The organism is Streptomyces sp. NPDC004435, from assembly GCF_042873895.1.
In the GTDB taxonomy this organism is placed as follows: Bacteria; Actinomycetota; Actinomycetes; order Streptomycetales; family Streptomycetaceae; genus Streptomyces.
Window position 1 is genome coordinate 276712 of sequence record NZ_JBIAMB010000003.1, and the last position, 109046, is coordinate 385757.

The following is a 109046-nucleotide window of genomic DNA, read 5'->3' on the forward strand; positions in this document are numbered from 1 at the left end:
CGGCCCGGAAGTGCCGGCCGGAGCCACGCGCCAGGCTGTGCAGCCCGGAGGAGACGGCGGCGAGGTGCTCCGCGTCCTCCCGCGCGAGTTCGCTGCTCGCGCCGGTCACCAGACCGTCGTTCGACAGCACCAGGGCGTGGCGTATCGGCCCCACCCTGCGGGTCAGATCGTCCAGGAGCCAGTCGAGCCCCTTGTCCAGCGCCATGCGGTGGTCCTCCCCCTCGTCGGTGCGGTCGCGCCGGCCGGGCCCCGTGCCCGTGTACGCCGGTACGGACCGCGTGTCGCGGCAAGCCTTACGCACTGTCGTGGACAGGGCAAGCACCCCGGTCGGCCCGGGTGTGCCGCCGTCCGGCCGCCCGTACCGCACGATGGGGTCATGACGAGAATGACCGAGGACCAGTGGCGGGACTTCGTGTCCCGGGGAACCCGTACCGGCAAGCTCGCGACCGTCCGGGCGGACGGCAGCCCGCACGTCGTGCCGGTGTGGTTCGTGCTCGACGGCGACTCCTTCGTGTTCAACACCGGGAAGGAGACGGTGAAGGGCCGCAACCTCGCCCGGGACGGCCGGGTCTCGCTCTGCGTGGACGACGACGCCCCGCCGTTCTCGTACGTCACCCTGAGCGGCCGGGCCGAGCTGAGCGAGGACCCGCTGGAGCTGATCCACTGGGCGACCGTCATCGGCGGTCGCTACATGGGCGAGGACCGCGCGGCGGAGTTCGGCGCCCGCAACGGGGTGCCGGGAGAGCTCGTCGTCCGGGTGACGATCGAGAAGGTGGCCTCGGCGGGCGGGGTCTCCGACTGACGCCTCCGGCGGGCCGCTTCGGGCCGGCTGACCGCCCGCCAGCGGGTTCGGCCGATCGGCAGACCGCCCCGGCCGGTTCGGCCGACCGAGAGGACGCCCCGGCATGTCCGACCGAGAGGCCGCCCCGACAGGTGGGGCCGACCGGCATGGCTCGCCCCAGCCCGTCAGGCCGACCGGCGTGCCCGCCCCAGCGCGTATGGCCGACCGGCAGGCCGACGCCCGCGGGTTCAGCCGACCGTGTCGAGGAGCCGGGCGGTGTGCATGCGCCCGGCGTACTCGACGACCCGGATGAGGACCTCCTTGCCCGAGTCCCGGTCGCGCGCGTCGCAGAGGACCACGGGCGTGCCCTGGTCCAGGTCGAGGGCGCGGGACACGTCCTGCGCCCCGTAGGAGCGGGCGCCCTCGAAGCAGTTGACCGCGACCACGAACGGGATCTTCCGGTGCTCGAAGTAGTCGACCGCCGGGAAACAGTCCTCCAGGCGGCGCGTGTCGGCGAGGACGACGGCTCCCAGGGCGCCCTGGGAGAGCTCGTCCCACAGGAACCAGAAGCGGTCCTGTCCGGGGGTGCCGAAGAGGTAGAGGGACAGGCCCGCGCGGATCGTGATCCGGCCGAAGTCCATGGCCACGGTGGTGGTGGTCTTCCGGTCCACTCCCCCGGTGTCGTCGACGAGTTCACCGGCCCTGCTGAGCCGCTCCTCGGTGCGCAGCGGGCGGATCTCGCTGACGGCGCCGACCAGGGTGGTCTTGCCGACGCCGAAGCCGCCCGCGACGAGGATCTTCAGGGCGAGAGCGGTGTCGTCGCCGCCGTCCGCGCCGGTGCGGTCAGAGCGCTCGTAGGCCATCGATCACTTCTCTCAGGATGCGTTCGTCGGGGAGCTGGGCGGGCGGTACGGGCCGGCTGACGCGTACGAAGCCCGATTCGAGGAGGTCGCCGAGAAGGACCCTGACCACGCCCACGGGCAGGTCGGCGTCGGCGGCGAGTTCGGCCACGGACTGGGTCTCGGCCCGGCAGAGGGCGAGCAGGGCGCGGTGTTCGGGGCCGAGGACGGCCTCCTCGGCCGGGCCCGGCGGGTCGTCGTCGACGACGACGAGGGCGATGAGGTCGAACCGCACGTTGCTGGGGCCGGGTTTGGTGCGGCCGCCGGTCATCGCGTACGGCCGGACGAGCGGTCCGGCGTCGGCGTCGTACCACTGGCTGCCCGGCGCCGGCGGGCCGCCGCCGGTGGTGTCGGCCGCGGTGTCGCCGGTGCTGTCCATGGTCATGGGAGTCTCCGGTCAGCCGGCGGCCGGCGGGGTCACCGAGAGCCGGGGCGGGGTGTGCAGGTGCTCGCCGACGCGTTTCACGAGCCGTGCCATCTCGTAGGCGATGAGGCCGATGTCGGCGCTGACGGAGCTGAGGACGGCCAGGCAGGAACCGTCGCCCGCGGCGGCGACGAAGAGGAAGCCGTCGTCCATCTCGACCATGGTCTGGCGGACGCCGCCGGTGTGGAACTGGCGTCCGGCGCCCTTGGCGAGGCTGTGGAAGCCGGAGGCGATGGCGGCGAGGTGCTCGGCGTCCTCGCGGCTGAGTCCGCTGGAGGCGCCGACCGGGAGGCCGTCGCCGGAGAGCACCACGGTGTGCCGGACCTCGCGGACCCGGGTCACCAGTTCGTCGAGGAGCCAGTCGAGTTCGCCGGAGCGGTGGTGGGAGATCCTCTCGTGGTCGATCATGCGTCGTCTCCTTCGGATCGGGGGTCCTGGGGCGGGTTGGCGCGGGCGCCGAAGTAGGGGCCGAGGTCGGTACGCGCGCGTGCGTCGCTCCGCGGGTCGTACGGGGCCTCTCCCGGGGTGCCGGGGGCGGTGTCGCGTGGCGTGGGCGGGGGGCCGGCGTCGACGTACGGACGGGAGAGGCGGCCCGGTGCGGTTCCGGCCGTCGTCACGGACGCCTCGGGGGCGCCGCCGCCGAGGGGGCGTCGGGTGCCCGGCGCGGGGCCGCCGCCGCGCTGCCAGCCGTCGCGGTAGGCGGCCATCCGGTCGCGTACCTCCTCGGGGGTCCGCTCCGGCGCGCCGGGGGACGCGGGGGCGGGCGCGGGGACCGGCGCGGGCACCTCCCGCAACTGCGGCACGAGGCTCGCCTGCCGGATGCGGCGGGGCAGTCCCGCGTCGCCGTCGGCTTCTCCGGCCCCCTGGTCGCGACGGGCCGACGACGGCTCGTGCTGTTGCGGCGGTACGGCGTGGGCGCGCGGGCGGAGGGTCGTCACGCCCGCCGGTACGGGGTCGGGTCGGGCGGGTTCGGGGCGCGGGGCGAGCGCCGGGACAGCCGTCGGGCGCGGCCGGGCCGGCGGCCGGTCGGGCTGCGGGGGTGGGGGCGTGGGCGTGGGCGTGGCGGAGGTGCTCGGCGCCCCCGGGGTGCCCGCGGGGGGCTTGGGAGCGCCGCCGGAGGTCGGGGGGGTGCGGGGGCCGGCCGGAGGGGTGGTGAAGCGGCGGGCCTCGGCGCGGTGGGCCTCCGCTCGTTCACGGGCGGCCCGGTCCTCGCCCCGCTCGGCGGTGTCCGTGGGCGCGGCGGTCTCCTCGGCCGCGTGGTCGACGGGGGCGGGGCCGGTCGGGTGGGTGCCCTGGAGGAGCTCGGTGGGCAGCAGGACGACGGCGGTGGTGCCGCCGTACGGGGAGGGCCGCAGGTGCACCTTGATCGCGTGCCGCGAGGAGAGCCGGCTGACGACGAAGAGACCGAGCCGGTCGCTGTCGAAGAGGTCGAGGGCCTCCGACTGGGCGATGCGGGCGTTGGCCTCCGTGAGGCTGTCCTTGCCCATGCCGAGCCCGCGGTCCTCGATCTCCAGCGCGTAGCCGTTGCCGACGGGTTCGCCGCTGACCCGGACCTTCGTGTGGGGCGGGGAGAACTGTGCCGCGTTCTCGATGAGCTCGGCGAGGAGGTGCGTGAGGTCGGCGACGGCTCCGCCCGCCACGGCGGTCTCGGGGAGCCCGCGCACCTCCACGCGCGCGTAGTCCTCGATCTCGGAGACGGCGGCGCGGACGACGTTGGTGAGGAGGACCGGCATGCGCCAGGCGCGGCCGGGGGCGGCGCCGGAGAGGATGATCAGGCTCTCGGCGTGGCGGCGCATCCGGGTGGTCAGGTGGTCGAGGCGGAAGAGGTCGCCGAGTTCGGCCGGGTCGTCGGCGCGCCGCTCCATGCTGTCCAGGAGGTTGAGCTGGCGGTGGACGAGGACCTGGCTGCGGCGGGCGAGGTTGACGAAGACCCCGGAGATGCCGCTGGCCAGCTCGGCGCGCTCGACGGCCGCGGAGAGGGCGGCCCGGTGGACGGTGGTGAGGGCCTCTCCGACCTGTCCGATCTCGTCCTGGGGCGGGGGCCCCGGCGGGGCCTCGGCCTGGACGTCGATCTCCTCCCCGGCACGCAGCCGGTCCATGGCGGCGGGGAGTTTGCGGCGGGCGATGCCGAGGGCGGTGTTGCGGAGGCTGACGAGTTCGATGACGAGCCCGCGGCCGATCCGTACCGAGATGACGAGGGAGGCGGCGACGGCGGCGAGGCCGAGGACGACGGCGGCGCCGGCGGGGGTGAGGATCCCGCCCGCGAAGGCGCCGGTGTCGTCGGCAGCGGCGGCGCGCGCCTCGGTGTCGACGGCGGCCAGTCCGGTGCGTACGGCGGCGAGGGCGGGGTCCCAGTCGGCGGAGGGCGCGGCCTGGGCGGCGGGGCGGCCGTCGGCGGCGTCGGCGACGCGGTCCTCGGCGGTGGTGAGCCGCGCGTGGTCGGGGTCGCCGGTGAGCCGGGTCCAGGCGGCGCGGCCGGCCGCGGGCAGGTCGGCGGCGGCCGAGGCGAGCAGCGTGCGGCGGGTCTCGGCGGCGCCGGTGAAGGCGCGTTGGTGGGCGGCGGTCAGCCGGCCGGTGAGGTGGGCGGAGCCGAGGAGGACGTCCTCGCGGGCGAGCATCTCATCGGCGCGGGCGAGTTCGAGGAGCACGCGCGCGTGGGAGCCCTGTCCGGTGTCCTGGATGCCGCTGAGGGCTCCGCCGACGGCGAAGCCCGCCGAGACGGCGGTGGTGTACGCGGCGTACACGCGGTCCCAGTCGCCCTCGCCCTCGGCGGCGCCCGCGCGAAGCCGGGTGATGCCCTGGGACTCGCGGACGAAGGCGCCGACGCGCCGGGCGACGTCGGCGGGCAGGTCGCCGGAGTCGGCGACGGTGTGGCCGTCGCCAAGGCGGAGCCGGGCGACGGCCTCGTCGGTGCGGCGGATCCGGTCCTTGAGCTCGGCGGCGCGCCCGGCGCCCGGGGCCGCGATCTGCCGGAGGGCGGCCCGGCGTTCCTCCTGGAGGGCGGCGACGGCGGCGGAGACGGGCTGCCGGATGTCGGCGTCGACGCGCTGGAGCTGGCGGATCCGTGCCATGTCCTGGGCGGTGGTGACGGTGGCGAAGCCCCAGAGCGCGAGGAGGGAGACGACCGGGACCATGAGGAGCGAGACGATCTTGGCGCGCACGGTGCGGGGCCGCAGCCCTCGCCCCGGGGCCCGTTCGGCGGGGGCGTGCGCCGGACGGTCCACGGCACCGCCCTCCGCGACGCCACTCCCTGTTCTGTCCGCTCCGCCGTCCGCTCGGCCATCAGCCATGCCGTCCGCCACGCGGGCTGCCCTGCCGTCCGCCACACGGTCCGCCCTGCCGACCGCATGGTCGTCCGCCGGGGCGTCGGCGCCGGGCAGGGTGCCCGGCCCCGGGTCGGCGGTCCGTGGTTCCGGTTCGTCGGCGGGCGGCCCGGCGTGCGCGCGCCGCCCGCGTGCGGTCGCCGGCGGCGCGGGCGCCGCGGCGTCCTGGTTCTTGCGGGGAGTTCGCATGGGCTCCTCGTTCCGGCTGAGGGGGCAGATCGGGGCTGGAAGGGGACGGGAGGAGGGGGACGGGAGGAGGGGGACGGGGGGACGGGCAGGAGCACGAGGGAAGGGGGCGGGGCGGGGAAAGGCGCGGGACGGCGGGAGGGGGCGGGGGCGGCGGTCAGGGGGTCGGCGTGCGGACGGCGTTCCTGGCGGCGCGGAAGCCGGGCGGGGCCACGTCGACGGCGCGCTCGTCCGGTTCGGTGAGGCTTTCGGCCGAGGCGTACGCGGCGCGCTCCCTGGCCGTCGGGGAGAGGGCCACGAAGGCGGAGGTGATGAAGAGGTAGGAGCCGAGGCCGACGGCGAGCGGGAAGATGAACTGCATGACCGTGGCGCCGGGGAGGTCCGCGGCGGAGGGGACGACCTCCACCCCGACGGCGAGCATGCCCGTGTAGTGCATGCTGCTGACGGCCGCTCCCATGACGAGGGAGGCGAGCGCGACCGCGAGCGGCGCGTGGATGTTGAGGGCCGCCCACAGGGCCGCGGTGGCGGCGACCACCGCGATGAGGACCGAGAGGGCGACGAGCAGCGGGTCGTAGTGGACGGTGCCGTGGAGCCGGAGGGCGGCCATGCCCATGTAGTGCATGCTCGCCACGCCGATCCCGGTCGTCAGCCCTCCGATCAGGAGTGATCGAATACGGTCGCGCCCGTAGCCGACGGCGAAGACCCCGACGCCCACGACGCCCATCGCGATGACGAGGCTGAGGATGGTGAGCGGTACGTCGTAGCGGATGTCGGTGCCGGTGACGCCGAAGCCGAGCATGGCCACGAAGTGCATGGTCCAGATGCCCGTGCCGATCGCGGAGGCGGCGGTGAGCAGCCAGTTCCGTCGTGAGCGGCCGGTCGCGTCGAGCGCGCGGACGGTGCAGCGCAGCCCGAGGGCGGCGCCTATGCAGGCCATCGCGTACGACAGCACAGGTGTCAGCCAGCCGAAGGTGGCGTGGTCCAGGTGTCCCATGACTCGGGGACGCTAGTGCGCACAGGGGGGCGCACCGGGGGCGCATTTCGAAAGCTGTTGGAATATGACGGAGAGAAGTACCGGTTCGACCGGACGGCGTTCGAACGTGCACACAGAACGTTCACACGCGGGGGTGGGCGATCATGGGCTCATGAGCGATGACCCCACAGATGTCCGAGCGTTCTTCGCCACCCGCGCGGCCGGCTGGGACAGCCGTTTCCCCGACGACGGCCCCGCCTACGCCGCCGCCGTCGCCGAACTGGGCCTCCGCCCCGGCGACGCGGTGCTCGACGCGGGCTGCGGCACGGGCAGGGCGCTGCCCCCGCTGCGTACCGCCGTCGGGCCTTCGGGGACCGTGATCGGCGCGGACCTCACCCCGGAGATGCTCGCGGAGGCGGTACGGGCCGGACGCGGAGGCGGTACGGGCGCCGGGGCCCTGCTCCTCACCGACGTCGGCAGGCTGCCGCTCCGGAACGGCGGCCTCGACGCGGTCTTCGGTGGCGGCCTCGTCTCCCACCTGGCCGATCCGGTCACCGACCTGCGCGAACTCGCCCGAGTGGTGCGGCCCGGGGGCCGTCTCGCGCTCTTCCACCCGATCGGGCGCGCCGCGCTCGCCGCCCGGCACGGACGGCGGATCACCCCGGACGACCTCCGCGCCGAGCCCCGGCTGCGCGCCGTCCTCGCCGAGGCCGGCTGGCGGCTCGTGTCGTACGTGGACGAGGACGCCCGCTTCCTCGCCCTGGCGGTACGGGAGGACTGAGGCAGGCGTCGGCGGAGCGCGCGACGGGAGGACTGAGGCAGGCGCCGGCGGAGCGCGCGACGGGAAAGGCCCCGCCTCGCGGGACGCGCCGGACTCCCTCGTCGGGTGCGCGTTCCCGCCGGCCGACGGGCGCAACCCCCAACGCCCCCTTCTGTCCCGGCACTTCACTGTCTACCGTGGAAACACCGGGCAACCGGGCCCGGGGAAAGGCGGTCGGCCGTGGCACGGATAGCGCAACGCTTGCGCAAGCTCCTCCCCTCCGCCCGACGCGCGTCCGGGGACGGAGCCGCCCCGCCGGCCCGCGCCGGACGACAGGGTCACAACCTGTTCGAGGCGGCCGCGGTCTATGTCGCCGCCTGCGCCGAGGACGACCAGGACCGCATCGACGAGGCCGCCACCTGGGTCTCCCCCGGCCAGCTCACCTTCGGCGTCAACGAGCTCGCCTGCCGTGCCGTCCTCACCCTCGCCCGGGAACGCAACCAGACCCCCGAGACCGTGGCCCGCTCCCTGCTCGGGGTGAAGGACCGCCAAGGCGTTCCCGGGGACGGCTGAGGCACGTCGAAGGCAGCGGAGGCACGTCGAAGGAATGCGGAGGCACGCCCCGGGGCCGGCTCACGCGTCAGAGGGCGGCGTCCGCACGCGGCTCCCCGTCGCGGGGGCTCGGGTCCGCCCCGGGCCGGCCGTGCTCGAAGCCGCCCGCGGGGACGCGTACCGTCGCGACCACGAGCAGCGAGGCGACCGCGCCCAGCGCCGCCGATACGAGGAGCACGGCGTTCAGGCCGGACGCGAACGCCTCGCGGACCAGCTCCGTCATGGCGGCGCGGTCGCCCTCCGGCAGCCCGGCGACGATCGGCCCGGCCTGTCCTCCGCTCAGCGCGGCGGCCGTCCCGTGCGGGTCCGGGATCCCTCCGTCGGTCGCGAGCACGCCCTCGACCCGCGACTGGAAGATCAGGCCGAACACCGCGACCCCCAGGGCGAAGCCCAGCTGGCGGAAGGTGTTGACCGCACCGCCCACCATGCCGCCGCGCTCCGGGGGCACCGTGGCCAGCGCCGCCGCCGCGAGGCTCGGCGTGACGAGCCCGACCCCCACCCCGGCGACGACGAGTCCGGCCACGAGACTCGTCCCGGAGGACCCCGCGTCGAGGCCGGCCTGCATGCCGGAGCCCAGCGCGATGAGCGCGAGCCCGCCCCCGATGGACACCCGGGGCGGCCAGGGACCGAAGCGGCCCGCGAGCGCCGAGGCGGCGAACGCGGAAGCGCACATCGGCAGGATGAAGAGACCCGCCTCGACCGGCTCGTACCCCAGGACCGACTGCATCCAGAGCGACTCGTAGAGCAGATGGGCGAAGGCCGCGCCCTGCAGGAACAGGGCGCTGACCATGATGCCGGTGAACGAGGGGCTGCGGAACAGCGACAGGTCGAGGACGGGCTCCTCGTGCCCCCTCTCCACCAGGACGAAGAGGGCGAGGGCGACGCCCGCCGCCGCGAACAGACCGAGGGTGAGCGGAGCCGACCAGCCGTCGGAGTGGGCTCGGATCAACCCGAAGGTGAGGGAACCGCTCGCCACCGTGAACGTCACCACGCCGAGGACGTCCGCCCGCTGCCCGCCCCGCGGCCGGCCCTTGGCCTCGCCCACGAAGCGCCAGGTCGTCACGGTGGCGATCAGACAGAGCGGCAGGTTGACGAAGAAGATCCACCGCCAGTCCAGGTACTGGGTGAGCAGCCCGCCGACCATCGGCCCGGCCGCCGCCGCGACGGAGTTCGTCGCTCCCCACACCGCGAAGGCGATGCCCCGCTCCCGGCCGCGGTAGTGCGAGCCGAGCAGGGCGATCGTCGTACCGAACATGCCGGCGGCGCCCATTCCCTGCACCGCCCTGGCACCGATCAGCACACCCGCGTCCGGGGCGAGGCCGCAGACCGCCGACGCCGCGGTGAAGACGGCCAGTCCGGTGAGGTACACCTTTCTGCGGCCGATCCGGTCGGCGCGGGACCCGACACCGAGCAGCAGGGACGCCAGGGCCAGCGCGTAGACGTCGACGACCCACTCCACGTCGGAGAGGTCGGTGCGGAGGTCCGCCGCCATGGCGGGCAGCGCCACGATCACGATCGTGACGTCGAGCAGCAGCATGAAGGTGCCGAGGCAGATCGCCGTCAGAGGCCACCAGCGACGCATCCGAACCCCTCTCACCTTCCGCGCCGGGGTGACGCCCCCCGGCGGGGCCATGATCCACGCCGGAGGCACGTTCTCCCCCGGTGGCCGCGCGCCACGCCGGGCGCGTGGATCGCAGGGAGGTATGCCTAGGTCCGCCTGGACGATCAGCGGTGGCGGGGCCGATGACCCGCTCATAGCTTCGCCGTATGACGAAACGGCAGATCGCCTACCTGGCATGCACCGTGACCCTCGTGGTCTCGGGAATGGGAGCCGCCGCCCCGGTGGCCGACCATCGGACGGTGCACCGGGTCAAGCCCGGCGAATCGATCCAGAAAGCGGTGGACGCGGCGAAGCCCGGGGACACGGTCGTGCTCTCCCCGGGCACCTACCGCGAGAGCGTCCGCATCACCACCTCGAACCTGACCCTGCGCGGCTCGAACGTCCTCCCCACCGTCCTCACGCCCAACAAGGCCGCCGCGGACGAGACCTGCGCAGGTGCCGGCCACGGCATCTGCGTGACCGGCACCGCCGACCGCCCCGTGGAGGGCGTCACCGTGCGCTCGCTTCAGCTGCGGGGCTTCGCCAGGAACGGCCTGTGGGCCTCGCGGACCGACCGGCTGAGGATCCAGCGCGTCACCGCCGAGGAGAACGGCAACTGGGGCATCGCCCTGGAGCGCTCCGTGCGCAGCGTCCTCAAGCACAACGTCGCCCGGGACAACGCCGACGCCGGACTGTTCGTCTCGAACACCACCGACACCGAGTCGGGTGCCGTCGACGCCGAGGGGACGGTCATCAGCCACAACCGCGTGTCCGGGAACCGCATCGGCCTCACGGTGCGGCGCCTGCGCAACCTGACCGTCGAGCGCAACGAGGCGACCGGCAACTGCGCCGCCGTGTTCGTGGTGGGCGACGAGTCCACCCCGCGCGCCGGGGCGATGACCCTGCGCCGGAACCACGTCCACGCCAACAACAAGCACTGCCCGAAGACGCCCCGGCTGCCCTTCCTCCAGGGCTCGGGCATCGTCCTGACCGGCGCCGAGGAGACGCTGGTCACGGAGAACAGGATCGTGGACAACGTCGGCACCTCGCCGCTGTCGGGCGGCATCGTGCTCTTCAAGAGCTTCGTGGGCGCCCTCAACGAACGCAACGAGATCCGCGACAACGTCGTCCTGCGCAACGGCTCGGCCGACCTCGCCAACCGGGACACCGGTCAGGGCAACACGTTCCGCGGCAACACCTGCGAGGTCTCGGAGCCCGCGGGCATGTGCTGACGGTCCCTCCCCCACCCTCCGCATCCCCACCCCTCCCTCCCCATCCCCCCTCACCCCCATCCCCCCTCACCCCCATCCCCTCGCACCTCACCGACGAGAAGGTGACAGATGACGACTGTCGATCCCGTGCCCCCCACCGTCGATCCCGCCCCTCCGCCGCCCATGCGGCTGCGGGAGCTCGTGTTCGGGGCGGCCTGTGCCGCCGCCGTCCGCGCCGCCGTCCGCCTCGGCGTGGCGGACGCCCTGGGCGACACGCCCACGACTGTGGAGGACCTGGCCGCCGCGGCCCGGACCGAGCCGCGGACGCTGCGCCGCCTGCTCCGCGCGCTGTCCTGCCAGGGCGTCTTCGCGGAGAACGCCGACGGCACGTTCTCGCACACGGAGATGTCCCGGCTGCTGCGCGAGGACGACCCGCACAGCCTGCGGTACATCGCCCTGTGGTGCACGGAGCCGTGGACCTGGAACGTGTGGCCGAAGCTCGACGAGGCGGTGCGCTCCGGCCGTGACGTCTTCGAGGACGTGTACGAGGAGCAGTTCTTCACGTACCTCAACGAGCAGGCGCCCGAGTCGGCGTACGTGTTCAACCGCGCCATGACCACGTCGAGCCGACAGTCCGCCCAGGACGTCGCCGACCTCCTCGACCTGAGCGGTGCCACCTCCGTCGCGGACATCGGAGGCGGTCAGGGGCACGTCCTGGCGAGCCTCCTGGAGCGCCACCCCGCTCTGGAGGGCACGCTCCTCGACCTGCCCGGGGTCGTCGAGAACGCCGACCCGCGCCTGCGGGACGGCGGCGCGCTCGCCTCCCGGGTCCGGGTCGTCGCGGGCGACTGCCGCGAGGACATCCCGGTCCGGGCCGACGTGTACGTCATCAAGAACATCCTGGAGTGGGACGACGAGAGCACCCGCAGGACGCTCGCCAACGTCCGCGCGGCGGCGCGCCCCGGTGCCCGGGTCGTCGTGATCGAGAACCTCGTGGACGACACGCCCTCGATGAAGTTCACGACGGCGATGGACCTCCTGCTGCTCCTCAACGTCGGCGGCGCCAAGCACACCCGGCAGAGCATGGTCGACCGGCTGACGGACGCCGGCCTCGTCATCGGCGAGATCCGCCCCGTCAACGCGTACCTGCACGCCTTCGAGTGCACCGTCCCCCTCTGAGCGGACGGACCGCCCAAACCCGAGGCCGCCCGCCCCGCTTCATGCGGGGCGGGCGGCCTCGGGTTTTCTCCCGCCGTGCGGCGGCTCGGAGGTCAGGACCCTCCGTCGCGCTCCCAGCGGTAGAAGCACTGCGCCATGGCGTCCTTCGGGCTCCGCCACGTCTCCGGGTCGTACGCGCTGACGTACGCCGACAGCTTCTCGCTGGCGTCCCGGAACTCCGGGTGGCCGGTCAGTCTCGCGATGGCGGGCCCGGGGTCCTGCTCCGACTCGATGAGGTGCAGGTACACGTCGCCGAACTGGAACAGGCGGCGGCGGGTGACGCCGACCAGGTGCGGGAGCTCACCGCGGTCGGAGGCGGCGAACACGTCAGCGATGGCGGGAGCGGAGTCCGGTGCCATACGGGCGACGATCAGGGCGTGGTGCATCGAGCGTCCTTCCTGGAGATGCGGGGTGCGGAGACCGGGTCCGGTCAGCCGGGCAGGACCGGGGCGCTCCGGCGTTCACGGGCGACCTGCTCGATGCGGTCCCGGATGAGGGCCATCTGGGTGCGGGAGTTGCGGTTGATGTTGTCGGTCATCCAGGCGTCGTCGACCGGGGCGTCGGGCTTCATGGCGAAGTCCTGCACCCACCGCATCCGGACGCCGGCCGCCGTGTCCTCGTACTCCCAGCGGATGTTCATGTGGTCGAACGGGCCGGTCTCGACGCGGTGGGCGCGGACGGTCCGTGCGACGCGGTCCACGGTGCGCTCCGACACCCAGCTCCAGACCTTCCCGTTCTCGTCCGGGTGCATGGTCAGGCGGAAGGTGGTGGAGTCGCCCTCGCGGGAGAGCACCTCCAGCGCGGCGTACTCGCTGAAGAGGGTGGGCCAGTTCTCGATGTCGTTGGTGATGTCCCAGACGAGGTCGAGCGGTGCCTCGATGGTGATGCTGTTGTCGGTGCGACCGGACACGTCAGGCCCCCTTCTGGAGCGAGCCGTTGACCAGGTCGAGGAAGTCGGCCGGCGACTTGCTGCGCTCGGCGTCGGTGGGCAGGGCCACCCCGTACCGGTTCTCCAGCTCGCCGACGATGCCCAGCAGGCCGAGCGAGTCGACGCCGAGGGTGCTGAAGGGCGCGTCCGGTGCCTTCTCCAGGTCGCGCGGGTCGACGGTGACCCCGGCCGCCTGCTTCATCAGCGCGGCGAGTTCGTCGAAGGTCAGTGCCGTGGTGATCATCTGTGCTCTCCTTCCCGCCCGGTCCTACCGGGCGGAGTCGTCACCGCGGCGCACGACCAGCGCCGCGTTGGATCCCATGAGTCCCCGGCTGAGGACCAGGGCCGTGCGCAGCTCGGCGGGGCGAGCGCGGGACATCACCAGATCGAGGTCGTGGCAGATGTCGAACACGTAGGGGGTGGGGGGCACCACGCCGTGCTCCATCGCGAGCACCGCGGAGGCGGTGTCCAGGACGGGCGCCCCGCAGTAGGCGCGGCCGATGCCCGTCTTGGGCGCCGTGACGGGCACGCGGGCGGCGTGCGCCCCGAGGGCGTCGGCGATCGCCAGCGCCTCGGCGCGGTCCGCCTCGGGCACGCCCATGGCGTCGGCGAAGACGACGTCGATCTCCTCGGGGGCGCACCCCGCCTCGTCCAGGGCGACGCGGATGGCGCGGGCGAGTCCCTCCCGGGACTCCCGCCACCGCGACGCGCCGGTGAACGTGGCGCCGTGGCCGGCGACGAAGGCGCGGACGGCCGCCCCCCGGTCGCGGGCGCGCGCCTCGTCCTCCACGACGAGCATCGCGCCGCCCTCGGCGGGGACGAAGCCGCAGGCCGCCTCGGTGAAGGGGCGGTAGGCGCGGTCGGGGTCCTCGACGGTGCTGAGCTCCGCGTATCCGAGCTGGCACACCACCGAGTACGGGGCGAGGGGGGCCTCCGCCGCCCCGACGAGCACCGCGCCGGTACCGCGCCGTACGGCCCGGGCCGCGTGGGCGATGCCGTCGAGGCCGCCCGCCTCGTCGCTGGCGACGACTCCGCACGGGCCCTTGAAGCCGCTGCGGATGGAGATCTGGCCGGTGCTCGCGGCGTAGAACCAGGCGATGGACTGGTAGGGGCCGACGAACCTGGATCCCTGGCCCCACAGCTTCTGGAGCTCGCGCTGGCCGAACTCGCCGCCGCCGGAGCCGGCCGCCGTGACGACGCCGATGGAGAACGGGTCCTCCGGGGCGTCGCGGGGGATGCCGGCGTCGTCGAGGGCGAGCTGGGCGGCGGCCATCGCGTAGTGGCTGAAGCGGTCGGTCTGGACGAGGAAGCGCTCCTCGATCAGGTCGGACGCCTCGAAGCCGCGCACCTCTCCCGCGACCTTGAGCGGCAGGTCCTCGCACCCGTCCCGGGTGACGCGGTCCAGCACGCCGAGCCCTTCCCGTACGGACTTCCAGTACTCGTCGACGCACAGTCCGTCGGGGGCGATCACCCCTATGCCGGTGACTGCCACCCGCGCCGGTCGCTCGGTGCTCATCGTGTCCTCCCGGTCGACCCCGTGAGGAGGACCGCGGACTGGAAGCCGCCGAATCCGCTGCCCACTGAGAGCACGTTCCTGAGCTTCCGGGAGCGGGCGGTGCGCGGTACGTAGTCCAGGTCGCACTCGGGGTCGGGGGTCTCGTAGTTCGCCGTCGGAGGCACGACCTGGTGCTTGAGCGCCAGGACGCAGGCGGCCACCTCGATGGCGCCGATGGCGCCCAGCGAGTGCCCCACCATGGATTTGATGGAGCTCATGGGCGTGTCGTAGGCGTGCGCGCCCAGCGACCGCTTGACCGCCGCGGTCTCGTGCCGGTCGTTCTGCCGGGTGCCGGATCCGTGCGCGTTGACGTAGTCGACGAGCACGGGGTCGATCCGGGCCTGGTCGAGCGTGGAGTCGATCGCCCGGGACATCTCCACGCCCTCACCGGTCAGACCGGTCATGTGGTAGGCGTTGCCGAAGGTGGCGTAGCCGCCGATCTCGCAGTAGACGTGCGCGCCCCGGGCCCGGGCGTGCTCGTACTCCTCCAGGACGAGGACGGCCGCGCCCTCGCCCATGACGAAGCCCTTGCGGTTGTTGTCGAAGGGCCTGGAGGCGTGCTCCGGGTCGTCGTTGTCGGGCGACGTGGCCTTGATGGCGTCGAAGCAGGCCATGGTGATCGGGGAGATCGGCGAGTCCGACGCGCCGGCGATGCAGACGTCCGCGCGGCCCTCCTGGATGGTGTGGAAGGCGTAGCCGACGGCGTCGAGACCGGAGGTGCAGCCGGTGGAGACCGTCTGCACCGGGCCGCGGGCGCCGAACCGTTCCGCCACGAGGGAGGCGAGCGTGCTCGGCGAGAACGCCAGGTGCAGGCGGGGGTCGGCGGCCCGGTGGTCCACGTCCCACCGCTGTCCGCCCTCGCTGACCAGGACGTAGTCGTGTTCGAGCCGGGTGGTGCCACCGACGGCGCTGCCCAGGGAGACGGCGACGCGCCAGGGGTCCTCCGCGGCGGTGTCGAGCCCGGCGTCCTGGACGGCCTCGTCGGCGGCGACGGCGGCGAACTGGATGTACCGGTCGGCGTGGCGGCTCAGCTCCGGGCCCAGCCCGTGGGCCTCGGGGTCGAAGTCGCACTCGGCGGCGATGCGGGAGCGCAGACCGGCCGGATCGAAGAGGGTGATGCCCCTCGTCGCGGTACGGCCGGCGGTGAGGAGGTCCCAGAAGGCCTTCGCCCCGGTCCCGCCCGGAGCGACCACACCGATACCGGTGACGGCCACTCGCCGCGTCACTCGATGGCCCCGCTTCGCTCGGCCGTCCGCCCGGGGTCGTGGACGATCAGGTGGGGTCCCACCGGGGCCGGCGCGCCGTCCTCGGTGATCTCGGTGTCCACGTGGCCGAGACTCGGCCGGGGCGCGAGCGGGCCCAGGTGGAAGACCATCCGGGCCTCCTCGGTGCCCACGTTGCGGAAGCGGTGCCGCACGTCGATCGGGATGAGGAGCCCCTGCTCCGGCCGCAGTTCGTGGGTCTCGCCGTCCAGGTCCACCTCCAGCGCTCCGGAGACCACGTACACGAACTCCTCGGAGTACGGGTGGTAGTGCTCGCCGATGCGCTCGCCCGGCTGCACGATGGCCAGGCCCATGAAGCCGCTGGTGGACCCGACCGTGGCCGGCGTGAGCATGGCCCGCAGGTCGCCTCCCCGCCTGCGGTTGGGTTCGGTCTCGCTCAGGTTCACGATGCGCGGATGCTGCTTGAGCATGGTTGATACCTCCAGATGTGGCTGTGCCGTGCGAGGGAGCGGCCGACGGCCGTGGCGGAAGCCGCGACCGTCCGTCAGACGGTCGCCGAACGGTCGGTGACCGGCAGCATGTCGATGTGCGACAGGAGGCGGTTGACGTTGCGCTCCGTGTCCAGGGAGCCCTCGACGCCGATCGCGGGGCCGTCGAGCAGGCGCTCCAGTTCGGTGGCCTTCCCGGTGCCCTTCAGGCCGAGGGAGGCGAGGGCGTCGAGGTCGGGCTCGCCGACGACGTCGATCAGGCGCACCACGATGTCGTCGCGCTGGAAGACGGTGCTGCCGTACACGGGGTTGCCGGGGTCCCCGGCCGCTTCCCTGTCCTGGTGCGCGAGCAGCCGGGCCAGGTCCGTGCCGCGGCCTTCCTTGGCCGGGTAGTACAGCGCGTGCCGCCGCAGGCCGGCCGGGGCCGGCCGGTCCGCCACCACGTGCTGGACGGCGGGGAGGGCGGCCCGGGTGAAGAAGACGCGCGCGGAGTCCGGGTCGGACAGGTCCCGGTCCTGCTCCAGGTAGGGGTTGATGGCCTCCTCGACCGCGCGCACCTCGGGCTGGCGGGCGACGTGCCGCAGCGCCGCGAGCAGGTCGCCCTCGACCTCCACGGCCCGCACGACGCGGTTGCCGTGCATGAAGAGCGAGGTGCGGCGGAGCCGGGTGGTCTCGTCGACCTGCGCCGAGGGCGACTGGTACCCGGAGAGGATCTCGGCGACCTTCGACTCCGACCCCGGCTTGACGGTGAAGGTCAGGGCGTGGCGCGCCACTCCGTCGCCGACCCGCGCCTCCACCTGCGTGTCCGCGGCCACCGCCGGCTGCGGCCGGTCGGGGTTCGTCTCGCGCAGGACGCTGTAGCGCATCGACCGGGTGTCCCGGACGCAGCTGTGCATGGGCTTGACGGTCTCGACGTGCTCCTCGCTGTTCACCCACGCGAGGAACGGCGGCGCGCTCTCCCACTCGCTGGTGATGAGCCACTGCGAGGGGTTCTCGATGGACTGGCACAGCTGGTCGCTGATGTGGCCGGGCACGGAGGCGACCTGCCGGCGCATGAGTTCGTACGCGTCGAGGAACTGCTGCTGCGCTCCCTCGTACAGGTCGAGCAGGAGGATCACCCGCAGCCTGGAGCCGTCGAACACCGACTGTGAGATGCGTCCCGAGGGGGCCATCCGGCACACCTCTTTCTCTTCAGTGGGAGGGGGAGTGGGAACGATCCGCGTGTCCGACACGCCGGGATCGCCACGTGTCGATGGTTGACAGGAGCGCCGAGAGCGCGCGAGTCCCATGGAGCAGGCGAGTGAACCGCGTGCCATCCGGGTGCCCCGGCACGCGGGTACGCCTCGGAAGGACTTGAATCTGGATTCCATCCCCGACTCTCGTCGCGGGCGACGCAGGAGGCACACCATGAACCCACTCGAAGCGGCCGGTGAGGCGATCGGTCACCGGACACCCGTACTCATCGTCGGCGGCTCGCTCGTGGGCCTCTCCACCTCGCTGTTCCTGGGCCGTCTCGGAGTGCCGCACACCCTGGTGGAGCGCCACTCGGGGACGTCGATCCACCCGCGCGGCCGGGGCAACAACGTCCGCACCATGGAGGTCTTCCGGGGTGCCGGGGTCTCGGAGCCCATCCAGCGGGCCGCTTCGGTCCTCGCGCACAACAACGGCATCCTCCAGACGCCGAGCCTGGTGGGCGAGGAGGGCGAGTGGCTGTTCAAGGAGATCGACCCCGGCGGCGGGCTGGCCCGCTTCAGCCCCACCGGATGGTGCCTGTGCAGCCAGAACGACCTCGAACCGGTGCTGCTCGCACGTGCCGGGGAGCTCGGCGGCGACCTGCGGTACTCGACCGAGCTGATGTCCTTCGAGCAGGACGCCGACGGGGTGACCGCCCGGGTCAAGAGCCGTGAGACCGGCGAGCACACCACGATCCGCGCGGACTACCTCGTCGCGGCGGACGGTCCGCGCAGCCCGGTCCGCGAGCTGCTCGGCATCGGCCAGACCGGTCAGGGCGACCTGTTCCACAACGTGAGCATCACCTTCACCTCGCGCGCGCTCGCGGGCGTCGTCGGGGACCGGCGCTTCATCGTCGGCTACCTCACGAACCCGGACGCCGAGGGCGCCCTCCTGCCGATCGACAACCGGGAGCGCTGGGTCTTCCACGCCCCCTGGCACCCCGAACAGGGCGAGACGCTGGAGGAGTTCACGGACGAGCGGTGCAGGGACCACATCCGGCGGGCCGTGGGCGTCCCCGACCTCGACGTGGAGATCACCGGCCGGGCGCCGTGGCACGCGGCCGAGCGGATCGCCGAACGGTACGCGGACGGCCGGGTGTTCCTCGCCGGCGACTCCGCCCACGAGATGCCGCCCACCGGGGCGTTCGGCTCCAACACCGGGATCCAGGACGCGCACAACCTCGCCTGGAAGCTCGCCGCCGTCCTGAACGGCTGGGCGGGACCGGGGCTGCTCGCCTCCTACGACGCGGAGCGGCGGCCGGTGGCCGTGGTGACGAGCGCGCGGGCCGCGGCGCGGTCGGTGGAGCACAGCCACCCGGGGTACGCCCCCGCGACCGGATTCGGCGGCCCCAGGGGCGGCAAGGGCGGGATCCTCAACGAGGTGCTCGGCTACCGCTATCCGCAGGGCGCCGTCCTGGGCGCCGACCCCGCGGTGCCGGTGGTCTCCGACGGGCTGCGGCTGACGGGCGAGCCCGGCAGCCGGGCGCCGCACCTGTGGCTGGACCGTGCCGGTGACCGGGTCTCCACCCTCGACCTGTACGAGCGGTCGCTGGTCCTGCTGAGCTCCGAGGACGGCGCCGGCGGCTGGCACGCGGCGGCGGCGCGCGTCGGCGGGAAGCTCTCGGTGCCGATCGACGCGTACCGGATCGGCGGCGGACCCGACGCCGAGCTCTCGCCCGCGAGCGACACGGACTGGGCGGAGGCCCACGGCGTCACCGTGGACGGCGCGGTGCTGGTCCGTCCGGACGGCTTCGTCGCCTGGCGCTCCGCGGGTGCCTCGGCGGATCCCGAGGCCACCTTGCGGGAGGCCGTCACGGCGGTCCTGAGCCTGGGCTGACCCCTCCGCCGCGACGCGCACCCCTCCAGGGGCGGGAACCACGCCGGTTCCCGCCCCTCGCCCGTTCGCGCGCAGACTCCCCCGCGTTCTCACGATCCACCGGGACATCCGTGACCTGCGGTGATGACCGAAGCGGCGGACGATCAAGCGCCCGAACGCGCGACATCGCGGGCGAACCTCCCGTTGCGGTGGTCACGGGGCGGGGTTCTTCTCGTGCTCGGAGCACAGCACAGGTGCCGCGCTGCCCAGCCGGCCGGGAAGGCTCCGCCGAACGAGAGAAGGAAGCATGCGTCTCGCACGTACGGGTGCCCAGCTCGCCCTGGTCCTGTCCGCCCTCGCCCTGTCCGCCCCCCACGCCTCCGCGGCACCCTCGGGTGACGTGCGGGTCAACCCGGGGCTCGCGGCCCCCGGCACCACCGTCACCGTCACCACCACCGCCTGCGGCGCCGAGACCTACGGAAAGGGCGAATCGGTGGTGGCCGGCCCGTTCCACCTCTTCGCCGGAGAGCGGCCCGGTGTCCTCGTGGGCACGTTCACGCTGCCGAGGGACGCCGCGGCCGGCACGGACACCCTGACCCTCAAGTGCCCGCCCCGCATCAAGCAGACCGTCACCTACCGGATCTCCGCCACGCCGAACGGCGCCGTGGAGGCGGGCTTCGGATGGGCGGCCGGCCCCGACGCGGGCACCGACGAGGCCACCGGCGTCACGTACGGCCTCGCCGCGCTCGGCGTCGCCGCCGCGGGTCTCCTGGTCGTCCGCCGCCGCCGGGTCGTCGCCGCCCGGAGCACCGTCTGATCCCACCCCCCGCGCTTCCCGCGCCCGGCCCCGGCACCCCTCGCCCGAGGAGGTCCGGGGCCGGCCTGTCGGCCCGGTCGGCTGACGGGCGCCGGACCCTCGCCCCCGCCCCGCCTCTGACGGCTGGGAGGGGGGAGTCCGGGCCGGCGCCCGGAGCCGGTCCAGGCGCCCGGAGCCGGTCAGGCGCCCGGAGCCGGTCAGGCGCCTGGAGCCGGTCAGCTGCCCGGAGTCGGTCAGGCGTCGGCTATGGGCGAGGCACTCAGCCTGATGTTGTCGACCGCCCAGAACCAGTTGTTGCCCGCGTGGTGGATCCGGAAGCCCACCTTCACCGAGCGCGCGTCGGCCGGTACGGGGAAGGACGAGGTGACGAGGCGGTTCTGCTGGTCGCGGCCCCCGTTGGTGTTCCCCGACGCCGCGCTGGAGTAGTGCAGCACCCGAGAGGTGGCGCCGGTGTCGAAGAGCACGGTCACCTCCGCCTCCTGCGGACTCTCCTGCCGGTAGTGGGAGTCGAAGCCCAGGTACAGCGTCGGGGTCCCCGACGGGATCGCGACGGCGGGCGTCGTCAGCGTCGAGTCGAAGGTGCCACGGCTGGACGGGCTGCCCTTGTCGTCCCAGTCGTCCGGGTCGGCGACGGCGACGATGCCCAGGGACCGGCCGAACGCCTGGCGCTCCTGGCCGGCGGGGAACCAGAACTGCCGGGACAGGAACGACCAGCCGTCGAGCTCCTCCGTGCCCTTCGGCATCCCGGCGGCGTTGGTGACCGTCCACCCCTCGGGCGCGGTCCGCGTCCAGCCCCGCAGCCCGGGACGGCTCAGATCGGTGGCGGGGGCCAGCCGGTCGGCGAGGGACTCGAAGTCCTCGGCGAGCAGGTAGCCGGTCATCACCGGGCCCACCCGGGTGGCCAGCGATCCGGTCTGCTCCACCGTCGTGCCGGCCGCGGTGCGCCCGCCGACGGTCGCCGTCAGCGTGGCGGGGGTGCGCGCCGCCGACGCGGGCGCGGTGACCTGCCAGACCACCTTCGCCGTGGCACGGGCGGGGATCGAGGCGGGAGTCCCGGCGGTCGGCTCGGCACGCCACCCGTCCGGTACCGCGAGCCGGGCCGACACCGCCGTGAGCGGAGCGCTCCCGGCGTTGGTGACGGTCGCCGTCACGGACAGCGGCTTCTCCGGGGACAGCGCGCAGCCGTCGGTGCCGGGAGAGCTCGCGGGCGCGGTCAGGGTGAAACTCACCGCGCGGGCGACCTCCGCCCGGACCCGGGCGTCCGCGACCCGGAGCAGCCCGTCGCCCTCCGCACGGGCGGCGACGACGAGCGAGGCGGTCGTGGCGTCCGCTGCGGGGACGACGGTGAATCGCAGGTCCGCCGTGCCTCCGCCGGGCAGGCTGCGCGGGACCGGCCCGGAGGACTTCACCGTCCAGCCGGCCGGTGCGAGCAGTGACACGGCCAGGTCCCGCAGCCGTCCCTTCTCTTCGTTGCGCACGCGCACCACCACCTCGGCAGGGCTGCCCTGCACGAAGGGGGCGGTCAGCGGAGGCAGCGGCTCGGGCAGGTCGATCGACGCGCTCAGCGCCGGCGCGGTCCCGATCGCCGGGTCCGTGGTGCCCCGTCCGCCGCCCGCGGGTCTGCCGGACATCCGGCGCAAGAAGCGCGGGTCGTCCTCGTCGAGCACCACGATGTCGTACCAGCCGTGCCGGGCGAGCGGCACGGACACGGTCCGCTTCCCGCCGGGCGCCAGCCGCACGCTCTGCACGCCGTCCTCGCCGCGTCGCTCATGGGTCGACTCGCCGACCAGGAGCGTCCGGGTGCGCTTCGAGGGGTTGGTGCACACCACGTCCACGTGGCCGGTGTGGGCGCGCTCCGCCACGTGCGCCTCGGCGCCGATGCCGGCGCCGCGCAGTTCCCACAGCGCCCAGCCGGGGCCGTGGACCTGGACGTCGTAGCCTCCGGGGCCGTACTGCAGGCTGCCGGCGGCGCTGTCCCGGCCGGCGACGGTCCAGGCGCGCGGGGCGGTCCCGTCCCCCGGGTACGCGGTGATCACGGCGGTCCGGCGCCCCTCGTTGCCGAGCGCCAGCCGCACCTCGGTGTCGGTGACGGCGGCGCGCAGCGCGAGCCGGTACGGGGAGGGCCGGGTGGGGCGGACGCCGGGCTCCTGGACGGGCAGCTCCTGCGCCGCGGGCGGCACCGGGTTCCAGCGGCCGACCGGTGCCGGGACCGCGCCGGGGCGCTCCACCTTTGGCTGCCGGTGGGCGCGGTCGAAATCGAAGACGGAGGTCAGGTCGCCGAAGACGCTGCGCCGCCAGGCGCTGATGTTCGGCTCCTGGACCCCGGTCCACTTCTCCAGGAACCTGATCACCGAGGTGTGGTCGAAGAGCTCGGAGTTCACGAAGCCGCCGACCGTCCAGGGGGACACGACGGTCATCGGGACACGCGGTCCGGGGCCGACGGGGCGGCCGCCCACCCAGTCGTCCCCGTCGCCGCTGTCCGGCCGGGGCGCGGTGGGGGCGGGGACGTGGTCGAAGTAGCCGTCGTTCTCGTCGAAGTTGATGAACAGCACGGTCTTCGACCACGTCTTCGGGTCCGAGGCGATGGCGTCCAGCAGGTCGTAGACGAGGCCGGCGCTGCCGACGGGCGTGGAGGAGCCGGGGTGCTCGGACAGCGCGGCCGTGGGCACCACCCAGCTGACCTTCGGGAGGGTCCCGGCCTTGATGTCGGCCTTGATCCGGGTGAGCAGGGTGCCCGGTTCGGAGCGGTGGGCACCGCGCAGGAACAGCCGGCGCTCGTCCTCGGGGAGGGCGTCGACCGCGGTGCGGAACCGGGCCAGGTCGGCCCGCCGCTCGCTGTCGCCCTTCGCCCACAGCTTGTCGTAGAACTCCTCGGTGGTGGCGTGGGGGAACCCGGCGGAGGTGAGGATCTTCCGGCCGATCCGCTTCCACGGCTTGAAGTACTCCACCGCGTTGTCGGTGAAGTTGTCCCACTCCTGGTAGATCTGCCAGGACACCCCGGCGGCCTCCAGCCGCTCCGGATAGGTGGTCCAGTCGTAGCCGGCGTGGCCGTAGGAGTAGGCGGCGTTGGTGACGGCCCGGCTCCCGCCGCCGGGCTCGAACCCGGTGGTGCCGGTCCACAGGTAGTTGCGGTTGGGGTTCGTGGAGCCGAAGACGGAGCAGTGGTAGGCGTCGCAGATGGTGAAGCGGTCGGCGAGTTCGTACTGGAGCGGGATGTCACGCCGGTCGTAGTGGGCCATGGTGCTCTGGCCCTTGGCCGCGACCCAGTCGTTCCACCAGCCGTTCGCGCGCGCCTGCACCCCGTCGGCGAAACCGTGCGGCAGCGAGCCGAGGTACTGGATGTCGCTCTCGGGCCGTCCGGCGTCGACGGCCGCCTGCCGCGCGGAGAACGGCAGGACGGCGGGCCCGCCGGAGCGGGGCTGCTCGAACACGCTCGTACCGTCGGGCAGTCGCAGCGCTCTGTTGTCACCGAAGCCGCGGACGCCTCTGAGAGCTCCGAAGTAGTTGTCGAAGGAACGGTTCTCCTGCATCAGCACGATGACGTGCTCGATGGCCCGGAGACCACCGCGCGGCATCGGGGCGGCCATGGCGGTCAGGAGGGAGGGAGGCAGGACGGAGAGCACGGAACCCGCAGCGAGGGTGCCGAGGACCTTACGGCGTGAGAAGTCGGACATGGCGGGGAGGCTAGGGCGTGGCACAGCGCCTCCGAAACCCGTCGCGCCAGGGGTTCGCCGACTGTTCACGCCCGCGACTCGTACGAAATCCGCAGGTCAAGGCCATGATCACGCTTCTTGGGGCGGCCGGGAGGGCCGGCGGGGTGGCGGTTCCGGCGGCTGGAGGGAGCTCCCGGACGGCTCGCTGAGCGGTTCCTCGTCCATCGGTGTGCCTGTGCGGTTCGTGCTCGGTCCGCCCGTGCCGCCCGGGGGGGGCGTCAGCTGTCCTGCTTGCGCGCCGTGAGCTGGAAGAGGCGAGCGGTGTGCATGTAGGGCGGTCGGTCGGTCGCGGCGAGTTCGAGGCGTTCGAGGTCGGCGTAGAACGCCGGTTCGTACTTGCGGGCGTCGTCGGTGATGTAGTCGCAGAAGCTGCGGATGCCGTAGTGCTGGACGTCCTGGCAGCCGAGGCCGTGGAGGAGGTGGATGATCTCCTCGGCCGCGTGCAGCGTCAGCGCCGCGTCGAACATCAGGGTTCGGCTCCGGTCGGTGTCGAGCGCGGCCAGCGCGGCGGCCGGGTCCGTCTCCCGGACGGCGAGGTTCAGGGCGGCGGAATGCCGGTTGATCGCCATCACCGACAGGAGGCCGCCGCGCTTCAACGGGGCGAGGGCCCGAGCAAGGGTGGCCGGCACGTCGTCCACGTACGGGAGGAGGTTGTGGCACAGCACCACGTCGAACCGGCCCGCGGCGAGGTCGGTGGGCAGGTCGGCCACGTCGGCCCGCACGCAGGCGATCAGGTCGGTCACGCCGGCCGCCGAAGCACGCTCGGTCGCGGCGGCGAGCATGGCGGGGGCGTGGTCGACGACGGTCACATGGTGTCCGCGGGCCGCGAGGCGTACGGCGTCGGCGCCGTCCCCGCCGGCGAGGTCGAGTACACGCAGCTGCCCGTCGCCCAGCCCGTCGAAATGGCGGACCAGATTGGCCTCGGCGATCGCATAGCGCAGACGGCCCCAGGGGGCTTCCTGCCATTCCCGCCACGCGGCCATTGCCGTGTCGGACTTCGAGGCGTCGGGCATCCGGCGACGATAGCCGAGCGGGGTCGTGTCGGACGCGCGAAGGGCATCGGCAGCCAGGTGTACGCCGGTTCGGGCACGCCCGCGCCGCTGCAGGCCGTGCCCGCCGCGTACGGCTTCGCCGAGAAGGGTCTGACCACGTACGCCGACTCGGTCAGGACCGACGGCACGGCGAGGATCGAGGAGGCGAAGAAGCTGCTCGCCGGCGTTCCGGCCGACGTGAAGGCGAAGGAGATCAGCCTCGTCGTCCCGCAGCAGGCGGAGACGCAGCAGCTGGGCGTGGGGATCAAGGACGCGGCGGACAGGATCGGCCTGAAGTTCAAGCTCGACGTCGTGCCCGCGACGGGCTACTCGAACTACCTCTACGACCCGGCGACGCGCGGCGACACCGACCTGCTGTACACCCAGTTCTGGCCGAACATCGCCAACCCGCTCGACTGGCTCGGCATCACCGCGGTGACCGGCGGCTCGTTCAACCAGTCCGGCTACGACGGCATCGACGCGCTCTACGCCGAGGCGGTGGCCACGAAGGACGAGAGCGCCCGCGCCGAGCTGGTCGTACAGATGGAGCGCAAACTGCACGACGAGATGAACCCCATGTTCTCCGGCCTCCAGCTGACGAACGACGTGTGGCTCGGCAACCGGATCACCGGCGCGCCGGCGTCCTTCGCCTTCGTCTACTACCCCTGGGCGGCGCACCTGGGAGGCACCGGCAAGTAGCCCTCACCGCACCTCGTCCGGCCCGTGCGCCGGAGACCCGTCCGCCGTGGCCGTCCCGAGAGGGGCGGCCACGGCGGACGGGCGCGGGCGCCGCGGGTCATGGAGTGACCCCGAAGCACACTCCTCTCGACGGCGAAGCTACTCACTGGTTAAGGTGCGCCGACGATCCGATGGGCGGCGAGCCGAGGAGGGTGCCGTGGTGGCGGAGGAACCGACGGCCGACGACGTACGGGCCGCGTCCCCGGCCGGTGCGCCGGCGGACGACGACGCGCTGTTCGTGCTGACCGCGTGCCTGCTGACGCCCGCGCGCTTCCCCTGTGTGCTCGGGGACGACTACCCGGCGGCCTGTGCGGCGCTCGGCCTCGAACCGTACGAGGAGGGGTACGGGCTCGTGTTCGGGCAGGACGGGCTCGGCGCCCGCTGGACGGTCGTCATCGACGACGTGTCGCTGGTCGCGGTCGCGATCGCCTCCTGGGACTGCGGCATGGCCTACGACCTCTCCCCCGACGAGGGGTCCGTCGTCGCCGGGCTCCCGGGCTGGCCGCTCGCCGTGGCCACCCAGGCCCCGGGCGTCCCCGACCCGCACGACCCCGAGCCGGAGGAGGGCGACCCCGCCCCGCTGGTCCCGCCCTCCGGGGACGTCTGGGGCCCCGCGCAGCGGCGGCTCGGCGCCGACGAGGTGGGGCTGCACTGGAACGAGTGGCGCGGCCGGGTCGAGTCGGACGCCGGGCCCGAGGCCGCTCCGGAGCCGTCCGGCGGGGCGGCGGAGGGCGGGCCGGATCCGTACGACGGCGTGCGGCGTGTCCTGGACGAGCTGCGCGGCTATCTGGAGGAGCCGCCGCCGGTGGGCAGGGTGCGGTCCGGATTCGCCGGCGAGGGGGCACGGACCCTGCGCGCCGACGGTCCCGGCTGGTCGCTGGTGGCCCGTACCGACGACATGGCCTTCGTCCTCCTCGACGACTGGCCGCGCAGGGTGCTGCCGGTGGCCCGGGGCGAGCGGCTGCCCGCCCTGCTCGAAGGGCTCGACGCGCTGGCCGTGCGCCCTTCCTGAGGGGCCCCGGCCGGCCCGGGCGCCGGGCTCAGACGCGCTCCAGCGGACGGTGGGGCCCGGCCGGCAGTTCGACCCGGATCGGGTCCCCGGGGCGCACCTCGCCGCCGGTCCGCACGATGCCCATGATCCCGGCCTTGCGGACGAGTTCGCCCTCGGGGCCGCGGCCGACGACCTGCTTGAGCAGTCCGTGGCTGAAGCCGTCGATCTGGGCGCAGGGGTTGCGCAGGCCGGTGATCTCGACGACGGCCTCCTGGCCGAGGTGGAGGAGGGCGCCGGTGGGCAGGGCGAGCAGGTCGACGCCGCGGGTGGTGACGTTCTCCCCCAGGTCGCCCGGGGCGACCTCGAAGCCGGCCTCGGCGACCTCGTCGAAGAGCTCGCCGTGGATGAGGTGGACCTGACGGAGGTTCGGCTGGGTGGGGTCCTGGGCGACGCGGGAGCGGTGCTTGACGGTGACGCCGGCGTGCACGTCGCCCTCCACGCCGAGTCCGGTGAGGAGCGTGATGGAGGCCCGGTTGGGCTTGGTGAAGGAGTAGACGCCGTTGCTGCTCACGGTGGTGACGGTGCCGTCGCTCATGCGGGAGACCCCCTGGTGCTCACTCAGTGGTGATCGGATGCGCGTTCGACCCTACTCCGGGCGGCCGGCGTGCTCCTCGCGGAGCCCGGCGCCCACCTCGTGGAGGTGGCCGAGCGCCTGCCGGTAGGAGTCGGTGAAGCCGGTCTCGGTGTACGGGATGCCCAGGGCCCGGCAGTGGGCGCGGACGGCGGGCTGGGCGAGGCGCAGGTGGGGGCGGGGCATGGACGGGAAGAGGTGGTGCTCGACCTGGTAGTTGAGGCCGCCGAGGAACCAGTCGGTGAGGGCGCCGCCCCGGATGTTGCGGGAGGTGAGGACCTGGCGGCGCAGATGGCCCCAGCTGTCGCCGTCCGGGTGCTGGTCGGGCCGCTCCATGCCCTTGTGGTTGGGGGCGAAGGCCATGCCGAGGTGGAGGCCGAGCAGCATCTGGTGGACGAGGGCGAAGGCGAGGGCCTGGGCGGGGGTGAGGGCGATGAGGAGCAGCGCCGCGTACCCGGTGAAGTGGAGCAGGAGCAGGGCGCCCTCGGTCAGGCGCTCGCTCCGGGTGCGGTAGGGGCCGTCCTTCGCGAGCACGGCCCGCACGCCGTAGAGCTTGAGCGCGAGGGCCTCCAGGGTGGTCAGCGGGAAGAAGAGCAGGGCCTGGTGGCGGGTGAGGAAGGCGCGCGGCCCGGTGCGGCCCGCGGTCTGGTGCTCGGCGAAGACGAGGATGTCGGCGGCGACGTCCGGGTCCTTGTCGAGGTGGTTGGGGTGGGCGTGGTGGCGGTTGTGCTTGTCGTTCCACCATTCGCGGCTCATGCCGAGGAGGAGGTTGGCGTGGAGGAGCTGGATCGCGCGGCCGGCCCTGCGGTCGGCGGTGATCTGGGCGTGTCCGGCGTCGTGGGCGAGGAAGGCGGCGCGGGCGGAGAGGACGGCCAGGGGGACCGCGAGGAGGACGGACCACCAGCTCGGGCCGGCGAGGAGCAGCACGGCGGCGACGGCGGCGAGGCCCAGGAGGGTGAGCCCGATGTCCCGGGCGTACCAGCCGGGCCGGTGGTCGAGGAGGCCCTGCTCCTTCACCATGCGCAGGAGCGGCGCGAACTCGCTGCCGGTGCGCCGCGTCCGGGCGGCGACCGCCGGGGCGGGAGCGGTGGCGGTGGCCTGGGGCATGGGAGGGCTCCGGCTTCTGTGAGGAGGGGGCGGCTGCCGTCCGCGCCGAGTCGGCGGCGGCGGTCCTCACCGTACGAACCGGTGACGGTCCGGAACCATGGCGTCACCACCCGGCCCGCTGCGGGGGCGGGCGGGTGCCGGGGGGTGGGGTGTTCCCCACCCCCCGGAATCACCGCGGCCCGGAAGGGTGCCCATGTGTCGGGCGTCACGCCCGGATGTGCGCGTTCCGCGCGGCGGTTGGGGTAGGGTCGGCCACTCCTTCCGCAGGTAGTCAAATTTGAGGAATGCGTTGACGTCGTCGCCCGGATCCTCTCGCCCCACCCCCGAACCCTCCGCCGTCCTTCCCTCCGGTGCGCTTCCCGCACCCTCGGCCGAAGCTCCCGTCCTCTCCGGTGACGCTTCCCCCGCCGCCGTCTTCCTCCCCGACGATCCGCCGCGTGCGGGGCGGATCGTCCTCTGGTCGCCCGAGGACGAGCCCCTGCCCGACCCGGGTCCGGCCGGCGCGGTGCCGGACGAGCTGACGGTCGTGGACGGGACCGACCTCCTGACCGCGTCCGTCCCCGCGCTCTCCCTGTCCGTACGGGACGCCCTGCCGTTCCTGGTGGGCGCCCGTCTCTCCGGCGACGCCGACCCGGCCGCCTCGTTCTGGGGCGGCGCGGCCCTCCTGGCGCTGGACTTCACGGCGCGCGGACTGCTCCTGCCCGGTGTGACGGCCGGCGGCCACGACTCCTGGCGGGCCGGGCCCCTGGGCCCCGGGGAGCTGGACCGGCTGCGGACGCTGGCCGCCTCGATGCCGCCCACCGCGCACGCCGTCCCGCTGGATTCCGGTCCGGACGCGGACCCGGACGGCGATCCGCTGCTCCCGGAGCCGGAGACGCTGCTGCGCGCCTTCCTCGACGCCGTCGCCGACGTCCTCCCCCGCACCCCGGCCGCTCCGATCGCGGCGGGCGGTCCCGCGTTCGCCGCCGAGGAGCCGCAGGCCGTGTCCGAACAGCGTGCGTGGGCCGCCGATCTGGCGGCCGGTCACGACGCCGGCGTACGGCTCTCGCTCCGCCTCGAACTGACCGGCGCCGCCGCCCCGGAAGCCGCCCCGGACTTCCGGGCCGTGCTCCAGCTGCACTCCGCCGCCGACCCGACGGTGGTCGTGGACGCGGCCGACGCCTGGGCGGGCGCCGGGCCGGCCGCGGCGGCGCTCGGGCCGCGCGCCCGGATGGACGCGCTGCTGGCGCTGCGGCGGGCCGCGCGCGCCTGGCCGCCGCTCGCCCCGCTGCTGTCCGCGGCCGTGCCGGACACGATGGAACTGGCCGACGAGGAGGTCGTGGAGCTGCTGGGCCCGGCGTCCCGCGCGCTGGCCGCGACCGGGATGCAGGTGCACTGGCCGCGCGAGCTGACGGACCGGCTGACGGCCCGCGCGGTGGTCGGCACGGTGGATCCTGCGGCGCCGGGACCGTCGGGTGACGGCGCGTCCGACGGCGACCCGTCCGACGGCGGCGCCTTCGGTGGCGCCCGCTCCGCGGCCGACGACGACGGCGCGGGCGGCGGGGGCGGTCTGCCCTCGTTCCTCTCCGCGGACGCCCTGCTCGCCTTCAACTGGCGCTTCTCCGTGGGCGACCAGGAGCTGACACGGGCCGACCTCGACCGCCTCGCCGAGGCCGGGCGGCCGCTCGTCCGGCTGCGCGACCGGTGGGTCGTGGTCGACCCCGCGGAGGTGCTGCGCGCCCGGGAGCGGCAGGACCGCAAGGTGACGCCGGTCGACGCGCTCGCCGCCGTCCTCACCGGCACGACGGAGGTCGACGGGCGTCAGGTCGAGGTGGTCGCCACCGGCGCCCTGGAGCGGCTGCGCGAGCGGCTGGCCGACCCGGAGGGCGGCGTCCACGAGGTCCCTCAGCCGGCCGCGCTCGCCGCCACCCTGCGCGACTACCAGCTGCGCGGGCTGAACTGGCTGCACCGGATGACCTCGCTCGGCCTCGGCGGCTGCCTCGCCGACGACATGGGCCTGGGCAAGACCATCACCGTCATCGCGCTCCATCTGCACCGGCAGACCGAACCGGCCACCGCGGGTCCCACCCTCGTGGTCTGCCCGACCTCGCTGATGGGCAACTGGCAACGCGAGTTCGAGCGGTTCGCGCCCGGCACGCGCGTGCGCCGCTTCCACGGCACCACGCGTGACCTCGACGGGCTCGGGGCCGGGGACGTCGTCCTCACCACGTACGGCACCATGCGGCTCGACGCGGAACGGCTCGCCGACCGGCCCTGGGGGCTGCTGGTGGCGGACGAGGCCCAGCACGTCAAGAACCCCTACTCCGCGACCGCCCGCCGGCTGCGGACGGTCGGCGCACGCGCGCGCGTGGCGCTCTCCGGCACGCCCGTGGAGAACAACCTCTCCGAGCTGTGGGCGATCCTCGACTGGACGACACCGGGACTGCTCGGCGGGCTCGGGGCGTTCCGGCGCCGGTACGCCGCCGCCGTCGAGGGCGGCACCGACCCGGCCGCGGCGGAGCGGCTCGGCGCGCTCGTCCGGCCCTTCCTGCTGCGCCGCCGCAAGGCCGACCCCGGGATCGCACCGGAGTTGCCGCCGAAGACCGAGACCGACCGGGCCGTCTCCCTGACACCGGAACAGGCCGGCCTCTACGAGGCGGTGGTGCGCGAGAACCTGCTGGCCATCGCGGAGGCCGAGGGGATGGCGCGGCGCGGTCTGGTGGTCAAGCTGCTGACCTCGCTGAAGCAGGTCTGCAACCACCCGGCGCAGTACCTGAAGGAGAAGGAGCCCCGGATCGCGGGCCGCTCGGGGAAGCTGGAGCTCCTCGACGAGCTCCTCGACACGATCCTGGCCGAGGGGGCGAGCACCCTCGTCTTCACCCAGTACGTGGCGATGGCCAGGCTGCTGGAGGCGCATCTGGCGGAGCGCGGGGTGCGGACGCAGTTCCTGCACGGCGGCACCCCGGTCGCCGAGCGGGAGGCGATGGTCGCCCGCTTCCAGGACGGCGAGGTGCCGGTCTTCCTGCTGTCGCTGAAGGCGGCGGGGACGGGGCTCAACCTGACGCGGGCCGAGCACGTGGTGCACTACGACCGCTGGTGGAACCCGGCCGTGGAGGCCCAGGCCACCGACCGGGCGTACCGGATCGGGCAGACGCGGCCGGTGCAGGTGCACCGGATCGTCGCCGAGGGGACCGTCGAGGACCGGATCGCCGCCATGCTCGCCCGCAAACGCGAGCTGGCCGACGCGGTGCTCGGCACATCGGGCGACACGCCCGCGGAGCTGACCGAACTGACCGACGCGGAGCTGGCGGAGCTGGTCTCCCTGCGCGGGGACGGGGACGGACGATGAGCGAGTACGGGACGGGCCACGAGGCCGCGGAGCTGACCTTCACGGCGCCGCCGCCGGCCCGGGGCGGGGCGTTCACCCGCACGTGGTGGGGCCAGGCGTGGCTGAAGGCGCTGGAGGACACCGCGCTCGACGGCCAGCAGGTGAAGGCGGGCCGCCGCCACGCGCGCGCGGGCGCGGTCGGCGCGGTGACGGTGCGGCCCGGACGGATCACCGCCGTGGTGCAGGACCGGGACGGCACCGGGTACCGCAGCGACGTGCTGGTGCGCACCCTGACGGACGAGGAGTGGGACCGGCTGCTCGACCTCGCCGTGGACAGCGCCGGGCACATCGCCGCGCTGCTCGACCGCGAGATGCCGCCGCATCTGGTGGAGGACGCGGCGGCGGTGGGCGTCGACCTGCTGCCGGGCATCGGCGACCTGGACCCGGAGTGCGGCTGCGAGGCGTGGGACCACTGCCCGCACACGGCGGCGCTCTGCCATCAGATGGCGCGGATCCTCGACGAGGACCCGTTCGCGCTGCTCCTCATGCGGGGGCGGGGACAGCGGGCGGTCGTGGACGCGCTCCAGGCCCGCAGCGCCGCCCGCGCGGGCGGCGGGGCACCGTCCGGCGCGGCGAAGGACGCCGGGGCGCGGGAGGGTGCCGGGGCCGAGCGGGCCGGGGTGTCGGCGGCGGAGGCGTACGCGCTGCGGGACATCCTGCCGCCGCTGCCCACGGTGCCGGTGCCCGCGGCGGCTCCCGGGGAACCGCCGTCGCTGGACACGGAGACGGACCCGGAGCCGGGTGTGGAGCCGGACGCCCTGGAGTTCCTGGCGGCGGACACGGCGGGCCGGGCGCACCGGCTCCTCACCGAACTCCTCTCCGGCCGACCGGTCCCGCCGGGCCTCCCGGCGGCGGAGCTGACGGTCTCCGAGGACGCGGTACGGCTCGCGGCCGGGCGGCCGCCGTCGTGGGTGGCGGCGCGCCTCGCCTCCAGGACCGGGCGGTCGCGGGCGGGTCTGGACGCCGCCACGCGCGCGTGGCGGTGGGGCGGGGCCGCGGCCCTCGCCGTACTGGAGGAGTCCTGGACCCCCGGTGAGGAGGCGCTGGCCCGGGCGGCGGCGCGGCTCGCCGACGCCTGGGAGGACGGGGAGCGTCCGGAGCTGGTCCGGTCCGGGGCGCACTGGACCCTGACGGGTGGTCAGGCGCAGCTGCGGCTCGGCGAGGACGGGCGGTGGTGGCCCTACCGCCGGGAGGCGGGCGGCTGGTCCCCGGCGGGACCGGCGGACCGGGATCCCGCGGCGGCGCTGACGACCGCGGAGGGCGCGCCCGAGGAGGAGAGCGCCGACTCGCGCACCTTTCGAAATGACCGGTAAAAAGTACGCAGCCTGATCACTTGCTGTCATTTTCGATACTCATTCCTGCCCCCTTATGGGGGCAGTTTGATTGATAGAACCCTTCCTTCCATCGAGGTCACACGCCAATCCCGAACTGACTATGCTCCGCAGATGTGTTGCGCCACGCTCACAGCGAGTCATGAACGCTGGGAGCGGGCGCGTCGACGGAGCACGGCCACAGGGAGAGAAGGCCATCGACGCGTGCGCGAAAGGGACCCGAAAGTGGTCCCATTCGAGCACGTGTGCGTGATCGATCGATTGTCCGCACTTTCCCGCCGGTTCGTCGCGCCACTTCAGTCCTCTCCTATTCCAGACGTTGAGGGAAACCGTTGATGGTTCGCGCAGGTTCAACTTCCAGAGCAAGGCCCGGTGCGCCGGCTCCGGTGTGGCTCGTCCCGCCGGGGGTCCTGGCCGCCCTCTTCGCCATAGGGCTGCTCTTCGCGCCTGCGCAGATACGGACACCGGTGGCCTGGTACGGCTTCGCGGCGGTCTCCCTCACGGTCGGCAGCACCATCCTGACCGTGCGCCTCGCGCGGGCGGCGGGCGAGGCCCGGAACCTGCGCGTGGTGCGGGCGGCTCAGCAGGCCCACGCGGAGCGCGAGGCCGCGCTGCTCGGGCGCCTCGCCGACCAGACCACGACCACCATCTGGATGGCCGAGCAGCTCCTCCCGGCGGCCGTCGCCCGGCTCCAGAAGGGCGACACCACCGCGGAGATCGTGCACTCCATCCGTCTGGGCGACCACCTCGACGACGAGTTCACCGCCGCGCTCAAGAGGGCCCTCCAGACACTCCTGGAGGCCGTCGAGGCCGAGGAGAACACGCGGGACTCCTCCCAGCGGACCCTCGTCGCCGTCGCGCGCCGCGTCCAGGCGATCGTGCACCAGCTCGCCAAGGACCTCCGGGAGATGCAGATCGTCCACGGCACGGACCTCGTGCTCGCCCGCGGTCTCCAGGACGTCGACCACCGCAACGCCCTCATCGGCCGCCTCGCGGCCAGCATCGCCGTCCTCGGCGACGCGCGCCCGGGACGCCAGTGGTCGAAGCCCATCCCGCTCTACGACGTGCTGCGCGGCGCCATGTCCCGCATCGTGGCCTACCCGCGGGTCAAGCTCCAGTCGGTGACCGAGGCGGCGATCACCGGCCCCGGCGCCGAGCCGCTGATCCACCTCCTCGCCGAACTCCTCGACAACGCCACGTCGTTCTCGCCGCCGCACACCCCCGTGGAGGTGAGCGCCTTCGAGGTGCCCTCGGGCATCGCGATCGAGATCGAGGACCGCGGCGTCGGCCTCACCGAAGAGGTCCGCAGCCGGATCAACCGCGTGATGACGGACTCGGCCTCGGGTCTGTTCCTCGCGGGTCTGGGCGAGGTCACGCAGCTCGGCCTGCCGGTCGTGAGCCGGCTGGCCCGTGAACATGGCTGCGACGTCGACCTGCGTCCCTCCGCCTACGGAGGCGTACGGGCCGTGATCCTCGTACCCCGGCGCCTGATCACCACGGTGGAGAGGCCCGTCGTGAGAACCCCTGAACCCGCCCGGAAGCGCGCGGGCGGGCCGATCCGCCCGCTGCCGTCGCGGACCGGCCCGACCGTGCCGCCGCCGGCCCCCGCGCCGGTGCCCGTACCGCCGCCGCCCGCGCCCGACCCCCTCCTCGCGGCCTTCGACGACGACGCGGCCCCCTTCATCGACGGGACGACCCTGAACGGCCTCCCGCGCCGCCGCCGCGACTCCCCCGTCCCGACGCCGGTCCTCCGCACCGGCCCCGACCCCGCCCCGGCCCCCCGCAGGTCCACGCGCGAACCCGGCCTGATGTGGGAGGCGTTCAACGCCGACAAGCACGCGGGCCCCGCATCCCCCACTCCGCACAGCCAGCCGTCTGATGAGGTCGAATAACATGCAGCCACTGCCCAACATCGACTGGATGCTCACCGAGCTCGTGGGCGGCGTTCCGCACGTGCGGCACGTGGTCGTCCTCTCCGCGGACGGCCTCTGCATCGGCCAGGCCAACACCGCGCCCGACACCGCCGACGCGATCGCCGCAGCCTGTTCCGGCATCCAGAGCCTGGCCCGCGCCATCGCCCAGATGTTCCCGCACGGGAACGGCACCACCCACATGGTCGGCATCGAGGCCGACGGCGGCTACTTCTCCCTGATGGCGGCCGGCCCCGGCGCCTACCTCGCCGTCCTCGCCGACGAGGAGGTCGACGCCGGACTCCTCGGGGCCCGCATGCGGGCGCTCGTGGTCAGGATCGGCCGGCACATGACCAGTCCGCCCCGTGAAGACATCGTCCGGCAGGCGATGTGACCTCGGACAACCCCCATCCCCCGGACCGGCACCGCCCCTGGGAAGAGGGAAACCCCGTTCCGCTCTACGTCATCACCGGCGGCGAGGGCTCCTCTGCCAAGACCTTCGACCTCGTCACGCTGATCGCGACGAGGTCCGCGTCGGAACCCTCGATGCAGCCCGAACAGGCGGCCATCCTCTCCATGTGCGAGTACCCGCTGTCGGTGGCCGAGGTGTCGGCCTACCTCAGCCTCCCCTTCAGCGTCGTGACCGTGCTGCTGTCCCAGCTCGTCGACGACGAACGCGTGGAGGCGATTGCACCCGTGCCCGTCGCGGCCTTCCCCGACCGCGGCCTTCTGGAGGCGGTGATCCATGGACTACGGAGACTCTGACACGCTCAGGGCAGGACCGCGCGACACCGACCTGCTGCTGCCGCACGGCGCCAGGGGCGTCAAGGTCGTCGTCGTCGGCGGCTTCGGAGTCGGCAAGACCACGCTGGTCGGAGCGGTCAGCGAGATGCCCCCGCTGACCACCGAGGAGCGCATGACACAGGCCGGCGTCGGGATCGACCACAATCCCGGGGCGTCGGGCAAGACGACCACGACCGTCGCGATGGACTTCGGCCGGATCAGCATCAACGAGGAGCTGATCCTCTACCTGTTCGGGACCCCGGGCCAGGAGCGCTTCTGGTTCCTGTGGAACGGGATCTTCGAGGGCGCGCTCGGCGCGGTCGTCCTCGTCGACACCCGCAGGATCGAGGTCTGCTTCGAGATCATCACGCGCCTGGAGGACCGCCGCGTCCCCTTCGTGGTGGCCGTCAACACCTTCCCCGAGGCGCCCCAGTACCAGCTGTCAGAACTGCGCACGGCCCTGGCCCTCAGCGAGTCCGTCCCCCTCGTCGCCTGCGACGCCCGCGACCGGGCGTCCTGCCGGGACGCCCTGCTCTCGCTGATGGTCTACCTGTGCTCCCTCGCCGCCCAGGAGACCGTATGACCCTCCCCGCCCACGAGCACGCACCGAGCGAGAGCGGGCTCGTCCCCCCGCCCGGCTGCCCGGCCCACGCGGCCACCGGACCGGGCGGCGCGGCCCGCCTCTACGGCCCCGCCGCCGAGACCGACCCGATGGGCCTGTACGAGGAGCTGCGCGCCGCCCACGGCCCGGTGGCGCCCGTCCTGCTCGACGGCGACGTCCGCGCCTGGCTGGTCCTCGGCTACAACGAGAACCGGGACGTCGCCACCCGCTCCACCCAGTTCTCCCGCGACCCGCGGGTCTGGCACGGCTGGAGCACCGGCGAGATCGACCCCGCCACCTCGCCGCTGATGCCGATGATCGGCTGGCGCCCCGACTGCGTCTGCGCGGACGGCGAGGAGCACCAGCGGCTGCGCAGCGCCGTGACCGCCTCCCTCGACCAGTTCGACCACCGGGGGATCCGGCGCCGCATCAACCGCTTCGCCCACGAGCTGATCGACACCTTCTGCGAGGCCGGCGAGGCCGAGCTGGTCGACCGGTTCACCGAGCACCTGCCGATGCTCACCCTCATCCATCTGCTCGGCATGTCCGACGAGGCGGCGCCTCAGCTCGTCCAGGCGGCCCGGGACCTGTTCAAGGCGACCGAGACCTCGCTCGCGAGCAACGCGTTCGTGGTCGAGAGCCTGGAACGGCTCGTCCTGGAGAAGCACGACAACCCCGGCCAGGACATCGCCTCGGCGCTGCTGGCCCACCCGGCCGGCCTCACCGACGAGGAGGTCGTGCACCACCTGCGGCTCGTCCTGCTGGCCGGCTACGAGACCACCGCCAACCTGATGTCGAACGTGCTGCGGATGGTGGTGACCGATCCGCGGTTCCGCGGTTCGCTGGCCGGCGGCCAGATGACGCTGCCCGAGGCCGTCGAGCAGGTCCTGTGGGACGAGCCGCCGCTGATGGTGTGTCCGTCCCGGTACGCCAACGGGGACACCACCCTCGGCGGGCAGCGGATCGGCGCGGGCGACATGCTGCTGCTGGGCCTGGCGGCCGGGAACATGGACGAGGCGGTGCGTCCTGACCCGTCGGCGCCGGTCCACCACAACCGCGCGCACCTGTCGTTCAGCGCCGGCAGCCACGAGTGCCCCGGCCAGGACGTCGGCCGCATCATCGCCGACGTCGGCATCGACATCCTGCTCACCCGGCTGCCCGACATCGTGCTGTCCGTCCCCGAGGAGAGCCTGAGCTGGCGCTCCTCCACCTGGGCACGCCATCTGACGGCGCTGCCGGTCTCGTTCGCCCCCCGGGTTCCGCGGGGCGAGCAGTCCGAGGCGCCGCTGCCGGCGGCTCCGGCCTCTCAGCTGCCCGGGATCCCCGCGCCGGCCGCCGCCCCGGACGCGGTACCGGAGGCCGTACCCGGGCCTTCGGACGTACGGCCCGGGGCGCGGCCGTCACGGTGGGACCGGCTGCTGCGCCTGCTGCGGCTGCGGTAGACCGCTCATGGTTCGGCGTCACAGCCGAGCCCGACGGCGGACGGGGGTGTCGGCGCGTGCCTGCCGGCCCCCCTTCCGTACCACTCCTCCGCGGTGGCGGAGGTGGGGAGGCGCTGCTCCGGGAAGGCCGTTTCGGTGGGGACGTACCGGGGGGCGCCCGTGTACCAGGCGTGCAGGCCGGAGAGGAAGCTGCACGCGCCGCCCAGCCAGGTGTCCAGCTCGGCCTGCTCCTCGGGGCTCAGCCCCGCGCGGCGGGCGAGCAGCGGCATGTCCTCCTCGCGGAGCTGCTCGAAGTCGCGCATACGGGAGTTGACGAGGTGGACGGAGGCCGGCACGGCCTCGCGCAGGGGGATGCCGAGGGAGGTGCCGAGGACCACGACGAGGTTGTTGACGTCGTGCTCCTCGTGGACCTCCCGCTCGTAGGAGGCGATGTCGTTCGCCAGGCCCATGACGTCCATGAACGCGGCGGTGAGGCCGCGGACGGTCCGGCTGTGCCGGATCCGCTCGGGTATTCGGGCGCCGGTGGCCAGCTCGACGGAGTAGGGGGCGGTGTGGGCGGCGAAGCTCTCCCGCCGGAAGGGCGCGTAGTCGATGAGGTGGGGGACGCGGCCGGTGCGGCTGTTGGCCAGCTCCTCGACGCCGGCGTCGATGTAGCGGGCCAGCGCCCGGCAGAACTCCTGGCGCCAGTGGGCCAGTCGGGGCGGGAAGAGGTGCTGCTGGAGGTCGGCGATGCCGCGCTCGACGGCGTTGACGGGCTCGGGCAGGCGGGCGCCCTCCTCGGGGCGCAGGAAGGCGTGGAGCCTGGCGGTGAAGTCGTGGGCGCCCTGGAGGTCGCTCGTCCGCTTGAAGGCGTGGGCGAAGTAGTCGTCCCAGGCGAGGGCCCAGATGTTGAAGCGGTGGTTGAGCCGGAGGGCGGCGGGGGTGGCGTCGGGCAGCGTCCAGGCGGTGAGCAGGTCCACCGTCATGGCGCGGAACTGGGTCGGGGTCCAGATCGGACGGGGGTCGGGCCGTCCGTCGCCGGCGTCCAGCATGCCCATGTCGCGAGCCCAGGTCTCGCTCTCCGCTCGTAGACCCGGCAGGTGCGGATTGACCTTGAGTGGATGAGGCATCCACAGCTCGGGGATTTCGACGGCATGCAGGGGCATGGTCGCTCCACCTCCTTCAGTCCTCGGAATCCGTCGTATGTTGCCGCTGTCACTGACGGCCGACAATTCCCGCCACGCGACGCTGCAAACCTGCCCGCCCTCCCGGGCCCACAACCCCCGGACCGGACGAGTCCGGATCCCGGGAACCCTGGCGTCTTGCTGGGCAGTTGTGCGCTTCTGAAGCGCCGGGCCCGCCGTTCGGGGCCACCGGGCGGTCCGGACGACCATGGCCAGTTCCGGCTGGCAACAGAAGCCGCCACCCGGCGCGTTCTGATTCACGCGCTCCCGGGGGCGCGCGGTTCCCGACGCCCGCGGGTGATCACGGAGGGGTCAGCGGACGCCGCGCGGGCGGAACTGGACGCTGATCCGCGGCCCGACCGCGCGGCTCGTCTTGGGGACCGCGTGGTCCCAGGTGCGCTGGCAGGAGCCGCCCATCACGACGAGGTCGCCGTGGCCGAGCGGGAGGCGGAGCGCGACCGGTCCGCCGCCCCGGGGGCGGAGGACGAGATCGCGCGGGTCGCCGAGCGAGAGGATGGCGACGAGGGTGTCGCGGGTGGAGGAGCGGCCGGTCCTGTCGCCGTGCCAGGCGACGCTGTCGCGCCCGTCGCGGTAGAGGCAGAGTCCGGCGGTGGCGAACCCCTCCCCGAGCTCGGCCGCGTAGTGGGCGCCGAGGGCGGTGCGGGCCTCGGTGAGCGCGGGGTGCGGGAGGGCTTCGCCCTCGCGGTAGTGCGCGAGGAGGCGGGGGACGGCGACCACGTCGTCGTACATCCGGCGCTCCTCGGCGCGCCACTCCACCCGGCCGACCAGCTCCTGGAAGAGGGTGTCGGCGCCGTGGAACCACCCCGGCAGGTGGTCGACCCAGGCCCCGTGGGCCAGCGGGGTCCGCCGGACGCCGTCCAGGGCGCCGGGGCGGGGGTCGTCACCCTGGTCGAACAGGGATCCCTGGAGGCCGGGGAGGTCGGGTGGTGCCGCGGTCATGGATCCAGCATAACCGGCAACCGAACACGTGCTCGAATTCACGGCGCGCCGGCCTCGTGGGTCAGGCCAGGCCGCCGGAGAGCTCGCCGAGGAGCTTCCAGGTCCGCCGGCGGGCCTCCTCGCCGCCCAGGTCGGTCGCCGTGAAGACCAGCTCGGTCGCGCCGGCGTCCCGGTACCGGCGGATCTCGGCGGCGAGGGTCTCCTCGTCGCCGAGCACCGCCAGGTCGGCGGCCCGGTCCGCCCCGGAGAGCTCGATGACGCGCTGGTACGAGGGGATGCGCTCGTAGAGGGCGAGGGCTTCGGCGGCCCGGCGGCGCAGGCCGTCGGGGTCGTCGGTGACCGCTCCGGGCACCAGGGCCACGATCCTGGGCGCGGGGCGGCCCGCCTTCCGCGCGGCGGCGGTCACGGCGGGGACGATGTGCTCGGCGAGGGCGCGCGGCCCCGCGAGGAAGGGCAGGATGCCGTCGGCGAGCTCGCCGCTGACGCGCAGGGCCTGCGGGCCCATCGCGGCGACCAGGACGGGGACCGGCGGCCGTGCGCCGGGGACGGCGGCCGAGTAGGGCGTCGTCGCGGTCAGCAGTTCGCCGTGGAAGTCGGCCTCGCCGGTGTGGAGGAGCGGGCGCAGGGCGGTCAGGAACTCCCTGAGCAGCCCGATGGGCCGCTGGTACGGGAGCCCGAAGGCGGTCTCGGTGAGGTGGCGGGTGCCGAGGGCGAGGCCGAGGTGGTAGCGGCCCCCGGTGGCGGCCTGGGCGGTCTGGGCCTGGCCGGAGACGAGCAGCGGATGGCGGCCGAAGACGGGGAGCGCGGCCGTCCCCACGTGCAGCCCCGGCACCTCGCGGCCGACGATCGCGGCCAGCGTGGGCGAGTCGTACGCGAAGGACTGGCCGAACCACGCGGAGTGCAGCCCGGCGTCCCGGGCCTCGCGCGCCAGGCGCACGGTGGTGTCGACGGACAGCTGGCGGTGGGTCGAGCTGAGCGTTGCGCCGAGAGTCATGCCCGGGGCAACGGGCCCGGCCCGCAAGGGAATTCCTCCGCCGTGTGAACACTGTGTGGCGGCATGCGCGTGCGGACGGGCGGGCGGGCTCCGACGGACGGGGAAGGCGGCATGCCGGGACGAGGGGGATGCCGGGATGATGGGCGCATGATGACCCTCGCCGAAGTGGACGCACTCGCCGACCGGGCACACGCCGGTCAGACCGACAAGATCGGTGTCCCGTACGTGGAGCACGTCCGGGCCGTCGCCGCCGGCCTGGTGCCGTTCGGGACCGAGCTGACGATGGCGGGGCTCCTCCACGACGTCGTCGAGGACACGGCGTGGACGGGCGAGGAGCTGCGGGCGGCCGGGGTGCCCGATCGGGTGGTCCGGATCGTCGAGGCGGTCACCAACGACCCGGAGGGCTCGTACGAGGAGAAGATCCGCCGGGTGGCGCGGGATCCCGAGGCGACGCTGGTGAAGATCGCCGACAACGCGCACAACAGCCGGGCCGACCGGGCGACCGCGCTGCCGCCGGAGCAGCGGGAGCGGCTCGCCGCGAAGTACCGGGCGGCCAGGCGGGTGTTGTGGGCGGCGGCCGATCCCGGCGACGTGGCGACGATCCTGCGGACCGTCAACCCGGACCTGCTGCCCGAACTGTCCGGGGCCTGACCCCCGCCCCGTACGCGTGCGATACGGCTCCAGGCCCGGGGGCACGCGAGCCGGCGGCGGGCCGGTGCGTGCCCCCGGGGGCTGAGCGGGGTCAGGCGCGGCAGCGCAGGAGCACCAGCGGCGGGTGGGCCAGGAGGTCGGCCCAGTGCTCCTCGCCGTAGGTGCGCAGGCCCTCGTCGGAGACGTGCAGCGGGACCCACTCGACCTCGCGGAAGCCGGCGCCGGTCAGGGCCTCCTCGTAGACCTCGCGGCGCGGGACGGTCCCCATGATGCTGATGGGCTGCGGGTCGAGGAGCGCGGTGACACGGACCCTCGGTCCCAGCTCGTTCTCCTCGCCGGTCGGCTCGCAGCGGAAGCCGTACGTCTCCAGGGACGCGCAGTCGAAGGCGTAGTCGGGCCTCTGGGCGAAGACGTAGAACATGCCGCCGGGCTTCAGGCTCCGGTGGATGTTGGCGCACATCCGGTCCAGCTCGTCCCTGGATTCGGCGTAGTTGAGACACTGCACGCCGAGCGCGATGTCGAACGGCGTCTCCGCCGGCTTCAGTGCGGCGACGTCCTCGACCTCGTAGCGCAGGCCCAGCGGGTCGCGCGCCTCGATCCCGCGGGCGGCGGCGATCATCTCGGAGGAGATGTCGACGCCGTACACGTCGGCGGCGCCGCGGCGCTTGAGCTCCCGGCTGTAGAAGCCGGTGCCGCAGGCGAGGTCGAGCACCGTCTTCCCGGTGACGTCGCCGACCAGCCGCAGGACGCTGGGCACCTCTCCGTAGCGGATGATCGGCAGGGTCTTGAATCCCTCGAACGCCTCGCCGATCCCGTCGTACTGCTGCACCGTCATGTGCTGTCCCCTCGTGCGTTCCGCGGTGATGGTCGGTCACAACTCGTACGGGCGCGCCGGATTGGCGGACGGTGAGGTCCGCCGGTTCCGTCCGGTGCGGCCGTGGCACAGAGTCTGCGCCGCGCCCGCACGGCTCCCGTACTGTCGGATGACACGAGAAAGCGAAGGGTCCTCGCTCGTATCACCCAAGGAAAGGCGCTGATCAGGGGCGCGTCCCCCAGGGGCGCCCCGGGGGCGGTCCGACGACGATCAGGACGTCTCCGGCACCCCAGTGACGGGTCTCGGTCTTCGGCGGGTTGAGGCGGGGGCGGGGGGAGTCGCGGGGGCGGTAGCCGATGGCGGCGGCGCCGTCGCGGGCGGCGGCGGTGACGAGCGATCCGAAGGGGGCCTCGGTCCCGGGCGGGACGAAGTCGGTGGCCGGGCGGAGGCGGACGCCGTCGCCGGTGGCGGCGAAGAGCGTGTCGAAGGCCGCCGCGAGGTGGATGTCCTGGGAGACCTGGGCGATCAGGAGGGCGGCGAGCCGGCCGGTGAGCAGGAGTTCGGTGCGGGGGCCGGCGGGGGCCAGCCTGCGGCTGCGGGCGTCGGTGAGTTCGACGACGGCCGGCGCGGTCCGGCCCGTCTCCCGTGCCCGCGCCCGGAGGTGGAGCAGGGCTTCGAGGGCGGGACCGTCCGGGTCGGGGCAGCCGTCGCCGTCCGGTCCGGCGAGGACCACCACGTGGTCGTACTGCTCCGGTGCCGCCGGCCGCCCGGCGCCCTCGTCCCGCACGACCGCGACCCCGCCCCGCGCCAGGCCCTCCAGGACGCGTTCGCCCCGGCGGTTCCAGCCGAGGACGAGGGCCCGGCGGGGAGCGGCGGCGGTCCGGGGCCGGGTGGGGCGGGGGACGGTGACGGGGCCGGGGGCCGACGCCGCGGGGAGGACGGTGGCCCGGTGGTCCTCGGCCAGGACGACCAGGCCGTCGCCGGGGGCCAGGACTGTCTGCGGGGGCGGGTTGAGGTGCGGGGTGCCGTCGGCGCGGACGATGCCGACGGCGCAGGAGTCCGGGCAGGCGGCGGCGAGTTCGCCGTAGCGCCGGCCGGGGAGGCCGGGCGGGCGCAGGATGTGGAGTTCCGCGCCGGCGAAGTCGAGCAGGTCCTCCAGGACGAGCGCGAGCCCGGGCTCCAGGACGCACTGGACGAGCAGCCGGGCGGCGAGGTCGTCGACGTCCAGGACCACCGCGCCCGGACCCGCGGCGAGACGGGCGGTGGCGAGATGGGAGCCGTCCCGGACCGCGGCCACGATCCGTACCGGACACCCCTCCCCCACCACCGCCCGCAGCGCCAGGAGCGTCCTGGTCACCTGGGCGTCGGCGCCGGGAGCGTCCGGTGGCAGGACGACCACCGCCCCGGCGGCGGCGGGGGTGACCCGGGCCAGCGCGCCGGGGTCGGCGGGCCGGCCCCGGCGGCACAGCAGGCGCACCCGGGCACGGGGCGGCAGGACGTCCCGTAACTCCCGTTCCATCTCCGCCTTGTCGCGGTCCGCGAGGACCACCACGGCGCCCCGGCCGCGCTGGGCGTGGGCGGCCAGCAGCTCCGCGACGACGGTGGGGGTCTGCTCGGACCAGCCGAGGACCAGGGTGTGGCCGCGTTCGACCACCGTGGTCTGGCCGCGTTCGAGCTCGGCGAGGCGGTCGGTGAGGGCGGTGGTGACGATGCCGACGAGGAAGGAGACGTACAGCAGGGACACCAGGGCCAGGAAGACCGAGAGGGCCATCCGCAGCGGCGGCCCGACCTCGCCGCCGAGGCGGAGGGTCTGGCCGACGGTCCGCCAGACCGTGGCGGCCTTCCCCTGGAGGGTGTCCGGGGCCTTGGTGTCGGTCCAGACGAGGAGGGCGCTGGCGGGCGCCACCAGGCCGAGGCAGGCCAGGGCCAGCCAGCCGACGAGGGCGCTCACCCCGCGCACCACCGTCCGGTCGACCCAGTAGCGGGCCCGGGCCCGCAGGCCCGGCCCCGTCACCGGTTGTCGCACCGGCCGGACGGCGTGTCCGGCGGCGGGGCGGGGACGCCGGGGCGTCCGCTGGGAGGGGACCGTGGACTCGCGCTCCTTACGCACGGCAGCAGGGTGACGGCGACCCCGGTGCGAAACGCCGCCGACCGCCGCCGTTCATCCTTTCGGGCAAGCGCGCGGGAGGCAGGCGTTCGAGCGGCGCGCGCCGGGGCGCGCCGGTCACCGTTCGGGTCAGCTCCGGAGGTACGAGGCGCCGTTGAGGTCCAGGATCGTGCCGGACGCCCATTCGGCGGCGGGCGAGGCGAGCCAGAGGACGGCGGCGGCGATCTCGTCGGCGTCCGCGACCCGGCCGAAGGGGCTCTGCGCGCGGATCGCCTCGCCCTCCGGCCCTGCCAGGCGGGGCGCGACCCGCTCGGTGGCGAAGAAGCCGGGGGCGACCGAGGCGACGCCGATGCCGTACGGGGCGAGGGAGACCGCGAGGGACTGGCCGAGCGCGTGGACGGCGGCCTTGGTGGCGCCGTAGGCGGGGTGGTCGGGCTCGCCCCGGAAGGCGCCCCGGGAGCCGATGTTGACGAGGCGTCCGCCCGTGCCCCGGTCGATCATCCCGCGGGCCACGAGGTGGCTCAGGTTCGCGGTGGCGAGCAGGTTCACGGCGACGTGCTGCCGCCAGAGCTCCGCCCACTCCTCGTACGGGGTCTCCGCCAGGGGGTGCGGGAGGTTCACGGCCGCGTTGTTGACCAGGACGTCGATCCCGCCGGCGAGGCCCTCGACCGCGGCGTCGACCACCGCGGCCGCCCCCGCCGGGTCCGCGAGGTCGCCGCCGACCAGGACGTGTCCGGTCCCGTCGAGGGAGGCGAGGGTGGCGCGGGCCTCCTCGGCGCGCGTGCCGTGGTGGACGGCGACGAGGTCGCCGTTGGCGGCGAAGGCGCGGGCGACCGCCCGGCCGAGCCCTCGCGAGGCGCCGCTGACGAGGACACGCCTTCCGGTGTCGGGCAGCTTCACGGGAGGGCCTTCCGGTCGTGGACGGGTGCGGGCCGCGCTCGGGTCCGTACCGTACGGACCGTCATTCTGCCCTTCCGGCACGGGTGATGGGCGCGCCGCCCCCGGGCTCGCGCCGAAACGGAATCCGGGCCACCTTTTGGAAGGTTTTGTGTCAGTCCGGAAACCAATCCGGTCAGGGAGAGTTCCGGACCGATCAAGAACGCCTCTATAGTGCGGTCGTTCCGAACCTCCCCTGTGCCTGCCTCTCGAGAGTCCGGTTGATGTCGGCGTCGCCCACCCCGTTCCGCCCTGCCCTGATCGCCTCCGTGCTGACCGTCGCCGCGGGCGGTACCCTCACCGCCGCCGCGACGAGTGCGGCCCCGGCCGAAGTCCGCTCCCCGCTGGCCTGGTTCGCGGTCTGCGGCGTGCTGCTGCTCGCGGCCGCCGCCTTCGCCGTCACCTGGTACGCGCGCACCGCCCGCGGCCTCGCCAAGCGGGTCGAACGGCTGACCGCCCAGGTCGCCTCCCAGGACACCTACGCCACCCAGCGCCAGGCCGCCGCCGAGCGCGAGACGGCCGCCCTGAAGGAGCGTCACGAGGCCGAGGCCGCCGCCGGGACGGCCGCGCACGCGGCGCGCACCGACGAACTCGTGCGCGCCCAGCGGGCCGAGGCGGAGCGCCTCGCCGCCGGCCACGCCGCCGCCTTGGCGGGGATCGAGCAGCGGCTGCGCCGCGCCGAGTCCGCCCGCTCCGCCGCCCTCGCCGCCGCCGCCAACGCGGCCGGACGCATGCAGGCGCTGGCCACGAGCATGATGGCCGACCTGCGCGAGATGGAGCACCGGCACGCCGACGAGGACGTCCTCGCCGACCTCCTCCACCTGGACCACCGCACCGCCCAGGCCGGCCGGCTCGCCGACTCCGTCGCGATCCTCACCGGCGCCCGCTCCGGCCGCCGCTGGGCCCGGCCCATCGTCATGGAGTCGATCCTGCGCGGCGCCATGGGCCGCATCGCCGGCTACCAGCGGGTCCGGCTGCACTCCCAGTGCGAGGCGGCCGTCGCCGGCCACGCCGCCGAGGGCGTCATGCACGCGCTCGCCGAACTCCTCGACAACGCCGCCAACTTCTCGCCGCCCAGCGCGGAGGTCCACGTCTACGTGGAGGAGGTCCCGGCGGGCGTCGTCATCACCGTGGAGGACAGCGGCCTCACCATGAGCGACGTGCAGCTCCGGCGCGCCGAGACCGCCGTCGACGCGGGGACCCAGGACCTGGCCGGTCTCTCCGGCACCCGCCTCGGCCTCCACGTCGTCGGCCGGCTGGCCCGCAAGCACAACCTCTCGGTCTCCTTCCGGCCCTCCGCGCGGGGCGGTACCGGCGTCGTCCTGATGATCCCCCAGGAGATCGTCACGCGCGGCAACGAGGCGACCGGCGCCCCCGCCGCCGCCCCCGCGGCCCCGCCGCTCCCCGTGCCCGGCCCCCGCACCGCCCCCGACTCCGGCCCAGCCCCGGCCTCCGCCACCGCCACCGAGCCGGAGGCCACCCGCCCGCCCGCCGACGCCACCCCGGCCGAGGACGCGGAGCCCGGGATCTCGCTGCCGCGCCGGCGGCGCGGCCGGACCCTGGCCGCGCACCAGGAGACCGGCAGGTCCCCGGTCGACCCGCCCCGCCCGGCGGCGCCCCGCACCGGCGAGGCGGCCCGTGCCCGCTTCGGCGGCTTCCAGAGCGGCCTGCGCGGCACCGGGGGCAAGCCCGGCGCGACGCCCGCCGCCGACCCCGACTCCTCCGCTCCCCCCGCGACGGAACCGACCACGCCGTCCTCGAACCACCCCCATTCGGAAGGCAATCCGCGATGACCGGCACGACCACCGACGACAAGCTCAGCTGGCTCCTGGAGGGCCTGCTGGAACGCACCCCGGGCACCCGGCACGCCCTGGTGCTCTCCCGGGACGGCCTCAAGCTCTGCCGCACCTCCGGGCTCTCCGTCGACCAGGCCGACCAGCTCGCCGCCATCGCCGCGGGCATCCAGAGCCTTTCGCACGGCGCCTCCGTGGAGTTCGGCGACGGCACCGGCGGGGTCCGCTCCGCGATGGCCGAGTTCTACGGCGGCATCCTCTTCATCGTCGAGGCCGGGGAGGGCGCCCATCTCGCGCTCGTCGCCGACGAGGACGCCGACGCCGGGCTCGTCGGGCACAACATGGCCGAACTGGTCGAGCAGCTGGGCGAGCACCTCGTCGCGAGGCCGCGGGGATGAAGGGCCGCGCCAGGCCGGGTCGCGACGACTCCCCCGACCGGCTCTACACCGTGACCGGCGGCCGAAGCAGCTCCGGGTCCAAAGCCTTCGACGTGGTCACGCTCGTCGTCGCGGAATGCGATCCGGTCCCCGGCATGCAGTCCGAACACGCCGCCATCCTGCGCATGTGCCGTTTCCCCACCGCCGTGGTGGAGGTGGCCGCCGGGCTCGGACTGCCCGTGTCGATCACCCGCATCCTCCTGGCCGACCTGCACGACACCGGCCGGATCAGCGCGCGGCACCCGCGCCCTTCCTCGTACCGCCTTCCCGATCACGACATCCTGGAGCAGGTGCTCGTTGGACTCCGCAATCTCTGAGCAGCACCAGACCCTGAGCAGCACCGCCGACAACGGTTTGAAGATCGTCGTCGTCGGCGGCTTCGGAGTCGGCAAGACCACCCTGGTCCGCTCGGTCAGCGAGATCCGTCCGCTGAACACCGAGGAGACCATGTCGCAGGCCGGCGAGGGCATCGACGACACGGGCGGGGTGGCCGCCAAGACGGCCACCACCGTCGCCTTCGACTTCGGCCGGATCTCGCTCGACGCGCACAACGTGCTGTACCTGTTCGGCGCGCCCGGTCAGGAGCGGTTCTGGTTCCTGTGGGACCGGCTCTTCTCCGGCACGCTCGGCGCGGTCGTCCTCGTCGACACCCGCCGGATCGCGGACTCCTGGTACGCGGTCGACCGCCTGGAGCACCACGGCACCCCGTTCGTCGTCGCCTGCAACGACTTCGGCGGGCCCGCGCACACGTCCGCCGAGGTCCGCGAGGCACTCGACCTCCCGGACGAGGTCCCGCTGGTCTTCTGCGACGCCCGGTCCCGGGAGTCCAGCAAGCAGGTCCTCATCTCGCTCGTCGAGCACCTGAAGAACGTCGTCGCCGCCGACCCGGAGCACGGTCCGCGGCCCGTACCGGAGCCCGCCCCGTGAACCCTGCCGAGACCGCGCCCGTCCCGCTGAGCGGCCCCCGCTTCCACACCGACCCCGTCGAGCTGTACCGGCGGATCCGGCGGGACCACGGGGCCGTCGCCCCCGTCGTCCTCGACGGCGACGTGCCCGCCTGGCTCGTCCTCGGCTACCGCGAGCTGCACCAGGTCACCAGCGACCCGGTGCTCTTCTCCCGCGACTCCGAGCTGTGGAACCAGTGGGACGCCATCCCCGCGGACTGGCCGCTGCTGCCCATGATCGGCCGCAAGCAGCCGTCGATCCTGTACACGGTCGGCGAGCGCCACCGCGAGCGGGCCGGGGTGATCTCGGCCGCGCTGGAGTCCGTCGACCCCTTCGAACTGCGGCGGCGCGCCGAGCGGTTCGCCGACGAGCTGATCGACGGGCTGTGCGGCAAGGGGGCGTGCGACATCATCGCCGAGTACGCCATGCTGCTGCCGGTCCGGGTGCTCGCCAGCATCTACGGCTTCTCCGACGAGGAGGGCCCCGCGCTGGTCACGGCGATGAACGACATGATCAACGGCGGTCCGGGCGCGCTCGCGGGCCAGCAGCACCTGGCCGCCTCGATGGGGGCGCTGCTCGCCGCCAAGGTGGCGGAGCCCGGTGAGGACGTCGCCTCGCGGATGCTCGGCAACACCGCCGGGTTCACCGTCGAGGAGGTCGCCCAGGACCTCATGGTGATGATGGCCGCCGGCCACCAGCCCACCGCCGACTGGATCGGCAACTCGCTGCGGCTGATGCTCACCGACGACCGCTTCGCCGCCTCGCTCTCCGGCGGCCGGCACAGCGTCGGCGAGGCGATGAACGAGGTCCTGTGGGAGGACACCCCCACGCAGAACGTGGCCGGCCGCTGGGCCTCGCGCGACACCCACCTCGGCGGGCGCCGGATCGAGCGCGGTGATCTGGTCCTGCTGGGCCTCGCCGCGGCCAACGCGGACCCGCACGTCCGGGCCGACGCCGCCGCGCTCACCGGCGGCAACAACGCCCACCTCTCCTTCGGCCACGGCGAGCACCGCTGTCCGTTCCCCGCGCAGGAGGTCGCCGAGACCATCGCCAGGACCGGCATCGAGGTCCTGCTCGACCGGCTGCCGGACGTCGATCTCGCCGTCGCCGAACCCACCCTGACACGTCGCCCCTCCCCCTGGCTGCGCGGCCTCACCGCGCTGCCGGTGACGTACACGCCGACCCCCGCCCTTGGAGGGACCGCATGACCTGCCCCATCGACCACACCGCGGGCGCCGCACCGGTCGTCCTCGACCCGTTCGTCTCGGACCTCGACGGCGAGAGCGCCCGGCTGCGCGAGGCGGGCCCGCTGGCCCGGGTCGTGCTCCCCGGCGGCGTGCCCTGCTACGCCGTCACCCGCCACGCCGAGGCGCGCGCGCTCCTCACCGACTCCCGGCTCGTCAAGGACATCGGGCAGTGGGGCGCCTGGCGGCGCGGCGAGATACCGCTCGACTGGCCGCTGATCGGCCTCGCCAACCCCGGCAAGTCGATGCTGACGGTGGACGGAGAGGAGCACCGGCGGCTGCGCACCCTGGTCGCCCAGGCGCTCACCGCGCGCCGGGTGGAGCGGCTGCGGGCCGGGATCGAGGAGCTGACGAGCGGGCTGCTCGACCGCCTCGCGGAGCAGCCGGCGGGCGGGACGGTGGACCTGAAGGCCGAGTTCGCCTACCCGCTGCCGATGAACGTCGTGGGCGAGCTGATGGGGGTGGACGCCGCCGACCACCCGCGGATGAAGGCCCTCTTCGACAAGTTCTTCTCGACGCAGACGCCGCCGGAGGAGGTGCCGCAGATGATGGCGGACCTCGGCGCGCTCTTCGCCGGGATCGTGGCGGGCAAGAAGGAGTCGCCCGGCGACGACCTGACCAGCGCGCTGATCGAGGCGTCGGAGGACGGCGACCGGCTCACCACCGAGGAGATCACCAACACGCTCCAGCTGATGGTGGCGGCCGGTCACGAGACGACGATCAGCCTCATCGTGAACGCCGTGGTCGCCCTGGAGACCCACCCCGAGCAGCGGGCGCTGGTCCTCAAGGGCGAGGTGCCGTGGGAGAACGTGATCGAGGAGACGCTGCGCTGGGCGACGCCCACCTCGCACGTGCTGATCCGGTTCGCGAGCGAGGACATCGAGGTCGGCGACCGGGTCCTGCCGAAGGGCGAGGCGCTGATCGTGTCGCACGGCGCGATCGGCCGGGACGAGGTGCAGCACGGCGGGACGGCGGGCGACTTCGACGTCACCCGCAGCCCGATCCGGCACATCTCCTTCGGGCACGGCCCGCACGTCTGCCCGGGGGCGGCGCTGTCCCGTCTGGAGGCGTCGGTGGCGCTGCCCGCGCTGTACGCGCGCTTCCCCGGGCTGAGGCTCGCGGTGCCGCGCGAGGAGCTGCGGAACAAGCCGGTCGTGACCCAGAACGACCTCTTCGACCTGCCGGTCGTGCTCGGCTGACGTCCGTGCCTGCCGGTCGCGGTGGCCCGTTCCCCCCCGGGGAGCGGGCCACCGGCGTCCGTGCGCCGTGGACCGGGAGGCCCCGGCCCGAGGTGGCAGCGCTCAGCGGGCGCCGGGCGTGGGCAGAGCGGCCCCGACCGCCGCGTGGACGGCGCGCGCCAGGCGGGCGCCCCAGAGCGAGCGGGGGCCGGCGAAGGGCTCGGTGGGGACGGCGGTCCCGGGCTCGCGGGCGAGGACGCAGACCGCGTCCGTCGGCGTTCCCGAGCAGTCGTGGCCGGCGTCGAGGAGGGCCTGGACCTTCGCTTCGGTGGCGGTCGCGACGGCGTTGACGAGGGCGGCGTCGGTGAGCGGCGCGGGCACGGTGACGACGATGTTGATGGTGCCGGGGGCCTGGGGTGCGGGGACGGCGGGCCCGGGGGCCGCCGCCCAGCCGCGTACGTCGATCCCGGCGGTGGCGACCGCGCCGACGCCGCCGTCGGCGGCGGTGCCGCGCCGGGCGACCTCGGCGGCGGTCATCAGTCCCACGCCGGGGCCGTGCAGTCCTGCCCGCCGGGCGAGGTCCGCGAGGTGTGCCTCGGGGTCGGTGCGGGTGTAGCCGTGGGCGACCTGGACGTTCATCACCCAGGCCCGGGGGCCGATCCCGCCGCCGAGGACCGCGCTGCTGACGGCCCGCCAGCCGGGTCCCGGCCGCCACAGCAGCGCGCCGAGCCGCTGCCCGTCCTCGTCCCGCTCCAGGAGTTCGGGGTGTGCGGGCGGGGCCGGCAGGGTCGGTTCCACCACGGCGGTCACGGCCACGCTCTCCTCGCTCTCACCCGTACGTCCCGGTGATCCTACGGGCCGGTCAGCGGCGGCTGCGGACCAGGAGGTACAGGAAGTACGGGGTGCCGATGATGGCCGTCATCGTGCCGGCGCCGAGCTGCGCGGGGGCGATGACGGTACGGCCCACGGTGTCGGCGGCGCCGACGAGGACGGCGCCGAGGAGGACCGCGACCGGGATCACCCGGTGGTGGCGGCGGCCGACGAGGGCGCGGGCGGCGTGCGGGGCGACCAGGCCGACGAAGCCGATGGTGCCGGCGGCGGCGACGGCGGTGGCGCTGAGCACCACGCTCAGGACGAGGAAGCCGAGCCGGCCGGGGCCGAGCGGGAGGCCGAGGAGGCGGGGGGTGTCCTCGTCGAGCGAGACGAGGTCGAGTTCGGTGCGGCGGGCGACGGCGATGGCGATGCCCACGACGACGGCGACGGCCAGGGGCAGGACGTCGGGCAGGGTCCGGCCGTAGGTGGAGCCGGACAGCCAGGTCAGTGCCTTGGTCGCGTTGAAGGGGTCGGTGAGGATGATGAGCAGGGCGACGACGGCCGCGGTGGCGGTGTGGACGGCGAAGCCGACGAGGACGAGCCGGGTCTGCTTGAAGCCGCCGCGGGCGGCGAAGCCGAAGACGATGAGGGCGGCGCCCGCGGCGCCGGTGAAAGCGGCGCCGGCCACGCTCCAGGAGCCCGCCATCGGCACGGTGGTGACGAGCAGTACGGCGCCGAGGGCCGCGCCGCCGGAGACGCCCATGATGCCGGGCTCGGCGAGCGGGTTGCGGGTGACGGCCTGGACGAGGGTTCCGGCCAGGGCGAGGGCGGCGCCCGCGAAGAGCGCGGCGAGGACCCGGGGCACCCGGGTGTCGAGGACGAAGGAGACGGCCTGGCCGGCCTGTCCGGCCGCCCAGTTGGTCACGTCGCCGAGGAGGAGCTTGGCGTCGCCGAGGAGCACGCCGCCGATCATGACGCCGACCAGGGCGGCGACGAGGACGGCGGTGGTGGCGAGGAAGGCGGTGCGGCCGCGGATGCGGAGCCGGTCGACGGCGACGTCCCCGGTGTCCCGGAGCCGGGTGGCCATCACGATGACGAAGACGGCGCCGACGAGGCTGGTGACGACGCCGGTCGGGACCAGGACGGCGGTGTCGGCGGGGATGAGCGTGCGCAGCAGGACGTCGGCGCCGAGGACGAGGGCGGCGCCCGCGAGTCCGGCGGCGGGGACGAAGACCCGGCTGCGGGCGTAGCCACGGAAGCGGCGGGCGAGCGGGCGCATGAGGGCCGGGGCGCACAGGCCGACGAAGCCGACGGGCCCGGCGAGGGTGACGGCGGCGGTGGCGAGGAGCGCGGCGAGCACGACGGCGATGACGCGGGTGGAGCGGACCGGTACGCCGAGTCCGCGGGCGGCCTCGTCGCCGAGGGCGAGGGCGTCGACGCGGCGGGCGAGGAGGAGCAGTCCGAGGAGGCCGACGACGGCGAACGGCAGCATCTGGAGCACGCCGTCGAAGCCGTTCTGGGCGATGCTGCCCTGGTTCCAGTGGTAGACGCCCTCGGTCTGCTGCGGGAAGAGCAGCAGCAGGCCCTCGGTGAGGGCGGTGAGGCCCAGGGAGAGGGCGCTGCCGGCGAGGACGAGCCGGACCGTGCCGGAGCCGAGGCCGGAGAGGCCGAGCACGACGGCGGCGGCGATGAGGCCGCCGGCGAAGGCGATGCCGGAGGAGGCGAGGAAGGGCAGGGAGACGCCGGTGGCGGCGGCGAGGCCGAGCGAGAAGTAGGCGCCGGAGTTGACGGCGAGGGTGTCGGGCGCGGCGAGGGCGTTGCGGCTGACGGCCTGGAGGGCCGCGCCGGCCATGCCGAGGGCGGCGCCGACGAGGAGTCCGGCGACCATGCGGGGCAGCCGGGAGGCGACGACGACGGAGGCGTCGCCGGGGTCGGCGTCGCCGGTGATCGCCTTGACGATCTCGGCGGCGCCGACGGAGGCGGTGCCCTGGGTGATGTCGACGAGCGCGAGGCAGGTGACGAGGAGGAGCAGGGCGGCCGTCACCGCTGCCGCGCCCGTGCGGGTGGCTGCGGCCTGTGGACGGGCAGCGGGGGTGGTCGCGGTGACGGCCATGGTGCTGTGGTTCCTCGTGTCCTACTTCTTGGTGAGCGCGGTGACGACGGAGTCGACGTACTGGTTCATCGACTCGGTGCCGCCGAACATCCAGATGCCGTCGGGGAGGCGGTGGACGTTGCCCTTCTTGACGAAGGACAGGGAGGTCCACACCTTGTCCTTGGCGAGGACGCCGGAGAAGGGGGTGGCGCTCGGGTCGCCGTCGTTGCCGATGTAGGCGAAGTGGACGCCGTCACCGAGCTTGGTGAGGCCCTCGACGTCGGTGGCGCCGAGGCCGTAGGCCGGGTCGCCCTTGACGGTCCAGGCGTTCTTCAGGCCGAGCTTCTCGTTGACGCCGCCAATCAGCGAACCGCTGGTGAAGGGGCGGATGGAGACCTGGTTGGAGACGAGGTAGCCGTCGGCGAAGGCGTACTCGGCGCCCGCGAGGCCGGCGTCGGCGAGGGCCTTCTTGCCCTCGGTCAGCTTGGTCTCGAAGCTCTTCTTGAGCTCGTCGGCCTTGGCCGTGGTGCCGGTGGCCTTGGCGATGAGGTCGAGGTTCTTCGTCATCTGGCCGATGGGGTTCGCGGCGTCGGCGGCCTTGACCTCCAGGACCGGGGCGACGGCGCGCAGCTGCTTGACGGCGGCCGGCGGCAGGTCGGAGGTGGCGAGGATGAGGTCGGGCTTGAGGGCCGCGATGGTGTCCATGCTGGGCTCGCCGCGGGTGCCGACGTCCTTGGGCTCGTTCTTGAGCGGGACGGCGGTGTTCCAGGTCTTGTAGCCCTTGACGTCGGAGACGCCGACGGGGTCGACGCCGAGCGAGATGAGCTGCTCGACGACGTTCCACTCGGTGCCGATGACCTTCGTGGCCGGGCCGTCGAGCTTGACCTCGGTGCCGGTGTCGTCGGTGAGGGTGATCGGCTCGGCCTTCTTGTCGGCCTTGGCGTCGGCGGCGGGCTCGGTGGTGCCACACGCCGTGAGAGTGGTCAGGGCGAGGGCCGCCGTGGTGAGGGCCGCTGCGGTGAGAAGGTGCTTTCTCATGGGGTGGGGCTGAGCCTTTCGGATCGCGCGGGGGTCCGCGTGTGGTGCCGGCCGATGGCGCGGGTGCGCAGCCGGCCGGTGAGGGGGTCGGTGTCGACCTCGATGCGGATGCCGTAAGTCTCCGTGAGGCGGGGTCCGGTGAGGACCTCCTCGGGGAGGCCGTCGGCGACGACGCGTCCGGCGTGGAGCAGGACGATCCGGTCGGCGACGGCGGCGGCCTGGTCGAGGTCGTGGAGGACGGCGCCGACGGCGATGCCGTGGTGGTCCGCCAGGTCGCGCATGAGGTCGAGGAGTTCGACCTGGTAGCGCAGGTCGAGGTAGGTGGTGGGCTCGTCGAGGAGGAGGACGCCGGTCTCCTGGGCGAGGCAGCCGGCGAGCCAGACCCGCTGGAGCTGCCCGCCGGAGAGGTGTTCGGCTCCCCGGTCGGCGAGTTCGTCCACGCCGGTGAGGGCGAGGGCCCGGTCCACCGCGGCGGGGCCGTCCGGGTCGGACTTCCCCCAGCGGCCGCGGTACGGGTAGCGGCCGAACTCGACGAGGTCGCGGACGGTGAGCCCGCCCGGGGTGGGCCGTCCCTGGGTCAGGAGGGCCACCTTGCGGGCGAACTCACGGGGGCTCAGGGCGAGCCCGTCGGTGTCGCCGTCGAGGACGAGTTCGGCGCGGCGGGGCCGCTGGAGGCGCGCGACCGTACGCAGCAGCGTCGACTTGCCGCTGCCGTTCGGTCCCACGAGGACGGTCACCTGGCCGGGCCGCAGGGTCAGGGAGGCGTCATGGACGACGTCGACTCCGTCGTAGGCGACGGTGACGGCGGTGGCCGACAGCTCGTGACCGCGCGGGCGGGGGACCGTGGGGGTCTCTTCACCTGCTTGCACGGCGCTTAGGTTAGCCTAAGCTCAATTTGGCTGGCCAGGGGGTTCCCCCCTTCCGCTTCGATCCGGTACGAGCGCGGCGCCGAGGCCGGGTCCGACCGCGAGGGCGGCGACGACCGGGACGAGCTCCGGAAGGCCGGTGAGTCCGTCCACGACGTGCCCGCCGGCGAGGGCGGTCAACCCCCTCGTGCCGAGCGAACCGACCGTCAGCGCGAAGAAGCCGGGCAGGATCAGGGTCGGCCGGGGCGGTCGCCGCGACCCCCGGGACAGCGGCGTCGCCGCCACCGCGGGCACCACCGCCGCCACGAAGGTCGCGCCGGTCGTCACGAGCCCCGCGCCGAGTTCGGCGGCGGCGGCGCTCAGGTGGTCGCCGGGGGCGAGGAGGAACAGCGCGGGCAGCGTCAGGAGCTCGGGCCCGCCGTGCGCGGGATCGCCGGCGGACAGGCCGGGGGTGACGACCGACACCCGCACCGATGCGGGCAGCGACAGCACGCGGGCGGCCGACCGTGGGACCCGGTCGGACGGCACCGCGAGGCCGGCGGTGGCCGATCTCGTACCAGATGGGTGGCGTCAACCGCGCGGAGCCCGGTGCGTAGAGCACGATGCCGATGATTTTCAGCCACCACGGGTACGGCGCCGGCGCGGCCTCGCTGGGCACGAGAGGAGCACTCGCCCCGGACGGTCCGCAGCCCCCGCCCCCGCCCCGCCTCCGCCCCGCCACCCGGACGGACCACCGGCGCTGCGGACGCCCCCGTCGTCGCCGAGTCTGGTGCGGATCACGTCGACATCCCCCTGGGAGGGCCCATGGCCTCGATGGACGCCGCGGCCGATCTGCCGAAACCCCGCGCCGCCGTACGGCCGGTCCCACCGCCCACGATCACCTGGGTGACGCTGGCCCTCATGACCACCGCGTCGGTCGCCAGCCTGCGCGCCGCGCCGACGATGGCGATCTACGGCCTCGCCTGCGTGTTCCTGTATCTGGTGCCCGCCGTCGTCTTCCTGCTGCCGACGGCCCTGGTCTCCGCCGAACTGGCCTCGGGCTGGTCCGGCGGCGTCTACCGCTGGGTGTCCGAGGGGCTCTCGAAGCCGCTCGGCTTCCTCGCCGTCTGGTGCCAGTTCGCCATGACGATCTTCTACTACCCGAGCCTGCTGGCCTTCGTGGCCTCGACCATCGCCTTTGTGATCGATCCCTCGCTCGCCTCGAACGGCGTCTACACGGCGATCGTCATCATGGTCCTGTACTGGACCGGCGTCTGGGTCTCCTCGCGGGGCACCAAGGCCCTCGCCGGACTGTCCAGCTGGGGCCTGATCATCGGCACCCTGGTGCCCGGCACCATCCTGGTCGTGCTGGGCATGGTCTTCCTCGGCCAGGGCAACCCCTCGGCGGCGCCGATGGACGGCAGCCACCTGCTCCCCCAGTGGACCGGCCTGGCGAGCCTGGTGCTGATCGTGAACAACTTCCTGTCGTACTCGGGCATGGAGATGAACGCCGTGCACGTCTCCTCGCTGAAGGACCCGGCGAAGGAGTACCCCAAGTCGATGTTCCTGGCGATGGGCCTGGTCCTGCTGATCTTCATCCTCCCGGCGCTGGCCATCAGCTGGGTCGTCCCGGCCGACCAGCTCAGCCTCACCGCGGGCGTGATGCAGGCCTTCGACGCCTTCTTCTCGTACTTCGACGTCGGCTGGATGACCCCCATCGCCGCCGTCATGCTGATCTCCGCCTCGCTCGGCGGCATGCTGACCTGGCTCGCCGGCCCGTCCAAGGGCCTCCTGGAGATCTCCCGGAGCGAGGGCTACCTGCCGCCCTTCCTCCAGAAGCTCAACAGGTTCGGCATCCAGCAGAACATCCTCGTCACCCAGGGCGTCGTGACCTCGGTCATCGCCCTCGGCTACGCGCTGATCCCGAACGTCTCCAGCGTGTACTGGATCTTCTCGACCATCACCACGCAGGTCTACCTCATCGTCTACCTGCTGATGTTCGTCGCCGCGATGCGTCTGCGGAAGCTCAAGCCGGACCACCCGCGCGGCTACCGGGCGCCCGCCCTCGGCCTCATCTGCTCGGTCGGCCTGCTCGCCTCGCTCGCGGCCATGCTCATCGGCTTCGTCCCGCCCTCGCAGTTCGGCAGCGGCAGCCTCTGGTCGTACATCGCCATCGTCGGCGGCGGCCTGCTCGTCCTCGGACTGCTCATCCCGTGGGCCTTCCTGAAGCTGCGCAAGCCCGGCTGGCGCACGGCCGAGGCCGCCGCCCCGACCGAGGGGAACGCCTCATGAGCCCGACCCGCTTCGCCTCCGAGCACAAGTGGATCTACTGGGGCGCCATCGTGATCCTGGTCGGACTGCTGATCACCGGCCTCGTCCGGTACAGCAGCTTCAAGCGGACCACGGAGGCCACGAACAAGGCCGGGCAGCTCAGCGAGGAACTGGTGAAGGCGGGTTACCCCGCCCCCGACCAGGAGACCGCCGTACGCCTGCTCGGCACCGACGGCGGACAGGTCTGCGAGGACCCCGGCAACGCCCTGAAGAAGGCGCTGTACCGGCTCCAGCAGCTGTCGAACGGCGCCACCGGCCCGGGCAGCCGCCCGGTCATCGCCGACTCCAAGGCCGTCGAAGCCGAACGGATCGTGCTCCAGGTCTACTGCCCCGACCAGGTGGCCGCCTTCGACGAGACCGTCGGGGACCTCAAGACCGACGACACCGTCAGGCGCTGACGGACCGTGCGGCCCCGGGCCTCAGGGGGTGTCCGGGGCGGTGCGGACCGGGAAGCTGAAGGTGCGCCCCTGCTCCTTCAGCCACGGCAGCACCTCCCGCAGTGCCGCCACGCTCTGCGAGCGGTCGCCTCCGCCGTCGTGGAAGAGGATGGTCGGACCGTTCGGCAACTCGTTCTTGACGGTCGCCACGATCGCGGCGGCGCCGGGCCGCTCGAAGTCCTTGGTGTCCACGTTCCAGCCGAGCGGCCGCATCCCGGCGATCGCGGCTATCTTCCTGCTGTCCGGGGTGAAGGCGCCGCCCGGGGCGCGGTAGTACTGCACCTCCACCCCGCCCGCGGCCTCCTCGATCATCTTCCGCGCGTCGAGGATCTGCCGCTCCTGGTACGCCACGGACTTGCGGTCCATCGCCGTGTCGTGGGTCATCGTGTGGTCGCACAGCCGGTGCCCCTCGGCCACCACCCGCTTCACCAGCTCCGGGTGGCGCTTCGCCTGCGGGCCGATCATGCAGAACACGGCCTTGACGTCGTGCTGCTTCAGGACGTCCAGCATCTGCGGCGTCCAGCGCGGGTCCGGGCCGTCGTCGATGGTGATGTTGACGGCCCGTCCGCCCGCCTCCGCCGCGTGCGCGATCCCCACCGGCACCCGCACCGTCGGCTTCGCGGGCCGGACCGGCTCCTCGGCCCGCTGCGCCGGCACCCCCGGCCGGGGCGCTCCCCCGGTCGCCGACGCGGCGGCCTGCTCGTCCCCGCCCACCAGTGCCGTCGCCCCCCAGGCGGCGAGGCTGATGCCGACCGCCGACGCCAACACGGCCACGTGCGCGGTGTACTTGCCCATCCGGCGCATGCGCCCTCCGATCCTCTCGTTCCCGATGCGACCCCGCGCCTTCCGGCGCGCTCCCGGGAGGGAGGACGAAACACACCCCGAACAGGTTTCACCCGTTCGGCGGATGTGACACAGCTACCGTTCGGCTCCGATTCCGCTGCTGTTCGGATGGTGCGCCGGACGGGCTTCCGGTGCAGACTGTCCCTCACACCGGGTCGAGATCGCGTCTGGAGGCCGGAAGAGTGAGCGGCGGCAGCGGCGGACGGCGTCTGACCGGCAGGGTCTCGGCCGTGCGGACCTCGACCGTGTACCGGTCCGCGGCGCTCCGCGCCCGCCGCCGGCGCGACAGCGGCGGGATTCCGCTCGACGGCCCCGGCACCGAGGGACGGCTCGCCTGGCTCAACGCCGCGAGCACCCGGATCGGCACCACCCTGGACCTGGAGCGCACGGCCCGGGAGCTGGCCGAGTTCACCGTGCCCGACTTCGCCGACGGCGCCGCCGTCGACCTCATGGAGAGCGTGCTGCGCGGGGAGGAGGGCTCCCGCTGGACAGGGCGCGGCGTCCCGCCCATGCGGGCGGTCGCGCTCTCCGCCGTCGACACCATGTCCACCCTGGAGGCGACGCCGGTCGGCGAGACCTTCGTCCGCGACCAGAAGCACCACGAGACGCTGCTCCACCAGAACTGTCTGCGCCAGGGCAAGCCGGTCCTCGTGGCCCGGATGCGCGAGGAGGACTTCGCCCGCGTCTCGCCCACCGCGAGCGGCGCGGCGAAGATGCGCGCGCTCGGCGTGCACAGCTATCTCGCGGTGCCGCTGATCGCCCGCGGACTGCTGCTCGGCAGTGCCGACTTCGTCCGCGGCGCCGGCAGCCCGCCCTTCTCCCCCACCGATCTGGCCCTCGCCGAACAGCTGGCCTCCCGCGCCGCCGTCTTCATCGACAACGCCCGGCTGTACGGCCGCGAGCGCGAGCGCGTCGTCTCCCTCCAGCGCAGCCTGCTGCCCCGCGCCACCCCGGTCACCCCCGGACTGCGGGTGCACGCCGAGTACACCCCCTCGGCGGCGAGGCACCCGGTGGGCGGCGACTGGTACGACGTCATGTCCCTGCCCGGCGGGCGTACGGCCCTGATGGCCGGCGACGTCATGGGCCAGGGGCTGCCGGCCGCCGCCACCATGGGCCGGCTCCGGGCCGTCGCCCGCACCCTGATGACCCTCGACATGGCGCCCGAGCGGGTCCTCGCCCGGCTCGACCTCGCCACCCGCGACCTGGAGGACGACCAGGTCGCGACCTTCCTCTGCGCGGTCTACGACCCGGCGGACTCCCGCTGCACCCTGGCCGGCGCCGGGCTGCTGCCGCCGCTGCTGCTCGACGGGCGCGGCGGAGCGGACTTCGTCCCGCTGCCGGCCGGGGCCCCGCTGGGCGCCGGGGTGATCCCGTACGACCCGGTGACGGTGACCGTGCCGGAGGGCGGGGCGCTCGTGCTGTACACCGACGGTCTGGTGAAGGCGCGCGGCGCCGACCTGGAGGAACAGCTCGGCAGGCTGCGGTCGGCGGCGCTCGGGCTGCCCCCGGCGGCGCTGGAGGCCGGCGGGCTCATCGCGGTGGCCCCGGCGGGCTCCGGCCGCTTCGACGAGGCGGTGCTGCTGACCGCGCGAGCCGTGCCGCTCGGCGCGGAGACGGGGCTGAGGGTGTGGCCGCTGTCGGGTGACGGCAGGGCCGCGTCGGAGGCCCGGCGGCTGGTCACCCGCCAGCTCGCCGAGTGGGGCCTGGACGAGCTCGCTGACGTGTGCGAGCTGGTCGTGTCGGAGCTGGTCGGCAACGCCCTGCGGTACGGCAACGGGCCGGGCGAGCTGCGGCTGCTGCGCGGGGAGCGGCTGGTCGTGGAGGTCTCGGACACCGGACCCGACCTGCCGCAGATCCAGCACGCCGACCTGAGCGACGAGGGCGGCCGCGGGCTCCAGCTGGTCAACATGCTCTGCCGCCGCTGGGGTTCCTGCCGCACCTCCGGCGGCAAGGTCGTCTGGGCCGAGCAGAACCTGCCCTCCTGATCGCCCGGCCAGGGTCGGAGGACCCTGCCCCGGGTGACGAACGGCCCTGCCCTCGGCCCGCGCCGAGGGGCACTCTGGCCAGGTAGGCCGTCGAGACCCGCCGCCGGGCGGGAGTCCGGCGAAGGAGGGCCATGTCCGCGTCACCGACCAGAACCGTGCGGCGGTCACCCGCGCCGGGTGTCGCGTGCCGCGCGGAGCTGCGCTACGCCGTCGGACGGGCACTGCCGTTCCTCGTGATCGTCCTCGCGACCCTCGCGGACGTCCTGACCTCGCCGGAGGAACGGTTCGGCCGCTTCCTCATCGCCGCTCCGGCGCTCGCCGCGGCGACCTGGAGCGCCCGGGGCACCGTCGCGATCGGCGGACTCGCCATGGCCGTGACCGGCGCCCTGTCCGTCGTGCGCGGCGAACCGCTCGTCCCCGCCCTGGCCAATCAGGTCGTGCTCGCCTCCGTGGTCCTCGCCGCGGCCGTCTCCAGCCACGCCCGGCAGCGCCGGGAGGCGGAACTGCGGCAGATCAGCGCGGTGGCGGAGGCCGCCCAGTCGGCCGTCCTGCGCCCGCTGCCGCCCCGCCTGGGCTCCGTCGACCTGCGGCTGCTGTACGAGGCGTCCGCCGCCGGCGCGCACGTCGGGGGCGACTTCTACAAGGCGCTCAAGGTCCGCGACGGCGTGCGGATCATGCTCGGCGACGTCCAGGGCAAGGGCCTTCCGGCGGTCGAGGCCGCGTCGCTGCTCCTCGGCTCCTTCCGCGAGGCCGCCTACACGGCCCCGGACCTGCCCGCGATCGCCCAGCGCCTGGAGGCCAGCATGGCCCGGTACGCGGAGCGGGCCCCGGAGTCGGACGCGGCCGACCGCTTCTCGACCGTGCTGCTCGCGGAGATCCCCGACGACCGGCCGGTGATCCGGCTGCTCAGCTGCGGCCACCCGGCCCCGGTGGTGCAGCGGGGCGGGACCGTGGAGACGGTCGAGCTCTCCGCGCCGTCCGTCCCGGTGCATCTGCCGGTGCCGGTGGACGCCCCGTTCACCGTGGAGGAGGTGCCGTTCGGCCCCGGCGACCGGCTGCTGATGTTCACCGACGGCGTCTCCGAGACCCGGGACGCGGGCGGTGCCTTCTACCCGCTGGAAGGACGCCTGCGGGCCTGGGCGGACGAGCCCGGGGACCGGATCCCGGAGCTGCTCAGGGAGGACCTGGCCCGGTTCGGCGCGCACGGTCTGGAGGACGACACCACGGCCCTCCTGGTGGTCAGGGACGGTCCCGTGGCTCCGGCCGTGGGCGTCCCCGCACCGCCCCGTGCCACGCCCGTCGCGGCCTGACGGACCAGGTCCGCGCCCCGGGCCGGATCCGGGCCGTGCTATCAAGGCCGGATGACGCTCACACAGGGCCTGCGGGTGCGCCTCGCGGTCGATCTCAGGGTGGCCGGCACGGTCACGGCGGCCGGCGACCCGGCCGAGGAGCCGGCGGCGGTGGCCGGGGCGCTGCTGCTCGGGGCGGGCGCGGAGGGGGTCGTCGAGCGGGTCGACGAGCCGGAGGAGTCCCGGCCGGACGCGGAGGCGGCGGAGTACGAACGCCTCGTCTCGCTCCTGGAGTCGTTCGGCGCCCAGATGCCGCCGGCCAGCCGGGAGCGCCTGGAGGAGCAGGTGCGCGAGCTGGAGCCGGCCTGGGAGGCGTACCGCGGCCGGCGGCCGGTGGTCACGGCCCGGGTGCGGCTCGACGGCGGGCTCGTGCTGGAGCGGGTGCGCGCGGACGTGCTGACCGGCGCCTGAGGCGGACCGGCCGGGCACCATACCAGGACGGACCGTCCTTCCTCGCGAAGTTCGAACACTCTCCACAGTCGGACGATTCCGTAGGGTAGTCATGAACCAGGGAGGAAACACCTTGGTCTTCAGTCTGATCCGTCGCCGCGCGTCCGCTCCCGCCGGCGCCGCATGCCCCTACTCGGCCGCCGCCGCGGATTCCGGCCCCGTGCCGCCGCCGGCCGGTCCGCGCGAGCCGGACCGGGTGGACCGGCGGCGGGCGGAGGAGTTCCTCCGCCAGTTCCACGAGGAGACCCCGGGCGCCGGGGACGCGGACGCCCGGGTCCGCCGGGTGCGGGCCGAGATCGCCCGTACCGGCACCTACGAGCACACGCCCGAGGAGCTGGCCTTCGGCGCCCGGGTCGCCTGGCGCAACGCGGCCCGCTGCATCGGCCGGCTCTACTGGAGCAGCCTCGTCGTGCGCGACCTGCGCGGGGTGTCGACCGCCGACGGGATCGCCGCCGCCTGCGCCGAACACCTGCGGGCGGCGGGCAACGGCGGGCGGATCCGGCCGGTCCTCACCGTCTTCGCCCCGGACCGGCCCGGCCGGCCGGCGCCCCGGATCGTCAACGACCAGCTGGTCCGGTACGCGGGCCACCGCGCCCCCTCCGGCCGCTGGGTCGGCGACCCGCGCGCGGCGGCGGTCACGGCGCTCGCCCGGGAGCTGGGCTGGAAGCGGGAGGAGGAGCCGTTCCAGGTGCTGCCGCTGATGGTGCGGGAGCGGCAGGACAGCCGGCCGGAGTGGTACGAGCTGCCCGACGGCGCCGTGCGGGAGGTGCCGCTGCGCCATCCCGAGCACGCCTGGTTCGCCGGGCTGGGGCTGCGCTGGTACGCGGTGCCGGCGATCAGCGACATGGTGCTGGAGATCGGCGGGGTGCGGTACCCGGCGGCGCCGTTCAACGGCTGGTACATGGGCACCGAGATAGGCGCCCGGAACCTCGCCGACGCGGATCGGTACGACCTGCTGCCGCTGGTCGCGGAGAAGCTGGGCCTGGACCGCTCGTCGGAGCGGACGCTGTGGCGGGACCGGGCCCTGGTGGAGCTGAACGTGGCGGTCCTGCACTCCTTCCAGGAGGACGGGGTGACGATGGCGGACCACCACACCGAGTCCGAGCGGTTCCTGAAGCACATCGCGCGGGAGCGGCGGCACGGCCGGCCGACGCCGGCCGACTGGAGCTGGATCGTCCCGCCCCTGTCGGGCGCGGCCACGCCGGTCTTCCACCGCTACTACGACCCGGTGGACCCGACCCTCCGCCCCGCCTTCGTCCCCCGGCAGGGGCAGCCCGGCGGGGTGGGCGGCGTGTGACCGGGCGGGGTGGTGGCGCCCCGCCCGAGGTCAGTACCGTCCGCCGCCCGTACGGTTCCCCCTCCCGCCCCTGCGGGGGCGGGAGCCCTGGCGGCGGCCCGCGGGGTCGGCGGCACCGCCGGCGGCCTCCGGGGAGGAGAACAGCACCGGGACGCCGGGTCCCGAGGCTGCGGGGGCGGCCGGGGCGGGGGTGCGCGGCTCGGGCACCCGCTCGGCTCCGCGGGGCTCGGCGGGGCCCGTCGAGCGCGCCACGATCCGGGCGTGGGTGATCAGCGGGGCGCACGCCTCGCAGATCTCGGCGAGCGTCCACACCTCGCCCACGGCGGGGTTGTGGATGAGGACGAGAAGGGTCCGGCCGAAGCAGCTGGCCCGGGTCTGGTGGTGGCGGCAACCCGCTCCCCCGCAGGCGCACGAGGCGTGGGGGCGGGGGGTCGCCAGGCGGGCGTGGGCCCGCGCGTGCTCGGCGGCGAAGGCGCGCAGCGCGCGCACGTCCTTGGAGCGGTCGGGCATGCGGCAGCCTGTCGTGGTGCAGCTGACCCGCGCCGAGTGGTCGTGGTGGCCGGTGAGGCGAATCGTCCAGGTCCTGCCTGGCACACGGGATCCGAGTGGCATGCTCAACGCACACAAGTCCGTTCGGGAGAGGAGGCGTTCGGTCTCTGTTTACCCCGAAGACGGTGTCTCGACGCGTCCTCCCGGGGCGTGTCAGGCGGTGTCGTCATCCTTGCCGCTCCCGGGGCGGAACGCCGCGGCCAGGAGGACGGCCGCCCAGATGCCGAGCGGGGTCACCGGCCAGTAGAACTGCAGTTCGCCGTCGCTGAGGCAGCTCACGCCCCAGATCACCGACAGGACCAGGGCGCCGCCCAGCCAGTAGCGCCATTCGGCGTACCACTCGGCGAGCTCCTTGCGCTTGCGCTCCTCCTTGTCGGGCCTGGGGGCGGGCAGGTCCGCGGTGAGGGCGGCGAGCTCGCCGGCGGTGCGGGCGCGGAGCGCGGCCCCGACCCTGTCGGCGTGTTCCTGCGGGAGGAGACGCCCTTCGGTGAGTGCGGCGGCGAGGATGTCGACGGCGGCGTCACGCTCCCGGTCCGAGACCCGCACCTCGGGCGCGGTGTCCCGTTTCCGCATCGGGTCGCCGGAGCGTTCGGGCTGCTGTTCCATGACTCCCCCATTCGTTAGGATACAACCGTATCCTAAACCATGGAGCGTGACGATGCCGAGAACCGTCGACCGGTCGGAACAGCGCCGCCAGATCGGCGCCGCCCTGCTGCGCCTGGCCGGCGAGGAGGGCCTCGACCAGGTGAGCGTCCGTACGGTGGCGGCGGCGAGCGGGCGGTCGCCGGGAGCGGTCCAGAAGTACTTCCGCTCCAAGGAGGACCTGCTCCTCTTCGCCTCCGAGCTCGCGGGCGAGCGGATCGAGTACCGGATGGGGACGATCGACCCGGCCCTGCCGCCGCGGCGGGCGCTGCGCGAACTGATCCTCACCACCCTCCCGCTGGACGAGGAACGGCGCGCCGAGACCGCCGCCCAGCTGGCCTTCGCGGTGCACGCGGCCCACCACCCCCGGCTGGCCGAGGTCCGGCGGCGGATCGACCGGGAGCTCCGGGACGCGCTCGCCGGCCGGCTCGCCTCCCTCGGCAGCCCGCTCCCCGAGGCCACCGCCGACGCCGTCATCGCCGTCTCCGACGGCCTCGCCCTGCGGATGCTCTACACCCCCGCGGAAGCGCCCGCCCTGCTCGCCGCCCTCGACCGGGCGCTCGACGCCCTCACGTCCCCGGACTGACGGGGCGGCGCCCCGGTGGTCCGCACGAAGACCGGTGAGCGGTTGTCACCCCGCGCACCGGCCCGCGGCCGGCCCCGGCGCGAGGGAGGCCAGCAGGTCGTCCAGCGGAGCCGGTACGCGGGCGAGGTCGAGGCCCTCGACGAGGACCCGCCCGTAGCGGATCTTCCGTCCCGACGTGGTGCCGAGGAAGCGGCGCATCCGCACCACGGGGCTCCGGTCGCGCTGGGCGGGCTGGTTCAGGAAGGTCCGCAGCGGGCGCCCCTCGCCCTCCGACACGACCAGTTCCCCGACCCGGTCCACCCCGAGGGCGCGGATCAGCTCGTCCTCCAGGTCGGCGTCGCAGACGAAGAACGCGTCGGGATCGGCTCCGGCGGCCTCCAGTCCACGGGCGTAGTGGGCGCGCTCGGCCACGTCGCAGAGACCGGTGAGGCGGAGGCCGAGGCCCGGCGGGCCGAGGAGCCGGGCGTGGCGGGCGGCGTTGGTGGCGCCGTTCATGGACAGGACGCAGACGCCCTCGGCGGCCAGGTCGCGGCCGCGGCGGGCCGCCAGCGCCTCGACCGCCGCCACGTCGCTGCGCCCTTCGAGGAGCACGACGGTCCGGACGGGCAGGAGCGCGGCGAGCTCGCGCGCGGTGTCGCCGGGTCCGCCGGCCGCCCACGAGGCGACCTCGGACCGGAAGGCGTCCATGTCTGTCATGCACAGGAGTCTGGGCGCCGGCCGGCCGCGACGGTACCGGTTTTCGGGCGCGGCGGGCTCCGTCGGGGGTCGGTGGCGCGGGGCGGTGGCGTGCCGCTCCGCGGTCCGCGGCGCGGCGCGGCGGGCTCCGTCCGGGGTCAGTAGCGCAGGGCGGTGGCGACCGAGGGGGTGACCGAGCCGGAGAGCTTGTGGGTGCTGCGGGCGGTGCCGTCGCCCGGCTTGCCGGCGGGCACGTCGGAGATGGTCACGACGACGGTGTCGACGAGCTTGCCGTCGCCGTCCTTGAACTGCACCTGGACCGCGAAGGACCGGGTCCGGTCGTCCGTGTTGTCGACGGTGACCGGGACGGTGGTGCGGCCGTCGGCGTCGGTGGCGGCCTCGCCGAGCTCCACCTCGTCCTTCGCGTCGACCCCGTCCTTGATCTCGGAGAGCTGCTGATCGGCCTTGGCGGCGGCCTCGGAGGCCGCGTCGGAGACCCCCTCGGCGGCGGAGGCGACCGCCGAGGCGGCCTCGCTGACCGCTCCCGACACGGGGTCGCCGTCGTCGGAACAGGCCGCCGTGCCCAGCAGGAGGGCTCCGGCGAGCAGGCCGGCGGCGCCGCCGCGTACCCAGCGTCCGGTCATGTCGTGGTCTCCCTCGGCTCGCGCGTGATCGTCGGCCCCAGTCAACGACAGCGCCCGGCGGCCCGCATCCCGGGGGCCGCGGTCAGTGGCGGCCGAGGGCGATGACGGCGATGTCGTCGGCGAGGTGGTGCGTCCAGTCGCGGACGTCGTCGTCGAGGTGGCGGACCAGGTCGTCCGGGGTGCGGGGGCAGGCGTCGGCGAGCCGCTCGGCCAGCGGGTAGAACTCGCCGGTGGAGTTGCGCGCCTCGCTGAGGCCGTCGGTGTGGGTGAGCAGGGTGGCGCCGGGGGCGAGGTCGAGCCGGTGGGGTCGTACGGCTCCGGCCGCGCCGAGCAGGCCGAAGCCGAGCGGCAGCACGGCGGGCACGTGCAGCTCGCGGGTCCGCTCCGGGCCGACCTCCAGCGGGGCCAGGTGGCCGCAGTTCACGGCGTGGAGGTCGGGGGAGCCCCCGGAGTGCTGGAGGAGGAGGGCGGTGGCGAACAGCTCGTGGTCGTCGCGGGCGGTGGCGGCCCGCTGGACCTGCCGGTCCAGGCAGGCGGCGACCTCGCCGAGGTCCTCGGTCTCGTGGGCCTGGCTGCGGAAGCAGCCCAGCAGGTCGGTGACGGTCTGGACGGCCTGGAGGCCCTTGCCGCGCACGTCGCCGATGAGGACGCGGGTGCCGTAGGGGGTGTCGACGGCTTCGAGGAAGTCGCCGCCGATGGCGGTGCCGGCCGTCGCGGGGTGGTACAGGCCGGCGAGGCGGAGTCCGCCGAGGCGGGCCGGGATGGGGTGGAGCACGGCGCACTGGAGCGCGGTGGCGGTCTCCCGGGTCCGGGTCAGTCGCTCGGTCTGTTCGCGGCGCGACCAGGCGACCGCCCCGGCGGCGGCGCCGACGGCGAGGGCGACGATGACGCTCATCGGCTGGCTGGTCTCGGCGTCCACCATGACGTACTGGAGGACCGAGGCGCCGGCCACGGCGAGGGCGACGACGGGACGGCCGAGGGCGAGGGCGGCGACCGCGACCACGATCGTGCCGACCCAGAGCAGCTCGCGGGCCTCCGTGGGCTGCGGCAGGGGGCCGAGCGCGGAGGTGTAGGGCAGGGCCTGGGCGGCGGCGGTGCCGACGAGGATGGCGCCGGGCAGCAGGGCCGCGTTCACGCCCAGGTGGGGGCGGGGGACGGCGGCGAGGAAACGGGCCATCTGCGGGGCGGCGGCCAGCATGGTGCCGAAGCCGATGAGGGTCACGACGGCGACACCGCCCCCGAGGGCGTGCCCGGCGTGGTCGACCAAGGCGTGCAGCAGGGCGAGGCCGAGGGCGGCGAGCGGCAGCCCGAGGGAGGCGCCGGCCAGCGGGGACACGGCCCGGTACCGGACCAGCAGACAGGCGGCGGCCCCACCGGCGCCGAAGGCGGAGAGCACCAGGGCGGCGGTGGCGGTGGAGAGTCCGACGGCGGTGACGAGCACGGGGACGGCCATCGTGAGGACGACCTGGGTGAAGCCGAGGGCGAGGCCGGCGACGAGCGCGCCGGTCCTGACGGCGCCGGGCACGTGCTCGGCGCGGGAGCGCTCGGCGGAACGGCGCAGGGCGCGGACCCGGGCGGCGGCGCAGGCGAGCACGGCCGCGGTGAGCAGGACGCCGACACGGAGATCCCGCCAGCCCCAGAGCGGGGCGAGCTGGAGCGCGGCGGCGAGGGCGACGGCGCACAGGACCTGGCAGACGGTGCGGACCGCGTCGGGCAGGGCCTCGCGGGCGAGCGGCCGGGCTTCGGGGAGCAGCCGGCGGACGAGCACCAGGGCGGTGGCGGCCGCGGCGGCCATGAGGGCGGCGGTGATCCGCCAGCCGGTGAGGGCCGCCGCGTGCGGGGCGAGGTTGACCGCGAGCACGAAGCCGAGGGACATGGCGGCGAGCCAGCCGCCCATGATGCGGCGGATGCGGCCGGGCATGGAGACGGTGGTCATGAAGGCGAGGCAGGAGACGAAGACGGCGGCCAGGGCCGCGGCCACCAGGATCCGGCCGAGCACGTAGGTGGCGGGGTCGAAGGAGGCGGCGAGGGCGGTGGAGCCGAGGCAGAGCGCCGCGAGGGAGGCGGTGAGGGTGGTCCGCCGGCCCTTGAGGTCGCCGGCGCGTCCGGTCGCCGCGAGGACCGCGATGGCCAGGCAGGCGCCGGTGATCTGGGCGACGGCGTTGTCCTCGGCGGTGACGCCGAGGTCGGTGTGGACGAGGGGGGCGACGGCCGCGTTCATGGCGGGGGCGACGACGTACAGGGCGGCGACCAGGGCCAGGACCAGCCCGATCACCCGGGGGGAGACGGCGTGGCCGCTCCCCGGCGCCGGTGCGGCACCCGCCCCGGACGGCATGGTGGTGCCGGTCATCGACAGGACCTCCTCGTGGCTCCCCCGTGGACTTCCCCTCAGGAGCTTCCCAGCGAAGAGGTGCGAACATATAGGGTCAAAAGGCCTATAAAGTCATACAAGACTGGTCATACGTGACCAGTCCCGCGAGACCGGTCGTGCGTGATCGGTCGTGCGTGATCGGTCGTGCGTGATCGGTCGTGCGCGGCGACCTGCCGGACCGGTCCGGCCATGGACGGAGGGCCACCGGCGGGCCGCCGCGCCGGTTCCTCATTCCCGCAGGGGCACCGCCGCCGGCGTTCTGACCGGGCCGACGACGGTCATGGGTATCCGCACGTTCTCGCAGAAGCGGCGGACGCGGGAGAGCACGCTCAGCGAGGCGGGGCTGGGATCGGCGGTGGTGAGCTGGACCCGGACGTGCCGGGGCCGGTGGGCGTGGGCCAGGGCCTGGGCCTCCAGATCGGCGGCGGAACGGCTGGAGAGGGCGAGGTCGCCGGGGAGCGACAGGTGCAGGACGCCCTCTTCGAAGGCGTGGCCGATGAGCATGGCCGCCTCCTTCCGTCGTACGCCGTCCCACCGCCCGCAGGCGGTGGGACGGACGGTTTCCGTCAAGGCGTTGTGCCGGGCACGCTGGCACCAGGCTGGCAGACGCGGACCGTGTCCGCACCCGCACGGCCCGCAGCCCCCGGAGCCCGGCGCGCACGGTGAAGCCCCTGGTCGAGGCGGCGCCGGCCGGAGACCGCGGCCCGGCGGGACCCGGGGCGGGCGGTCAGTGGGACACGGTGGCCTCCGGGCCGGTCCGCCCGGGCGCGGTGTCGTCGAGGAAGCCGCCTGACTGGTGCCGCCAGAGCTTGGCGTACGCCCCCTCCGCGGCGAGCAGCTGGTGGTGGTCGCCCTGTTCGACGATCCGGCCGCGGTCGAGGACCACGAGCCGGTCCATCCCGGCGACGGTGGAAAGCCGGTGGGCCACGACGAGCGCGGTCCTGCCCTCCATGAGCCGCCACAGGGCGTCCTGGACGAGGAGTTCGCTCTCCGAGTCGAGGGCGCTGGTCGCCTCGTCGAGGAGGAGGATCGGGGCGTCGCGCAGGATCGCCCGGGCCAGCGCCACCCGTTGCCGCTGTCCGCCGGAGAGCTTCACCCCGCGCTCCCCGACCAGGGTGTCGAACCCCTCGGGCAGCGCGTCGGCGAACTCGGTGACGTGGGCGGCCTCGGCGGCCCTGCGGACCTCGGCCTCCGTGGCCCCGGGCCGGGCGAAGGCGATGTTCTCCCGGAGGGTGCGGTGGAACATCGCCGGGTCCTGCGGTACGGAGGCGATGAGGCCGCGCAGGTCGGACTGGCGCATGCGGCTGATGTCCTGACCGCCGATCAGGATCCGCCCTCCGTCGACGTCGGTCATCCGCAGCAGCAGCCGGGTGAGGGTGGTCTTGCCGCCGCCGGAGCGGCCGACGAAACCGACCTTGGTGCCGCCGGGCACGTCCAGGTCGAGGCCCTCGAAGAGCGGCGCGGCGCCCCGGTGGGCGAAGCGCACGCCCTCGAAGCGGACGTGACCGGACGGTCCGGCGAGCGGTTCGGGCGACGGCGGGTCCACGACGGTGGGGGGGTCGAGGAGGAGTTCGGTGAACTGGGCCGCCTCCGTCATGGAGCTTTCGAGCCGCCGGTAGATCTGGTTGAACTCGAACAGATTCCCAATGCTAGTATCCAAGTCGAGTAACGGGCGCTGAGCTGCGGTCTTCGCGGAAGCTGCCACTTGACCAGGAGGCACAGATCATGCCGCGCGCGACCACTCCAAAACTGAGTTTCGCCCGAGAGACCTACACGCGTCAGCGCTTCGCGTCGTCCAAGTCGGAGGGGGTTCGGTACGCGCAGAAGAGCCTTCTGACGCGCTTCGAGCGGAGCGCCGGCGGACTGCACGTCGGTTCGCTCCGGGCTCATCACCTTGAGGACTTCTTTTACGGCGCCGAGGGCCTGGCCGCCACCTGCCAGCCTCAGACCCTCGGCAAGTACCGGAACGACATGAAGGCGTTCCTGAGCTTCTGCCACCGCCGTACGTGGACGCCCCACACCCCGGACGTCCTCTTGGACGGCATACGCGAGAAGAGCACGCGGGCCGCCCGGTCGCGGTACCGCATGACTCGGGCCGAGCTGCGGGAGCTACTGGCCGCCGCCGAAAATCCCCGGGACGTAGCCCTGATCTGTTTCGTGGCGTGCACGGGCGTCCGCATCTCCGAGGCCCTGGGCATGAAGAAGGGTGACGTGTCCTTCTCGAAGGGCGAGCTGTACGTGTACCTCCCGAAGACGAAGGAGGAGGTGACGTACCCCCTCGCTAGCGACTTGGAGCGGGCCCTTCGGGAGTGGCTGACCGTGTACGCCGTTCAGCTTGACCGCCCCCTGAAGCGGACCGATGTCCTGTTCCCCGCCTTTCACCGACGGGTCTTTGTCGAGGGCGGCGGGATGAGCGCCGGGGGGCTCTACAACCCGGCGGCCCCGATCACTTCACCTCGGCGCATTCTGCGGCCTACCGCTGAGCGGGCGGGCATTGAGCTTGAGGACGGCGACGGCTGGCATACTGTGCGCCGGTCGTTCGCGCGCATCCTGTATGACGACTGTGTCGACCTCGGGCACGATGCGGCTCTCCGGGTGGTTCAGGCCGCTCTCAACCATAAGTCGGTCATCACGACCGAGAGGTATCTCGGGCTCAACTTGGAGCGTCAGCGCTTCTACAAGCTGATGAAGGGCCAGGACTTCCTTAGTGCCGATCTGAGCGGCGGTACGATTGTGAGTCTCGGTGAGAGGAGGGCCCATGGCTAAGGAAGTGGTCTCCCGGTGCGACGAATGCGGCACCACGGAAGGCGTGCGGGAGTTCATCGTCAGTGTTGACGTGCACACGCGCGAGCTGGACCTCTGCCCCGAACACGCTGCCCCGCTCCTCAGGCTCTATGACCTCGGAACCGAGGTCTCTACGGGCCGGAAGGCTTCCTCTAAGGCGCGCAAGGGCGGGCATGCCGTTGTCGCGATCGAGGACTGGCAGGCTAACCAGTCCTAGCGTGTAAACGACTCGAACCCCCAACCGGCGCCCGGTTGGGGGTTCTTCGTGTTCACCATAGACCGTCCTGGCCCACGTTCTCTTCGTGCACCTCCCGATCGATCGGCATGATGACCCCCCGGAAGGTGGGGCCGATCTTGACCAGGATGGGCCCCTTCGAGTCGTACACGCACATGTCGAGGGCCCTGCCCAGGCCATCCTTCCCCTTCGGCGCCTTCACCTTCGAGAAGCGGCTGAGTAGGGCGGGGTCGAATGCGACCAGCTCGGGAAGGGCCGGCGGTCGCCCTTCGAGGCGTGTAAACAGCGTGTCGAGCATGTCCCAGACGCGCGGGTCCGCCTGGGCGATCAAGTCGCCCCCGGCGGTGGGCACGTCGTTGTTCCCGGGCCGGAAGATCAGCCCGTCGCCGGGGCGAAGCTCTACCCGCCCGAAGCCCTTCTTGTCCTTCCTGCCGCCGCTGTCGAGGTCCGCCAGGGCGTCACGGCCGAGGTGAACCGTGACCCCTTCCGCGGGCCCCTCGTAGTCCTCGACCGGCGCCGAATCCTGTCCTACCGCGTAGCCGTCCGTGCCCGTGAAGGTGAGGCCGGCGGGCCCGAGGTGGGCCCGAGCGGTCTTCACCATGGACCGGGCGGGCAGGAAGGCCCAGGCGTTGTAGGCGGCCCGCGCTAGGTCGTCACTAGGGACCGTCGCCGACGCTTGCACGACTCCTCCCCTCTAGCTCCCCCATGAGGTGAGCGAACGCCGCGTAAGCCTGCTGGGGCACGACTCCGTCACCGATCGCCTTGAGCTGGGCGCCTCGGTCGAGGCCGGGCACCTTCGTTATCCAGCCGTCGAGAACACCCATGAGCCATTCGGCGAAACGGGGGGCCAGTCGGAGGCCGCCGCGCGGCCCGTACTCGACCGGGACGGGCGCGGGTTGCCCGGTAAGGACTTCCCATCGGCGTACGGCGGGCGCGAAGTCGCCCCACCACTCGGAGGGGCTGAAGTCGCCCCCGTAGTCGGCCCCGGGCTCGACGTCCAGAAGGAAACAGGCTTCGTCTTCGAGGGTGGGCCCGTGGCCGCCCTTCTTCCTCTTGTCGGGGTGCTGGGGGGCGCCGTTGCGGCCCAAGTTCGCGGTAGGAGTCTTGAGTAGCTTCTCGGACTTGTCGCGGGGCCACAGTCGGGCCATCGCGGTTACGAGATCATCGCCCCCGGCCCCGGTCCTGGCGGCCTTCGCGTAGTCGGGTCCTCGACGGCCGTCAGCGGCCGTGGGGGTCGGCAGGTGCCGCAACGAGAAAGAACCGATCGCGGTGGTGGGGGGCACCAGCGGCGGACGCTCGATAGCACGTCCACGCAGCGTCATACCCGCACGCGGCCAGGTCCCCGAGTACGCGGGCGAGTCCTCGACTTCGGATCGCGGCGACGTTTTCCAGGAAGATGAATTTCGGCTCCAGGACGCGAACGGCTTCAGCGACGTTCGCCCAGATTCCCGAACGAGAGCCTTCAATGCCAATCCTCTTCCCCGCATTGCTGATGTCTTGGCACGGAAATCCGGCCGTGATGATGTCTACTCCCTCGCCTACGAGGGACGCCCAGTCGAACTGCGTGATATCGCCGAGGTTGGGCACCCCAGGGAAGCGGTGTTCGAGGATTTTGGACTTCTGGGGGTCGTTGTCGGCTACCCATTCGACCCGGCCCCCGGTTAGAGCCTCTACGGCCATACCCAAGCCGCCGTATCCGGCGCACAACTCCAGAATCTTGGGAGCCGTAGAGGCTCGTTCACTCACAGTCGTTCTCAGTCTCTCGGAAGAGGTCCCCGAGGATGCGCTCTCGCTCCTCGGGGGAAAGGTCGTTCAGGTCGATGGACTCGCTAGTCACGGTTGCTCCGCTTCTCCGCCCGGTCGATCCAGAAATCGACGGTAGCCGCGAGGATGAAGAAGGCCAGGGAGAAGGCGCCGAGGAAGATAAGGACGGCGGAGAGGTACAGGGCCACTATTCGGCCTTTCCGTAGGTCACGGCGTACTGGTAGGCCGCGAAGGCGTTTCGGATTCGGTAGGCGGCCCGGTGAAGCTCGCGATTTCCTCGACCGGCCGCTAGGTGAAGCTGGCTCACGGCCTTTTCGTGGTACGGGAGCCCCTGAAAGGGGCGGATCATTTCGAGGGCCTTGACGAGCGTCACCAGGGCCACCTTTCCAAATACTAGTTTCCGGCCTTGGCGATTCGACGGATGAGGGCCGCAGCGGGGACCGTGGGGACGTCGATGACCGGCTTCACGGGCGCCGGGGCGGCGCCGGTGGTCGAGTAGCGGAGGATTCCACCGGAGACCTCGATTCGGCCCGCGAAGTTGTGCTTGAAGCTCGGGTCACGGCCCTCGGGGCCGTTCTGGATGTACCGGTTCACACTGACGGCGATCTTCGGCGAGAGGAACACGCGAGCCTTCTTCCTGGGCGGTTTAAACGGGTCCTGGGTCAGCTCCCGGCCCGTTCGGGGCCGCTCCTCGCTGACGTTCCAAAACATAGCTTCGATGCCCTGGCGGACTCAAGAAGCCGCAGGTCAGAGGCAACTTTCAGCCCAGGTGTTAGACCTGGGCAGGTTTTACATGTCTATAGCTACCGAAGGGGGTAAGGGGGTCGGCTGTAGAGAGTGAGCGGAGCGAGCGAGCGAAAGCCGGGGGGATCGGGGGACATAGCTCAGAGCGGCCTAGGCCGCGATCAGAGAGCTACTGCGAACGAGAGAGAGCAGTAGCAGAAGGGCGGCCCTCCCGAGGCCGCCCCTATAAAGAAGGAAACTTCTTCTAGCCAGGGCCATAGAAGCCCTGGCTTTTACATGTCTATAGAGAGTGAAGAACAAAGAGGGTAGCCCCTCAATCGAGAGGGGTAGCCCCCTATGAAAGGGGGTGCCCCATGCCTTACAGCATGTGCCCCCGCCACAAACGCCTATCCCCCATCGGTACAGGGTGCCCCCTCTGCGGGGGTGCCCCCCGTCGACACAAGAGCAAGAACACCAGAAAGCCAGGACGGTACGACTACCAATGGCAGAAGGTGAGAGCCGAAGCCATCAGGCTTCAGCCCTACTGCTCTTTCTGCGGTAAAGACCATGACCTCACCGGAGACCACATCCTTCCCCTGAAGGATGGAGGAACCAACACACTCGACAACGTTCGAGTGCTTTGCCGTTCATGCAATACACGCAGAGAGAACGACTACCGAAGAGGGGTCCGCTACTAGCGGATATCCCTCGGCCGGCGAAGCCGAGCCAGATCCTCCACCAATCCCCCACGCTGACCCTTTACGCGGAACCCGCGGAAGGGTCCACCATTCCCACGCACGCCCCTGTACGGCCCCTCGGGCCGCGACCATGCAACCGTGGGCGGTGAAACCGCCGGAGCACACCAGACGAAGCCCTGTCGAGCATTCTGGATCAGCTTCCGGGCCGGATTTTTCCGGGAGGGGGGATCCGAAAGGATTCCGGGCGCCTTCTCCGCACCCGCCGCCTTCCCTCTCTGTGAGCGCGCGGGGGTTCGCCTGAAGTGGTGGGAATGCGGATGGCTACGGATAGCGGAGCGAGCGAGCGCCTAGGCCCTTGACCAGCGCGGATGCCTCCGCGCAATTCACAGAAGCGTTTCCCAGAGAAGGGAATTCCAGACCAGAGAGGTGGCAGACATGCCCGGACCGCCCCCTACGCCTTCGCGGCTTGTCGAGCTGCGGGGTAACCCCTCGAAGAAGCGGCAGGGCGGCGCCGAGCCGGAGCCGTCCCGGGGCGCCCCGCGCCCGCCGGCCGACCTCAAGGGCGAGGCCCTGGCCGAGTGGGGCCGCGTCGTCCCCGAGCTGGAGCGCCTGGGCCTGGTCACGCGGCTGGACCGCGCCTATCTGGTCGCCTACTGCGAAGCCTGGGCCACCTTCAATGCCGCCCGGGAAGCGATGGCGGAGTACGGCCCACTAGTGGCTGGACGCGACGGCGGCCTAGTCAAGAATCCCGCCGCCCAGGTGCTCAGAGACTCCGCCGATCTGATGATCAAGTTCGGGAGTCGCTTCGGACTGTCGCCTAGCGACCGTACGCGGCTCTCTGTGCCCTCGGATTCCGAGGAAGGTCCCGACGCTCAGGTTCTCTCTCTCCTGAGCTGAGCGGGGCGCCCAGGCCCCCTTTCGGGGCCACGGAGTTTGAGCCCTTGTCGGCTCCTCCGGAATGGGTGTGCAGCCCGCAGGGGGGCACGCTGGCCGGTCTCTCCGGCCCCAAAGGCGAGGAGGCGGTTCGATTCCGCCCACACCTTCGATGGGGTAGCTCCCCTAATCCCGAAACTCGGACTGATCATCTGACGGACGGATTGCGCGTCTAGTTCAGCGGCCTAGAACTCCCCCTTCTCCGGGGGCGACGCGGGTTCGAATCCCGTGACGCGCCTAGTGCGTTTACACACCTTCAACGATTGGCGGCATCCGTGGCTCCGGTAACTACCGCTCAGCGTAACTACACCTTCGCCTTCGCCGAGGACATCCCCTATGAGGTCTACCAGCTCTCTTCGGAAGTCGAGCGGACTCCCGAGCTTGATCAGGCGGCCATGGCCTACATGGCGGCGAAAGTGGCTTTCTACGCGGCGGTGAATCCGGGCCGCGTCCTCAATCAGCGCTCTCTCGACTACGCCGGTTCTGTCGTCGTCAGCGAGACCACCACGGAGAACGCGCGCCTCTATCCGACCAACACCTAACGGGAGTACGTATGGCCGAGGGCCCACAGAAGAAGCGCCGACGGCGGAGGCCGGCGGGGTGGCTATCGCGCCGCGAGTACGCCCTCAAGCTTCGGTGTGAAACGTGGGGGGTGCCCTACGAGAAGGTCTCCCGCGCGAAGGTCTTTGCGCGGGACGGCTGGGTCTGTCAGCTATGCGGCCAGCCAATAGACCGGGTCATCCGCTTCCCGAAGCCGCTCAGCAAGTCCCTCGATCACATCGTTCCCCTGTCGCACGGCCCCGGTACCCCGGGGCACGTCGAGAGCAATTGCCAGGCCGCCCATCTCGGCTGCAACAGCAGTAAGGGAAATCGGGTGTGAGGGCCTGCGTTTTTACATGTCTATAGAGAGTGGAAGGCAAAGAGACCGGGGGTGAGAGATGAGCGAGCATTTCGTCTCGTCCCCCTTCGGCCCGATCGAGCCGCGAGAAGGCTTCTTCCGCTATGACGAGAAGCGCGCCACCCACGCGATCAACTTCATTGAGAAGCTGATTGTCCACACTAAGGGGCGCCACGCGGGCGCCCCCTTCCTTCTCGATCCTTGGCAGAAGGAAGAGATCGTCAAGCCGCTTTTCGGCACGGTCATGTGGGATGACCAGTACGAGGAATACGTTCGCCAGTACCGAATAGCGTGGCTTGAGATGGCCCGTAAGAACGGGAAGTCCGAGCTTCTTAGCGCGTTCGCTTTGCTGGGTCTGGTTGGAGACTTCGAGGAATCCGCCGAGGTGTATTCGGTCGCGGTTGACCGCGATCAGGCGGGGCTCGTCTACAACACGGCGAAGCGAATGGTTGAGCTGAACACGATTCTGAACAGTCGACTCGAAATCATCGACTCGAAGAAGCGGATCATCGACCGGAAGACGAACAGCTTCTATCAGGTGCTCCCCGGCGATGCGGCCGGCGCTCTCGGAACTAACCCGTCGATGGTTCTCTTCGATGAGGTTCTGACACAGCGGGATCGACATCTCTGGGATTCGATGCGCCAGGGTTTCGGTACGCGTCGACAGCCGATCATGATTGCGGCTACCACGGCCGCATATCGAACCGCGGCCTTCGCTCTTGAGGAGCATGAGCATTCCCTTCGGGTCCGCGAGGATCAGAACATGGATCCCGCGCGATTCGTATTCGCGCGCAACGTTCCTGATGACTGGGATTGGAAGGACGAAGGCAAGCCGCCTTCTCCTGAGAACCCGAAGGGGACGGGTTGGTATCTCGCGAATCCGGCGCTCGGTTCCTTCCTCAACATCAACAACCTGCGGGCCGAGGCGATGGAGGCGGCGGAGAAGCCGACGGCTCAGAATGCCTTCCGTGTCTTCCGCCTGAACCAGTGGGTCAGTCAGGCGAACAGGTGGCTCGACATGCACCTGTGGGACGAGAACGGTTCGGAGAAGTTCCCGAAGGAGCGACTTAAGGGCCGCCCTTGCTATGCGGGAATCGACCTAGCGGCAACGGGCGACTTCAACGCCTGGGTCCTCTTGTTCCCCGGCTCTCCCAATGACCCCGAGGCGGACGGCTGGACGGTTGTGCCGCACTTCTGGGTGCCTCGGCCGGCAGTCGAAAAGCGGTCCAACATGCGGAGCCATTTCGAGGTTTGGGAGCGTGAGGGTTTCCTCACGGTGACCGAGGGTCCGACTACGGACTTCAAGGCGATCTTCCGGCACATCGCCGAGGACGCCGAAGCGTTCCGGATTCGCTTCTTCGGCTATGACCCGTGGAACGCAACGCAGCTCGTCAACGAGCTGGAGGAGCACGGCCTTACAGCCGTGAAGGTGCCGCAGAGTGCGGCCCGACTGAATGACCCGAGCAAGGCGATCGAGTCCGCCCTGGCCGCGCGGGAGCTGCGGCACGGCGGCCACCCGGTTCTTCGCTGGATGGCTGACAACGTCGAGTTGGACGTTACCGGCGACGGTTTGGTGAAGCCCTCTAAGGCGAAGTCCGGCGAGAAGATCGACGGCATTGCGGCCCTGGCCAACGCCTTCTTCCTCACGGCCATTCCGGTCGAGGAAGAAGTTCACGTCACCTTCGTGAACTTCAGCCAAGAGTACTCAGATTCCGAGCTGGAATCGCTTCTTACCCCTGCCTCCCGGCAGAAGGACTACTTCCTAGAAGACGACGATTAGGAGATTCATGGATCGGCCCAAGCTGGGCTGCTCCCTCCGTAACGTCGCGTCCGCCTTTGTCCCTAACGTCTTTCAGGTCGGCAGCCTCGGTTTCGTGGCTGCGGCGGCCTATGACGTCGCGCGCCCCCTCGGGCATTTCGCGGTGGCCCTGTGCCTCGGGCTAATCGGCTTCGCGACGGACGGGGGTAAGCGGCGGTGAGCCTGTTTACACGTATTGGCGGCGAGGTTCGAGCGGCCATGTCGGGCCTGACTTCCGACTGGGCACGCGATGTCGAGTCGGGATCCTCACTTCGCACGGCCTCAGGCCGGAGAGTATCCCGACGATCCTCGCTACAGATGGTTTCGGTATACGCCTGCCAGTCGCTCATTGCCGATGCGGTGGCGTCCCTTCCTGTCGAGCATTACACGAAGATCAACGGCCGGAAGGAATCCTTCGACGCCATCCGGTCGCCTCGGTGGATTCGTCAGCCCAACCCTTTCCAGACCTCGTATGAGTTTTGGTTTCGGGTCATCGTCAGTCTTCTGACCGATGGGAACGCATTCCTCTACACCCTCCGGAATGACCGTGGCGAAGTGGCCGCCCTCTACTGCCTCCACCCGCAGAACGTGCACATCGTGGACGGGCCACTAGGGGACAACAGCTATCAGGTGAGCGACGACCAGGGCGCCATTCAAGGAACCTTCGATCGAAGCCAGATTCTCCACATCTCAGCTTTCACGGTTCCGGGCGCCAGTCGCGGTCTTTCGCCCATCGACATGGCCCGCGAGGCTATCGGCCTCGGGTTGGTCGCCGAGGAATTCGGGTCCCGCTTCTTCGAGCAGGGAACCACGATGGCCGGCGTCATCGAGCATCCGGGAACGCCTCGGCCGGACGAAGCCCGCCTTCTGCGGGATATGTTCCGGAAAACGCATTCGGGCGTGAAGAACTCCCACAGCGTGGGCGTCCTAACGGGCGGCGCATCGTTTAAACCGATCACGCTCTCTCCCGAACAGGCTCAGTTCCTCGAAACGCGACGGTTTCAGAAGACAGAGATTGCGCTCCTGTACCGCGTGCCTGCCTATCTGGTGGATAGCTCGGTTAGCTCGACCTGGGGAACCGGCATTGAGGAACAAAACAAGTTCTTCGTTGACCAGACGCTCATGCCGTGGATTGTGCGAATAGAGCAGTCGGTTTCGACCTTCCTCCTTCCGGGACTTCAGTACATCCGGTTCAACGTTGACGCTCGACTCCGGGCGAAGACGAAGGACCGGTACGAGTCCTATCAGGTGGCGCTCAATAACGGCTTCCTGAATGCGGACGAGATCCGAGCCATGGAAGATCTGGCACCCCTCCCGAAGAAGCTCGGGCAGCGCTATTACCGGCCCTTGAATCTCGGAATCGTCGGCGACGACGAGAAGAAGGAAGAGCCGAAGCCCGCGGTTGCTCCGGCTCCGCCGGCCGTCCCTGATCCGAACGCGGACCCCACCACAGAACTGGCCCCCGACGTAACGGATCAGAAGGAAGACCCCAGTGACGCTAATCCGACCGACTGAAGATGCCAGCAGCGCGGTTCAGATCGAACGCCGCGCGGTTCCCACAGAGTTTGAGGTCCGCTCCGAGGGCGGACAGTTTCGCTTCTACGGCTACGCCCTGAAGTGGGATGCCCGCTCGGGCAACCTCGGCGGCTTTCGTGAACGAGTCGCCCAGGGGGCGACTTCCGAAAGCATCGGGCGCGACGATATCCGCGCGCTCTTCAACCATGATCCGAATCTGATCCTCGGCCGGAATCGAAGCGGCACGCTTCGACTTTCCGAGGACACCACGGGCCTTCACTACGAAGTCGACATGCCCGACACCACTTACGCGCGCGATCTCACTACAGCCATGGAACGCGGTGACGTAAGCCAATCCAGTTTCGGCTTTAAGACGGCTGGCCCCGAGGGCGATTCTTGGGCCGAGGATGAAGACGGCTTTCCGCTTCGGACTCTTCAGAAGGTCGCCCTCTTCGATGTCTCTCCGGTGACCTACCCGGCATACGCCGACTCCACTTCGGGTGTCGGCTCTCGCGCTCTTGAGCTTCTGGCCGAGCGGCGCGGGCTTCCTGTAGCGCGACTGGATTCGCTCGAAGCGATCCGGGCCGCAATTCGAGAAGAAGTTGAAATTCCGGCGCTCCCGACTGAAGCGCGGACCTTCCCCCTCGACATTCATAGCCGAAATCACGATGTCGTGAGTCTTGCGATTCGCGCCAAGCGGCTGTAGGGCAACCCCTTTTTTGCCCTGAACCTAATATTTGGACACTAGCACTTGGAACAGCTATGAACTATGCCGCTATGGCAACGGCCGCGCTTGAGAAGCGAGCCGCCCTGGTGACCGAGCTTCGCGCGATCGAGGCCGACACCGTTCTTTCCGAAGCCGAGAAGCGCGAGCGCGTCGAGCGGATCGATACCGACCTTCGCGCCCTGGAGGTCGAGGCCCGGGACGCCGTCGAGCGCGGCGAGCGTGAGGCCGAGGTGCGGTCCCTCGCCCAGCGCGCGGGCGGCCTGGTCCTTCCCGGCAACCCCGAGCAGCGCCAGGGCGAGCGCGACGAGGCGGCCGAGCTGCGCGCGGTCGCGCGCGGTGACCTCCCTGGCGTCGATTTCGACCTTCGCACCGCTACCAGCGGCAGCGCGGCCAACGCCGGTAACACCTTTGCGACTTCGTTCGTCGCCCAGGTCCAGGAAGCCATGCGAGTCCGAAGCGACTTCTTCGGCAAGGCGCGGCTCCTCACCACGGCGTCCGGTGAGGTAATCGAGTACCCCGTGAAGAACGGCCGGCCGACCGCTTCGCAGGTCGCGGAGAACGCGGCCTACGGCAAGTCCGACGGCTCTTGGACGAAGACGAACATCGGCGCCTACAAGTACGGCGTGATCGTCGAGGCGACTACCGAAATCGTCCAGGACTCCCAGCTTGACATCCTCGGCATCCTCGCCGAGGACGCGGGCGAGGCTGTCGCCGACAAGGTCATGGCTGACCTCCTGGTCGGCAACGGCACCGGCAAGCCCTGGGGCTGGATCACCCGCGCTACCGGTGGCGTCAACGCGGCCAACCTGGCGGGGGTCACCACTGACAACCTGATCGACCTTCAGCATTCGATCCTGAAGCCGTACCGCAAGGGCGCGGTCTTCATGACCTCGGATTCGGCGATCCAGACCCTTCGGAAGCTGAAGGATGCTGACGGCCGGTACATCTGGCAGCCGTCCCTTACTGCGGGCGCCCCGGACACCATCCTTGGCACCCCGATCATGACCGACCCGAACGTGGTCACCTCGGGCGCGGGCGCGAAGGTTCTGGTCTATGGCGACCCGTCGAAGTACCTGATCCGTCAGGTGCGGAATCTCCGCGTCGTCCGGTCCGACGAGTACGGCTATGACCGTGACGTGACCGCCTTCAAGATCACCTGGCGCGGTACGGGCGATCTCTTCGACCTGGCTTCCGTCAAGGCTCTGACTGTCACCGCGTAAGCGGGTCGAGGGGGCCGCCCAGTTGGGCGGCCCCCTCGGTCATCCAACGGAAGTTGAGGATATGAAGGTTCGCATTCTTGAGGCAGGGTCGGGCCTCCTCGACAACAGGCCCTATCCCAGCGTCGGCGACGAGGTAGAGCTCCCCGCCGGCCTGGCTATCTCGCTGGTCAACGACCAGCGCGCCGAGCTGGTGACCGGTACTGCCGCTGAGACCCGCGAAACGGCCGCCCAGGTGGCGCCGGAGAAGCGCGGGCCGGGTAGGCCGCGGAAGTCCCCGCAGGGGGCTTGACGTGCGGTTTCTGAGCGGCAGGGGCGTCAAGCTGACGCACATTTTTCTAGATGACGAGTCCCCTATGGTCGTCCCTGCCGCGTCGGTGACCGTGCGGGACGCCGAGGGGCAGACCGTTTACACGGGCGACGCGACCAGCTCGGGTGACGAATGGTCGGTAGCCCTTCCGCCCCAGTCGGAGGGCGTTTACACGGCGGAATGGCAGGCCGGCGGGCAGGCGACGGACACGACCACCTTCGAGGTGGTCGGGGCCTTCCTCTTCACCCTCCCCGAAGCGCGTCGGTCCGACATGGACCTAGCCGACACGGCCCGCTTTCCTACCGCCGAGCTGCGGCACTACCGCGACGTGGTCGCGGCCGAGTTCGAGACGATCACCGCTCGGAGCTTCGTTCCCCGCACGGCCCGTGCCGTGGTCGAGGCGGACGGGTCGAGGACGCTCTTCCTCGGCTTTCACGACGTGTCCGCCCTGGTGGCCGTGCGGGGCCCCTCGGGCGCCGTCGATACGGCTGACTGGCTTGTCGAGTCCACGGGCTTTGTCACGGCTCCTACCGAGCTGCGGGAGGGCGACCGGTACGCGCTCACGTTCCGCTACGGCTTCGCCCAGGCCCCCGAGGACGTACGGCGTGCGGGCTTGCTGCGGCTCCGCTCCGTCCTCACGGCCGAACGGTCCGGCATTCCGGACCGGGCCACGGCATTCGTGGCCGCCGAGGGCGGGAACTTCACGCTGGCAACTCCGGGCCGGAACGGCTACGAGACCGGCATCCCCGAGGTTGACGCCGTCCTGAAGAGGTACAAGTACGGGATTTTCTATGACGTGTTTGGGGTGGCTCGGTGAGTACTAACGCATTCGCCTTCAAGGGCGCGTTGCGCGACATGATCCGGGCCCTTCCGGCCCTGGCTGGCTATCAGGTCACCTGGGGCTACCCGTCGAGGTCCCCGGAACGCCGATGGGTGTTCGTGGGTGAAGTGCTCTGGCCTGACTCGCAGTGGGCGACAAACCGAAGCCGTGAAGAGGTTTTCGAAGTGAGTGTTGTTGTGAACTGCCAGCTTTCGGCGGCCACTTCGGAAGAGGTCGAGGGGGAGCTTCAGCGTATGGCCGAGGGCATCGAGAACGGCCTGAAGGTCTCCCCGACTCTCGGAATTCAGTCCGTCGTCACGTCGGACTTCGTCCCTAAGAAGCTGGTCAGCTTCCCGTCCGATCAGGTCTATGAAGGCCAGATCGAGGCGATTGTTCGAGTGAAGGCGAGGCTCTAATGAAGACGGTGGTCTATGGCGGCCCTTATGCAGCCGTCGAGGTTCCTTCACTGGGCCTCACCGCAGTAAAGGGCGACCCTATCGAGGTCGCCGAGGACGTTGCCCAGGCTCTCATTCGCCAGGGCTGGCAGGAATTCAAGGCGAAGGAGAAGGCTAAGTAATGGCCACTGTTCACGATTCATACTTCGGCGTGTCCGATGAGGTCACTTACGGCACGGCGGTAGCCGTCACCAAGTTCTTCGAGTTCACCGATGAGGGGCTGGCCGGCAAGTACGAGCGGATTGACTCGGAGGGCATTCGGGCTGGTGCTCGGGTCCTTCGATCTGATCGGTTCGCGGTCAATCACAAGGGCGCCGAGGGAGACGTCAAGCTCGAAGTGATGAGCGGCGGCTTCGAGTTCTGGCTTAAGCACATGATGGGCGGGCTTACTTCCGGTGCTCCAGCGGGCGGATTCACCACTCACACGGCCGTCCTCGGCGACCTGAACGGCAAGAGCTTCACGGCCCAGGTTGGCCGCGTGGACAACAAGGGCGCGATGATCCCGTTCACCTACCAGGGCGGCAAGGTCAAGGAGTGGGAAATTGCTAACGCCGTTGACGAACTTCTCAACCTGACGCTTTCGTGCGACTTCGCTAAGGAGACGATCGGCGCCGGAGCAGGCGCTTACGCGACCGGCACTCCGACCTACGCGGCTAACACGCGTCTCTACAGTTTTGCGGGTGGCACCGTGACCGTGGGCGGCACCTCCTTCGACATCTCGGACTTCTCCCTTAAGGGCTCTAATGGCCTGAAGGATGACCGCTACTTCATCCGGGGCGGCCTCAAGGGCGAGCCCCTGGAGAACGACATTCGGAAGTACGAGTGGAGCATCAAGGGCGAATTCAGCGGCACGAATCACGTCAGCCGCGTGGCGGCGGCCATCGAGAGCGGTGCTATGGCAACCATCACGGTTCTTTGGGACGGCCCTGACGAAAGCCAGGTGAAGATCGAGCTTCCGGCGGCCCGATTCGATGAGGGCCCCGTGAACGTCGGTGGCCGTGAGGTTCTGGCTCAGGACCTTTCCGGCGTCGCGCTGACGGATGGAACGGCGTCCCCCGTGACCATCACCTATAAGGCGATTGCCTGACCCTTCTCTTTCGCGCCGCGAAACTACTATTTGGAATGAGGCTGGGCTATGCCCATTGAAGGCGTTGCCGCAAACGTCGAGGGCCTAGCTCAGTTCACGCGCGCTCTTGCGCGCATTGGCGCCGACGGCCTTCGAGATGGCGTGAAGGAAGCCAACTTCGAAGTCGCCGACAAGCTGACCGACGCGGCCAAGTCGAAAGCGGCTGGACTTTCCCGTCAGCAGCAGGCCGCGGCGGAATCCCTCAGGGCCACCAAGACACAGAACTATGCGGCCGTCCGACTCGGTTCGGCGAGAAAGCCGTATGCCCTCGGTGCCGAGTTCGGCTCAAAGAAGAGAACGCGTCGAGGTGTTCTTGCCCGTGGCTTCAGCCGCTGGCGGGGAAACGCGTTCTCCGGCTGGGCCGGCGGCCCTGGCTACTTCCTTCACCCCGCCATTCGGGAAAACGGTCCCGAGCTTATCGATCAGTACATGCGTCGCATTGACGAGATTTCACAGGAGGCTTTCCCCGAATGAGCACCATCACTGACTCTGTCGCCCTTCGCATCGACCCCGACATCCTCACCATTGGCGACCTTGAGGACTTCGAGGACGTTGTCGGCGCCCCGCTCTATGACGTGCTTCAGCCGAAGCCGGTTATAGGCGCCGACGGTCGAAAGGTTCTTGACGAGAAGGGCCGTCCCGAGCTTCAGACTCAGATCAGCACGAAGGCCCTTAAGGCCCTGATCTGGATTACTCAGCGAGTGGAGAAGCCCGGTTTCTCCCTTGAGGACGCGCGCGCCGTTCGCGTTTCTGCGCTTGAGCTGGTCGGCGTGGACGGCCCGGGAAACGACAGCGAGCCGAACGCCTAAAGGAGCGGGCGGCTTTCTGTCACTTCTACCGCATGTCACCTAGCGAAATTCGCCGTCTCACGGCGGCGGAGTATCGCGCTTTCTGCGACTACATGAACGAGTACAACGCCAACCGAGGGGGCTGACAATGGCTGATCAGAGAACGCTTCGAGTCGTCATCGTCGGCAACAGCTCTCAGGCTCAGGAAGCCCTTCGGGACCTCGGCGAGGAGGCCGAGGAGGCGGGTAACCAGGCCGATGAAATGGGCTCCCGTTTCGAGGGCCTGAAGGCCGGACTTGCGGGTATGGGTGCGGCCGTCCTGGCCGCCCTCCCCGTGGCGGCCCTGGTGGGCTTCGCTAAGGGCCTCGAAGAGATTGGCCGTGAGGCCAAGCTCGCGGCCCAGATGGGCCTTACTGGGGCGGACGCTAAGGCAGCGGGGGACTTGGCCGGTTCGCTGTACGCGGAGGGCTTCGGCGACTCCCTGTCGGGCGCGGGCGATGCCGTTCGACGGGTCTCCCAGGACCTGAACATGGCCGTTGATGACGTGGACTTCAAGCCCATTGCGTCGAAGGTTTTGACCCTCGCGGAAACCTTTGATCAGGACCTCGGCGGCGTGACTCGCGGCGTCTCGCAGCTTATGCGAACCGGACTTGCGTCGAGCGCAAAGGAAGCCCTCGATATCGTCGCGGCCGGTTTCACGAACGGCGCCGATAAGGCCGAGGACTTCCTTGACACGCTGAACGAGTACGGCACCCAATTCCGGAACATGGGTCTTACCGGGGCCCAGGCTACCGGCCTGATGGTGCAGGGCCTCAAGGCCGGCGCGCGAGACGCTGACGTGGTCGCGGACGCGGTCAAGGAATTCTCGATTGAGGCCGTGAAGGGCGCCGATGGCGTTAAGGCGGGCTTTGGCCGTCTCGACCTCGACGCGAACAAGATGATTACCGCCCTCGGCAAGGGCGGCACCGAGGCCGCGGCGGCTTTCGATCTGACGCTCGACAAGCTTCGGGCGATCGAGGACCCGGTAAAGCGGAACTCGGTTGCGTTCGATCTCTTCGGCACGAAGAGCGAAGACCTCGGCGCCGCCCTTTACGCGCTGGATCCGAGTACCGCCGTTCAGGCCCTCGGAAAGGTCGAGGGTGCCGCATCGCAGATGTCGGACACTCTGCACAACAACGCGGCCGCAAAGGTCGAACAGTTTAAACGGCGCCTCGAAGTCGGCTTCATGGACGCTTTCGCGTCGGTCATCGTGGCCGGCGACAGTGCCGCAAAGCGGCTGGGCCCGGTCTTCGACCGGATGCGTCAGCGGCTAACGCCCGTTGTGTCAGCGGTCCGCGACCAGCTCGGGCCCGCGTTCTCCCAGGGCCTGAGCACGGTTCTCCCGACCCTCTCGAACCTGGGACAGGCGCTCTCAACCGGCATCGTCCCTCTGTTCCGAGACCTTGTCGCGATTGCCGCGCCGGTCTTCGGCACGATCGCGTCCGTGGTGACCGGGCAGGTTCTTCCGGCCCTTATGGGCCTGGTGAACGCTGTACTCCCCCATTTCCAGGGCTTCGTCAGCTTCCTGCGTACGCAGGTCGTTCCGGTCCTTCAGGGAATGTGGACCGAGGCTCAGCCGGTGATCGAGAAGTTCGGCCAGGTCTTCGCGACCGTCACCGAGGCTATCGGCGTCGCGATCGACATTCTCTCTCCGATCCTCGCGGGGCTTTGGAAGTTCCTTGGCCCTATCGTGGTCGGAACCCTGTCGGGCCTGTGGTCGGGAATCGTTGGCGTCATTTCTGGCGCGCTCGACATCATCCAGGGTGTTGCGGAAGTCTTCATCGGAATCTTCACGGGTAACTGGTCGAAGGCTTGGGGTGGCGTTAAGCGGATCTTCTCCGGCATCTGGACTGCAATTGTCGGCGTCTTCAAGGTCTACATTTACGGAAGCCTCATCGGCATTCTGCGGGGCGGCCTGGCGAAGATAACCGGCCTGTGGTCGTCGGGTTGGGCTGCGGTCCGAAACGGCTTTACGGCATCGGCGAACTTCATCAAGTCGGGTGTCTCCGGCTGGATCAGCGGCATCCGCAGCGTGATTCAGGGCGGGATCAACTTCATCAAGAGCATTTGGTCTCTCGGCTGGAACGGCATTAAGACGACCATCTCGGTCAACAGCCGAGGAATCATCGCCATTGTGAAGGAGATCCCGGGGAAGATCACCGCGTTCTTCAAGGGGCTCCCCGGCCAGCTTATGCAGATCGGCCGCGACATCATCGCCGGCCTGGTTCGAGGAATCAAGAACTCTCTCGGCGCCGTCATGGGTGCGGTCTCTTCGATCGTTGACAAAATTCCCGGTCCGATTAAAAGCGCCCTGGGCATTCACTCTCCCTCCCGCGTCATGGCGGAGATCGGCGGGTTCATCGTTCAGGGCCTGGTGGTCGGCATCAACGGCGGGACGAAGAAGCTCGCTGAGACGATCACGAAGCTTACGAACATGATCAAGGGCATTGGCCCGAAGGCTGATGCCGAGCTGAAGAAGATCAACGATCAGTTCGCGAGGAACGCGGAATCCCGCCGGAAGCTTCTTCGGAAGATCTCCGATGCGGAAGACAAGCTGAAGAAGAAGGGGCTCAGCAAGAAGGAAAAGAAGAAGATCCGGGAGGACTTGGCTGCCGACCGGCAGAAGCTGAAGAGCCTCGACGCTCAGCAGAAGGGCCTTAGGGCTGATGCTGAGCGGATCAAGAAGTTCAAGAAGAACGGGCCGCAGGCGCTTCGGGTTATCTCGGTCTACAACGCCAGAATGCGCACTCTCGCTGTCCAGCGAGACAAGGTCCACTCTCAGCTTGTCGCGGCACAGTCCAAGCTCGACGGCCTGAAGAAGGCTAAGGCTGATCTCGCTTCGTCCATCACGACGAAGGCGAAGGACTACGGCTCGTTCATGGGCGCCCTCGACTCTTCGGAGTACGGCGACAACTCGGCGAACGCGATTCTGTCGCGGCTGAAGGGCAAGCTGAAGTCGATTCGGGACTTCCGGGGGAACCTGACCAAGCTTGCTCAGCGTGGCCTCGGTAAGGGGATCATCAACGAAATCGCCCAGGCCGGCCCCGAAGAGGGCGGCCAGATGGCCCAGGCCCTTCTCAATGCAGGCGGCGGCCAGATCAAGGAACTGAACTCCACTTACTCGGCCATCGGTTACGAGGCCGGGAAGCTCGGAAGCACCGTTGCGGGCAGCTATTACGACGCGGGCATTCGGGCAACCGAGGGCCTGATCAAGGGCCTGAAGAAGAAGGAGAGCGCCCTCAACCAGGCCATCGACAAGATGGCGAAGAACATGGTTAAGGCCCTGAAGCGGGCGCTGGGGATCAAGTCTCCGAGCCGCGTCTTCACCGTGCTGGGCGGCTTCACCGCCCAGGGCTTCGAGCGCGGCATACGCCAGGGCCAGGGCGACGTTCAGAAGGCCGTGGACGAACTTGCCGGAACTCGACCGACGGGCCGCGTTTTTTACAGGTCTATAGAGAGTGGAGCGCGGGTCGGGGCGGGTGCTGGTCAGACTGCGGCCCCGGTCGTCTACGTGACGGTCCAGGGCAACGTGACCAGCGAGAAGGCCCTAGCGAAGTCCATTGCCACCACTGTTCGAGACGAGATCGTTCGCACCGGAAAGCGAAACGGGGGAAGGACGGGATTCTGATGATTCCTAAGGTCACTGTCGAGGTCGCTTTTGATGGGGGCCCCTTCTCCAAGTCGTATACGTGGACGGACATTAGCGACTACGTGAGGGGGTTTCAGGTCCGTCGAGGACGGAACTACGAACTGGACCGTATCGAGGCTGGAACCCTCTCGCTCGCCCTCGACAACTCGGACGGGCGGTTCACGCCCGGCAAGCAGAAGTCGGGGGCTAACGCTTTGGCGGATGCGCCGCCCACGGACCGGGACCTGACGGGCGCCGCCGGTGGCGTCCTGGTCGAGGTGCTGACTGTGCCCCAGGTCGAGGACGACGGCCGACTCCGGTTCGTGTCTCGGACCGTTTACACGAACGGCCTGCCGGTGGCCTGCCACTTCGCCGTGCAGTGGCGTGACGCGCAGGGGTGGCCCCTCAAATTCGACCAGGGGACACCCTTCGTGGCTGATCGCGACCGGGCCGTTTACACACATGCCGAGACGCCCCCTCCGGGGGCGGCCTCGGCCCTGGTCCACATCGTTGCGGACCACTACCCCGAGGGGAACGGCGGCCTGGTCGTGATGGCGGAGCGGGCCGAATGGGTGCGGGCTCAGCCGTACTACCCGAACGTGGTCCCCCGCCGGCGGGTGCGGGTCCGCACCTCCAACCTGGCGCCGCGCGACGTCTCGACGGGCGGCGACAGCAACGAGTCACCGCGCAGCTTCGACACCTTCTTTTCGCTCTTCCTCACGGAGTGCTCATGGGAGCCGTGGCCCAAGTCGGGTACGGGATCGATCCGCGTGAAGTGCCTGGGGTCGCACAACGCCACGCCATTCGGTCACGCCGTGCGGTGCGGCAGGGGACGCCTCCCGGCCCAGTCGGGCATGACGCGCGTGGTGCCCGGCCGTACCTATTCGGCATCGGCCGCCGTACAGCTCGGGGGCTCCTCCCCGAACGTCACGCTGGCTGGTCGGTTCATCTGGCACGCCGAGGACGGGTCCCCCCTCTACCCCCCCGGCGCCCGAGGGGGAATGGTCACTCTCTCCGGGCCCGGGATGACTTGGAGCCAGCTGCCCGCGGTGACCTCTACGGCGCCAACCGGCGCCGTCTGGGCCACCTTTGAGATCGGCACACAAACCGCGCTCCCCGAGGGAGCCGAGTTCTACCTTGATGAAGTTCAGATCGAGGAGGGCTCCCAGCTCGGGCCGTGGTCCCCGGGCGGGTCCATCTTTCACGGCTACATCGAGCGGTGGCCGATGGTGGCCGAGGGCCTGACGGCAACTGTCGACGTGACCGCCGTGGACGGCATGGCCGTCCTGGCCTCGACGGACCTGCGGACACCCGTGCAGGAGCAAGTCATGGCGACCGATCCTCTCGGTTACTGGCCCCTCGGGGACGCCGAGGGGGCGACCCGCCTTGAGAACGTGGTGGACGACCAGCGGCCGGCGAGGCTCGCGGCCTCGAAGTACGGGCCGGGGACGGCCCGCCTGGGCGCCGATCCCATCGTCAGGACCGATCCGGCGACCAGCTACAGCTTGGCGAACGTCGCGGCGAATCAGGGGACGGTCGTGGATGTCTGCGAGAACGGCGCTCGGGGCTATCCGCTCGCGTCGGCTCTCACGGTCGCGTTCTGGTGTCAGCCGGTGCTTCCGTCTGCCGGAGCCTTCGGGACCCTATTTCGGTCCTGGGCGGAGACGGGCGGCGATCACCTGAAGCTTCAGGTGAATTCCTCCGGGAAGCTGGTCACGAACGTCACGTTCGTTGACGGCTCGGTATCGCTCACGTCCTCGGGCTCCCTCTCGACTTCGAAGCCTACGTTTATTGTGGTGTCAGTTCGGGATGGGCTTGTCACTGTCTGCCTGAACGGCGATCTTGATTCCCAGATTCAGGCTTATGCGGCCAATGACGACCTGAGAAACCTTCAGTGGTCGAGCCTGGGCGGCGCCCAGGCGGGTTCGTACTATCAGGAATACGCGAACGGCCGTTACGGCCATTTGGCCATCTGGGATCGGGAACTCAGATTCTCCGAGATTTCCGAGATCTGGGCCGTGGGCGACTTTGGCGGCAAGGACTACCCCGAGGATGAGGCGTCACGCATTACGCGACTGGCCGGCATGGCTCGGTTCGCCGGGGAACTCGCTCTCGACGCGGGGATGAGCGCGCTTCAGGGGCCGTCATGGACGTCTGGGGCTAAGGCCCTCGACGTTATCCAGGAGGCGGCCGAGGATGCCTCCGGGTACGTGTTCATGGACGGGGACGGCAGACTGACCTACCACAGCCGTTCGCGCCGACAGGGTGCCTTCCCGCGCTTCCGGCTCGGTGATTCTCTGGGGCTTCCATATGAGCCCGGTCTCACTTTCGAGATGGACGAGAGCCAGATCATCAATGAGGTGACTTTCAAGCGGCCTAATGGCTCCGAGGGGGTTCTGAAGGATCGCGGCTCGATTGCCGCTTTCGGGCGGAAGTCGAGGGGGCTTGAGCTGCGGCTCACGACGGATGCGGCCGTACAGAACGCGGCATACTCGCTGCTCAACCTGTACTCCTCGCCGGTTGTTCGTTGCGACTCTGTGAGCCTGAACGCCACGGCTACGCCGGCCCTCTTTCAGCTCGCCCTCGCGGTCGAGATCGGAGACCGGATCAAGCTGACTGATCTACCGGATCAGGCCCCGGACTCCAGCCTTGACTTCTACGTCGAGGCTGTCAGCACGGACGTGGCCGTGAACGGCTCCGCGATCGAGTGGCACACAACGCTCTCCCTCTCCCCCGCTGGTGGCACGGACGTCTGGATCCTCGAATCCTCGGAGTGGGGGCGGCTCGACCGGTCCACTGTCCTGGCTTACTAGCCGCACGTTTACACGCTCTCAGGGGCGGCCCTACGGGGCCGCCCCTTCGTCGTTCCCTTTTGGAGTTCTCCCAGCATGGCAACGATTCCTCCTACTCAGTCTTTCCTTTCGGGCGAGAAGGTGACTGCGGCCAAGTTGACTGCCGCAACAAAGACCCCGCTCGACTTCCTGATGAACCCTCCGCGGGTCAATGTCAACTCGACAAGCACGATTGCTGTGCCGACGGGGACGAGCGTTCTTATCCCCTTTGACGGAGAGCAGTGGGATACCGACTCGATGCACTCGACTTCGGTAAACCCCAGCCGAATCACGATCAACACGCCTGGCCAGTATCTGGTTTCGATGTACGCCCGATATCAGGTTCACGCAACTGGCTATCGGCAGCTGAACCTTCGACTCAATTCCGGCGGCAGCTCTTCGGCCGGAAGCACGCTCACGACGATCAACATTCCTGCGGTTTCAGGCTCTTCGACGTTCATCACGCGAACCTTCGAAATGACTTGCAACGCAGGTGACCACTACGAACTTTTCACGCTTCAGACGAGCGGCGCGTCTTTGAATCTTGATTCCGGCGCGCGCGTTACCGGCATGGAATTTCGCTGGCTTGGCACAACTTAGAAATGGAAACCCTCGATGGACATCTTTAGCGTCTCTGGCTGGGCTTTCGGCGCCCTGGCCGCCATTGGCGTTCTAGCTGCCGGATACGTGCGCGTTCGCTCTTCCGTCGACAACCAGACGGCGGAGATTTGGAAGGGCGAAGCCGAAGCGCAGAAGGCGCGAGCCGATCGGCTCGAAGCACAGCTTGAAGAGCTTAGCGGGCGTGTCGCCCGCCTCGAAGCCGAGAATCGGCACCTTTCCGAACTGGTCACGGGTCAGGCCGCTATTGCCGAGCTGCGTTCGCTCATGGTCACGCAGCACCAGGAAATCACTTCTCTTATCACGGAGGCACACTGATGGATCTTGTACAGGCTAAGTGGTACGGCCCTGGCCGTTCCGTTCCGATTCGCGTGATCGTCGTGCACGACATGGAGGCCCCCGAGGGCCCGAAGACGGCTGAGAACGTCGCCCGATGGTTCTCGACCCTGCCCGCCTCCTCGAAGGCTTCCGCGCACGTCTGCGTGGACAACGACTCGACGGTCCGCTGTGTCGCGGACGGCGACCGGGCTTGGCACGCTCCGGGCGCGAACTCTGACGGCCTGGGCATCGAGCTTGCCGGGTACGCGCGTCAGTCGCGCGCCGAGTGGCTGGACCAGTACTCGAAGGGCGTCCTGGAGAACGCGGCGAAGGTGGTGGCCGGCTGGTGTGCGAAGCACAAGATTCCGGCGGTCAAGCTGACGGCGTCCGAGCTGAAGGCCGGGAAGCGCGGTATCTGCGGTCACCGCGACGTGTCGGCGGCCTACCGCCAGACCGACCACACGGACCCGGGCCCGAACTTCCCGTGGGACTACTTCCTCGCCCGTGTAAACGCGCACCTGAAGCCCTCGAAGCCGGCTCCGCCGAAGCCTGCCCCGAAGCCGACTCCGAAGCCCCCGAAGTACACGCCTCCGGCGTTCCCGAAGGGCCTGAAGCCCAACACCTCGAAGCCCTCGGCCCGCTCGCTTCAGCGGGCCCTCAAGATCGCTGGATTCATGAACAAGGGCGTCGCCGAGGCGGACAACTACGGCCCGCTGACTCAGGAGTCGGTGGGCCTGTTCCACCGCCGGTACCCGCAGTACGCGGCGAAGGGCTCGACCTGGGACACCGCCATTGGCCCGAAGGGCTGGGCCGCACTCTTCTCTCTCGCCTACAAGTAAGGAACCCTCATGAGCATCTTCAAGACTCACCCCGCCCGTATCTACTCGCTCGCCGTGGCCGTCCTCGGCCTGGTCGCCGCGTACGGCGTCGAGGTCCCGAAGGCCGAAGTCCTCGGCCTGGTCGCGGCCGTCCTCGGCCTGGCTGGTGGTGAGGTTGTTCAGCGCGTCGAGGACGCGAAGACCCGCACCGCCCTCCTCACCCCGTCCGCCGGCCACACCGGCCTTGAGGACCAGGGCTAAGAGCCCACAGAGAGCCCCCCGCACCCTTCCGGTGCGGGGGGCCTTTTGGCGTTCCGCGGCGCCGTTTACACGGTTCCGGGCTTCATCGTCTCGGAGCGTTCAAACAGGTCGGCCGCTCCCTGATGGCGGAGATGCGGACGGATCAGGCTCCGCATGTTGGCGATCCGCTCATCCGCGCGACCCGAGTGAACCAGGGGGTAGTGGTCCAACGCCTCATGCCACGTCTTCACCGCTTCTTCGAGGTGTCCGACCTGAAGTTGACGCTCAGCGAGTATCGAACGCATGCGCACGTCGTTGCGCCTGTACACGGAGAAGCGGAGCTTGTTGCTCTCCTTCATCGCGTCGATAGAGCCGTGCACGTCGCCTAGCTCGTAACGAACCTGCGCCGTGTGGTAGTTGAGGGAGGACGGGTCATAGGAACCGAGCGGCTTTCCTCGACTCTCCGCACGGTCCATCGCCGCTTCAGCTTCCCTCATGTACCGAAGAGCGGCGCTCTTGTCTCCGTCCTGGGCGGCGGCGTGCGCTTGCTGCCCCCGCAGGAAGGCAAACATGCGAGGGCCGGCCTTCGGGGATGCTGCCGCCGCAGCTTCGGCCAGCCGGAGAGCATCGGCGCCATGCCCCAAGTCGACGGCCTGAACGCTCATGCCTCGAAGCGTGGTGCAGTAGGTCAGGTGGTCATCGGCGGCCCCGGCGAGTTCGAGGGCCTTCACGTAGTACTTCTGAGCGAGCCCGTGAAGCCCCTCGTCTACGGCCATGTATCCAGTCAGGTAGCAGAGATCGGCGGCGGCTGATCGCATCGCCTTCTGTGCCTCCTCGGAGCCGTCCGCCCTTAGGTACCCGGTAACGGTGTTGACCATGAAGGCGCCCGCCATGGGCCGCGCGTGGCGGCCCCCGAACTGGTCGTCCAGCTCGCTGATCTTCTCGGTCATCTGGGAGACAAGCTCGACCTCGGCGAGGCCGATTCGTCCGGCTCGGCCTGAGTGGAGCGCTTCGAGCCGCCCGAGCACGTCTTGCCAACCGGGAACGCTCAGGGCCACGGAGTAGAGGCCGGCTCCCAGCACACCCCGGCGTGAAAGGTCCATCCCTTGCCTCCCCAGGTCCGTCAGTTCCTCCAGGGTACTGCGGCCCTTAGGGGCTTCCTTGGGGGCCGGGAATCCGGCTTCACCATGAGTGACCTGACGGCCCAAGCGTCGGGAGAGCGCTTCAACGATCAGGGCCTGTGTCTTCGGCCGCGGGTTCGTCCCGGCGAGCCAATGGCTGACATTGCTCTTATCGCACTTCACCGTCACTCGGGCTTCAACTCCGGCCCGGTTGATGGCGGTTGCTAACTGAGCCAGGGTCACGTCTGCCTCGGCAACAAGCCGAGCCAGCCCTTCGTTCGCCTCACCTTTAGCCATGCGGGACCTGACTTTCAACGCTTTCAACTCGGCACGTTGCCGCAACGGTACCGCTACCGAGCGTTGCGCGGTTGCCTAGGTGTCACGTCAGCGAGGGGAGAGTCATGACCCAAGTACATGCCCGCGTGAGACACGACCGGGCGCCGGACGCGGCCGGCGCGCCGCACTCGGAACCGTCGCACTGGGGGTTCCTGGCCCCCGTGGAGCGCCAGACGCTGGAGGCCGTGAAGGCGGGCCTTCTCAGCCTGCGGGCCGCCGAGGCGCGGCCGGCCCCGCCGAGCGGACGCCGGAGCCTCGACCTTGAGCCGGTTCCCGTCGAGGGGTGCGTAATGTGCGCCGCCTTCGCCAGGGTCCGGGCGGTCGCCCAGGGCGTCACCCGGCAGAACATGAACGACCAGCTCGCCGCGCACCCGCACCGCCGGGCGACGGATTGGCGGCAGCCGTGAACGAGCACCAGGAGGAAGCGCCCGCGTGGGTCCCCACGCCGGGAGAGTTCGCCATCGACCGCGCCGGAAAGGTCGGCATGGTTACGGACCGCTGCGGCGGCCTGATCTACCTCTGTCCGCCCGGCGGGGGCCGCCTGTTCTATCGGTGGCCGGAGGACCTGCGGGGACTCACCGCTACCGAGCTGCGCGCGGTCGAGGAACCCCTCTCCGGGGTGGCGAAGTGACGACGGCGCCCGAGCGGCCGAAGTCGCGCGAGAAAAAGCGGGGCCCGTGGAGTCTCGGAACGTTCGTGGTGGTGGTCCTGCTCGCCTGGGCGCTCTCCGTCACCTTGGGCATTGCGGGGGTGTTCGAGTGACCTTCCGGTGCACAGAAGCCACGGTGCCGACCCGTGTAAACCTGCTCCGGGCCCTGGTCGTCCCCTCGCCGGGACGGGAAGTCGAGTGGGTACCTGAGCCGGAGTTTCAGTGCCTGGTCGAGGACGTCGAGCACGGCTTTCATGCCGCCTACGTGCGTACCGGGGCCAGCGATTCGACAGATGTCTTCCTGTGCTGGTCGGGGGAAGGGCAGTGGCTTATGGACGTCGAGTCGTGCCTGAAGACGCGGGGCGCGCTGGGGATCCCCTGCACCAGCTATCGGGGCCATCCCGGACGGTGCGAGTGGGGCTACGTGGACCCGCCGCGCGTTGCCCGCGAGGCGGCCAGCGAACAGTTCCTACTCGCGTACTACGCCGAGCTGGGCATTCCTCACGGCGGCCCCCTCTAGAGCTCCCGCCCCTTGCGGGGGCGGGGTAAGACCCCGCCCCGACCGACGCTTTGCGAGGGCTGACGGTCGGGACGGGTCGCAAGTGCACTACGGCCGTGGGACAGGCCCTCGGCCGCTCCCAGAGTGAAGGCGGAACTGCCGTGACCCTCAAGGAAGCACTCATCCGCAAGGCTACCCCCATGGGTGGCGACGACGACAACGGCGGCCACGGAACCGACAGCCGGGACATCGAGTCCGGCGACGGCAAGGGCGGCTCGGGCTCGCCGGGTCACTGACGGCCCAACCATCACCCATTGGGAGCCCCCGGCTTCGGCCTGGGGGCTCCCCCCTTTCGTTAGGTTCGGAGCATGAATTTCCTGGTTGTGGACTGGGACTTCTTCTTCCCGACGCCGACGGCCGGCGGGCCCGTGGGCGACCATGCGAGCCTGTACGCGTGGCCGGTCGCCGAGGACGCAACCCATGTGGAAGCCATCTGGCTTCGTCGCATCCGAGCCTTCCGCGCCACTGGTGTCCCTCTCCCCCGCGTCTCAGGGTTCGAAGGTTTCTGGGACCGGTTCCGCATCGCCCCCGACGCCACGGTCTTCTATGCCGACTCGAACGCCTGGGCCTCACAGATCTTCCCGACCAACCTGGGGGCGGAAGGGCCATGGGAGGCGGTTCACCTATACGACGCGCACCATGATTGCGGCTACGCGCCCAATCACCGCAGCTTCGAGGATTGGCAGCGTCGCGGGCCGATCAGCGCGGAGAACTGGCTTCTGGGGCACTACTGGAACGGCTCTCAGGTCTTCGTTCACTTCCCGCCGTGGCGGGAGTCCATGAAGCGTCCGACCGAGCGGCCCTTGATCCCCGTAAGCATGGTCATCGATGACGGCCAGGCCCTCGACGTCACGTTCAATGCCGTGTACGTCTGTCGCTCTGGCGCCTGGGTCCCGCCCTGGTGTGATGGGGACTTCTCCGCGTTCCTCGCTGCGTGCCCGGCGAAGCCGGTAGAGGTGCCTCAGAACCAGTGGAACCACCCTCGCCCGGATGTGCGGCGCATGGCCGAGCTGGAGGAGCGGTTGAAGGCCGGCGAGGGCCGCCGCGGATCCGTGTAAACGCAAGAAGGGGCGGCCCTGGTGGGCCGCCCCTCTCTGCTATCCGGCGTACTGCGCTTCGAATTCCTTCAGCATCTCGTAGGACTTGCGTCCGAGCGTCCGCGCGATGGTGAAGTGGCATCGGTCGCCGTAGCGAGCCAGGAAGTAGGCGTCTCGGGCCTGGCAGAACCGCCGGGACTCTTCCTCTCGGGCGATCCTCTCCGCTTCCCTCTTGGCCGCGTCAGCGGCCTTTACGGCGGCCTTCACGTCCTTCTGCGTCCATCCGGCGGCCTTAGCCGCGCAAGAGGTGCCGAAGTAGTGGTCCTCGACGGCGTTTCCGTCGCCGTCCAACTCCAGCATCTGGACAGTGCCCTTGAGTTCGGGACGGCCGCAAAGCTCGCACTGCGTGATCTCGTCGGTCGTTCCGCCAACTCGGTAGACCTTCATGATTCTTCCCCTCTTGAGTTTTCAAGCCCGGCCCCTTTTGGGGTCGTTCTCTCGCTGACAGGAAGAACGTTACGCGTTTAAACGGCTTGAGTCAAATGATAGCTTCAGGGAAATGGAAGAGGGGCCGGTTTCCCGGCCCCTCGACTCTCTATCGCCTCGCGACCTTGCAGGCAACGCACTTGCAGTAGGCGTCATGGAGTACGGCGCAAAGATCGCTGTAGGGCTCCACCTCGGCCTCAAGGACGGACCCGCAGGTGAAGCAGATCTTGATCCCCTCGCCTTCCTCGGCCTCAGGGTCGGAGAGCGTCCAGAGGTGTATTCCCTTGTAGAGCGAAACGGACATCTGACTTCCCTTCGTTCACCCCCGCCGGGGGGTGTTTCTCGCTGACAAGGGAAACTGTATGGCGTTTAAACGTGGCGTGTCAAATAGTAGGTTCCAACTGTTAGTTTCGGGGCATGACAAAAGGCCCCCGAAGGGGCCTCTGTCCTGATGATCCTCGTTGACTGTCGCGCCCGCAGCGGTCACGGACGTTGACGAGTTCAAGGGATCATCGAGACTCACCATATCAAGTCCGCCGGTCCGCCTGCTAGTCGCCGATGCCCTTACCGTGCTCCCACTCGGCCACCTGCCACGCGTCCACGCGGACCAGGATGACGCCCCAGTCCGCTTCGGCGTACGCGGCCTTGACGGCTCGGCCGGCGGTGGCGGCCACATCGAAAAGCGTCGGGACGCGCACGGTCATGGTCCACTCGGTCCAGCCGTCAGCCATCTGCGCCGTGGCCCCGTAGTCGACCAGGGCCCCGGTGACGACGTCGAGGGCGTCGCTATCGGCGGCCAGATTCTTCCCCTGGTGCCGCACTCGAACTACGGCCTGATACTCGCGCATTGCGTGTAAACCTTCTCTCTTGCTGACATGGTGAAGGGGCCGGTTTCCCGGCCCCTGGGGGGAGGTTACAGAACCCCGAACCTCTTTGCTACCGCCAGATTGTTTCGCTGTCCTCGACCTCCGGTGTTTCGACTCAGCCATTCGGCGGGCTTGGTCTTGTCGTCAGGGAAGCACAGCCATCCGTGATTCCGTCGCTCGACCTTGAAGCCTGCGGCCTTGATTGCTGCGGCCAGACCTTCCGGGGTCCTCTTCACCGTTGCCATGTTGCGCTTTCCCCTTGCTGTTCTCTCGCTGACAAGGAAGACGTTACTAGCATTTGGAATCCTTGTCTACCGCCGCCCCGGTGTCGGTTGCTGTTGCTTGTCGTCTTTCCGTTTTCCATGCCTCGGGTGTCCGGAGCGGGCGGGAGCGTGGTGGACCCCCCCTTGAAGAAAGCAATAGGCCCCCCACGGATGGGGGTTGCTCGCTTCAAGAGGGGACCTGATGAGTCGACATACGTACCTCGGTACGCCCGTCGGGGCTCTCGCTATCAGGACCGGCATGGAGGGAATTAGCCTCGCCGCAGGGCCGGGTGTGTGTAGCTAGCTCCGGGGGCCGCCTGCCCACCCCTTCCGCAGGGGTACCGGTCCGGGCCTGCCTTCACCCGGTCTGTCTAGCTACTTCGGTATGCCGTTCCCCGCAGGGCTTCTCTACCTCCCGGTGGCTGAATCCGGGGTCGGCTTTTGGTGAGGCAGAGCCGTTCTCCTACTGCCAACTCGGCTGGACTCCCCCGGGCGTTACTCGGGGGCCGCAGGGCGGTTTCCTGGGACCGCTCTCCCTCGGCATGTCGTCTCCCTGGGGTGCCACCCCCCGGGCCGTCCTACGCGGCCACGGCCAAGATCTACCGTGCGCGTCGGACGTTACTAACATTTGGCAGTATCGGGCAAGCTATACCTCGGTGATGTAGGTCACGCGTTTACACCTGCGCCCAAACATAGCTTCGGGACACGTTCGGGTGAGTCCACCCCGGAGGCGCCCCAACTCCCCGCCGGCGACCGTATGCTGACCCCGGGTGACCCGCCCCGGTCCCCTATGCGGGTCCGCCACGCACGGCGCCCCACGCCGAGCCCGACGCAACCGGGTGCCTGGCGGCCCCGCCCGCACACGACTAAGGCCCCCGCCGAAGCAGGGGCCTTAGGGGCTTTTGTGGCGCCCATTTCTACCGAATGGGGTAGGGGCGAACCTCGTAGTCATCGACCTTGACGTGCCAGACGCTGGGGCCGTTGTCGATCCGGTACGTGCCCGTCCCGGGCATCACGCGGGTGATCGTGCCGACACACCCGCCGGAGGAGGCTCGGGCGTATACGGGGGTTCCGGGCTTCAGGAGCAAGGCTCGGTACATGGCTTCCATGGGGTCTTCCCTTCCGGCCCCGAGGGGCCGTTCTCGCTGACGGGGAAGATGTTACTTAGATTTGGAAGCTATGCCAAGTTTAAACGCCTGAGGGCCCCGCCGAAGCGGGGCCCTCAGGGTCTCAACTGCCGTGCGCTAGGCGGCCTGAGCCGCTTCGTAGGCCGCCCAGACTTCGGCGGGCACACGGCCCCGGTCGGACACCTCATAGCCGTTCTCGCGCCCCCACGCGCGGACGGCGCCCGAGTCCCGGACCGGCTTGGCCGTTCCCGTGCGCCGGACCGGCGTGCGCCCGCCGGACATCTTCCGACCGGCGCCCAGGTACGGGGCCAGTTCCTCCCGCAGCTTGGCCGCGTTCTCGTCGCTCAGGTCGATCTCGTACGTCTTGCCGTCGAGAGCGAAGTTCACGGTCTGCGAAGCCTCCGTGCCGTCGAGGTCATCGACAAGGAGAATTTCGACCTTCTGAGCCATGGCAAAGTCCTTCGTAAGGGGTTCAACTATGTTCTTTTTACCAGCGTGGCAGCTACAGCCACAACCGATTCCGCTTATCCCCGTGCGGACCGGGCACCTTTCGTGGTGCCCAGTCATGCACCATCCGAGCTTCAAGAGCCGTGCGCCTTCATGAAGTCCCGGACAACGGCTTCCGGGATTCGCCCGGTCGCCTTCACCTCGTACCCGTGCTCCCTGCCCCAGGCGCGAATGAGGGCGCTGGAGTCCGCAGAGGCGGTCACGGCGCCTTCCCGGGCGGTCGAGGCGGCATAGGTGGCGGTCTTCGCGGGCGGAAGCTCCCAGAGGGGCCACGGCTCATCCGAAAGGGGCTCTTCGCCGTCCTGGGCGTCCTCGACCGGCTCGACCAGCTCGGAGGCCGCGTCGAGCGGCGGGCGCTTCTTCAGAAGATGCGTGAAGAGGTGCACGGCGAGGGGCACGGCGAGGGACGGCATGCCCGTGACGACCGGGGCCGGGACCGTGGACGGCAGCGCATTCGACCAGAGGCTGTAGGCGAAGAAGGCCGCCGCGAGCGTCCACGGGTAGGCCGTGGCCCGCCATCCGTAGTCGCGGAGCCGGTAGGCGACCCACACGGCCACCGTGACGAAGCCCTCGACAATCAGGGGGTAAATGAAGCTCAGACGTTCCGGCCCGTCGGTGGCCAGATAGACGTTCCGCAGGGCCTCATAGGACAGGACGAAAGCGCCCGCAGCGATGCCGGCGACCACGGCCGCGGTGGCCTTATCGGTTTTGTGCACTGGATTCCCTCCCGACCCCCGGCGGGGGCCGTTTCTCGCTGACATTGGGAATCTAGCATTGAGCACGACCGACTTTCAAGGTCTAGCTTGACCAAACGGAAAGGCCCCCTTCCGGGGGCCCCTCTGCTACTTCTCGACCTTCACCCATTCGAAGCGGTGAGCCTCATTCTGGCTCTCGTCGCAATCCTTGTGCCACTTGCACACCAGCTTGTAGCGCGGATCACCGAAGTGCATGCTCTTCCCCTTTGCTCGGGCGCCGGCCTTTCCGGCGTCTCCCGCTGACAAGGAAGACGATACTAGTATTTGGAATCTCTGGCAAGCGTGTAAACGGCCCAGAAAGCAAGAGGGCCCCCGCCGAAGCGGGGGCCGAGGGGCTAGGCGCGCCCCATGAAAACTTCCTCCAACCAGTCAGGCCAGATGCATTCCCTCTCGCAGCGCTCAAATCGAATGCCGCACTGGCACTTCGGCGCCCGCGACGACACATAGACTCGCGCGCAACCGTCCAGCCGCTCGAAGTGCAACCCCTGGACACTGACGTCCCGGTGGCCGCTATAGGTGTCACCGATCCAGGAAATCGGGCCTATCGCCTGCCCGAACTCTCCATGCCGGTAAATGTCGCCCATCCCCAGCGTCTCAACCCTGACGTACTCCATGGCGTCTTCCCCTTTTGAATTTTCATCCGGCCCCGGGGGCCGTTCTCGCTGACAAGGAAGACAGTATCAGCGTTTAAACGAGATTCCAAATCATAGTTTCAGGGAACAAGAAAGCGGCCCCCGAAGGGGCCGCTTGGCGGATCAGGCAATCTCCATGACCGTCCCGACCGGGCAGATCGGAAGTCCGACCTCCAACCACTTCGCCGTGGTCCGGACGACGTACCCGCCGCACCCGCAATCGGCCTTACAGGCAACCTTGATCATCCGGGTTCCCTGCTTCTTCGGGCCGGACGAAGCAGGGGTTTCCTCGGGGGCCTCCGGCTCATCCTCGGGCTTCGGGCCCTCCTTCGGCGCGAGGGGCTTACCCGTGGGGTACAGGGTGGCGTGGTTGTACGGGCCGATCGCCTCCGCCAGGGCCTGAAGCTTTTCGGCAAGCTCGGGGGTGGCGATCGTGGCGGTCATCTTGCCGGTGAGGCCGAGGGCCTTAGCGGCCGTGGCGAAGTCCCCCTTGTGGCCGCTCTTGCAGTCGTCCGCCGCGTGGACCAGCTCATGAATGAGGACGTCGAGGACGCGGGACGCGTCGTTCAGCTCGGGGCTGATGAAAATGTGGTTCACGTTGTCTTCGGAGACGAAGCGGGCCCAGCACTGGCCGAGGATCTTCGCCGACTCGCGCTTAGCGCCGTAGCCGAATCCCACGGAGACGTGGATCTTCTCGGGGAGCGGGAAGTTGATGCGCTCAAACTCGGGGCGAAGGGCATCAATGGCCTGGTGGAGCCATTCCTCGCGGGTCACGGCGCGCTTCGGGGCCTCCGGCTCGACCTCAGGCGCCTGGGGCTCGTACGACAGGCACACGGCGCAGGTGACGGCGGCCTCAATGCCCTTGTACTTCGTGCCCTTGTTGGTCATGCCGCCGGTCCGGCAGAGGGGGAAGTAGAAGTCCTCTCCCCCTTCGATCTCCTGGCGCTTGTGAACCTTGCCGCCGAGCATCGAGATGACGTTCATGTGTTCTTCCCCTTCGGGTTTTCGGTGGCCGGCTTGTCCGGCCTCCGTCTCGCTGACAGGAAGAACGTTACTCATATTTGGCATGCCCGTCAACCGTTTAAACGGGCCGATCCAAATGCTAGTATCAGGGCATACGAAAACGGCCCCCGCCGAAGCGGGGGCCGTCGCACCATCCTTCAAACATGTCAGCGAGAGAAGGGGAAGGTGCGGTGCAAGGCTACCGGAGCCGTCCGGCGGAAGCTAACGGCCCTGAAGCTCGGCGGCCCGCGCGCAGGCGTCCAGCTCCCGCCAGTCGGGGCGGAGCCTCCACGTCCCAACGCGCACGATGCGGGCCCCGTGGATCCCGTGGAGCGTGTAAACGTCGCGCGCGTAGGTGAGTTGCCGGTCCTGCGGGTCGAGGCCGGCCGCGCGGGCCCACTGGCGGAACTGGGCGAGACTGCCCGCCAGGACCACGATGCGTTCACTCACCCTCGGCCTCCCGGAGGGCCTTCAGGCGTTGGCCGATGCGACCCAAGAGCGGGAAGCACTCCGGGACCAGGGCCGCTAGCTCCGCCTCCAGCTCGGCGGCTTCCTGCTCATCGAGGTACAGGCAGTAGGGGTGCCGCGTGCCCTTCCGGTAGGCCCTCACTCGGCGGCTCCAGGGACATAGGAGGCCGTCACATCGGCCGTGCCGATGACGCGGGTAACAGTGATCGCCGCGTACTCCTCCGGCGTGCTCCACCCCTTGAGGCCCCGCAGACACCGGATGATTCGCTGCTTCAAGCGGTCTTCCGTCTCGGCCTCGATCACGCGGGGGAACTTGGGCCAGGACGCCCCCGGGGCGTCAATGATCACTCGGTACACGCGGTGAACCTCCGGGTCTCAATGCCCGCCGTCTCGGCGAGAGTTGCTGTCATGGATGCTCCGCGGCTTCCGTCGAGGATGAAGGCCAGGCAGATATCCGGCACCCGGGCGACCATGGCAGCGTTGCGCAGGTATCCGGCCCGCGTGCCGTGGCGGTCCCAGTCGGCGTGGAACCGCCGCACGTTCATGCCGGTGCTGATGGCGTATCTGTCGGCTTGGGCGTCGGCCCCCGTGGGGCACGCGCCGTGGATGAGTAGGGCTTCTCGGTGAGGCGTCTTCGCCTCATACAGGGCCCGGAAGATTTCCCGCTCGACCTTCCGGGCGTCGGTCCAGCCCCGGGACCCCGTAACCAGGATCAGCAAGAGTCGCCCGTGTAAACGGGGGCGGGAACGATGACTCTCGACGCGCCGCTACTCGGGGCCGGCCTGGGGGCCTGGGGCTTCGAGAAGGACGGGGGGCGGGGTGCGGGCCCGGGACGGGCCGCGCACGCCCTGGAGGTGTCGCACGCGACCAGGCCGAGGGCCAGAAGGGCCGCCGTGGCGGCCATGGTGGTAACTCGCTTCAAGCGCAGTCCTGTTCGTCATGGATGGCCCGCAGATCAACGCCACGGGGAAGAAGTCGGTTGGCGTAGGCGTAGGCCGCAGACAGCGGCACGCCATCGGCGGCCAGGGCCTCGAAGCACGCTTGCGCGTGGTCGAGGCCGACCAGCTCGGGGAGCCCGTCCCTCGTCGCGTCAGTCGGCAAGAGCACCCACCCGGCGAGAGCCGGGCCCCGAGTGCGCCCGTGCGGCCGAAGCCTTGAGGATGACTCGGTTGTTGAGCGCGCGGGTGACCTTCTCGATGGCGCGAGTTAGCCTCACCTGCTCGCTTCCCGTGAGGGGTTCCTCGCTGTCGAATCGCTTCGCGATGACCTCGGCGTCTCCCGCCGGCAGAGCGCTGTAAGCCGCGTCGAGGTCCCACAGGGCGACGACGACACCGCCCGCCGTCACGCTGTTCCCGTCATCCTTCACGGGGACCTTCTCCCAAAGCTCGGGCCGGAAGAACGCCCTGTCGAAGAGGTGCCGCACCTCGGAGGGCGTGTAAACGTACGCCGAATCTCGGTGCAGGGTGGCGTACCGCTCTCGTCCCGCGTACTGCACTCCGAACCGATGGAAGTTCTTTCGAAGCTGACCGTCCGGGTAGTCAATCGACTCGTAATGCTTCTTACGCTCGGCGACCTGGAGAAGGATTTCCTGCTGGATGTCTTCGGGCGAAATGCCGGGGTACTCCTCGGCGATCTTCCGGGCGACGGCCGCAGCAATCTTCATGTAGCGGGTCCAGTGCATCATTTCGCTCCTCCTAGGCGGTCTTCTGGCCGTACGTCTTGCCCTCGACTACAAAAGTGCCGTTGGGGCGGATGAATACAGGGACGGGGGTCACGCGGTGCTTCTCGACGTAGAGAATTCCGAAGCCCTGAGACCAGTTTCCGGAGCCCGCCTTAAGGTAGGTGGCAGACTTGAAGTTCATAAGGTTGCCGACCTCGAAGCCCCAACGCTCCCGCGTGATGCGGCCGTTCACGGTCATGTGGTCATGCTGGATTCCGAGTTTGTGCGTGTGGCCGCACACGACCGAATAGCCCCACTTGCGGGCGAGAGCCAGGGCCGTACCGCCGGGAAGGCGGGAAGACGCCCCTTCGTCGCCGTGCGCGATGAGCCATCCGGGGGCGACTTCGTAGGGCTCTTCATGCCACTGGATCCCGTACTTCTCGAAGTCGAGGAGGGAGGGAACTTCGAGGGCCTTCAGACCCATAAGGCCGGGCGCCCGCGTACGGACGTAGTTCAACGGCCTGTCCATGTGGTTGGACCGCTCATGGTGTACGGGGCCGCTGTAGCGGACACGCAGCGGGCCCGCGAAGTCCCGCCCGTACGCCCTGAGGTGCTGCTGAAGGTCGCCCTTGTACTCGCCGGCCGTGCCGCGAGTCCATCGGCTGATCTGCGGGAAGTCGACTTCGTCACCGACGGAGTGCACTTCATCGGGCTGGTATTCACCGATGAAGTCGAGGACGTTTCGCAGGGCCCGCTTATCGTGATACGGGATCTGCATGTCGGACAGGATGACGATGCGCTTCAAAGGGTGATGTCCTTCTCTCGAAGGGCGTCTTCGAGCTTCTTCAGTCGGATGTCGAGCATGGCCGCGTACACGGCGAGGTCTTGGGCTTCTTCGCGGGCATAGATGACCAGCTCGACCAGCGGCATGGTTTCGAACTTCTGGCGCCCGTCGGGCTCTTGGTACTGGTCGGCGCCGATGCCGAGGATTCGGCCGCGACACTGCCGGATGAAGTGGCCTACTTCGTCGGCGAGTTCTTCACTGGTCACGCTTGATCTCCAGTAGTTCTAGAAGGGCGTCGGGCCCGAATTCGAGGATGAAGGTGTTCACGTCGTGACCGGCCGGCATGGGGCAGATCCGAAGGTTCTTGATCTGCCCGGCGAGCTTGTCGGCGAATTCCATTCCCTGCCCCTTGTCGTCCGCGTCGGCGAGCATGAACACCGCCTCATAGCCCTTAAAGCACCGTGCGAAGTAGGACTTGAAGGCGCTCACTCCCCCAACGCCCACGGCGGGGAGGAGACCGGGGAGCCCTCCGGGGCGGGCTTCATATCCGGCTAGGTGGGCGGCGATCGTGTCGAACTCGCCTTCACAGAGGGCGATGTACCGGCTCGGAGCGAGGAGCGCGTTAGCGTTGTAGATGCGGGGAGGGTCCCCGGGGACGGACCGATATTTGGGCCCGTCCCCGTCGCCGAGGCGGCGGAAGCGAATGGTCGTCACTCCGGAGCGCGTTATGTAGGGAATGGCGATCATTCCCCGGGCGCTTTCATGCCCCGGCAAGGGGCTTTCGACGTAGCCCAGCCTGAAGGATGCTGCGTTGTCCTCGGACAGGCCGCGACTCTTCAAATACTCCACGGCGGCGGGGCTTCTCGTTAGAGCCCCCTCGTATCGCGCCGTAGCTTCCTCCAAGAAGCTTCTCAGCGCAGGCTCGGGCACAAGGGAAATCGCGGCATCCTTCCTGATGGGCGATCACGTCGAAGCTGTCGCCCGAGATGTCGCAAGCGAAGCACCGGAATTTGTTCTCCGCGGTGCACACGGAGGCGGACGCGTTGCGGTCCTCATGGAGGGGGCATTTCATCTTTAGCCACCGATCACCTTCGGGAACTTCGGCGGCTCCGTAGTGCTCCAGCACTTCGGCAATCGGCGGCTTTTCCATCCCCGCCCCTCACATTCCAAATAGTAGTTTCGGAGGGGTGGCGGAATCAAAGAGCGGGGTAAACCCGGATCCTCGCGCCTTCCTCCTGGCCGTGGTCCGCGTAGACCTTTCGCGCGCCGAGGATGACCACCTGGGCGTCGTCTCCGAACGCCCCGCCGGCCGTCAGGCCGTCGAGGGTGGACCGACAGAGCTTGTCTACGTCCGGGTACTTCGCCGGGTACGCGGGGGCGTCCGCCTTGAGCTGGTCGGCGTAACGCCCCGTGCGGTAGTGCGACTTGGGGCGCCGGAGCCGGAAGGTGGCGAAGACTGCGACATGGGGCCAGGGCCCGAACGCGTGGTTCAGAGCAGCGGACGTGACGGCGGCCCGCCAGGGCTTGACCTTCTTCGAGGACTCGACCATGCGCCCGTTGCCGACATGCCGCTTGCTGCCCTGAGGGGCGGGGGTTCCGATTACGTTTATCTCGATCATCCGGTGAGCCTCATTCGCTCCATATCCGCGTC

At 70.9% G+C, this 109046-nt stretch carries 117 protein-coding genes, 1 tRNA gene and 1 pseudogene (2 of these 119 only partly in view); 60 read left to right on the forward strand and 59 right to left on the reverse strand.

The window, feature by feature from the left end; all coding sequences use genetic code 11:
- Nucleotides 1–205, reverse strand: the 5' portion of a protein-coding gene (locus tag ACFYT9_RS06850) for a roadblock/LC7 domain-containing protein (protein ID WP_387272295.1). The gene continues 200 nt to the left of window position 1, outside the view; the window shows 205 of its 405 coding nt (coding positions 1–205); it begins with the start codon at nucleotides 203–205; the stop codon falls past the left edge of the window.
- A 171-nt stretch (nucleotides 206–376) separates the two neighbouring features.
- Between ACFYT9_RS06850 and ACFYT9_RS06855 the strand changes: the two genes are divergently transcribed.
- Nucleotides 377–802 (forward strand): PPOX class F420-dependent oxidoreductase, encoded by a 426-nt coding sequence (locus ACFYT9_RS06855; protein ID WP_387272297.1) that lies wholly within the window; start codon nucleotides 377–379, stop codon nucleotides 800–802.
- Between the two features lie 227 nt (nucleotides 803–1029).
- Here the strand turns inward: ACFYT9_RS06855 and ACFYT9_RS06860 are convergent, their stop codons facing one another.
- The 5 genes from ACFYT9_RS06860 to ACFYT9_RS06880 form a co-directional block, all read right to left on the reverse strand.
- Nucleotides 1030–1644, reverse strand: a complete 615-nt coding sequence (locus ACFYT9_RS06860) for an ATP/GTP-binding protein (protein ID WP_376604936.1) — start codon at nucleotides 1642–1644, stop codon at nucleotides 1030–1032.
- A complete protein-coding gene (locus tag ACFYT9_RS06865) occupies nucleotides 1625–2065 on the reverse strand; it encodes a DUF742 domain-containing protein (protein ID WP_389161407.1) in 441 nt (146 codons plus the stop codon). The genes ACFYT9_RS06860 and ACFYT9_RS06865 overlap by 20 nt, the downstream gene beginning before the upstream one ends.
- A 12-nt stretch (nucleotides 2066–2077) precedes the next feature.
- Entirely contained in the window at nucleotides 2078–2512 is a 435-nt protein-coding gene (locus ACFYT9_RS06870) for a roadblock/LC7 domain-containing protein (protein WP_376604940.1), read from the reverse strand.
- Entirely contained in the window at nucleotides 2509–5616 is a 3108-nt protein-coding gene (locus ACFYT9_RS06875; RefSeq protein WP_389161409.1) for a nitrate- and nitrite sensing domain-containing protein, read from the reverse strand. Before ACFYT9_RS06875 ends, ACFYT9_RS06870 begins: the two co-directional genes overlap by 4 nt.
- Before the next feature lie 154 nt (nucleotides 5617–5770).
- Entirely contained in the window at nucleotides 5771–6607 is an 837-nt protein-coding gene (locus ACFYT9_RS06880) for an MHYT domain-containing protein (RefSeq protein WP_376603217.1), read from the reverse strand.
- Between the two features lie 151 nt (nucleotides 6608–6758).
- Here ACFYT9_RS06880 and ACFYT9_RS06885 point away from each other — a divergent pair, with 151 nt between their 5' ends.
- Both ACFYT9_RS06885 and ACFYT9_RS06890 read left to right on the forward strand, forming a co-directional pair.
- Nucleotides 6759–7367, forward strand: coding sequence for a methyltransferase domain-containing protein (locus tag ACFYT9_RS06885; RefSeq protein ID WP_389161411.1), 609 nt, complete (start codon nucleotides 6759–6761; stop codon nucleotides 7365–7367).
- A gap of 240 nt (nucleotides 7368–7607) precedes the next feature.
- Nucleotides 7608–7919: a hypothetical protein gene (locus ACFYT9_RS06890; RefSeq protein ID WP_389161413.1), complete on the forward strand. Its 312-nt coding sequence runs from the start codon at nucleotides 7608–7610 to the stop codon at nucleotides 7917–7919.
- A gap of 67 nt (nucleotides 7920–7986) precedes the next feature.
- Here the strand turns inward: ACFYT9_RS06890 and ACFYT9_RS06895 are convergent, their stop codons facing one another.
- The gene (locus ACFYT9_RS06895) at nucleotides 7987–9540 is read right to left on the reverse strand and encodes an MFS transporter (RefSeq protein WP_389161415.1); all 1554 of its coding nucleotides are present in this window, start codon (nucleotides 9538–9540) and stop codon (nucleotides 7987–7989) included.
- Nucleotides 9541–9725: 185 nt separating this feature from the next.
- Here ACFYT9_RS06895 and ACFYT9_RS06900 point away from each other — a divergent pair, with 185 nt between their 5' ends.
- Nucleotides 9726–10790 (forward strand): nitrous oxide reductase family maturation protein NosD, encoded by a 1065-nt coding sequence (locus ACFYT9_RS06900; protein WP_387272309.1) that lies wholly within the window; start codon nucleotides 9726–9728, stop codon nucleotides 10788–10790.
- Nucleotides 10791–10898: 108 nt separating this feature from the next.
- The gene (locus ACFYT9_RS06905) at nucleotides 10899–11948 is read left to right on the forward strand and encodes a methyltransferase (protein ID WP_376603222.1); all 1050 of its coding nucleotides are present in this window, start codon (nucleotides 10899–10901) and stop codon (nucleotides 11946–11948) included.
- A 92-nt stretch (nucleotides 11949–12040) separates the two neighbouring features.
- Here ACFYT9_RS06905 and ACFYT9_RS06910 read toward each other — a convergent pair whose 3' ends face one another.
- The 7 genes from ACFYT9_RS06910 to ACFYT9_RS06940 all read right to left on the reverse strand — a co-directional run bounded on the left by ACFYT9_RS06910 (nucleotide 12041) and on the right by ACFYT9_RS06940 (nucleotide 17353).
- Nucleotides 12041–12373, reverse strand: a complete 333-nt coding sequence (locus ACFYT9_RS06910) for a TcmI family type II polyketide cyclase (RefSeq protein WP_387279989.1) — start codon at nucleotides 12371–12373, stop codon at nucleotides 12041–12043.
- A gap of 44 nt (nucleotides 12374–12417) precedes the next feature.
- Nucleotides 12418–12897, reverse strand: coding sequence for an SRPBCC family protein (locus ACFYT9_RS06915; RefSeq protein WP_389161418.1), 480 nt, complete (start codon nucleotides 12895–12897; stop codon nucleotides 12418–12420).
- 1 nt (nucleotide 12898) lies between these two features.
- On the reverse strand, nucleotides 12899–13159 hold the full coding sequence (locus ACFYT9_RS06920) for an acyl carrier protein (protein WP_376602841.1): 261 nt from the start codon (nucleotides 13157–13159) through the stop codon (nucleotides 12899–12901).
- A gap of 24 nt (nucleotides 13160–13183) precedes the next feature.
- A complete protein-coding gene (locus tag ACFYT9_RS06925; protein ID WP_387279986.1) occupies nucleotides 13184–14431 on the reverse strand; it encodes a ketosynthase chain-length factor in 1248 nt (415 codons plus the stop codon).
- Nucleotides 14428–15696, reverse strand: coding sequence for a beta-ketoacyl-[acyl-carrier-protein] synthase family protein (locus tag ACFYT9_RS06930; RefSeq protein ID WP_389161421.1), 1269 nt, complete (start codon nucleotides 15694–15696; stop codon nucleotides 14428–14430). Before ACFYT9_RS06930 ends, ACFYT9_RS06925 begins: the two co-directional genes overlap by 4 nt.
- Entirely contained in the window at nucleotides 15693–16163 is a 471-nt protein-coding gene (locus tag ACFYT9_RS06935; protein ID WP_387279982.1) for a cupin domain-containing protein, read from the reverse strand. The genes ACFYT9_RS06930 and ACFYT9_RS06935 overlap by 4 nt, the downstream gene beginning before the upstream one ends.
- A 74-nt stretch (nucleotides 16164–16237) precedes the next feature.
- The gene (locus ACFYT9_RS06940) at nucleotides 16238–17353 is read right to left on the reverse strand and encodes a SchA/CurD-like domain-containing protein (protein ID WP_389161423.1); all 1116 of its coding nucleotides are present in this window, start codon (nucleotides 17351–17353) and stop codon (nucleotides 16238–16240) included.
- A gap of 235 nt (nucleotides 17354–17588) precedes the next feature.
- On the opposite strand from ACFYT9_RS06940, the gene ACFYT9_RS06945 reads away from it, so the two are divergent.
- Both ACFYT9_RS06945 and ACFYT9_RS06950 read left to right on the forward strand, forming a co-directional pair.
- A complete protein-coding gene (locus tag ACFYT9_RS06945) occupies nucleotides 17589–19250 on the forward strand; it encodes an FAD-dependent oxidoreductase (protein ID WP_389161425.1) in 1662 nt (553 codons plus the stop codon).
- A 286-nt stretch (nucleotides 19251–19536) separates the two neighbouring features.
- Complete coding sequence (locus ACFYT9_RS06950) at nucleotides 19537–20046, forward strand: sortase (RefSeq protein WP_389161427.1); 510 nt, start codon at nucleotides 19537–19539, stop codon at nucleotides 20044–20046.
- Nucleotides 20047–20279: 233 nt separating this feature from the next.
- On the opposite strand, the gene ACFYT9_RS06955 is transcribed toward ACFYT9_RS06950, so the two are convergent.
- Complete coding sequence (locus ACFYT9_RS06955; RefSeq protein WP_389161428.1) at nucleotides 20280–23720, reverse strand: phosphocholine-specific phospholipase C; 3441 nt, start codon at nucleotides 23718–23720, stop codon at nucleotides 20280–20282.
- A gap of 257 nt (nucleotides 23721–23977) precedes the next feature.
- Nucleotides 23978–24772, reverse strand: coding sequence for a class I SAM-dependent methyltransferase (locus tag ACFYT9_RS06960; protein ID WP_389161429.1), 795 nt, complete (start codon nucleotides 24770–24772; stop codon nucleotides 23978–23980).
- A 57-nt stretch (nucleotides 24773–24829) separates the two neighbouring features.
- On the opposite strand from ACFYT9_RS06960, the gene ACFYT9_RS06965 reads away from it, so the two are divergent.
- Together ACFYT9_RS06965 and ACFYT9_RS06970 are read left to right on the forward strand one after the other, a co-directional pair.
- Nucleotides 24830–25489 (forward strand): hypothetical protein, encoded by a 660-nt coding sequence (locus tag ACFYT9_RS06965; protein WP_389161431.1) that lies wholly within the window; start codon nucleotides 24830–24832, stop codon nucleotides 25487–25489.
- 199 nt (nucleotides 25490–25688) lie between these two features.
- Entirely contained in the window at nucleotides 25689–26540 is an 852-nt protein-coding gene (locus ACFYT9_RS06970; RefSeq protein ID WP_389161667.1) for a hypothetical protein, read from the forward strand.
- 28 nt (nucleotides 26541–26568) lie between these two features.
- Here ACFYT9_RS06970 and ACFYT9_RS06975 read toward each other — a convergent pair whose 3' ends face one another.
- Complete coding sequence (locus ACFYT9_RS06975) at nucleotides 26569–27114, reverse strand: MOSC domain-containing protein (protein WP_389161433.1); 546 nt, start codon at nucleotides 27112–27114, stop codon at nucleotides 26569–26571.
- A gap of 51 nt (nucleotides 27115–27165) precedes the next feature.
- Nucleotides 27166–28257 (reverse strand): fatty acid desaturase family protein, encoded by a 1092-nt coding sequence (locus tag ACFYT9_RS06980; RefSeq protein ID WP_389161435.1) that lies wholly within the window; start codon nucleotides 28255–28257, stop codon nucleotides 27166–27168.
- 289 nt (nucleotides 28258–28546) lie between these two features.
- On the opposite strand from ACFYT9_RS06980, the gene ACFYT9_RS06985 reads away from it, so the two are divergent.
- The 7 genes from ACFYT9_RS06985 to ACFYT9_RS07015 all read left to right on the forward strand — a co-directional run bounded on the left by ACFYT9_RS06985 (nucleotide 28547) and on the right by ACFYT9_RS07015 (nucleotide 37691).
- Nucleotides 28547–31585 carry a DEAD/DEAH box helicase gene (locus ACFYT9_RS06985; RefSeq protein ID WP_389161437.1) on the forward strand — a complete coding sequence of 1013 codons (3039 nt, stop codon included), beginning with the start codon at nucleotides 28547–28549 and terminating at the stop codon, nucleotides 31583–31585.
- Nucleotides 31582–32937 (forward strand): SWF or SNF family helicase, encoded by a 1356-nt coding sequence (locus tag ACFYT9_RS06990; RefSeq protein ID WP_389161438.1) that lies wholly within the window; start codon nucleotides 31582–31584, stop codon nucleotides 32935–32937. The genes ACFYT9_RS06985 and ACFYT9_RS06990 overlap by 4 nt, the downstream gene beginning before the upstream one ends.
- Nucleotides 32938–33341: 404 nt before the next feature.
- Nucleotides 33342–34847 (forward strand): sensor histidine kinase, encoded by a 1506-nt coding sequence (locus ACFYT9_RS06995; RefSeq protein ID WP_389161439.1) that lies wholly within the window; start codon nucleotides 33342–33344, stop codon nucleotides 34845–34847.
- 1 nt (nucleotide 34848) lies between these two features.
- Nucleotides 34849–35259 (forward strand): roadblock/LC7 domain-containing protein, encoded by a 411-nt coding sequence (locus ACFYT9_RS07000; RefSeq protein WP_376599608.1) that lies wholly within the window; start codon nucleotides 34849–34851, stop codon nucleotides 35257–35259.
- On the forward strand, nucleotides 35256–35630 hold the full coding sequence (locus ACFYT9_RS07005; RefSeq protein WP_376599609.1) for a DUF742 domain-containing protein: 375 nt from the start codon (nucleotides 35256–35258) through the stop codon (nucleotides 35628–35630). The genes ACFYT9_RS07000 and ACFYT9_RS07005 overlap by 4 nt, the downstream gene beginning before the upstream one ends.
- Entirely contained in the window at nucleotides 35611–36231 is a 621-nt protein-coding gene (locus tag ACFYT9_RS07010) for an ATP/GTP-binding protein (RefSeq protein ID WP_376599610.1), read from the forward strand. The genes ACFYT9_RS07005 and ACFYT9_RS07010 overlap by 20 nt, the downstream gene beginning before the upstream one ends.
- A complete protein-coding gene (locus ACFYT9_RS07015) occupies nucleotides 36228–37691 on the forward strand; it encodes a cytochrome P450 (protein WP_389161440.1) in 1464 nt (487 codons plus the stop codon). Before ACFYT9_RS07010 ends, ACFYT9_RS07015 begins: the two co-directional genes overlap by 4 nt.
- A 5-nt stretch (nucleotides 37692–37696) precedes the next feature.
- Here the strand turns inward: ACFYT9_RS07015 and ACFYT9_RS07020 are convergent, their stop codons facing one another.
- The 3 genes from ACFYT9_RS07020 to ACFYT9_RS07030 all read right to left on the reverse strand — a co-directional run bounded on the left by ACFYT9_RS07020 (nucleotide 37697) and on the right by ACFYT9_RS07030 (nucleotide 40808).
- Nucleotides 37697–38836, reverse strand: a complete 1140-nt coding sequence (locus ACFYT9_RS07020; RefSeq protein WP_376599614.1) for a hypothetical protein — start codon at nucleotides 38834–38836, stop codon at nucleotides 37697–37699.
- A 330-nt stretch (nucleotides 38837–39166) separates the two neighbouring features.
- The gene (locus ACFYT9_RS07025) at nucleotides 39167–39814 is read right to left on the reverse strand and encodes an alpha-ketoglutarate-dependent dioxygenase AlkB (protein WP_389161442.1); all 648 of its coding nucleotides are present in this window, start codon (nucleotides 39812–39814) and stop codon (nucleotides 39167–39169) included.
- 61 nt (nucleotides 39815–39875) lie between these two features.
- A complete protein-coding gene (locus tag ACFYT9_RS07030; protein WP_389161443.1) occupies nucleotides 39876–40808 on the reverse strand; it encodes an LLM class F420-dependent oxidoreductase in 933 nt (310 codons plus the stop codon).
- A gap of 147 nt (nucleotides 40809–40955) precedes the next feature.
- Here ACFYT9_RS07030 and ACFYT9_RS07035 point away from each other — a divergent pair, with 147 nt between their 5' ends.
- Nucleotides 40956–41459 (forward strand): HD domain-containing protein, encoded by a 504-nt coding sequence (locus tag ACFYT9_RS07035; protein WP_389161445.1) that lies wholly within the window; start codon nucleotides 40956–40958, stop codon nucleotides 41457–41459.
- A 91-nt stretch (nucleotides 41460–41550) separates the two neighbouring features.
- On the opposite strand, the gene ACFYT9_RS07040 is transcribed toward ACFYT9_RS07035, so the two are convergent.
- From ACFYT9_RS07040 to ACFYT9_RS07050, 3 genes are all read right to left on the reverse strand, one after another.
- Nucleotides 41551–42294, reverse strand: coding sequence for a class I SAM-dependent methyltransferase (locus ACFYT9_RS07040; RefSeq protein ID WP_376606219.1), 744 nt, complete (start codon nucleotides 42292–42294; stop codon nucleotides 41551–41553).
- A 202-nt stretch (nucleotides 42295–42496) separates the two neighbouring features.
- Nucleotides 42497–44383: an NAD-binding lipoprotein gene (locus ACFYT9_RS07045; protein ID WP_389161448.1), complete on the reverse strand. Its 1887-nt coding sequence runs from the start codon at nucleotides 44381–44383 to the stop codon at nucleotides 42497–42499.
- Between the two features lie 126 nt (nucleotides 44384–44509).
- The gene (locus ACFYT9_RS07050) at nucleotides 44510–45280 is read right to left on the reverse strand and encodes an SDR family NAD(P)-dependent oxidoreductase (RefSeq protein ID WP_389161449.1); all 771 of its coding nucleotides are present in this window, start codon (nucleotides 45278–45280) and stop codon (nucleotides 44510–44512) included.
- A gap of 260 nt (nucleotides 45281–45540) precedes the next feature.
- Here ACFYT9_RS07050 and ACFYT9_RS07055 point away from each other — a divergent pair, with 260 nt between their 5' ends.
- Genes ACFYT9_RS07055 through ACFYT9_RS07080 form a run of 6 tightly spaced genes read left to right on the forward strand, consistent with a single transcriptional unit; the run spans nucleotide 45541 to nucleotide 50934 of the window.
- Nucleotides 45541–47109 (forward strand): ATP-binding protein, encoded by a 1569-nt coding sequence (locus ACFYT9_RS07055; protein WP_389161451.1) that lies wholly within the window; start codon nucleotides 45541–45543, stop codon nucleotides 47107–47109.
- Nucleotides 47106–47507 (forward strand): roadblock/LC7 domain-containing protein, encoded by a 402-nt coding sequence (locus ACFYT9_RS07060; RefSeq protein ID WP_376602750.1) that lies wholly within the window; start codon nucleotides 47106–47108, stop codon nucleotides 47505–47507. Before ACFYT9_RS07055 ends, ACFYT9_RS07060 begins: the two co-directional genes overlap by 4 nt.
- Complete coding sequence (locus ACFYT9_RS07065; protein WP_387277690.1) at nucleotides 47504–47863, forward strand: DUF742 domain-containing protein; 360 nt, start codon at nucleotides 47504–47506, stop codon at nucleotides 47861–47863. The genes ACFYT9_RS07060 and ACFYT9_RS07065 overlap by 4 nt, the downstream gene beginning before the upstream one ends.
- Entirely contained in the window at nucleotides 47844–48473 is a 630-nt protein-coding gene (locus ACFYT9_RS07070; RefSeq protein WP_376602748.1) for an ATP/GTP-binding protein, read from the forward strand. The genes ACFYT9_RS07065 and ACFYT9_RS07070 overlap by 20 nt, the downstream gene beginning before the upstream one ends.
- On the forward strand, nucleotides 48470–49699 hold the full coding sequence (locus ACFYT9_RS07075) for a cytochrome P450 (RefSeq protein ID WP_387277692.1): 1230 nt from the start codon (nucleotides 48470–48472) through the stop codon (nucleotides 49697–49699). The genes ACFYT9_RS07070 and ACFYT9_RS07075 overlap by 4 nt, the downstream gene beginning before the upstream one ends.
- Entirely contained in the window at nucleotides 49696–50934 is a 1239-nt protein-coding gene (locus ACFYT9_RS07080) for a cytochrome P450 (RefSeq protein ID WP_389161453.1), read from the forward strand. The genes ACFYT9_RS07075 and ACFYT9_RS07080 overlap by 4 nt, the downstream gene beginning before the upstream one ends.
- Before the next feature lie 102 nt (nucleotides 50935–51036).
- Here ACFYT9_RS07080 and ACFYT9_RS07085 read toward each other — a convergent pair whose 3' ends face one another.
- From ACFYT9_RS07085 to ACFYT9_RS07105, 5 genes are read right to left on the reverse strand one after another with little or no spacing between them, the layout of a single operon-like run.
- Nucleotides 51037–51723, reverse strand: a complete 687-nt coding sequence (locus ACFYT9_RS07085) for an adenosylcobinamide amidohydrolase (RefSeq protein ID WP_389161668.1) — start codon at nucleotides 51721–51723, stop codon at nucleotides 51037–51039.
- Between the two features lie 52 nt (nucleotides 51724–51775).
- Complete coding sequence (locus ACFYT9_RS07090) at nucleotides 51776–53839, reverse strand: iron ABC transporter permease (protein WP_389161454.1); 2064 nt, start codon at nucleotides 53837–53839, stop codon at nucleotides 51776–51778.
- A 21-nt stretch (nucleotides 53840–53860) separates the two neighbouring features.
- Nucleotides 53861–54856, reverse strand: a complete 996-nt coding sequence (locus ACFYT9_RS07095) for an iron-siderophore ABC transporter substrate-binding protein (protein ID WP_376600063.1) — start codon at nucleotides 54854–54856, stop codon at nucleotides 53861–53863.
- Entirely contained in the window at nucleotides 54853–55725 is an 873-nt protein-coding gene (locus ACFYT9_RS07100) for an ABC transporter ATP-binding protein (protein WP_387277700.1), read from the reverse strand. Before ACFYT9_RS07100 ends, ACFYT9_RS07095 begins: the two co-directional genes overlap by 4 nt.
- A gap of 21 nt (nucleotides 55726–55746) precedes the next feature.
- Nucleotides 55747–56214 carry a hypothetical protein gene (locus ACFYT9_RS07105; protein ID WP_389161456.1) on the reverse strand — a complete coding sequence of 156 codons (468 nt, stop codon included), beginning with the start codon at nucleotides 56212–56214 and terminating at the stop codon, nucleotides 55747–55749.
- 312 nt (nucleotides 56215–56526) lie between these two features.
- Between ACFYT9_RS07105 and ACFYT9_RS07110 the strand changes: the two genes are divergently transcribed.
- Together ACFYT9_RS07110 and ACFYT9_RS07115 are read left to right on the forward strand one after the other, a co-directional pair.
- A complete protein-coding gene (locus tag ACFYT9_RS07110; RefSeq protein ID WP_389161458.1) occupies nucleotides 56527–57993 on the forward strand; it encodes an APC family permease in 1467 nt (488 codons plus the stop codon).
- Nucleotides 57990–58430, forward strand: a complete 441-nt coding sequence (locus tag ACFYT9_RS07115) for a hypothetical protein (RefSeq protein ID WP_389161460.1) — start codon at nucleotides 57990–57992, stop codon at nucleotides 58428–58430. The genes ACFYT9_RS07110 and ACFYT9_RS07115 overlap by 4 nt, the downstream gene beginning before the upstream one ends.
- A gap of 21 nt (nucleotides 58431–58451) precedes the next feature.
- On the opposite strand, the gene ACFYT9_RS07120 is transcribed toward ACFYT9_RS07115, so the two are convergent.
- On the reverse strand, nucleotides 58452–59264 hold the full coding sequence (locus ACFYT9_RS07120; RefSeq protein ID WP_389161670.1) for a polysaccharide deacetylase family protein: 813 nt from the start codon (nucleotides 59262–59264) through the stop codon (nucleotides 58452–58454).
- 230 nt (nucleotides 59265–59494) lie between these two features.
- Between ACFYT9_RS07120 and ACFYT9_RS07125 the strand changes: the two genes are divergently transcribed.
- The 4 genes from ACFYT9_RS07125 (at nucleotide 59495) to ACFYT9_RS07140 (ending at nucleotide 64393) form a co-directional block, all read left to right on the forward strand.
- The gene (locus ACFYT9_RS07125) at nucleotides 59495–61297 is read left to right on the forward strand and encodes a SpoIIE family protein phosphatase (RefSeq protein WP_376600070.1); all 1803 of its coding nucleotides are present in this window, start codon (nucleotides 59495–59497) and stop codon (nucleotides 61295–61297) included.
- A 131-nt stretch (nucleotides 61298–61428) separates the two neighbouring features.
- Nucleotides 61429–62607, forward strand: a complete 1179-nt coding sequence (locus tag ACFYT9_RS07130) for a PP2C family protein-serine/threonine phosphatase (RefSeq protein WP_389161461.1) — start codon at nucleotides 61429–61431, stop codon at nucleotides 62605–62607.
- Nucleotides 62608–62658: 51 nt separating this feature from the next.
- Nucleotides 62659–63057 (forward strand): hypothetical protein, encoded by a 399-nt coding sequence (locus tag ACFYT9_RS07135; RefSeq protein ID WP_389161463.1) that lies wholly within the window; start codon nucleotides 62659–62661, stop codon nucleotides 63055–63057.
- Between the two features lie 91 nt (nucleotides 63058–63148).
- The gene (locus tag ACFYT9_RS07140) at nucleotides 63149–64393 is read left to right on the forward strand and encodes a nitric oxide synthase oxygenase (RefSeq protein ID WP_389161465.1); all 1245 of its coding nucleotides are present in this window, start codon (nucleotides 63149–63151) and stop codon (nucleotides 64391–64393) included.
- 30 nt (nucleotides 64394–64423) lie between these two features.
- Here the strand turns inward: ACFYT9_RS07140 and ACFYT9_RS07145 are convergent, their stop codons facing one another.
- Together ACFYT9_RS07145 and ACFYT9_RS07150 are read right to left on the reverse strand one after the other, a co-directional pair.
- Nucleotides 64424–64987, reverse strand: coding sequence for a hypothetical protein (locus ACFYT9_RS07145; protein WP_387277712.1), 564 nt, complete (start codon nucleotides 64985–64987; stop codon nucleotides 64424–64426).
- Between the two features lie 108 nt (nucleotides 64988–65095).
- Nucleotides 65096–65548, reverse strand: a complete 453-nt coding sequence (locus tag ACFYT9_RS07150; RefSeq protein WP_389161467.1) for a DUF1707 domain-containing protein — start codon at nucleotides 65546–65548, stop codon at nucleotides 65096–65098.
- A 52-nt stretch (nucleotides 65549–65600) separates the two neighbouring features.
- Between ACFYT9_RS07150 and ACFYT9_RS07155 the strand changes: the two genes are divergently transcribed.
- On the forward strand, nucleotides 65601–66170 hold the full coding sequence (locus ACFYT9_RS07155) for a TetR/AcrR family transcriptional regulator (RefSeq protein ID WP_387277733.1): 570 nt from the start codon (nucleotides 65601–65603) through the stop codon (nucleotides 66168–66170).
- 45 nt (nucleotides 66171–66215) lie between these two features.
- Here ACFYT9_RS07155 and ACFYT9_RS07160 read toward each other — a convergent pair whose 3' ends face one another.
- The 5 genes and pseudogenes from ACFYT9_RS07160 to ACFYT9_RS07180 form a co-directional block, all read right to left on the reverse strand.
- Nucleotides 66216–66866, reverse strand: coding sequence for a TOPRIM nucleotidyl transferase/hydrolase domain-containing protein (locus tag ACFYT9_RS07160; RefSeq protein WP_376603852.1), 651 nt, complete (start codon nucleotides 66864–66866; stop codon nucleotides 66216–66218).
- A gap of 137 nt (nucleotides 66867–67003) precedes the next feature.
- Nucleotides 67004–67489 carry a hypothetical protein gene (locus tag ACFYT9_RS07165; RefSeq protein WP_387277718.1) on the reverse strand — a complete coding sequence of 162 codons (486 nt, stop codon included), beginning with the start codon at nucleotides 67487–67489 and terminating at the stop codon, nucleotides 67004–67006.
- Between the two features lie 82 nt (nucleotides 67490–67571).
- The gene (locus tag ACFYT9_RS07170; protein ID WP_389161469.1) at nucleotides 67572–69839 is read right to left on the reverse strand and encodes an MFS transporter; all 2268 of its coding nucleotides are present in this window, start codon (nucleotides 69837–69839) and stop codon (nucleotides 67572–67574) included.
- A 249-nt stretch (nucleotides 69840–70088) separates the two neighbouring features.
- Entirely contained in the window at nucleotides 70089–70364 is a 276-nt protein-coding gene (locus ACFYT9_RS07175; protein WP_387277721.1) for a hypothetical protein, read from the reverse strand.
- 223 nt (nucleotides 70365–70587) lie between these two features.
- Nucleotides 70588–71499 (reverse strand): annotated as a pseudogene (locus ACFYT9_RS07180) (ABC transporter ATP-binding protein); the annotation flags it as partial.
- Between the two features lie 86 nt (nucleotides 71500–71585).
- Here ACFYT9_RS07180 and ACFYT9_RS07185 point away from each other — a divergent pair.
- Nucleotides 71586–72626, forward strand: coding sequence for a tyrosine-type recombinase/integrase (locus ACFYT9_RS07185; protein ID WP_389161472.1), 1041 nt, complete (start codon nucleotides 71586–71588; stop codon nucleotides 72624–72626).
- Nucleotides 72619–72861 (forward strand): hypothetical protein, encoded by a 243-nt coding sequence (locus tag ACFYT9_RS07190; protein WP_389161474.1) that lies wholly within the window; start codon nucleotides 72619–72621, stop codon nucleotides 72859–72861. The genes ACFYT9_RS07185 and ACFYT9_RS07190 overlap by 8 nt, the downstream gene beginning before the upstream one ends.
- A gap of 52 nt (nucleotides 72862–72913) precedes the next feature.
- Here the strand turns inward: ACFYT9_RS07190 and ACFYT9_RS07195 are convergent, their stop codons facing one another.
- From ACFYT9_RS07195 to ACFYT9_RS07220, 6 genes are all read right to left on the reverse strand, one after another.
- Nucleotides 72914–73480, reverse strand: a complete 567-nt coding sequence (locus tag ACFYT9_RS07195) for a hypothetical protein (RefSeq protein WP_389161475.1) — start codon at nucleotides 73478–73480, stop codon at nucleotides 72914–72916.
- Nucleotides 73481–73535: 55 nt separating this feature from the next.
- Entirely contained in the window at nucleotides 73536–74027 is a 492-nt protein-coding gene (locus ACFYT9_RS07200) for a DNA (cytosine-5-)-methyltransferase (protein ID WP_389161476.1), read from the reverse strand.
- A 70-nt stretch (nucleotides 74028–74097) separates the two neighbouring features.
- Complete coding sequence (locus tag ACFYT9_RS07205) at nucleotides 74098–74559, reverse strand: DNA cytosine methyltransferase (protein ID WP_389161477.1); 462 nt, start codon at nucleotides 74557–74559, stop codon at nucleotides 74098–74100.
- 149 nt (nucleotides 74560–74708) lie between these two features.
- Nucleotides 74709–74831: a hypothetical protein gene (locus ACFYT9_RS07210; RefSeq protein WP_389161478.1), complete on the reverse strand. Its 123-nt coding sequence runs from the start codon at nucleotides 74829–74831 to the stop codon at nucleotides 74709–74711.
- Nucleotides 74831–75016, reverse strand: a complete 186-nt coding sequence (locus ACFYT9_RS07215) for a hypothetical protein (protein ID WP_389161480.1) — start codon at nucleotides 75014–75016, stop codon at nucleotides 74831–74833. Before ACFYT9_RS07215 ends, ACFYT9_RS07210 begins: the two co-directional genes overlap by 1 nt.
- 20 nt (nucleotides 75017–75036) lie before the next feature.
- Nucleotides 75037–75267, reverse strand: coding sequence for a hypothetical protein (locus ACFYT9_RS07220; protein WP_389161482.1), 231 nt, complete (start codon nucleotides 75265–75267; stop codon nucleotides 75037–75039).
- Nucleotides 75268–75752: 485 nt separating this feature from the next.
- On the opposite strand from ACFYT9_RS07220, the gene ACFYT9_RS07225 reads away from it, so the two are divergent.
- The 22 genes from ACFYT9_RS07225 to ACFYT9_RS07330 all read left to right on the forward strand — a co-directional run bounded on the left by ACFYT9_RS07225 (nucleotide 75753) and on the right by ACFYT9_RS07330 (nucleotide 95164).
- Nucleotides 75753–76064, forward strand: coding sequence for an HNH endonuclease (locus ACFYT9_RS07225; protein ID WP_389161672.1), 312 nt, complete (start codon nucleotides 75753–75755; stop codon nucleotides 76062–76064).
- Nucleotides 76065–76499: 435 nt separating this feature from the next.
- A complete protein-coding gene (locus ACFYT9_RS07230) occupies nucleotides 76500–76961 on the forward strand; it encodes a phage terminase small subunit P27 family (RefSeq protein WP_389161483.1) in 462 nt (153 codons plus the stop codon).
- A gap of 202 nt (nucleotides 76962–77163) precedes the next feature.
- A tRNA-Arg gene (locus tag ACFYT9_RS07235) sits at nucleotides 77164–77235 on the forward strand.
- Nucleotides 77236–77260: 25 nt separating this feature from the next.
- Nucleotides 77261–77539 (forward strand): hypothetical protein, encoded by a 279-nt coding sequence (locus ACFYT9_RS07240; RefSeq protein WP_389161485.1) that lies wholly within the window; start codon nucleotides 77261–77263, stop codon nucleotides 77537–77539.
- An 11-nt stretch (nucleotides 77540–77550) separates the two neighbouring features.
- A complete protein-coding gene (locus ACFYT9_RS07245) occupies nucleotides 77551–77877 on the forward strand; it encodes an HNH endonuclease (RefSeq protein ID WP_389161486.1) in 327 nt (108 codons plus the stop codon).
- Nucleotides 77878–77935: 58 nt separating this feature from the next.
- Entirely contained in the window at nucleotides 77936–79675 is a 1740-nt protein-coding gene (locus ACFYT9_RS07250; protein ID WP_389161488.1) for a terminase large subunit, read from the forward strand.
- Nucleotides 79676–79912: 237 nt separating this feature from the next.
- Entirely contained in the window at nucleotides 79913–81208 is a 1296-nt protein-coding gene (locus tag ACFYT9_RS07255) for a phage portal protein (RefSeq protein ID WP_389161674.1), read from the forward strand.
- On the forward strand, nucleotides 81186–81914 hold the full coding sequence (locus ACFYT9_RS07260; RefSeq protein ID WP_389161489.1) for an HK97 family phage prohead protease: 729 nt from the start codon (nucleotides 81186–81188) through the stop codon (nucleotides 81912–81914). Before ACFYT9_RS07255 ends, ACFYT9_RS07260 begins: the two co-directional genes overlap by 23 nt.
- 71 nt (nucleotides 81915–81985) lie before the next feature.
- Entirely contained in the window at nucleotides 81986–83155 is a 1170-nt protein-coding gene (locus tag ACFYT9_RS07265; RefSeq protein ID WP_389161491.1) for a phage major capsid protein, read from the forward strand.
- A 61-nt stretch (nucleotides 83156–83216) separates the two neighbouring features.
- Nucleotides 83217–83444: a hypothetical protein gene (locus tag ACFYT9_RS07270; protein WP_389161493.1), complete on the forward strand. Its 228-nt coding sequence runs from the start codon at nucleotides 83217–83219 to the stop codon at nucleotides 83442–83444.
- A 1-nt stretch (nucleotide 83445) separates the two neighbouring features.
- A complete protein-coding gene (locus ACFYT9_RS07275) occupies nucleotides 83446–84279 on the forward strand; it encodes a hypothetical protein (protein WP_389161495.1) in 834 nt (277 codons plus the stop codon).
- On the forward strand, nucleotides 84276–84698 hold the full coding sequence (locus ACFYT9_RS07280) for a hypothetical protein (RefSeq protein ID WP_389161497.1): 423 nt from the start codon (nucleotides 84276–84278) through the stop codon (nucleotides 84696–84698). Before ACFYT9_RS07275 ends, ACFYT9_RS07280 begins: the two co-directional genes overlap by 4 nt.
- Nucleotides 84698–84859 carry a hypothetical protein gene (locus ACFYT9_RS07285; RefSeq protein WP_389161499.1) on the forward strand — a complete coding sequence of 54 codons (162 nt, stop codon included), beginning with the start codon at nucleotides 84698–84700 and terminating at the stop codon, nucleotides 84857–84859. The genes ACFYT9_RS07280 and ACFYT9_RS07285 overlap by 1 nt, the downstream gene beginning before the upstream one ends.
- Entirely contained in the window at nucleotides 84859–85824 is a 966-nt protein-coding gene (locus ACFYT9_RS07290) for a phage tail tube protein (protein ID WP_389161501.1), read from the forward strand. Before ACFYT9_RS07285 ends, ACFYT9_RS07290 begins: the two co-directional genes overlap by 1 nt.
- A 48-nt stretch (nucleotides 85825–85872) precedes the next feature.
- Nucleotides 85873–86337, forward strand: a complete 465-nt coding sequence (locus ACFYT9_RS07295; RefSeq protein ID WP_389161502.1) for a hypothetical protein — start codon at nucleotides 85873–85875, stop codon at nucleotides 86335–86337.
- The gene (locus ACFYT9_RS07300) at nucleotides 86334–86672 is read left to right on the forward strand and encodes a hypothetical protein (protein WP_389161504.1); all 339 of its coding nucleotides are present in this window, start codon (nucleotides 86334–86336) and stop codon (nucleotides 86670–86672) included. Before ACFYT9_RS07295 ends, ACFYT9_RS07300 begins: the two co-directional genes overlap by 4 nt.
- 127 nt (nucleotides 86673–86799) lie before the next feature.
- Complete coding sequence (locus ACFYT9_RS07305; RefSeq protein WP_389161506.1) at nucleotides 86800–90318, forward strand: phage tail tape measure protein; 3519 nt, start codon at nucleotides 86800–86802, stop codon at nucleotides 90316–90318.
- Entirely contained in the window at nucleotides 90318–93131 is a 2814-nt protein-coding gene (locus ACFYT9_RS07310; RefSeq protein WP_389161508.1) for a LamG-like jellyroll fold domain-containing protein, read from the forward strand. The genes ACFYT9_RS07305 and ACFYT9_RS07310 overlap by 1 nt, the downstream gene beginning before the upstream one ends.
- 75 nt (nucleotides 93132–93206) lie before the next feature.
- A complete protein-coding gene (locus tag ACFYT9_RS07315) occupies nucleotides 93207–93749 on the forward strand; it encodes a hypothetical protein (protein ID WP_389161509.1) in 543 nt (180 codons plus the stop codon).
- Between the two features lie 15 nt (nucleotides 93750–93764).
- Complete coding sequence (locus ACFYT9_RS07320; protein WP_389161510.1) at nucleotides 93765–94085, forward strand: hypothetical protein; 321 nt, start codon at nucleotides 93765–93767, stop codon at nucleotides 94083–94085.
- Nucleotides 94086–94138: 53 nt separating this feature from the next.
- A complete protein-coding gene (locus tag ACFYT9_RS07325; RefSeq protein WP_389161512.1) occupies nucleotides 94139–94924 on the forward strand; it encodes an N-acetylmuramoyl-L-alanine amidase in 786 nt (261 codons plus the stop codon).
- 9 nt (nucleotides 94925–94933) lie between these two features.
- Nucleotides 94934–95164: a hypothetical protein gene (locus tag ACFYT9_RS07330; RefSeq protein WP_389161514.1), complete on the forward strand. Its 231-nt coding sequence runs from the start codon at nucleotides 94934–94936 to the stop codon at nucleotides 95162–95164.
- A 65-nt stretch (nucleotides 95165–95229) separates the two neighbouring features.
- Here the strand turns inward: ACFYT9_RS07330 and ACFYT9_RS07335 are convergent, their stop codons facing one another.
- The gene (locus ACFYT9_RS07335) at nucleotides 95230–96561 is read right to left on the reverse strand and encodes a tetratricopeptide repeat protein (RefSeq protein ID WP_389161515.1); all 1332 of its coding nucleotides are present in this window, start codon (nucleotides 96559–96561) and stop codon (nucleotides 95230–95232) included.
- Nucleotides 96562–96665: 104 nt separating this feature from the next.
- Between ACFYT9_RS07335 and ACFYT9_RS07340 the strand changes: the two genes are divergently transcribed.
- The 6 genes from ACFYT9_RS07340 (at nucleotide 96666) to ACFYT9_RS07365 (ending at nucleotide 98866) form a co-directional block, all read left to right on the forward strand.
- Complete coding sequence (locus ACFYT9_RS07340; RefSeq protein ID WP_389161517.1) at nucleotides 96666–97007, forward strand: hypothetical protein; 342 nt, start codon at nucleotides 96666–96668, stop codon at nucleotides 97005–97007.
- Nucleotides 97004–97231: a hypothetical protein gene (locus tag ACFYT9_RS07345; RefSeq protein ID WP_389161518.1), complete on the forward strand. Its 228-nt coding sequence runs from the start codon at nucleotides 97004–97006 to the stop codon at nucleotides 97229–97231. Before ACFYT9_RS07340 ends, ACFYT9_RS07345 begins: the two co-directional genes overlap by 4 nt.
- The gene (locus ACFYT9_RS07350; protein WP_389161519.1) at nucleotides 97228–97362 is read left to right on the forward strand and encodes a hypothetical protein; all 135 of its coding nucleotides are present in this window, start codon (nucleotides 97228–97230) and stop codon (nucleotides 97360–97362) included. Before ACFYT9_RS07345 ends, ACFYT9_RS07350 begins: the two co-directional genes overlap by 4 nt.
- A gap of 23 nt (nucleotides 97363–97385) precedes the next feature.
- Nucleotides 97386–97769, forward strand: a complete 384-nt coding sequence (locus ACFYT9_RS07355; protein ID WP_389161521.1) for a hypothetical protein — start codon at nucleotides 97386–97388, stop codon at nucleotides 97767–97769.
- A gap of 140 nt (nucleotides 97770–97909) precedes the next feature.
- The gene (locus tag ACFYT9_RS07360) at nucleotides 97910–98044 is read left to right on the forward strand and encodes a hypothetical protein (RefSeq protein WP_389161522.1); all 135 of its coding nucleotides are present in this window, start codon (nucleotides 97910–97912) and stop codon (nucleotides 98042–98044) included.
- A 72-nt stretch (nucleotides 98045–98116) separates the two neighbouring features.
- A complete protein-coding gene (locus ACFYT9_RS07365) occupies nucleotides 98117–98866 on the forward strand; it encodes a hypothetical protein (protein WP_389161524.1) in 750 nt (249 codons plus the stop codon).
- 39 nt (nucleotides 98867–98905) lie between these two features.
- Here ACFYT9_RS07365 and ACFYT9_RS07370 read toward each other — a convergent pair whose 3' ends face one another.
- From ACFYT9_RS07370 to ACFYT9_RS07440, 15 genes are all read right to left on the reverse strand, one after another.
- A complete protein-coding gene (locus ACFYT9_RS07370; protein WP_389161525.1) occupies nucleotides 98906–99292 on the reverse strand; it encodes a hypothetical protein in 387 nt (128 codons plus the stop codon).
- Between the two features lie 587 nt (nucleotides 99293–99879).
- On the reverse strand, nucleotides 99880–100179 hold the full coding sequence (locus ACFYT9_RS07375) for a hypothetical protein (protein WP_389161526.1): 300 nt from the start codon (nucleotides 100177–100179) through the stop codon (nucleotides 99880–99882).
- A 1525-nt stretch (nucleotides 100180–101704) separates the two neighbouring features.
- A complete protein-coding gene (locus ACFYT9_RS07380) occupies nucleotides 101705–102037 on the reverse strand; it encodes an Lsr2 family protein (protein ID WP_389161527.1) in 333 nt (110 codons plus the stop codon).
- 131 nt (nucleotides 102038–102168) lie between these two features.
- Nucleotides 102169–102780, reverse strand: a complete 612-nt coding sequence (locus tag ACFYT9_RS07385) for a histone-like nucleoid-structuring protein Lsr2 (RefSeq protein ID WP_389161529.1) — start codon at nucleotides 102778–102780, stop codon at nucleotides 102169–102171.
- An 824-nt stretch (nucleotides 102781–103604) separates the two neighbouring features.
- Nucleotides 103605–104465 carry a hypothetical protein gene (locus tag ACFYT9_RS07390; RefSeq protein ID WP_389161531.1) on the reverse strand — a complete coding sequence of 287 codons (861 nt, stop codon included), beginning with the start codon at nucleotides 104463–104465 and terminating at the stop codon, nucleotides 103605–103607.
- Between the two features lie 240 nt (nucleotides 104466–104705).
- Nucleotides 104706–104933 carry a hypothetical protein gene (locus tag ACFYT9_RS07395; RefSeq protein WP_389161533.1) on the reverse strand — a complete coding sequence of 76 codons (228 nt, stop codon included), beginning with the start codon at nucleotides 104931–104933 and terminating at the stop codon, nucleotides 104706–104708.
- 156 nt (nucleotides 104934–105089) lie between these two features.
- Complete coding sequence (locus tag ACFYT9_RS07400) at nucleotides 105090–105254, reverse strand: hypothetical protein (protein WP_389161535.1); 165 nt, start codon at nucleotides 105252–105254, stop codon at nucleotides 105090–105092.
- Between the two features lie 41 nt (nucleotides 105255–105295).
- A complete protein-coding gene (locus ACFYT9_RS07405; RefSeq protein ID WP_389161536.1) occupies nucleotides 105296–105670 on the reverse strand; it encodes an SLOG family protein in 375 nt (124 codons plus the stop codon).
- A 371-nt stretch (nucleotides 105671–106041) separates the two neighbouring features.
- Nucleotides 106042–106635 (reverse strand): hypothetical protein, encoded by a 594-nt coding sequence (locus ACFYT9_RS07410; RefSeq protein ID WP_389161538.1) that lies wholly within the window; start codon nucleotides 106633–106635, stop codon nucleotides 106042–106044.
- 10 nt (nucleotides 106636–106645) lie between these two features.
- Nucleotides 106646–107416 carry a hypothetical protein gene (locus tag ACFYT9_RS07415; RefSeq protein WP_389161540.1) on the reverse strand — a complete coding sequence of 257 codons (771 nt, stop codon included), beginning with the start codon at nucleotides 107414–107416 and terminating at the stop codon, nucleotides 106646–106648.
- The gene (locus tag ACFYT9_RS07420; protein WP_389161541.1) at nucleotides 107413–107661 is read right to left on the reverse strand and encodes a hypothetical protein; all 249 of its coding nucleotides are present in this window, start codon (nucleotides 107659–107661) and stop codon (nucleotides 107413–107415) included. The genes ACFYT9_RS07415 and ACFYT9_RS07420 overlap by 4 nt, the downstream gene beginning before the upstream one ends.
- Nucleotides 107651–108244 carry a toprim domain-containing protein gene (locus tag ACFYT9_RS07425; protein WP_389161542.1) on the reverse strand — a complete coding sequence of 198 codons (594 nt, stop codon included), beginning with the start codon at nucleotides 108242–108244 and terminating at the stop codon, nucleotides 107651–107653. The genes ACFYT9_RS07420 and ACFYT9_RS07425 overlap by 11 nt, the downstream gene beginning before the upstream one ends.
- On the reverse strand, nucleotides 108156–108545 hold the full coding sequence (locus ACFYT9_RS07430) for a CHC2 zinc finger domain-containing protein (protein ID WP_389161544.1): 390 nt from the start codon (nucleotides 108543–108545) through the stop codon (nucleotides 108156–108158). Before ACFYT9_RS07430 ends, ACFYT9_RS07425 begins: the two co-directional genes overlap by 89 nt.
- Nucleotides 108546–108591: 46 nt before the next feature.
- On the reverse strand, nucleotides 108592–109014 hold the full coding sequence (locus ACFYT9_RS07435) for a RusA family crossover junction endodeoxyribonuclease (protein ID WP_389161546.1): 423 nt from the start codon (nucleotides 109012–109014) through the stop codon (nucleotides 108592–108594).
- Nucleotides 109011–109046, reverse strand: partial view of a DnaB-like helicase C-terminal domain-containing protein gene (locus ACFYT9_RS07440; RefSeq protein ID WP_389161547.1) — the 3' end only. It continues 759 nt past the right edge of the window; the window shows 36 of its 795 coding nt (coding positions 760–795); its start codon lies off the right edge, out of view; the stop codon is at nucleotides 109011–109013. Before ACFYT9_RS07440 ends, ACFYT9_RS07435 begins: the two co-directional genes overlap by 4 nt.

Bases quoted from the DNA above. Each gene is read 5' to 3' on its own strand.
- ACFYT9_RS07115 (WP_389161460.1), top strand. From the start codon at position 57,990: ATGAGCCCGACCCGCTTCGCCTCCGAGCACAAGTGGATCTACTGGGGC.
- ACFYT9_RS06960 (WP_389161429.1), bottom strand. From the start codon at position 24,772: ATGCCCGACGCCTCGAAGTCCGACACGGCAATGGCCGCGTGGCGGGAA.
- ACFYT9_RS06955 (WP_389161428.1), bottom strand. From the start codon at position 23,720: ATGTCCGACTTCTCACGCCGTAAGGTCCTCGGCACCCTCGCTGCGGGT.
- ACFYT9_RS07265 (WP_389161491.1), top strand. From the start codon at position 81,986: ATGGCAACGGCCGCGCTTGAGAAGCGAGCCGCCCTGGTGACCGAGCTT.
- ACFYT9_RS07230 (WP_389161483.1), top strand. From the start codon at position 76,500: ATGCCCGGACCGCCCCCTACGCCTTCGCGGCTTGTCGAGCTGCGGGGT.
- ACFYT9_RS07060 (WP_376602750.1), top strand. From the start codon at position 47,106: ATGACCGGCACGACCACCGACGACAAGCTCAGCTGGCTCCTGGAGGGC.
- ACFYT9_RS07250 (WP_389161488.1), top strand. From the start codon at position 77,936: ATGAGCGAGCATTTCGTCTCGTCCCCCTTCGGCCCGATCGAGCCGCGA.
- ACFYT9_RS07315 (WP_389161509.1), top strand. From the start codon at position 93,207: ATGGCAACGATTCCTCCTACTCAGTCTTTCCTTTCGGGCGAGAAGGTG.
- ACFYT9_RS06865 (WP_389161407.1), bottom strand. From the start codon at position 2,065: ATGACCATGGACAGCACCGGCGACACCGCGGCCGACACCACCGGCGGC.
- ACFYT9_RS07040 (WP_376606219.1), bottom strand. From the start codon at position 42,294: ATGACGGTGCAGCAGTACGACGGGATCGGCGAGGCGTTCGAGGGATTC.
- ACFYT9_RS07025 (WP_389161442.1), bottom strand. From the start codon at position 39,814: ATGACCGCGGCACCACCCGACCTCCCCGGCCTCCAGGGATCCCTGTTC.
- ACFYT9_RS06905 (WP_376603222.1), top strand. From the start codon at position 10,899: ATGACGACTGTCGATCCCGTGCCCCCCACCGTCGATCCCGCCCCTCCG.
- ACFYT9_RS06935 (WP_387279982.1), bottom strand. From the start codon at position 16,163: ATGCTCAAGCAGCATCCGCGCATCGTGAACCTGAGCGAGACCGAACCC.
- ACFYT9_RS07200 (WP_389161476.1), bottom strand. From the start codon at position 74,027: ATGGCCCGACTGTGGCCCCGCGACAAGTCCGAGAAGCTACTCAAGACT.
- ACFYT9_RS07365 (WP_389161524.1), top strand. From the start codon at position 98,117: ATGAATTTCCTGGTTGTGGACTGGGACTTCTTCTTCCCGACGCCGACG.
- ACFYT9_RS07390 (WP_389161531.1), bottom strand. From the start codon at position 104,465: ATGAACGTCATCTCGATGCTCGGCGGCAAGGTTCACAAGCGCCAGGAG.
- ACFYT9_RS07110 (WP_389161458.1), top strand. From the start codon at position 56,527: ATGGCCTCGATGGACGCCGCGGCCGATCTGCCGAAACCCCGCGCCGCC.
- ACFYT9_RS06900 (WP_387272309.1), top strand. From the start codon at position 9,726: ATGACGAAACGGCAGATCGCCTACCTGGCATGCACCGTGACCCTCGTG.
- ACFYT9_RS06875 (WP_389161409.1), bottom strand. From the start codon at position 5,616: ATGCGAACTCCCCGCAAGAACCAGGACGCCGCGGCGCCCGCGCCGCCG.
- ACFYT9_RS06870 (WP_376604940.1), bottom strand. From the start codon at position 2,512: ATGATCGACCACGAGAGGATCTCCCACCACCGCTCCGGCGAACTCGAC.
- ACFYT9_RS07410 (WP_389161538.1), bottom strand. From the start codon at position 106,635: ATGATGCACTGGACCCGCTACATGAAGATTGCTGCGGCCGTCGCCCGG.
- ACFYT9_RS06880 (WP_376603217.1), bottom strand. From the start codon at position 6,607: ATGGGACACCTGGACCACGCCACCTTCGGCTGGCTGACACCTGTGCTG.
- ACFYT9_RS07300 (WP_389161504.1), top strand. From the start codon at position 86,334: ATGAGCACCATCACTGACTCTGTCGCCCTTCGCATCGACCCCGACATC.
- ACFYT9_RS07245 (WP_389161486.1), top strand. From the start codon at position 77,551: ATGGCCGAGGGCCCACAGAAGAAGCGCCGACGGCGGAGGCCGGCGGGG.
- ACFYT9_RS07305 (WP_389161506.1), top strand. From the start codon at position 86,800: ATGGCTGATCAGAGAACGCTTCGAGTCGTCATCGTCGGCAACAGCTCT.
- ACFYT9_RS07290 (WP_389161501.1), top strand. From the start codon at position 84,859: ATGGCCACTGTTCACGATTCATACTTCGGCGTGTCCGATGAGGTCACT.
- ACFYT9_RS07295 (WP_389161502.1), top strand. From the start codon at position 85,873: ATGCCCATTGAAGGCGTTGCCGCAAACGTCGAGGGCCTAGCTCAGTTC.
- ACFYT9_RS07135 (WP_389161463.1), top strand. From the start codon at position 62,659: ATGACGCTCACACAGGGCCTGCGGGTGCGCCTCGCGGTCGATCTCAGG.
- ACFYT9_RS07010 (WP_376599610.1), top strand. From the start codon at position 35,611: ATGGACTACGGAGACTCTGACACGCTCAGGGCAGGACCGCGCGACACC.
- ACFYT9_RS06855 (WP_387272297.1), top strand. From the start codon at position 377: ATGACGAGAATGACCGAGGACCAGTGGCGGGACTTCGTGTCCCGGGGA.
- ACFYT9_RS07120 (WP_389161670.1), bottom strand. From the start codon at position 59,264: ATGGGCAAGTACACCGCGCACGTGGCCGTGTTGGCGTCGGCGGTCGGC.
- ACFYT9_RS07375 (WP_389161526.1), bottom strand. From the start codon at position 100,179: ATGCGCGAGTATCAGGCCGTAGTTCGAGTGCGGCACCAGGGGAAGAAT.
- ACFYT9_RS07190 (WP_389161474.1), top strand. From the start codon at position 72,619: ATGGCTAAGGAAGTGGTCTCCCGGTGCGACGAATGCGGCACCACGGAA.
- ACFYT9_RS07095 (WP_376600063.1), bottom strand. From the start codon at position 54,856: ATGAGAAAGCACCTTCTCACCGCAGCGGCCCTCACCACGGCGGCCCTC.
- ACFYT9_RS07165 (WP_387277718.1), bottom strand. From the start codon at position 67,489: ATGACCGGACGCTGGGTACGCGGCGGCGCCGCCGGCCTGCTCGCCGGA.
- ACFYT9_RS07175 (WP_387277721.1), bottom strand. From the start codon at position 70,364: ATGCTCATCGGCCACGCCTTCGAAGAGGGCGTCCTGCACCTGTCGCTC.
- ACFYT9_RS07340 (WP_389161517.1), top strand. From the start codon at position 96,666: ATGACCCAAGTACATGCCCGCGTGAGACACGACCGGGCGCCGGACGCG.
- ACFYT9_RS07195 (WP_389161475.1), bottom strand. From the start codon at position 73,480: ATGGTGAAGACCGCTCGGGCCCACCTCGGGCCCGCCGGCCTCACCTTC.
- ACFYT9_RS07000 (WP_376599608.1), top strand. From the start codon at position 34,849: ATGCAGCCACTGCCCAACATCGACTGGATGCTCACCGAGCTCGTGGGC.
- ACFYT9_RS06975 (WP_389161433.1), bottom strand. From the start codon at position 27,114: ATGAGCGACGGCACCGTCACCACCGTGAGCAGCAACGGCGTCTACTCC.
- ACFYT9_RS07080 (WP_389161453.1), top strand. From the start codon at position 49,696: ATGACCTGCCCCATCGACCACACCGCGGGCGCCGCACCGGTCGTCCTC.
- ACFYT9_RS06950 (WP_389161427.1), top strand. From the start codon at position 19,537: ATGCGTCTCGCACGTACGGGTGCCCAGCTCGCCCTGGTCCTGTCCGCC.
- ACFYT9_RS06860 (WP_376604936.1), bottom strand. From the start codon at position 1,644: ATGGCCTACGAGCGCTCTGACCGCACCGGCGCGGACGGCGGCGACGAC.
- ACFYT9_RS07225 (WP_389161672.1), top strand. From the start codon at position 75,753: ATGTGCCCCCGCCACAAACGCCTATCCCCCATCGGTACAGGGTGCCCC.
- ACFYT9_RS07170 (WP_389161469.1), bottom strand. From the start codon at position 69,839: ATGACCGGCACCACCATGCCGTCCGGGGCGGGTGCCGCACCGGCGCCG.
- ACFYT9_RS07035 (WP_389161445.1), top strand. From the start codon at position 40,956: ATGATGACCCTCGCCGAAGTGGACGCACTCGCCGACCGGGCACACGCC.
- ACFYT9_RS07255 (WP_389161674.1), top strand. From the start codon at position 79,913: ATGTCGGGCCTGACTTCCGACTGGGCACGCGATGTCGAGTCGGGATCC.
- ACFYT9_RS06980 (WP_389161435.1), bottom strand. From the start codon at position 28,257: ATGCCCCAGGCCACCGCCACCGCTCCCGCCCCGGCGGTCGCCGCCCGG.
- ACFYT9_RS06895 (WP_389161415.1), bottom strand. From the start codon at position 9,540: ATGCGTCGCTGGTGGCCTCTGACGGCGATCTGCCTCGGCACCTTCATG.
- ACFYT9_RS07020 (WP_376599614.1), bottom strand. From the start codon at position 38,836: ATGCCCCTGCATGCCGTCGAAATCCCCGAGCTGTGGATGCCTCATCCA.
- ACFYT9_RS07205 (WP_389161477.1), bottom strand. From the start codon at position 74,559: ATGGCCGTAGAGGCTCTAACCGGGGGCCGGGTCGAATGGGTAGCCGAC.
- ACFYT9_RS07065 (WP_387277690.1), top strand. From the start codon at position 47,504: ATGAAGGGCCGCGCCAGGCCGGGTCGCGACGACTCCCCCGACCGGCTC.
- ACFYT9_RS07140 (WP_389161465.1), top strand. From the start codon at position 63,149: ATGAACCAGGGAGGAAACACCTTGGTCTTCAGTCTGATCCGTCGCCGC.
- ACFYT9_RS07310 (WP_389161508.1), top strand. From the start codon at position 90,318: ATGATTCCTAAGGTCACTGTCGAGGTCGCTTTTGATGGGGGCCCCTTC.
- ACFYT9_RS07330 (WP_389161514.1), top strand. From the start codon at position 94,934: ATGAGCATCTTCAAGACTCACCCCGCCCGTATCTACTCGCTCGCCGTG.
- ACFYT9_RS07185 (WP_389161472.1), top strand. From the start codon at position 71,586: ATGCCGCGCGCGACCACTCCAAAACTGAGTTTCGCCCGAGAGACCTAC.
- ACFYT9_RS07150 (WP_389161467.1), bottom strand. From the start codon at position 65,548: ATGGAACAGCAGCCCGAACGCTCCGGCGACCCGATGCGGAAACGGGAC.
- ACFYT9_RS06910 (WP_387279989.1), bottom strand. From the start codon at position 12,373: ATGCACCACGCCCTGATCGTCGCCCGTATGGCACCGGACTCCGCTCCC.
- ACFYT9_RS07430 (WP_389161544.1), bottom strand. From the start codon at position 108,545: ATGGAAAAGCCGCCGATTGCCGAAGTGCTGGAGCACTACGGAGCCGCC.
- ACFYT9_RS07335 (WP_389161515.1), bottom strand. From the start codon at position 96,561: ATGGCTAAAGGTGAGGCGAACGAAGGGCTGGCTCGGCTTGTTGCCGAG.
- ACFYT9_RS07285 (WP_389161499.1), top strand. From the start codon at position 84,698: ATGAAGACGGTGGTCTATGGCGGCCCTTATGCAGCCGTCGAGGTTCCT.
- ACFYT9_RS06990 (WP_389161438.1), top strand. From the start codon at position 31,582: ATGAGCGAGTACGGGACGGGCCACGAGGCCGCGGAGCTGACCTTCACG.
- ACFYT9_RS07435 (WP_389161546.1), bottom strand. From the start codon at position 109,014: ATGATCGAGATAAACGTAATCGGAACCCCCGCCCCTCAGGGCAGCAAG.
- ACFYT9_RS07015 (WP_389161440.1), top strand. From the start codon at position 36,228: ATGACCCTCCCCGCCCACGAGCACGCACCGAGCGAGAGCGGGCTCGTC.
- ACFYT9_RS07055 (WP_389161451.1), top strand. From the start codon at position 45,541: ATGTCGGCGTCGCCCACCCCGTTCCGCCCTGCCCTGATCGCCTCCGTG.
- ACFYT9_RS07090 (WP_389161454.1), bottom strand. From the start codon at position 53,839: ATGGCCGTCACCGCGACCACCCCCGCTGCCCGTCCACAGGCCGCAGCC.
- ACFYT9_RS07030 (WP_389161443.1), bottom strand. From the start codon at position 40,808: ATGACTCTCGGCGCAACGCTCAGCTCGACCCACCGCCAGCTGTCCGTC.
- ACFYT9_RS07270 (WP_389161493.1), top strand. From the start codon at position 83,217: ATGAAGGTTCGCATTCTTGAGGCAGGGTCGGGCCTCCTCGACAACAGG.
- ACFYT9_RS06925 (WP_387279986.1), bottom strand. From the start codon at position 14,431: ATGAGCACCGAGCGACCGGCGCGGGTGGCAGTCACCGGCATAGGGGTG.
- ACFYT9_RS06940 (WP_389161423.1), bottom strand. From the start codon at position 17,353: ATGGCCCCCTCGGGACGCATCTCACAGTCGGTGTTCGACGGCTCCAGG.
- ACFYT9_RS07130 (WP_389161461.1), top strand. From the start codon at position 61,429: ATGTCCGCGTCACCGACCAGAACCGTGCGGCGGTCACCCGCGCCGGGT.
- ACFYT9_RS06885 (WP_389161411.1), top strand. From the start codon at position 6,759: ATGAGCGATGACCCCACAGATGTCCGAGCGTTCTTCGCCACCCGCGCG.
- ACFYT9_RS07320 (WP_389161510.1), top strand. From the start codon at position 93,765: ATGGACATCTTTAGCGTCTCTGGCTGGGCTTTCGGCGCCCTGGCCGCC.
- ACFYT9_RS07155 (WP_387277733.1), top strand. From the start codon at position 65,601: ATGCCGAGAACCGTCGACCGGTCGGAACAGCGCCGCCAGATCGGCGCC.
- ACFYT9_RS07370 (WP_389161525.1), bottom strand. From the start codon at position 99,292: ATGAAGGTCTACCGAGTTGGCGGAACGACCGACGAGATCACGCAGTGC.
- ACFYT9_RS06945 (WP_389161425.1), top strand. From the start codon at position 17,589: ATGAACCCACTCGAAGCGGCCGGTGAGGCGATCGGTCACCGGACACCC.
- ACFYT9_RS07160 (WP_376603852.1), bottom strand. From the start codon at position 66,866: ATGACAGACATGGACGCCTTCCGGTCCGAGGTCGCCTCGTGGGCGGCC.
- ACFYT9_RS06920 (WP_376602841.1), bottom strand. From the start codon at position 13,159: ATGATCACCACGGCACTGACCTTCGACGAACTCGCCGCGCTGATGAAG.
- ACFYT9_RS07380 (WP_389161527.1), bottom strand. From the start codon at position 102,037: ATGGCTCAGAAGGTCGAAATTCTCCTTGTCGATGACCTCGACGGCACG.